Origin of the sequence: Rhizobium sp. BK376, assembly GCF_004341625.1 — a bacterium.
In the GTDB taxonomy this organism is placed as follows: domain Bacteria; phylum Pseudomonadota; class Alphaproteobacteria; order Rhizobiales; family Rhizobiaceae; genus Rhizobium.
In genome coordinates this window covers 1-105,443 of record NZ_SLZG01000019.1, presented here as the reverse complement: position 1 = coordinate 105,443, position 105,443 = coordinate 1, and the positions used below count along the sequence as shown (strand labels likewise).

The window sequence follows — 105,443 nt, the reverse complement described above, 5'->3', positions numbered from 1 at the left end:
CAAAGCCGATCACCCGCTACAGCGCAACGAGAAGCGCGCGGGCACTCGGCTTTGCTATCTCCCGCCAGTTACACCATCTCCTGGGGCACGATCGTATAGTTCACGGACCCGCTCGCGCCATCTGGCGGTGAGTTCCTGCATAGCTTGGTGTCGCTGCCGATCGCCGATAATGGAAATCACCTTGGGAGTCCCGGCCTGAGCAGCGCCGAGCACCGGAATGTGTGTCAGATCAACTGAAAACCATCCGGCTGTCTGACCTACCCATATTCCGGCGTAGCAGGCCAGGGCCGCAGCCGAAAGAGCGCCTCCTATCGTCTTGTTGGCCAACCCGATCAGAAATGCCACGACCAGCGCGGCAATGACAGTCCTGTAAAGCTGATGACTATACCGGGGATTTGCCGTGCGCACGGTCGATGCATTGGGCATGTCGACCAGTTCGTACGGGACGGTGAACGTTCGTTCCTGAGAGATCTTTGACTCTGCAGGTCAGTCGATCAACCGAAAAGCGAAACTCGCGATAGAAGCCCAGCTTCTTCTGTTTGATCTCGATCTCGGACGTCATCGATACCCCTCAACCTTAATCGCGAGCAAGCGCGCTTATTCGACTTGCCGAAGGTAGCCGATGCTGGCTAAGTTGAAGTCAACAAGATAGATAAAAACTTATGCGTGAAGCCCTGTCCCAATTGTCCCAAACGGCACAGGGGGCTGAATCGGGTTACAATTGCATAGATTTCCTGCAACCAAGATGAAACATGACGCTACGAAAGTTTTTTCTATTCCACGCGCCACTCAGGGGCTCCAATCACGGCCTTGACGTGGTCAACTTCCGCAATCTGCTTCCGCCTGGGCAATTGATGATAATCAGAGCGGATGGTCGTCTGCCGACATTTCCCGAAACGCCAATTCTTGCGCCGAAAAAGGGTCAGCGCTTCAAGCCACCGAAGGACTTGGCATGGTGCATGGGCGTAATGTTCGCGAGCCAAAGGCTCAAAGATGTAATCGAGAGAGTCGATCCCGAAGCGGCCGAGTTTTCACCAATCGAAGTCCATTATCCAAAAGGGCAAATGTCACCATCGCCTCACTACTTCTTCGCGGTGCGCAGAGAGATCGACGCTCTCGATCTCGAAAAGTCCACCCTGGCGGTCGAGGACGATCGAGGAAATCAGATTTACAGTATTGTCGGTGACCATGACCTTCACTTTGATCAAGAACGCGCGGGACCTGCACACTTGTTCAAGCAGAAGCACCTGCCCGGGCTGGTGGCGGACAGCGTGCTCAAAGAGGCGTGCGTGGCGGCGGGAGTCACGGACTACGAACTGTTCGGGAAGTTGACGAATATGCGCCCGAAGGAACCCAGGACTGGAGTTGTCTACCGAAAAAGCTGGATATCACCCTAACCTTGGAAGGGTTCAATTTCTGTTATGCTTAGGCGCGAGATGGCCGTAGTGCCAAGCACGGCAGGCCACCTTTCTAATGCCGCTCACGAGTCCAACATTGATACCTAACCATTCCATCCGCTTGTTGACCGAACGCCTCGTGCTACGTCCGACGGTGCCGCGCGACGTCGAACGCGCCATTGAGATCAGGTCCAATCACGAGGTCGCCCGCAATCTCGCGTCGGCGACAATTCCGCCTGACATTGAGAAAATGACCAACTGGTTCTTCGGTCATGCCGAGGAGTGGCGCACGGGTTCCGCCTATCGGCTGGCGATCACCCTTGATGGCCGTTTGATCGGAATTTGCGACGTCTTCGACATTGCCGAGGGACAGGGCGAAATAGGCTACTGGCTCGACCAGGCAGCATGGGGGCGGGGGTTCGGCCTTGAAGCCGCAAAACGGCTAGTTCGGTTCGCTGTGGAGGACGTCGGCCTGACCTCTTTGCGGGCTGGGTGTGCGGACGACAATGTCGCTTCTGCTGCGATCCTTGTGCGCCTGGGTTTCACCCGGCAGGAGGACGTCCGGATCTATTCGAGATCCAGGAACGAAGAAATTGTCCAGCGTCGATTCCGGCTGACTATCCCATTTGCTGCTTCCTAAACAGAACGCTGTGTCGGCGTTCGCTTTTGTTGCGAAGTCGCGGTGGTCGATCCGACGTCGCTCAGGGCATCAATAGGAAGTGCGTGCTACGCTATGGTGCGAGTGTCGGTTCGGAACCTGCTCGATGTCGGTGTCGGCCCTTAAGCCGAAGGACCGTAGATTCCGATCCCTCTCCGTTGTAATCTCGGGGAAGGTTTGTGACTGTCTTTCCGAAGGAGCGGGTGCCGCCGTGGACCGAAAGCTCGCAGTCATTCTGTCCACCGATGTCGTTGGATACAGCCGACTAGCCGCACTCGATGAAGAGCGCACCCTTCATGCTCTTCATGCTTGTCATAGGCTGGTCGAAGAACTGGTCCGCCAAAATTCCGGACGAATATTCGGCAGCGCTGGAGACGGCCTTATTGCCGAATTTCCGAGTACCGTCCAAGCTGTCAGGTGTTCAGTCGAAGTACAGCGCCGCTTGCACCTTTATTTCACCAATCCGTCGCACGAGCCCATTCTTGAATTCAGGATTGGCATCAATCTTGGCGACGTCGCCGTGTCCGGGGCGGATCTCCTGGGGGACGGCGTAAACATTGCTGCGCGGTTGCAGGAAATCTCGCCGCCATCAGGCATATGCATTTCTGGATCAGTGAGAGAACACCTCGACGGGAAGGTGCCATTCACGCTGACCAGTGTTGGAGAGCGGATGCTGAAAAATATTCCTAGGCCCGTGCAAGTGTACTCAGTCGAGTGGTCACAGGAACCCTTCGGCGATGATGAGACCGCGCCCAGGGTCCCGCCACAGATCCGACAAGGAAAGGATCAGCCGTCGATCGTGGTGATGCCTTTCGATAATCTCAGTGGTTCCGACGACGAATATTTCGTGGACGGGGTGGTTGAGGAGATTACGTCGGCTCTCTCCCGTGTACGCGACTTCTTCGTGATCGCGCGTCAGTCTGCTTTCACCTATAAGGGCCAGTTCGTGGATGTTCGCGATGTCGGCAGGCGGCTGGGGGTTGCGTACGTGGTCGAGGGCACCGTCCGCCGCGGGGGCGACAGGCTGCGAATATCCGTCCAGCTGGTTGACGCTGAGATGCGGACGCAATTGTGGTCAGAGCGGTACGAAGGAGCAACCAGCGAGATCTTCGAATTCCAGGACAGGATCGCCGCCCAGGTTGCCGGAGCGGTCCATCCAGCTATAAGAAGGGCGGAGATCGAGCTCTCTACCCGCAAGCCACCGAGCAGCTTACGCGCCTACGACTTCCTGATGCGGGCTTATCCATATCTCTGGGGACACAACGAAGAATCCGTCACGCGAGCGATTCCCTTGTTGGAAAAGGCGGTCGCGGTTGATCCCGGATACGGACGAGCCCATGCGTTTCTAGCTTGGTGTCACGGTCAAAACCTCGGCTATATCTGGAGCAAGAACCCAGAGTGGGAATTGAAAATCACGCTGGCTGCGATTGAAGCGGCGTCCCGCTCTATCGACGATGACCCGAGCGGGCTGACAGCGGTAGGCGGAGCCATGAGCCATTGCGGTGATCAGGCTCGCGCCACAGTTTACCTGGAGCGTGCGCTGACGCTCGATCCCAACAACGCCTGGGCGTGGGCGAGATTTGGCTGGGTGGCGAGCTACAGAGGTGAGCCTGATCGAGCCAAGGAGCGGTTTGAGAAGGCGATGACGTTGAGTCCGGCGGATCCGCTCGCCTTCAATATGCGAATGGGATTTGCACTTGCGGTGGCGCAGGCAGGGTCTCCCGCCGAGGCCGTCTTGATTGCTAGGGAAGTTGTCGATCGGCATCCGGAAGTAACTTGGCCATATCGGATGATGGCTGCCTGGGCGTCAATTGCAGGGGACGAATCGACAGCGCGGTGGGCAGCGCACCAACTACTGACGGCAGAGCCCGATTTCACTATACGACGATATCTCACTCGACCCGTATTCCGGGCGATGCCGGGATGGGCGGAGCAGATGTCCGAAGGTATGCGCAAGGCGGGCTTGCCTGACTAGGGATCATTGCCTGAGTTGGATCACTCTGGATCAGGAAGGGTTCGAGACGGAGCATGATTTCGGAATCCTCCAACTGCTGGCGGAAGGCGCGCCGACGAGAGAAATCGCTGATCGTTTAAACTTGTCATCTCGGACGATCGAACATCGGATCGAGTCATTGAAGTCGGCTGTGTTTCGGCGTGGAATATTGACCCCTCTGGCGGGGTGACCGGCGTCCAATTTTGGGTCTGACGATTGGCCAGAGACCGCTCGTCAGCTCGCACAGAACACGTCGACATTCATTCCCGGAAACCGTGTCGAAAGCCTCAAGGGCAGGAGCGATATACCCGTCTTCTCGTTGAACAGTCAGCATACGCGATGGGGCGTGGTCGTCCATCCACTGTGGAACCAGCGACGCCTGTTCCATGACCATGGCTTGGACGAATCGTTCGTCGCCATTGATAGCTTTGAACTGTTGAGGCGGCCTCTTCACGTGCTTGAGCGCGCGCGAAGGCGTGACTGACCATCTCGGAGCACTTCAGTCGCCGAAACGATCTTTTCCACGATGGTTTCGGCGGACTCATGTTCCCAGAACCTGAGTGCCGTCCAACCGAGTTCAGCGAGGTGCGTCGTCGCACGCGCATCCCTTGCCCGGTTACGCTCGATCTTCGAGAGCCAAAAGTCTCTGTTTTTCTTCACCGACGGCGGATGCGTCCCGCATCCGTGCCAGAAGCATCCATCCAGGAACACCGCGATCTTCAGCCCCGGAAAGGCGAAATCGCATGTAGTCCGCTTCATGCCGGGGATCAGATAGTGGATCCGATAGCGAAGCCCGCGGGCATGAAGCTGCGAGCGGATGGTACGCTCGAAGGGGTTGTCTTTGGTGCGCTGCATCCGGCGGCGAACGGCTTCGGTGGCTTGCAAGTCTAGGGACATGTCGGAAGGCCTACTCCGATCATGAGGCTACAGCATGGCATTAGCCACTGAAGTCTTCTTGAGACGAACTAAAACGGTCTTCAGGTTTTCCGGCGAACGCTCGGGTTTTGCTGGCGGAGGGGAAACCTCCCGTCAGCTCTTTCGGCCCATCCTGCCTGGGCGCGAAACCACCACGGCAGCTTCCACTCCCTTGATCTTTTCGAGGCCGGACTGGAGTTCGTGGTGCTGTTCCGAGTGGGCGGAATCGTCCCACACGAACGCGACGATCTTGTCGAACGCCGTCGTGGTGCTGAGATAGAGAGAGGCGTCGGCGGCAACTTCATCGATGACTTTCGCGAAATCGGACTGCGCACCTCCGCGCATGTATTTCACTTCGATCAGGGTCCTGATCGAAGGAACCGCTAGATCCACTCTGGGCCGCTTATGCCCAATCGAAGGGAGGTTCTCCTCGTCTTCGAGATCCGGGAAGATCGGTGCCAGGATCGTCCAGAGAAGCGCCTGCACATGGTACTCGTTCTCGACGTGCCAGACCGCGATCTCGGATCTCGGTGTCCGCGGCTTCGTTTCGAAGGCCCAGTGTTTCATTGCCCGTGGAACACCCCGAAGTGCCAGTAGCAGATCATCGAACCCGGGCGTGGCGATCCGCACATGCAAGCTTCTTGCGACAACGCCGTCAAACGCAGAGAGACGAACCGAAAGTGTGTCGAGGCCGAGATTAGGACCTGATGGCAGCTGGGAAGCGATCGGCCAAGCACTCGTCGCCAGACCATCGTCCGCGTTCCCTATACCACGAATGGCCAGTGCGAATGCCAGATCTGCGGGATCCTGTATCGCGGGTCCGGCTCCAATCAGATGCCTTGCCGCGGAGACGAGTCCAAGTGTCCAGGCGTTGTCGCCAACCTCCTTCGCCGAGCGGAACAGCAGGTCGTTAAGCCAGGTCGGGTTGGGAAACTCCCTGACCACGAGCGCAATACCCAGCAAAGCGATCCCATCGATTTCGACACGCAGCGGCCTGCCCAGGCTGAAGAACTTCCGCCCGGAGAAGTGGTCGATCTCGTTGAGAAGGAGGGTGTTCTGGGCATCGGTAAGGAGACCGCAAGCCTTGCCGTAGCCGAGAGCGGCCACTTGCTCGGGAAGCATATTATTATCGGAGGCAGCCGCTGCGCGCTGAACCTCGTGTGACAGGCCTTCAGTGTCGCCGAGGACCCACGCACTGAATGCCCGCACGTGCACCGCCGCGTCGGTGGTGGCGATGGCGCGGACAAGTTCCAGACGGATCGTGCTCAGATCGATCATGTCAGAGGAACCACGGCTTGTGACCGATCGCTCCGAAGGTCACGGCATCCGGATCCCAGCCTCTCACCGAGGCCAGACCTGCGAGCCGCTCGGCGATGAGATCGGAATAGCGGATGGTTATGGGGAACGGCTCGGGCGAGAGCATTCGCCAGGAATGTGCGGAGAAGGAAAACGCCTGGCGAGAGAGGTAGGTCATGTCCTTAAACGTGGAGTTCGGATGAAGCCTGATAAGGGCAGGCCGTGGCATGCCGTCGGTCACCTGCTTGAGTTCGGAGGCTCCCGCGAAAACTACCAGGGACTCGAAGTCGCTGAGACGGATATGGAGCTGCCGCGCAGGGCCGAGGACACCCTTCTTGCCGCCTCTTGCCGCGATACCCTTTTGAGCATGATCGAACAAAAGAAAAGGATGGTCTGGGGCGATGTGCAGGTACGCCGCCTTGACATCGCCCAGCCCCAGTTCGCCCGTCAGAGCGTCGATCGCCTCCACCTCCGAGTCCTTGAAGGGTTTGAACGAGTGAAAAACGAGCCTGACCTTGTCAGTGCTCCGCCAGTTGTCCTCGGTCCGGACGGCTTCGATCGTCCGCTTCAAGGTCTTACGCAGTTCCTCGGGATAGCGATCATAGGGAACCGCGGCAGTCCGGTCGCTGAGCAGATAGCTGCCATCGCTGGAAAACACCGTGGTTATGCCGACATGCCTCATCTGGGGGCCAAGCCTGCTTTCAGAACTGGTGCTCGACCCCAAGCCGATGACAAGCTCGTGGGCGACCGTTTGACTGGAAGCAAGCAGCCATGGCGTGCCCCCGAGCTTTGCGTATGTCGCCAGGCTCAGATGGTTCATCGGAAACACGAGCTCATTGTCCGGGAACGACATCGTCTCCAGACGAACGCTCTGAACGGGCACGTCACGCCTGAGGAAGATGGATTTGGTGGTGTAGTAGGGGTTCGAACCGTCGGCGAGCGACTTGAATTCCTCTTCGATCTGGACGATCGCAAGATCCCACTCGAAGCCTCCGTCGCGGGCCTTGTCCAGCGCTTCGCGACTGGCGACGGCGTAGGCCTCGTCCGACGTGCCGTCGGCGAGGAAATAGTGCACGGTGGGCTTGTTCAGCCGGAAGCGCTTGATGAAGCCGTCTCCAAAGCGCGCGAAGTTCTTTCCCTGCTGAAGAATCTTCGGCATTCCATGCAGGAATTTCGCCACGAACTCGTCAACGCGCCCTTCGAGGCGCGCCTGACACACGACCGCGATATTCAGACCCTTCGGACTGAAGACCTGCTCGTCGTACGGGCCATGATCCTTCAACCCCCGTTCAGCCCAGTCGTCCTTCCGGCTGCCGCTCGGATCGAACAGCAGGAAGGGCTTCTCGATGATTTCCCCGGACGGGAACAGGCGTCCCTTGGTATTCAGTGGACCATCGATGGCAAAATTGGCCCCGGGAACTGCGGCGGGCTTCTTGTCCCTCAGGTACTTCACGATGCTGTCGATGTGCTCCAGCTTGCCCGGGCCGGACGCGAGGTGCTGCGAGGCCCGCTGGGATTGCTCAAGCACGCGCTCGGCATCGCGCCCGAGAACTTTGCGCACACATTCCTCGAAGTTTTCCTTACGCGGTTCCAGGAAGGCCAGTTTCGCAGCGACTTTCTCGTAACCCGGCTCGCAATCCTCCAGAAGGAGCTCTTCGCCGTCGACACTGCGGACCCGGCCAACAAGCTTCCGCTTGGGCATGATCCGGTCATCGATCGGAGGCAGCTCAACCTGGACGTATCGGCCGACGATGTGCACCCCGGCATCGATGAGCACGTCGCAAGTCGCGGAGATGAAGGACTTTGCTCGGACATCGCATACGATGCCATGGATCCTCCTGCGGTCGACGGTGATATGCCGGGTATGGATCTCGGTGACCGACAGCCGCTGGAGCCAGTCCGGCAGATTGGCATGCTCGATCAGCGGAACGCGCGCACCGAGGAACTTCAAGGGATTGTTCGACAGGATGGGCCGCTTGCCCAGAAGCTGGATGAGCGATTCCTGCAAGAGCATCGGCCAGAAGATCTGGTGCTGTCTCAGATCAATCGTTTCCTGGACATGTCCAAGCGGGACTGCGCCCGGCATGATCGGAATGTCGACAATGCTTTCAGCTCCGTCGCGCCGGAAGACATGAGTATCCCTGAAGTCGGCGCGCAGCTCAGCAAGGCGTTCCTTGTCGTAGTTCTGACGCCCGACAAGAACGCTGCAATTACCTTCCAAGGAGATCGGTGCAAAATTAATCGTCAAGTCCATTGAAGTCGCCAACAGAATCAGATTCGTTTTTCGGAGTCTATAGCGGTGGGAAGTCTCCGCAATCGGAAGTACTGGATTTTTAAAGTAAATCGGCGAGCGAGGAGCCTCCATGCACAGCTATTCCGCAGCGATCGATGACATCGTCAGAATTCAGATAGGTCTAAGCAAATTCTGGAAGAACGCTCATGGCTGGGCTCCCGACGGAGCCGCGGCGATGCTGGCATCGGCGCGGCTCGAACTCATGCCCTCGCTTGCAGCGGCGCTGTACAAGTGGACGCCAGAAACCACGATGACGGACGGCGAACTGATCCTTGCTTGGGCGAATCTCGGCAGCCTCATGGAGAGTTCCCTTCGGCTCTTCCTGGCAGTCTATCTCGAAGATTTTCTTGCCGACCACGAGACTGTCAAGAGCCTGGATGCCATGCACAAGAAGGGCGAGAAGACGGGGACGATCCACGATCCTACCGAGATCTCGCTCGAGAAGATGAGGCAGTACTTCACCAAGAAGGATCTCCTGTCGCCAAAGGACCTGGCAGCGGTCGCCTTCATTCAAGGCCAGCGGAACGCCATTCACTCCTTCAGCAAGAAGGACATTGGAAGCGCCGAGATATTCTCCCACCATATCTTTCAGTTTCGGCGTCTGATCGCTGTCATAGGTCTGCGACTGCCGTATCCGGACGGCTTCGAATTTGAAGGTCACGTGCTCGCCAGGAAAATCCTGGCTGAGCCCGTGACCTAGCGCGCCGCATTCAGTGACCGACGCCCACACCCTGAGGCGCTCTCCGGAGCATCAGCGTTGCCACAAGCGCTAACGGCAAGGCGGTCCCGAGCAGGAAGAAGGCATCGCCAAATGCACATTTTGAAGATTGCGATCATGAACGCCTTTGGCCTCTACCGAGGCTCAAGGACCCGCGCTTCCGGAGTTCGCCCGGAAACCTGATCGGTGTTGGCATTGCGACGCCAGAACTGGAACAAGTCGATGTCCTCACCGAGCATTTGGGTGTGCATCAGCTGATCCGTTGTCTCCTCGTCGTACGGCGCCGCCAACCCGGGCAGTGTGCTGGTGTCGCCAAGCGCGACATGATCGAAGGACTTCAACGAGGCACTGTCGCATCCGACCGCGTCCTTCCCCAGCGGTAGTGTGGCGCCAGGTTTCACGCCAACACGATAGATTTCAGGTGATACAATCTCATACCAGGCTGCCTCTATCATGATCGAATGATGGAAATGGAGGTGAGGCGCGGCCAGCATGTCGACGGGGATATATCGGGCCAAGGTGCTCGTGCGGCCTTTTGTGCTCCCGCGGTACACGTCGAGCGTCAGAGTTGCCTCGGTCTCCCGGAAAGAAGTCGTCTGAAATCTGATCTGCCCATTCGAGGCCATTGCGATCCTGTGGAGGTCGGCCTCGCTGCCGATCTTGTCGAGGCTCGTGAAATAGGTATAGGCGACGTTCTCCAGTCGACGCGTGCCCCGCAGGTTCCAGGCCGACGACCAGAGTTCGCCGGAGCGTAGTATCAAGCCGAGGTTGGTGGGCGTCGTGTGGTGATATAAGAGGATCTCGAAATCATCAGCTGCCGTCCTGCGAGCGCGGCCCGAGGCCATGTGTGCGATATGGCGTGGTCCGGAAAGCTCGCACTTGTAGAGCTGCGAGCCATCCCCGTAGCACTTGACTCGTTGATCCGAACGGATCCGAAGGATCGCGCGGCCCGGCTTGCGGGATCTGGGCTTCCCCAGGTCGACCGATAACGTGGCAATATCGACGCCTGGCTCGAAGTCCCACCCAAGCTGACATGGGCCGAAGAATGACGGTTGGAAGAACCGCCACGGCCCGAACCGCCCGAAAACAAGCTCCGGAACGATGACACTGCCACGCGTTGAGTGCCCAAGGCGGAGTTTGACGAACGCGTCATAGGCTTGCGCATCAAGTCCCAGAGCTGCGGGTGAAAACCGGGAGGGCGGTCCTGCAAGCATGTTTCTCGTCTTCCTTTGGACAAAGCTGACCACACTTATGAGCGCCGGGCGACCGCCATAGAGAGGCTTTCCCCCTATATGCGTTCGCGTGTAACGGGGAAAGCGAATTGCGATGTCACAGCAAGCGGCCGACTTACAGGCAGGAAAACTATCGGGACCAGGTGGTCACACTGCAAAGGTGCGGGAGGCAATCCTCGCCGCTGTCGAGGATCTCACACGCGAGGACGGCCAGGAATTCAGCGTGCGGAATTGAAAGATCGTATAGACCTGCCTCTGGGGTGTCGGCTCACTTTGACTGAGCACTCAGCATGTCGATTTGCCGCGCAGTATCGATGCTCATTACCTGGAAGGTAAGGGTATCGGCTATGCCTTGCACTGTGTAGTCGAATTTTTACCTCACACCGCTAGACACGTCCTGACAGGGGACGACCTCGGCCAATCAAGATAGCAAGAGCATCGCATGGACAGATCAGAACTCGAGGCATACTTCCTTCGAAAGCGCCGTCGGAAAAATGCCTCCAAAGGTAAAAGCTTCAAATTCACCATACAGAGGCAGGAGCAAACCAACTGGTGCTGGGCGGCAGTAAGCGCCACCGTTGTGCAGTACTTCCAAAATGAAACGTACTGGAAGCAGTGTGACATCGTGACAGAGGCATTGAAGGAGGAAGCATGCACTGGCGATGCGTCAGCGCCTCATATCAATAAGCAGTGGGAACTGGATAAAGCTCTAAGCATTGTCGGTTGCTTGAAGATGATGACAGATAAGAAGGTGCCCGAGGAGGTTGTCTTTCATGAGATAGCCAAAAGACGTCCACTGGGCGCCAGGATCCATTGGAAGGGCGGTGGCGGCCATTTCGTGGTCATCAGAGGGTGGTTCATTGGAGAGGACGATGCTTTGTGGTACGTAATTGAGGACCCTCTCAAGAAAGGTGGAGGCACAAGGACGATGCCCGCCGCCAAGTTTGAGAAGGCATTCGGGCGCCTGGGACACGGTAGATGGTCACATTCGTACTTCGTCCGGGATCCGGCAGCGGTTGGAGCATAGAATGTCGATCTTGAAATTCTCGGGTCCCGAAGGGTGCCTTTCGATCTTTGCCGAGGGGCTGGCAAACGTTCGCATTCTGCCAAGTGATAAGGTCACCTTTCCAACCCTGGTGGCCGATGATCCTTTACCAGTCCATGTTTTCGGCGCGGACCAAGCTGCGATGGGGGATCTCGAAGATCCTCCGGGACTGTATCGATTCTTCTTCCGCGTGGCAGGAAAGGCGATGCTGGCGGATCTGGATCTGGAACCGGACGGGAAGCTGTCTTTCAACTCCTTTCTGGAAGGCGAGGGTGCGGAACTGTTTGAGCCGGTTTTCAAGGCCGTGGCCGAATTTGCAATAACCGCTGATGACGACTTTTCTATCAGCATCATTGAGGTTCCTGCGCTCTACGAGATTGCACTGCGGCTTCGTGGAAAGAAGGCCGATTTTGCATTCGAGGTGCTCCGGCGTGGGGAGACTGGCGAGGGCAAGGCTGTTCCTTACATTCAGTACGTGGCCGAGCTTTCCGACGATGCGTCCCGGAGCTACATCTTCGCCGACGACGCCCAAGGTCCGGCGGTTCCCAAGAATGATGGTCCGGGCAGGTAGCCGATCGCATCCCGGGCGCCGCCGACATCAGCGCAGGTCCAAAGAAGTGGAAGCGCCAAGAGTATCCTAGGAGGTCAGGCTCACTTCTACCGCGGAGAAACTGCAAGACCTGAGCTCTCAGCCGCAAACCTAGGCGGTCTTAATACTACTAATGATCCCACCGCGTTGAAATGCGTCTAATCTCTAAAATAACTCAACGTAATCAATAACTTAATTTTGGCATGCGTCTAAAATGATCCTAGGATCGCGATATCGACGCGTCTGAGATCGCCACAGCTATGCGTCCAGGAGACACAAAAAAAGCCCGCTAGAAGCGGGCTGATTGTCGTAGTGATCGTTTTTCTAGCGAACTCGAAGACTGAACATATTGAGGGGTTCGAGCTCGGATCGCTGATAGAATCTAGCTACCCTGCCTTCCTGTTCGTAGATTGGCTTGATCCCGTTCTTCGACAGCATTTTTTCGATGATGACAGGGTGCGTCTCCAGCTGGGCTGCGAGGTCCGCAATCGAGATATGGTTCTCGGCGAACCTCTCGACGGACTCAACGCTGATATACGCCTGCTTGCGCTTAGTCTTGATGTTCCGGTCGGCAGTGGTCGAAACGTACCCATTGTCGATGAGATACCGGATGGTCGGAGGCGCTACGCGGAGTAGGCGAGCCGCCTGCCTATTGTTTAACAGATAGCTCGGCACCCCGTGTGCGATGTCGTTCTTCCAGATCGTGCTGTGGACGTCCATCTGGGCACCCGCTACCTCATTCCCCGCGGCCTTTGCCGCTAGTCTCTTCTCTACGAAAATCTCCATGACCTCCGTCCAGTCGACAAGCAGATCGCTGAGACGGAACGCGTGATTAGGCAGTGCGCCGACATGCCGAAGGGAGCCATCGCGAACAAGGGCAATCAGTTCATCGGAGGTGCAAAAGCACCTCCTCGATGCGTCGGCGATAGTGGTGTATGAGCCACCATCGTCGAGGCTCAGCATGCCGACTTTGCTGAATAGTTTGGTTTGGAATTTGATGAGGTCCTCGTTGCGGATGCGTGCGAACTTTCTGCCATCGTTTTTCTGCTCTACCAGATCAATCATGCCTGCCTTCAGGATGCGCGACATGACAACTTCAGTAACACCGAGCCTCTCCCGCGCCTGCTTGCTCGTCAGGGTCGCCGTAGCGGCCTTGAGTACGGCGTTAAGCTTGTCGGCGTCGATGAGAACCTTGTTGAGGCGCGGCAGCGGATGCGCGACGAGACCGGCGGTTTCCGCGAGCTGCAGCACGCGCTCATCACTCATGCCGAATTCCGTGGATGCCGATAGTAACGTATGCAGATACCGACGGCGGGTGCGGAACACGCTGAGCTCGCCCGGGCCCAACGGAAGGTTTCGCTCGGAGATATTCTGAAACAGCTCGACGAACGCAGCACAGTCGGAGTTGTCACGGTTCCTGCGGAGCCAAAGGGCCAGCGGCCCGAACGGCATCTTCCGCGCCCCAGTGAGCCAGGACGAGCGCAACACGATGCTCATCAGGTGACGGATGGCGGTCTCGCCTTGAATGGCGAAGAAGAAGCCAACCTCAGCGTCGCCGAGATTCCAGGGCGCCTCGGAAAATTCGCCGAGGGCGGACCGGTATTTTTTGACGAACTGGCCAAGGTAAACACAGAGGTTGACGACAACATAAGCCTCGAACTGATCAAGATAGGGCTGTCGTGCGATGCCGAAGATCCGGTCATTCAGGTACACGTCGAGGTTGGACGGAGTTGAGGTCGTGGTCGCGCAATTTGCGTGGCCGCAGATCTCGGTCGCGTTCTCGGAGACATACCGGCTAAAGTCTCGACCGAACGTCTTTGAGTATGGTGCTTCTACGATCGGCTCGCTGTGAATAACGCACGTGCGGATAGAACGGGTCATCCAGGCAGCGCGCGTATAGGTGAGTGCCCCAGGGCGTCCGACACCAGTTTCAATGTCATGCGCCACGCAAGATGGGCAATAGCGATATCGATGGCCGACGCGAGACTCCTTGTCGAACATCGCCTCGCCAAGCTTCCAACGCAACGAACGTCCAAGCGTCCTCTGGGCGAATTTCGAAAGGCGCTCGGGTTCGACTCCTGACCATTTTGCCAGGCGTTCGATCGCGATTTCTTCACCTGCGGCAAGGTCCGTCGTCCTGATGCCGGCTGCCTCGACAAACCGCCGAACTGACGAATAGCCATTAGCATGTGCCAGCCTAGAAGGAAGGTCCAATGCGACTTCGTCATCATGAAAGGGTACGACAACTGGTAGGGTCATGTTCGTGCCTTCGTATTATTTGTGGTTGTCGTAGGTGGACGTGATTTCGCGCCAGTCGGGGCTCCTGAAAATGTTCAGGTCTGGATTGGAGCTGTTGGATTCATATTCGTTGGCGAAGTGGCGCGACGCGAGCTCAGAACGGCCCGCCCGAATTGCCCGGAAGCAGGCCTCCTGGGTCATCTCCACCATGATTCCAAAGCCTCCTTTGGAAGCGTGGCAGAGCCGCTCGTAGAACTGGTCCTCGCCCGAAGTGATGTCGTTGGCCAATAAAGCTTCGGCAGCGAGATACGAGATCACCGAGCAGTCGTTTCGAATTCCTGGGGAGGGCGTCGTAACGATCTTGAACCTTGATCCCAACATGGTCGGGTAGGACTTGGGCTGACCTTCGGAATCAGCGCTGGAAAGTCTGGGCGTATGCCAGCCATCCCCGGCGTCGGAGAGCCTTGTCGACTGCTTCGACGACTGCAGGTCGATCGGTCTTGAAGAGGGAGGTGTTCCCGGCGAAGCCGTCATAGCCAAATCGATCTGCTGCGCCGACCGACAGTAGGCGGCACCATTCGCGAATAGAGGCGATGCGGGCCAGCAACGCTTCTCGGTCCAGGCTTTGACCCGTTTGCTGACCATGAAGGATCTTCTGTCTGTTCCGGTAGCAGACACCAATTTCCTTTTTGAGAGGTCGATAGCGTTCACCGACTAGATCGCTGACCGGAATCCCGCTGAGGTGATTTATCGCCCCCATGAAGCTGTTGTAGTCGAGACTTCCATGTCCGTAGAGAGCCTCGCGAAGCTTTCCTGCGTCACGCGCGGTAAGAGTCGATGCCTGGTAGATCAGATTGGCAGTGATTTTTCGCAACTGCCGCTCCAGCTTGATCCAAGCGAGGCAGAAACCATCGACAGCCCGGCTTTCGCACTCGGATCCGAGTAGCAGATCAACCGTAGCAAACTCACTCTCGAAACCTCGGTTCACTGCATCCTCCGCTCTGACGGTTGTTTCCAGGAAGGAACTATCCCTTCATCCAACTATCGCGTGGCAAATGTCGCAGCAACCGTGAAAGATCCATGGAACCACATGCCAAAGGGCCGGCCCCCAGAATGCCGTTAATAGCCACCACCGTATGATGGGATTTTCCATCATACGAGAAGTCCAACCCATCTCGGTACTCCTATGACACTTTCCGCCGAACGCGCTCGGCGTCGACTTCTCAATGGCCTTGCCCGCTCCCTTGATGAAGCCAATGCCGTAGCCGATCAGGACAACGATGGCCAAGCCTGCAAGGGTGTGATCGGCGGTGAAATGGCACGGATTCCGGTTTTCGCCTTGAATTCGAGATGCGGGCTCGATATGCGGGTCATCATGAAATCACGATCACCGGGTCGGCACGCGCCGGACGGCCGTGAGAGCGCTCAGGCCCCTGGGACAGCGGTGAAAGATCCGTCCTCCCAGGGGTTCGTTTAACTATCGTCAGGCGACTCTCGTATTGATCTTCTTCGGATACTGAAACGCCGGAAGACCGGAAATATCGTCAGTGATGGACGAGGCCCATCGTCACGGTCGGCCGCGGTCCCGTTTTCCGTTACGGTGCCGATAGCGAGCATCTTTGTCGTTGGGATCGGGACTTCCTCGAGGTTCTTGAACTCACCGACAGGCGGAGGGTTTTCTCTGCTGTAGAAAGCCATCGGTCAATTCTCCGGATTGGTCATGATCATCCGGATCGGGCTGATGGGGCCGAGCGGAATCATCTCGAACTTCATCACGCCAGCGACGCCCATAGGGAGTTTGTCCAGCAATGCGTGGGCTTCGTCGGCCGTCTTCACGTTCATCACGAAGACGACACCGGTCTTGTCCTGCTTGACGTACCATTGGTCGATCTTGCCGTCGAAATAGAGGTCGGCGGTTTTCTTTGCCTCGCGGGGCACCATAGGAAGCCATACCTTGGGCGACGTAGTCGGAGTGAAGGAGCCGATGGCCAGCACCTTGGTGGTCGGGACGTCGAGCAGTTTAGGGTCCGGTACCGACTGCGCGTTGGCTACACTGGAAGCCAGAAACGCTGTTACTGCCAGGATTGAAATTCCGTTGCGATGGAAGGTTCGCTGCATGGCCGTCTCCTCTGTTTGCCGTGTGCGAATCTTCTGCGATGTAGGTCGATTTGATACCTATACGAATGTATGGCTGGGCGAGGCGGCGCCCGGCGGCCGACGGAGCCAAGCTGCTGAAATCTCGATCCCGCCGCCTCATTTGGCGGCGGTACCTTATTTCATGGGCATTCGCGTCGAGAAGGGCCCCGATCTGCGAGAGGTGCTGACGACCGCCTTCGCATACGATGGTCCCGTGCTGGTGGATGTCGTGACCAATCACGACGAGCTAGTGATGCCGCCCAAGATCAATCTCGAGCAGGTGACCGGGTTCAGTCTCTGGATGGCGAAGGTCGTGCTCAGCGGGCGCGGAACCGAAGTCATCGATCTCGCGAAATCGAACCTTCTCCGCTGACGTTCACTTCCCGAAGGCTTTCATGCCACGCTCGAAAGACGGCCTGGACATCACGAGCTGCAGCCACTGTTCCAGCCTGGGCGCCGCTGCCCAGTCGATGTGGCGGTGGTAAGCCTGGATGTAGACGGCCGCGGCAATTTCTGCGGCGGAGAATTCGTCACCGCCCATATATTTCGAGTTCTCGACAAACCGATGGGCGTCGGCCCATGCACTGAGGGACGATTCCAGCAGGGAGTTGCGAGCTTCATCACTGCCGCGTACGCGGAACGCCGCCATCCCCGGACCTATGACATCCGTGACGAAGTAAAAGAAGCGCTCGAGGGCGATCGCCCGCATCATGGTGTTCTCGGGGAAGAGGACACCGGGCCTCTTCTGATCGATGTACATCATGATTGCATTGGATTGCGAGAGAACGAACGGCGGATCGTCAGCATGGTCAACGATGACCGGAACCTTTCCGCTAGGATTGAGCGCAAGATGTGCGGCGCTGTGATGCTCGCCTAAGGTCAGGTTGACCTGACGCACAGTGTAGGGAAGGCCTGCTTCCTCCAATGCGACGGAGACTCTGAGACAGTTTCCGGTCCGGTATCCGTGGAGATCGATCGTCATTTCACCCTCGATTAATGGCGGTGCGGCAGGCGAAAGCAACGGCCGCGGCGGCGCCCAGCGGGTTTCGGTGGTTCTGAGTGGTTGCGAAACCCATACATCCGTATGGGTGGACACAGGTGAGGCGGACGCCCGGCAGGCTCGTCAAGCGCCAGGCTCTGATTATGGGCTTCAGCGACATATTCGCGGTGATCGGTGTCGTGCTGGCCATCGCCGCAGTCGCCTTGCTGCTGACGCCTCCGGAGGCGGAGCGGGAGCGCATTGACAGCAGCCCCGCGGTGGTGGGTGTCGCGGCCCGCCACCATCCATCCGTATAGTTTACTCCAACCACAATCGGATCAACATCGCGCGTGAACGCTCCCGAGAGCGGTGCGGTTCTGCGCTTTAGTCGACGTGACACATCATCCGACATCCACGCGGGCAGAAGGCTCGCTTGAAAGGACACCAAAATGAGCGAACCATTTCCAAGCTACGGAGACAACGCTAGATCATTTCAGGAGCACCGTATCGAGCACGGGCAGGGAAAGCTATACGTGCGGGACTATCCTGGTGCCGGACCTGCTTTCGTGATGATGCATGGGTTTCCGGATAATCTTGGCATCTACGACTTCCTGGTGCCGCACCTCGTCGACGCTGGTCGGCGGGTGGTGACATTCGATTTCCTCGGCTTTGGCGCTTCTGACAAGCCGGAAGGCGCCAAGTACTCGTTTGCCCAGCAGCAGGGCGATCTCAAGCGCGTCGTGGAGGCGCTTAAGCTCGGGAAGATCGTACCTGTAGTCCATGACTCCGGTGGTTTCCCCGGTTTGAACTTCGCGATCGACCAGCCGGACGACGTTGCCGAACTGGTCATCCTGAACTGCGTTTACCACGCGGTGCCCGACGACAGGCTGCCGGAACTGATCGAGGTATTCGCAACAGTCAACCTAAGGGAAGTGGCGATGATGATCGCCCAGAACCCCGAGTTCATGGGGTCGCTACTCAACCTCCAGCGGTCTCTCTTTCAGGCGGCGTTGCCCGAGAGGCACGTGAAGACGTATGTCGATTTCCTCGGGCCTCTTATCGATGCCAATTTCGGGCTGCCTCCAAGCAGTGGTCCGGCATTCGTGCAAATGACCGCAGGTTTCTACGACGTGCTGGCCGAAAACACCAAGCGGCTTCCTCTTCTGAACAAGCTGGAAGTTCCGACGAAGGTGATCTGGGGCGAGCGCGATCCATATCTCACGACCGCCACCGCCAAGGACTTCCACGGCAACCTGCAAAACTCGACCCTGCACCTGATCGATGCTGGCCACTGGGTTCAGATCGACGAAGGGAAGAAGGTCGCCGAGATCATGCTGTCATAGGCAGGTCTCGGCACGCCGCGATCCAAGGGGCCGCACCTGAGACAGAGTCAACAAAACGAAGCTCTCTCACAACGGAAGTGCTGCGGCATAGCTGCGCACTCCCGACTTCCATCCTTAGAGGAACACTCAAATGAAAGCCCTGCAGTCGATCTCTTCCTACGTAGCTCGTAGCGCGCCGGAGGTGCTCGGAAGCGCTGCGGCCGCTGTAGCGCCTGAGATAAGCCACCTTCAGGTTACCTGTGGGATAAGCCTGCGCCGCCTTGTCGCGAGGAGCGCGGCACCGAAGGGCACCATTCTTCTGTTGCAAGGCTTCCCCGAAACCGTGGCGGTCTGGAAGGACGTAATAGCCGACCTCGTCAGTGACTACGACGTCCACTCGTTCGATTGGCCGGGATATGGTCTCTCATCGAGGCCCGCGCCGGAGGAGTTCTCCTACTCGCCAACGGACTTCAGTACGATCTTGAAAGCCTATGTCTTGGCCTCGGGTATCGACTGCTCAAGACTTACGATTTACGGGACAGATATCGGATCACTCCCAGTCCTGCTGGCGGCGCTGGAAGAGCCGGACATCGCGAAGAACATCATCGTAGGCGACTTCGCTCCATTCAACAGGCCTCAGTTCATGAGCGAGAACTTGCAAAACCTCAAGAGCGAGCCGACGGCGTCCAAAGCCCGAGCATATTTCAACAATGCCGGGACGCAAATTCCAGCCAACGCGCACCGCATTGGGTCGCCACCGGAAGCGGCGATGAATATTCATCCCGACGTCGTGAAGGACATGACGGAAGGATGGACTGACGGCAAATTCAGCTCAGGTGATGCCTTCTATCACTACTATTCCCACTTCACTCGGGACGAGGACTACTTCGAGGCCAACCTCGGAAAGCTTGCGACCCCTGTCAAAGTGATCTGGGGCGAACTCGACCACTACATCAACAAGGGAATGGGCGAGGAGCTTTCCCAGAAGCTCGGCGTTCCACTCAAGGTCCTTCCGGGAATTGGGCACTACCCGCACGCTCAGGCACCGGAACTCGTTGCTGCAGAGATCCGCGCATCCATCTAGGACGCCTTTCACGCTATCAGTTCGATTGTGGGCTGTAAGCTTCCGCTGCTGTAGGCGGTGTGCTGGCAGCCCACGTGGTTATTCCAGGGAAGAGGCGTGAAGGCCATCTTCACGTGTTTTCACAACTTTCAAGGAGAGAGAACCGGGCATTGTACGCGGACCAGATCCGGCTTGTGTTCGATTCCATCGTAGGTGCGGCTGTTCTCGCACGGGCTTTCGACGATCCGGCGCCAGTCACCGCAAGAAGCGTCGCTCTGTCCGCCCTCCGGGTCCAGCGCGACCATACACATGTATAGGTGGACGGCCCGATGCCGCTCGCGACTATGCCTTTTGCAAAACGGAAAAGGCGTCAAAGGCCGCACAGAAGGACTATTCATGAAAGCGAGCGATTTCAGCACATTGCCGAGGCTGTTGAGATGAGCCCGGCAGAGACGATGGCAACGATCGTAGCCCTGCGCCAGCAAGGCAAAATGGACGAGGCGGCGGCCTACTTCGAGGAGGACGGCGTTCTCGTCATCCAGCCGGACTCACATGCGGTGGGACGAGCAGCGATCAAGGAAGGTCTTGTCGCGCTGTCCAAGGTCTTTCCGGTGTTCCATATTTCGGAACGCACGGTCGTTCAGGCCGGAAGCATCGCGCTGCATCATTCGCGCTGGAGCGCGCAGTCGGTCGGTGAAAAGGGAGAACCTGTCGAAGTAGGCGGCCTTACCTCGGACGTTCTCAGGCAGCAGCCAGATGGCAGCTGGAAGGTCGCCGTGGACAATCCCTGGGGCGGCTCAATTCTGGATTAGACGAAGAGGAACCGATGAAAGCTGCGGTCTACTACGAGAATGGCTCGCGGCGATCTGGAGGTGCTGATCGACAGGGAATATCCGCTTTCGGAGGCTGCGGATGCGCATCGGCGAGTTCTGTCGAGGGAGGCGCTCGGCCGGGTGTTACTGCGGCCTTGAATCCCTCAGATTCGAGGCGTCGCGCATGAGGAACTCAGGCGCTATCATGCGAGGAACGTCCGACGGCGTGAGACTGTCGGGCCTTGGGGCGTCGCTGGGAGAGAGTATCGTGGATCTACTTGGTTTGCGCACGGAGGCAATTCTGACGCCTGGCTGGTATCCGGGGCGAACGGCGAACGCATTGTCGTCGCTGACGCTGATTTGCCTCGTCTTCTACCTCGACACGTTCACTAATGCAGGGAGCGCCATTGCCGTGCTCTACGGGCTGGCACTGTTGCTTGCCTCAGAGGTGCTTGCAGGGTTCGGAATTCTATTGGCTTCCGCACTCTGCGTCATGCTGACCGTCGTATCCTTCGCTTTCAGTGGCGACGCGTTGCTCCCTCCAGGAAACCTTCGAGCGGTCGTCTCAATCGCGGCAATTGCGACAACGGCGGCGGTCCTGATCAGAAACCGCGCCGCAACGGAACGTTTGAAACGGACCAACGACGCTCTCCAACGCAGCGAAGCCCGCTTTCGTGCGATTTTCGAGCAGAGCCGGGTGGCGCTCTGGGAACAGGATTTCAGCAAGCTCAAGGCTAGGCTGGTCGAACTTCGGGACGGCGGCGTGAGCAACCTGAAACGTCACTCGGCCTCGTCGCCCATGTTCCTCCAGGAATGCGCGGACCTTATCGAGAGCGTCTCCGTAAACGACGCAACCTTGGAACTGCTGGGCCGCTCGTCGGAGGAGGTGTCCGGCTCCATCAGGAAGTTCATCCCCCGCGACGAAGAGTGTCTGTTGGGCATCGTCGAATGCCTGTTCAGCGGCCGGACCCGTTTCGAAGGAAAGGGGAAGATCGTACGGCCTGATGGCACGACTCTGTCCGTGCTCCTTGTTCTGAGCTTTCCCGAAGACGGCATCGGGCTGGACCGCGTGGTCGTCGGAATGTTCGACGTTACGGAGCGCGACCGCTCCCAGCAGGCGCTTCTGGCCGCGCAGGCGGAAATGGCAAAGGTGTCCAGGGTGGCCATGGTCGGGGCCTTGTCTGCCTCGCTCGCCCACGAGCTGAACCAGCCTGTTGGAGCCGTTGTCCTGAATGCCCAGTCATGCCTTCGCTGGCTGCGGCGGGAGTCTCCGGATATTCCATCGGCCTCGGATGCCGCCGAGCGTATCGTCCGAGATGCACACCGGGTAGCGGGCATTCTGAAGAGCACCCGGCAGATGATCATGCGGAATCCGGCTCGAGCGGAAGTCACCGACGTCGCCAAGATGATCGGGGAAACCTGCCTTCTCCTTGAACACGAGTTGACCAGCGGCTCGATCGTGCTGCAGACGAGAATTCCCTCGCACATGCCGAAGGTGAAGCTGGCGAAGGCCGAAATCCAGCAGGTGCTGGTCAATCTGCTCAACAACGGCATCCAGTCGATCAACTCTGGCGGGGGATCGGAGAAGAAGGTTTCCATCGAATGCTCGATGAATGGTGACGACGCCGTCGTCATCAGCGTCCGAGATCATGGCAGAGGCATCGAAGACAACGCGCTGCAGAAGCTCTTCGACCCGTTCTTCACCACGAAGGAATCCGGCATGGGTATCGGGCTGTCGATATGCCGGGCGATGGTGGAGGCGCAGGGAGGAAGGCTAAGCGGCCGGAATCATGAAGGGGGAGGCGCCGTTTTCCAGGTTAGCCTACCCGTGGAGGCAAGCCATGACTGATCCATCTTCAGTGGACGTATTCATCATCGATGACGACGAGGATATGCGGCTTGCGATCGCAGACGTCCTTCGTTCGATCGACGTGCGATCCGCTTCCTTCGACAGCGCGCTTCCCTTCCTTGACAGCGTTCCGCCGGACAGCCCCGGCTGCATAATCCTCGATGTCCGAATGCCAGGGACTGACGGTCTCGAACTTCAGCATCAACTGGCCTCGCTCGGGTATAGGATGCCGATCATCTTCATCACGGGGTTCGGCGACATTCCGATGACCGTCCAGGCGATGAAGGCGGGCGCACTGGACTTTCTGACGAAGCCGTTCAACGACGAGGACCTGTTCAATGCTGTCAGGGCAGCCCTTGCGCGGGATAGGGAACGCCGGGAACGGGAAGCTGAGCAAGACGCCATCATCGCCCTTTCGAAGGCGCTCACCAAGCGGGAACGGGAGTGCATGGGGCACGTCGTCAAGGGCCTGATGAACAAGCAGATCGCCTACGAGATGAGCCTCAGCGAGATCACCGTCAAACTTCACAAGGCAAGCCTCATGAAGAAGCTTAGGAGCCGCACGCTTCCCGATCTAGTCCGCAAAGCCGAGGTCATCTACGCCCACTGGAAGACACTACCACCTACCCAGCTGCCTAGCCTCGCAGAGCATGAAAACTGAAGGCAGGCGGCAGCGATGTCCAAAGTTCAATCGGTCGCGATCGTCGACGACGACATTGCCATCCGGGAGGCTCTCCAGGATCTGTTGAAATCCTGCGGATACCGGACGCAGACGTTCGCCTCGGCCGAGGAGTTTCTCGCCGGGTGTCACCTCGGAAGAATCGGGTGCATCATCCTTGACATAAAGATGGCAGGCCTGTCCGGCATCGAACTTCAGGCGGAACTCGTCTCCCGAGATTCGGCACCGCCTATCATATTCCTGACCTCGCAGTTCGATGCGAGCGTTCGAGCAGCGGCGCTGGCGGCCGGGGCTATCGCCTTCCTGGAAAAGCCTGTGGACGACGAGATTCTTCTCGAAAGTCTCAAGTCGGCTATGCCGGGCTAACGCCCTTGCCGCGCGTCGTGGCCGAAAACACGGTCAAATATGTCATATGCAAACGCAGAAATTTCGCTAACTTTCCCATTCTGTCACCAAGGTCAGACAGATAGCCGCTTCACTTGATTCATTTTCGATACCCCCAGTCGGAGGTCTGCCGATATGGTTACGTCGCAAGTTTCGTTCGCCGAAGCGCCGCCAAGCTCCTGCAGGCATGATGTCCCGCCAATGGGTGAGGCAACGCCAACGCGCACTCTGATCGACGACATCATGGATGCGCATGGCGGGCAGCACCTCTTCGCGATGTATCGGCGAGCCCAGGGAAGGTTCAGGATAGAGGGCGACCTCTGGTCGACGCGGGGCGGTCCTTCGGCATCGGTTGGCGGCCTGTTCGAGCTTGGCCTGCTGGATCAGACCGTGCGGCTCCACTGCACGGATCCCCGACCCATCGAAAGTAACTTCACTCCCAAGGTGCTGGCGATCGACAGTGCCGACGGCGGCTATGTGGAGACGCAGTACAATCCCCGTTCCTCCTTCGCCGAGATGAGCGTCGACAGGCCGTGGGACGACTTCCAGCTCGCGTACATATGCAGCTATTCCATCTGGAACGTCGTGACCCAGCCATTTCTCTTTGCATCAGCGGGGTTCGAAGTCGCGGAGCTGCAGCCGCACCAAGTCGGCGAGGAGACGATCCGCAGGGCACAGATTTCCTATCCGCCCCATATTCCCGGGCACGCTCCGAAGATAATGTGCCATGTCGGCATGGACGGCATGATGCGATGGCAGGAATTCCGGTTCGATCTCCTGAGTGCATCCGTCACCAGCGTTCTGAAGGACTTCGTCCAGATACAGGGCATCAGGTTCGCCTCGCGCAGGACGATGTACCGGACGACCGAGCTGGAAAAGCCTGATCCTTCGGTCTTTGCCGAGATCAGCATCGACAAGCTCGTCTTCTATTGAGCGGGTCTTCGCTCCTTCAGCAGCCGCACCATGGCGGACATGCCCGGTCGGAGCTGGTCTCTTTTCTGCTGACCGGGATCAACACCGATCCGGACCGGAACCCGCTGACGATCCTCGTGAAATTACCCGTCGCATTGTCAGGAGGCAGTAGCGCGAACTGGGCGCCGCTGGCGGGAGACAGGCTCTCGACGTGGCCCTTGAACGATGGGGCATCGATCCCGTCGAAATCGATTGAGACTTCCTGACCGATGGAGATCTCCGGAAGCTGCGTTTCCTTGAAATTTGCCACGACCCAGACGTCGTCGGAGACGAATGGGATAACGAGCCCCCCGGGCTTCACGTACTGTCCCAGCTGCGCCTGCTTCGCGCCGACCCATCCGTCCTCGGGCGAGCGGACGATCGTTCCGTCGAGATCGAACTGGGCGAGCTTCACGGCAGCCTCCGCCGAAGAAATCGCGGCCAGAAGCTGCGGTCGCTTGGTTTCGAAGACATGGACCTGACGTCTGGATGCCTCGACGTTGGCTTGTGCTGCGGCGACGGCCGCGTCCGCCCTTAGGCTGGCCGCCTGCGTCGTGTCGACATTGGCGCCGGAACCGGAACCGCTCTGAGACAGGTTCGTTGCACGGTCGAAGTCGCGCTTTGCCCGGTAGGCTTCGGCATCGGCGCCTTGCAGGGCCGCATTTGCCAGTCGCACCACGGCCTTCTGCAACTCGATTTCGCTGTCCAGGTTCTCGATTGCGGCATTGTCCGCCGCCAGCTGTGCCTCTGCCTGAAGCACCTTTGCCTTGAAGTCGGTGTCGTCTACTCGAAACAGGAGTCCCCGCGCTTGACCGCCTGATTGTCCTGCACCAGCACTTCCACGAGATAGCCGGAGATTTTTGGGCTGATGGGCGTAATCTCTCCCCGAACGTATGCATTGTCGGTGATGTCGGAGCGGAAGCTCGGTAGCCAGGTGCCCGGCATCAGAGCCGCGGATGCGACAAGGAAGGTGGAGGCGGCAATCAGGACGCCGCCAGTCAGGGCATAGCCAAATCTCATTTTCCATGATCTCCAATACTCGCGAGCGGCGGATGATGGCCGATGATCAGAACGCCGAGCGCGCTCACGATCAGCACCCCGGCCACCACCAGAAAGCCGTCGTTGAAGGCAAGCACCCACGCCTGCCGCCTGGCCGCGTTCGCAACGACAGAAACGGCCTGGACGTTAGCGGCGTGTTCGTCGGCGAGCTTGCTCGTCAGCCCGGCTGCCAGCGCACTGATCCTGGCGTCGTCCAGGTAATCGAAGAGCGATATCGTCTCGGTCAGAAGGCTCGAATGGAATTTCTCGCGTTCCGTCACGAGGTCGCTGACCAGCCCGACGCCGATCGTCGTTCCTCCGAGGGTTCCCATGTTGAAGCCGAAGGCGGCCGTAGCCGCGTCCGCGGGCTTGATCGCCATGGCGCCGATGATCACGTCGGAAGCGAGGAACAGGACCTGTCCGACGCCGAATGCCATGATGGGGATGCGGAACTGGTCGGCTGCCGAAAGCCCGGTGCTGTCGAGCAGGACGCCTGTCGCGACGCTGCAGAGCAACAGCCCGAGCGCCATCACCAACCGCGTCTCCAGGACCTGCAGCAGCACCCAGACGAGAGGCAGCACAAGGAGCTGTGCCATCACCCCCCACATCAGTAGATTGGCGATATCGAGCGGGCGGTATCCCTGGACGATCGCAAGGAATTGGGGAACGAGGTAGGTCGTTACTGCGAAGCCTGCGCGGAAGACGAGGTTGAGGGCTACAGGTGGGCCGAAATTGTGGTCGATGAAGAGTCTCGGCGATATGATCGGTTTCGGCGAGAACGCGCATAGGAAGGCGAACCCCGCGAAGGCGCCAATGCTTCCCGCCGTCGCCCAGCCGATCATATCGCTTTCATACCAGAAGCGGCGGGTGCCCTGATTGGCGACAAGAACCATCAGTGCCAGTCCCGAGGACAGCAGGAAGACCGCCAGCCAGTCGATCTTCAAGGATTCCCATTTGGGTGGCAGCCACTGGTACACAAACAGCGCGCCGATCGCTATCAGGCCGCCGATCGTTGCCTGAGCAACGAAAAGCGCCTTCCAGCCCACATACTCTTCGAGATATCCGGACGCGACAGGGCCAACTGTCGTCGGGAAGAGAAGAACGAAGGCCAGAAGGAAAAGCCCCGTCGGCAGCCGAGGCCCACCGAGAACGATGAAGACCGACATGAAGGCGATCGGACCAAAGCACCCGGCCGCCACACCCTGTATTGCGCGAAGCGCAATGAAGACGTCAAGTGGGGGCGCACCCGCGCATAGTATCGACACCACGCAGAGGATCACGGCATTGGCGAAGGCGTACGGCCCGATGCCAAATGTCCGCGAAAGCGGTGCGGCGCAGACGATCCCCGCGAAGTTGCCCATGGTGTAGACCGTGGAGAGCCACGAAGCTTCGTCGGGTGTGGCGCCGATAGCGCCCTGGAGGTCGGAGATGTTCGTGGTCACAAACTGCGCGGCGAGCGTGACGAAAAAGGATGAGGTGAGGGCGAGCGCAAGAAACAGGATCTTGTCGGTCGCGACTTTAGCTTCAGCCGAGGGAGCCGGGGCAATGCTCTCTACCGTCGTCATTGGCACACCATGCGCTATCGTCTGACCGCTCCTGTCTCGAAGCCGTAACTTACGATCACGCGGGCATTCTCGAACCTATACGGATGTATGGTTGGAGCCGAACTGCTTGTTGCTGTCGGCACTGCAGGGTTTCGGAAGCGCGCGGCCCGTCCGCGGTCGGCGAGAGGGGGGACGTCGCACCGGGACGGGCTCCGACACGTGGGAGGACCGAGTCGGTAGGAGGACCATGCGCCGAGTCACCGTCCACTGATAGCTATACAGGCGTATGGTCCACCTTCAGGATCGGGCCGCCTTCACCGCGCGCCGCATCGTCTGCGGAGGTTGACCGAAGAGGCTGATGAAGGCCTTACGCATCCGGTCCCTGTCGCTAAATCCGGTCGCCCTCGCGATATACTCGATGGGATGTCTGCCTTCCTCGAGCATCTGGCGTGCGGCCTCAGCACGCATGCGCTCGATAGCCTTGGCGGGCGACTGTCCCGTCTCGTCGCGAAAGGCTCGGCTGAACTGGCGGGAGCTGAGGTTCGCGACCCGGGCGAGATCCTCGACCGAAAGACCGCTTCCGAGGTTCGCCCGCGCATAGGCGACGGCGTTCTGGATCCTGTCCGACTTGGCGTCGAGTTCGAGAAGGGCGGAAAATTGGAGCTGTCCTCCGGAGCGACGGCTCTGCACCACCAGCATGCGAGCGACCTCCTTGGCCATGTCCGGCCCGAGATCCTCGTCGATCATTGCTATCGCCATGTCGGTTCCAGCCGACATACCCGCAGAAGTCCAGAAAGCGCCGTCGTTGATAAAGATCCGGTCCTCGTCGATACGCACGGCCGGGAAGCGCTCACGGAATTCGGTCGCATAGTACCAGTGGGTAGTGGCCCTGCGTCCATCGAGAAGCCCAGCTTCCGCCAGCGCAAAGGTGCCCGTGCAAATCGCTGCCGTTCGTGTTCGCGTCGACGCAGTCTCCCGCAGCGTCGTCAGAAGACCCTGATCGAAGGTCTGCAGCCTGTCGGCACCTGCGACGATCGCGGTGTCCAGCTCGGTATCGCCAAGTTTTGCGGTCGTGACATCGGCGCCCAGAGAGCTTCGAACTAGACCGCCATGTTGGGAGACCATTTCGATCTCGTAGACGGGGCGTCCGCGCCGCAGGTTCACCATCTCGAACGCGGTCATGGCGGCGAAGCTCATGGCAGCGAATTCGGGATAGATGACGAGACCGACCCTAGGCATTCAGTGGCTTCCAATTTCAAACGGTTCTGCGGGGCACCAAGGCACGCGGCTGGATCTCATTGCCGCACCAAACTCCTCAACTATACATCAGTATGGGTCGAGCAATCCCTCAAATTTGGGCACAAGTCTCAGCCCGTCAACGAGAGTACGCTTTGCATTCCCGTCAGTCCATTCGCGCCCGCATCGTCTCACGGCGCCCGTCCTCCGGAAGCGGGAGCCCAAACATTGGAGAAGCTCTTGTCCATTCAAATCACCGGCGATCCCATCATCGGGGGCGATGCCGCCTCATCATCCGAGAAGGAATTCCGCGCGACCAACCCTTCGACTGGTGAGCAGCTCTCCCCAGCCTTCGCGCTTGCGACCGCAGCCGATGTCGATCGTGCCTGTCGCCTCGCGGACGAAGCGTTCGATGTCTATCGCTCCGCCAGCCTCGATGCGAGGGCGGCTTTCCTTGAGCGGATCGCCGACAATGTCGAAGCGATCGGGCCGGAACTGCTCGACCGCGCTGTCGAGGAAACGGGCTTGCCGAGGTTCCGGCTTCAGGGAGAATTCACGAGAACGGTCAACCAGCTTCGATTGTTCGCTCGCGTCGTTCGCTCCGGCGAATGGCTCGATCTCCGCGTCGACGAGGCGATGCCAGACAGGCAGCCGCTTCCGCGCCCCGACATAAGGCTCCGCCAGATCGGGCTCGGCCCAGTCGCCGTATTCGGGTCGAGCAACTTTCCACTGGCGTTCTCGGTCGCAGGCGGAGATACGGCATCGGCACTTGCAGCGGGGTGCCCTGTCGTCGTCAAGGGACACCTGGCCCATCCGGGCACTGGCGAACTTGCCGGACGCGCGGTGCGCAAGGCGGTTATCGATTCTGGCCTTCCGGAAGGCGTATTCGCGCTTCTTCCGGGAGCCAACGAAACGGGCGCCGTACTTGTGGCTCACCCTGCGATCAAGGCGGTCGGCTTCACGGGATCGCGCGCGGGCGGGATCGCCCTCTGCGAGATCGCCGCCCGGCGCAGGGAGCCGATCCCCGTATACGCGGAGATGTCGAGCGTGAATCCTGTCTTCCTGTTCCCCGCAGCCCTGAAGAAGCGGACTGACGAGCTCGCCGCAGGATTCGTCGGCTCGCTGACGGTCGGAGCAGGGCAGCTCTGCACAAATCCAGGAATTCTCGTGGCGGTCGACGGGGAAGACCTCAACGCATTCGTCGAATCGAGCGCCCAGCTTGTGGCGAAAACCGAAGCGGGGCCAATGCTCACCCCCGGTATCCACGCGGCCTTCGATCGCGGCGTCCAGACCCTGTATGGGCACAGTGGTGTCAGGAGGGTCGCAGTCGGAAAGTCGTCGGGCGAAGTCAATCGCAGCCCGGCGACGTTCTTCGAGACGAGCGTGCCCGAATTCCTCTCGGATCCGCACCTTGCGGAGGAAGTCTTCGGTGCGAGCAGTCTTCTCATCCGTTGCGCGAATCTCGACGAATTCGTCGAACTGGCGGAAAGCTTGGAGGGCCAGCTGACGGCTACGCTCCATATCGATGAGCAAGACTATTCCGACGCTTCCCGGTTGCTACCGGTCCTTGAGCGAAAGGTAGGACGCATCCTCGCCAATGGTTGGCCGACCGGGGTCGAAGTGTCCGATGCCATGGTGCATGGCGGACCGTTCCCGGCTACTTCGGACAGCAGGACGACCTCGGTCGGCACAATGGCCATTCGGCGTTTCCTGAGGCCCGTCTCCTACCAGAACCTCCCCGGACAGCTTCTGCCCAGGGAGCTCGCGCCGGAAAGCGTCGAAAGCCTTCCGCGCATTGCCAGCGGCATCAGGGTCAGCCGCAGCGGCTGAGGCGTTGAAGCGTCCGGGAGACGTCACACCGCAGCGCTGGTGGAAGCGGCCTGCTCTCTCGTTTGCCCTTCGATCTGCTTCTTGATCTCGTCCTCAATCGCCTGCCGGACTTCCGGGGGCAGATGGGACACGTCTGCCTCGGACATACCGTGAGCTTCGAGATACTGGGCGCGGATCCGCTCGGCAGGCGTCATGTGCGCCCACTTGGCAAACTCGCCCAAGATCGACTGGCTGCTGTTCTTGTCCTTGGCACTCAGGCCGTTATCCTCCGGGTCGCTTTCACCGTCCTCGCCCCCGGTGATTCCTCCGGGAGTTCCGAGAGCGGTCGTGTCCATGAAGGAGGCGAATGAGACTTCGGCTTTCAGGGCTCCCTTCGAGTTCTTGAAGGGGTCTAGCACAGGCGTGCCATGTGCAATCTCGATCTTCATTGGAGTTTTCCCTTGCTTACTGTGGTAGTGGAATGTCGGGCTCAGTTCTAATCCTGGCCCGCCGCTACAAGCGTATCTGCAGATCCGAGGCCACAGGCACTCTGGGCCTTCTGAAGCTCTTCATCGTGTTTTCGCCGAATCTCTGCTTCCATCTGTCGGTCTATTTCGTCCTCGATCTCCTGCTCAATTTGGGCACGCTGGTCTGGTGGCAACTTCGAGACCTCATCCTCCGCGAGATGATGCGCCTCCAGATACTTGGCCCGGATCAACTCTTCGGGTTTCATCGTAGAGATCCGCGAAAACGTATCCAGAACCGCCTCATGCGCTTTCTTCTCTTTCTCGGTTATCGAGGCGTTCGGATCGGGTTCACCCTCGTCCTTGATGGATGGGGACTCGACTTTCAGCAGGCCTTCCAGCGAGGCGCTAAAGGATGGTGGATCATTGTGATCCGGACTTTTCCCACTCTTCGTGGAAGTGTTCCACGCGACCGCTCCATAGGCTTGCTCGGTCTTCATCCCAACCCTCCGTTGATGAAGCGATTCCCCATCGCCGAATACATCCATAGGATGCCGATCCGGGAGCCAGCAATGTCACAGAAGAGGGTGATTTCGGACATAACCGAAGGGCTAGAAAGGACCGAAAAGTGACATCGCGGAGTGTCGATTTTCGATCAGCTGATCCCGAAGCATGCAGCTGTGCGCTCCGGGATCGACCGTGACCGCTCGTCAGGCCGCCGGCGGCGCAAAGGCCTTGGCGTGCTTCTCGATGAACTCCTTCACGCTCATCGGCTTCTTCCCAGTGACCCTCTCGACGTCGTCACTGTATCGGTCGTAGCGGTTGGCCTTGTGAAGTTCGGCCATCGTCGCCACGTGCGCTACGGTGTGCTGGGGAAGACCGAAGCTGGAGAACTTCTCTTTCCAGATGGCGACAGGAACATCGGTGTAGGTGATCTCGCGTCCAAGCGCCTCCGAGAACTCCCTGGCAACGGCCTCCATGTCCTGGGACACGGGACCGGTCAGGTGGTAGATTTCACCGACGTGCTTGCCGGGATCGCTAAGGACTTCGGCAACGACCCGAGCAACATCGTAGGCAGCGATTGCTGAGTTCTTGCCCGCACCGAAGGGAGCCAGGATCTTGCCCGTGGCGCCGACTGTCCCCGCGTTCTGGAGATAGAGAGCCTCGAGGAACGCGGTCGGCCGGATGGTGACGACGGGAAGCCCAGACCACTCAAGGATCTGCTCCGCGAGCCAGTGGTGCTTCTGCTGCGGGCTGGTTGTCGTGTTGAAGATGTCCATCTCCTTCACGGTCATCTGCGACATGTTCACGAAGGCCTTTACGCCATGGTGCTTGGCGACGGCCGCGACGTTCGCGGTCGCTTCCAGATAGCTTGGCGATAGCGACATGCTGAAGTACATGTGCTCGCAGCCTTCGACGGCCCTGTGGACCGCGTCGAGATCGAGCAGGTCGCCCACGACGACTTCAGCGCCGAGGTCGCGAAGCTTTGCAGCGCGAGCGTCTTCAGTCCGGACGTGGGCACGGACTTTGAAGCCACGGGCCAGAAGCAGTTCCGCAGCGGTTCTGCCGACGGAGCCGATGGAGCCAGCGGCTCCGGTGATTAGAATTGGGAGGTCGTAATCGGTCATTTCCTTGCGTCCTGTGCGATTAACGGGGAGTTATCATCAGCTTCAGACCTGAGACCACAGTGAGGTACCGAGAGCGCCCTCATGTCGCAATGTCGTAGAAGACGGCGATTTCGGACATGCGGGCTGACGCCTAGGCGACGCTCGATGACGCCCTTTCGAAATCTTCCACGAGGTCGTGTCCTCGATACCCGCGGAGAATCTCAGGATGCCTTCCGTGATCCCGAGTTCAGCCCGCGCGCCTTCCGACATGCTCCGGTGGGTGGTCGTCGCCAGATGCGTGATCAGGCTCCGGGGGTCGCCGAGGTTGTTCGAGATCTTCGTGACCTTGAGAGCGTCCTGAAGACGGGAGACTTGTCCTTCATCTCGATGCAGACGATCGACGGTCTACCGGTCATCTGCTCGGCCATGATCTCGGCCTGAGGATGGTCCGGCCGCCCTGGATAGATGACCGATCTGCGTCTCGAATATTTCACGCTTGACAATACGTTGATATCATCCTATTTTTGAAGAATGACACAGGAACTGGACTTTCAAGCAAGATTGTTGGTCGACCGGAGCTGCTTCGGTCTGAACATCCACAGAGCGGGCAGGGCGGTCGCAAAGAAATTCGACGACGCCTTCCGAAACGCTGGGGTGAACCATTGGCAGTTCGCGCTGCTGATGACGGTCAACGTTCCGGGCGGCATGAGCGTGAGCGAACTGGCCCGATCGCTGGTTGTCGACAGGACGACGATCACGGCGAACGTCAAGCCGCTGGAAAGAATGGGACTGATCTCGGTCAAGGTGGACGAGGACGATGCGCGTGCCCGCCGTATCGAAATCACCGAGAGCGGGATTGCCGTACTCGAGGAAACTTATCCGCTCTGGCAGGCCGTCAATGCGGAGATTAGCTCCGCAGTGGCTTCCGACAAGGATGGCGTCCTTAATGCTTTGGCCATCATCACAGCAAGAAACGCGTGATTTTGCCGGACAATATACGTTGATATCAACTCATATGGAGACGGGTCGATGGCCCTCAAGAGGATCTACACATTCGATGAGGCGAAGGGGCTCAGCCTTCAGCGCGTGACGCCAACCGAAGTCATCCCTCACGACGAGGCATTGGCCACGGTCGGACTCACGAACTGGCAGCTAGCGACCCTCTACGTCATCGAGCTCGAAGAGAGCGCGACCGACTCCGAGATCGGCTTCGCGCTCGTTATGGACCGTACTACGGTCGCCGCGACACTCCGTCCGCTCGAGCAGCGGAAGGCAATAAGAAAGCTTCCGTCCCGAGGCGGACGCAGAGGCGCCGTCGCCCTCACTGAAGACGGGCGGGAACTCCTAGGGCAGGGACTGAAGATCTGGCGAACCATGCATTCGCGCAAGGTATCCAGAGGCGTCGAAGCGGGTGCCGCAACGCCGCAAACATCGGACAACATATCAGAAAACATTGTCAAGATAGGTTGATATCAACCGAAATAGGAGAGACTTAAATGAAGAATGTGAAGCAGATCGGGGGAGGCGGCGTCTTGTCCTTCCTCAAGAAAGCGACCCTCGCATCGACGATCATGATGGCACTTCCTGCTTTCGCCGACGATGCGGGTGATCCGCGTCTGAAGGCGCCTGTGGTCAGGACAGCGCTTGCAAAGGAAATCATCGCCGGGAAGCGCTCCTTCACCGGGATCGTAATGGCTCGCGTGGAGAGCAACCTCGGATTCCGGGTGAACGGCAAGATCGTCGAGCGCCTGGTCGACGTGGGCGAGACCGTCCGGAAGGGCCAGCCTCTGATGCGTCTTGACGACGTCGACCTCGGTCTCGCCTTGCGCGCAAAGGAAAACGCCGTCACCTCCGCCAAGGCAGCGCTTGCCCGCAGCGAAGCGGACGAAAAGCGCTTTGCCAGACTGCTGGCAGTCGGGGCCGCATCCAAGCAGCTCTATGATCAGGCCAAGCAAGCGTATGACACGGACGTGGCGCAGCTCGACGCCGCGGCAGCGGATGCAGACTTCGCCAAGAACGAGTCCTCGTATGCGGTCCTCGTCGCGGACTCCGATGGCGTCATCACCGAGACGCTCGCAGAACCGGGTCAGGTAGTTGCCGCGGGGCAGCCCGTGGTCAAGCTTGCCCATGGCGGCGAGCGCGAAGCCAGCGTCAACCTTCCCGAAACAGTGCGCCCGGCGATTGGGTCAGCCGGAACCGCGACAATGTATGGCGAGGACGAGAATCCTATCGAAGTCCGCCTCCGCCAGCTCTCCAGCGCAGCCGATCCGGCCACGAGAACCTTCGAAGCCCGGTACGTGCTGCAGAATGCTGCCGACGTTCCATTGGGGTCGACCATCAAGGTCTCGATCGACCTCCAGACGAATGCTTCGGCCGAACCCGCGGTTGACGTGCCGATCGGATCCGTCTTCGACCGCGGTTCCGGCACTGGCGTGTGGGTCGTGAAGACCGACAAAGTCGCCTTCGAACCTGTCAAGGTTCTGAAAATCGGCGAAGAGAACGCAGTAGTCACGGGTCTCGAGCGCGGTACCGTCGTGGTGGCCGTAGGTGTCAATCTTCTCAACGAAGGCATGTCGGTCCGCGTTGGCGACGAAAGGATTGCTTCGAAATGAGCGGCTTTAATCTCTCGGCTTTTGCCGTCAAGGAACGTGCCATCACGCTCTTCCTCATCATCGCCATCGCGATAGCAGGCGGTTTCGCCTTCCTGAAACTTGGTAGAGCGGAAGATCCGCTCTTCACCATCAAGCAGTTCACGGTCACCGCCGTATGGCCGGGCGCGACCGCAAAGGAAATGCAGCAGCTCGTCGCCGAACCTCTCGAAAAGCGGCTTCAGGAACTGCGCTACTACGACCGCGTCGAGACGAACGCTCGGCCGGGCGTCATCTACATGACCGTTAGCCTTCTCGACAGCATGCCGCCCTCAAGCGTGCCGGAAGAATTCTACCAGGCCCGCAAGAAGGTCGGCGACGAGTCCCTCAAGCTGCCAAGCGGCGTGATTGGACCCTATATTAATGACGAGTATTCGGACGTGAGCTTTGCCCTCTATGCTCTCAAGGCACAGGGAATGCCTGCCCGCGAGCTGGTCCGCCAGGCGGAAGATCTCCGTCAGGAGTTCCTCCACGTGCCGGGCGTCAAGAAGGTCAACATCCTCGGAGAGCAGGCCGAGAAGATCTTCGTCGAATTCTCCTACGCCCGCCTTGCTGGCCTCGGCATCAGCCCCCAAGCCGTTTTCCAGAGCCTCCAGCTTCAGAACAACGTCGCCCCGGCGGGTTCGATCGACACCAACGGCCCGCAGGTCTATCTCCGTGTCGATGGTGGCTACGACGATGTCCAGAAAATCAAGGACACTCCGATCGTCGTCGGCACCCGCAACATGAAGCTTTCCGACCTGGCCGTCGTTCGCCGCGGCTACGAGGATCCAGCAACGTACCGCATCCGTCATCAGGGCGAAGATGCCCTGATGCTCAGCGTCGTCATGCAGGACGGCTGGAACGGTCTCAACCTCGGTGCCGCCCTCGAGCAGAAGGCTTCGGAACTGACCTCGTCGCTGCCCCTCGGTGTCAGCCTGCAGAAGGTCACCGACCAGGCCGTGAACATCTCCGAAGCCGTCGACGAGTTCATGCTGAAGTTCTTCGTCGCCCTCGGCGTGGTTCTTCTCGTGAGCCTGCTCAGCCTCGGCTGGAGAAGCGGCATCATCGTCGCCGCTGCGATCCCGCTCACGCTCGCCATCGTATTCCTCATCATGATGGGTACCGAGCGTGCATTCGACCGCATCACTCTAGGCGCGCTGATCTTGTCTCTCGGACTGCTTGTCGATGACGCCATCATCGCGATCGAAATCATGGTCGTGAAGATGGAGGAAGGCATGGATCGCATTCATGCTGCCGCCTATGCGTGGAGCCATACGGCTGCCCCGATGCTGTCGGGAACGCTTGTCACGATCATCGGCCTGATGCCTGTTGGCTTCGCGAAGTCCAGCTCGGGCGAATACGCCGGGAACATCTTCTGGATCGTCGGTTTCGCGCTGATGGCTTCGTGGTTCGTCGCCGTCGCATTCACTCCCTACCTGGGCGTCAAGCTTCTGCCGACCATCAAGCCAGTCGAAGGTGGTCATGAAGCGATCTACAATACCCCGAACTACCGTCGGCTGCGGGCCATTGTAAAGTGGGCCGTCCGTCGCAAGTTTCTGGTCGCATCCGTCGTCTTCGTCATGTTCGTCGCCGCCGGCGCTGGCATGACCGTCGTAAAGAAGCAGTTCTTCCCGGCATCCGACCGTCCCGAGTTGCTTCTCGAAGTGCAGATGCCTGAAGGCACCAGCATCGAGGCGACGGAACGCGCCGTGAAGAAGGTCGAGGACTATGTTCGCATGCAACCCGAAGCCAAGATCGTCACGTCGTATGTTGGGCAGGGCGCTCCACGCTTCTTCTTCTCCTACGCGCCTGAACTTCCCGATCCGTCCTTCGCAAAGATTGTCGTCTTGACGCCTGACGCGAAGGCTCGCGAAGCTCTGAAGATCCGCCTCCGCGAAAAGGTGGCCGACGGTCTCGCTCCGGAAGGTCGTGTCCGCGTCACCCAGCTCGTATTCGGCCCGTACTCGCAATTCCCCGTGGCATACCGCGTCATGGGTCCCGACGAAGCCAAGGTCCGCGACATTGCTGACCAGGTTCTCGAAGTCATGCGCGCCAACCCGCATACCCGCACCGTCAACCGTGACTGGGGCGAACGCGTCGCTTCCGTGAAGTTCGTGTTCGACCAGGAACGCCTCAAGCTCATCGGTCTCTCTCCGGTGCAGGCCGCCCAGCAGTTGCAGTTCCTCCTGACTGGTGTGAACGTCACCTCGGTCCGCGAAGACATCCGCAACGTGGCCGTGGTCGCTCGCAGCGATGGCGAGGAACGCCTCGATCCCGCCCGTCTCGGCGACTTTACTCTGGTCGCGCCTGATGGGAAAACCATCCCGCTCGATCAGATCGGCAAGATGGAAGTGACGACGGAGGACCCGATCCTGAAGCGTCGCGACCGCACTCCGACCATCACTGTCCGAAGCGATGTGCAGGAAGGTGTCCAGCCTCCGGACGTGGCGGCCGAGATTACGAAGTCGCTGCAGCCGCTGATACAGTCGCTTCCGGCTGGCTACAAGATCCAGGTCGGTGCGGACGTCGAGGAATCCCTGAAGGCCAACGTGGCGCTCGCCAAGGTCTTCCCGATCATGATCGTGCTGACGATGCTTGTCATCATGCTCCAGGTCCGGTCGTTCTCGGCAATGTTCATGGTGCTGCTGACGGCTCCCCTGGGTCTGCTCGGCGCCGTTCCGACCCTGATCGTCTTCCATCAGCCCTTCGGCTTCACGGCAATCCTTGCCCTGATCGGCCTCTCGGGGATCCTGATGCGCAACACGCTCATCCTGATGGAACAGATCAAGACGAACATGCATGAAGGCCTTGACACCTACCACGCCGTCGTCGAAGCCACCGTCCAGCGTGCCCGCCCGGTCATCCTGACCGCGCTGGCTGCAGTCCTGGCGTTCATTCCGCTGACCTTCTCGGTCTTCTGGGGTGCCCTGGCCTACACGCTGATCGGCGGCACCGCGGTCGGCACGGTCATCATCCTGCTATTCCTTCCGGCACTCTATGCCATCTGGTACCGGGTCCGTACCCCCAGTACGGAACCGGAGGTGAACCAGAACGTCGAAGTCGAGAATCGGAAGGAAGTGGTGGTTCAGGACGCTGCCTGAACCTGCCCCGGCGGTGCGGATCCTCGCTTTCTCTCTCCTTGGCGAGGTCCGCGCCGCCGAAAATCCATCCATTCGTATAGCTGGCAATTCGCCACAGCGAGCACACACTGCGGTGCTCAAAACGGAGACTGAAAAAATGGACCTGCTGCTCGCCTATACAATTTTCCACGTCCTCGTCAGCTTGGTAGAGATCGTCGCAGGGATCGCGATGGTCGCGGCATTTATCAACCGCCGCCCGGCCGATGGATGGACGAAGCTCTTCCTCGCAACTGCCGCCATCACGCTATTCGGAGGATTTCTCTTCCCGTTCCATGGCGTGACCCCGGCTATCGTCATCGGCATCCTGAACGTCGTCATTCTTCTCGTGACCGTGTTCGCCTGGCAGAGAGCATCGACGGCTCGCCTCTGGAACGCCACCTTCGTCATCGGCGCGCTGGCTCTGCTGTACTTCAACTGTCTCGTGCTGATCGTCCAGTCGTTTCAGAAGGTGCCCGGTCTTCACGATCTTGCTCCCGTTGGTAACGAGCCCGCCGTTCTTGTGTCCCAGACTGTGCTGTTCATCGCCGCGCTCGTCGTTGGGTATCTGAGCTTCAAGGGTACGCGCCGGATTGCATGAAACGTGGCTCCTCTCGGAGACATCCAATGACCTCAGTACGAACACAATGGAGGGCGGTCGATCTTGGACCGCCCTGTCGCTGTCCGATCGCTGCGGAGCTGGGTCTCGAAAGCTTCGAGGACGTGAAGAGGTTCGGCCGACAGGCTTTGACGACTCACAATTCGAGTTCCAACAATACGCCACGTGCCCGCGTTACCAAGAATCGTCTGAAAGCTCCGACAACGTTCACCCGGCTGGCAAGGAAAATCGCTCGCATCCTCGCGGGTTCGTGAGATGGATTTCGGAATTCCAATCAATATGGTAACGCGAATACCTCGTAAAGAGCGTGAAGCCAGTGAGGCTCAACGTCTCAGACTTGGGCTCCTCAGCGACCCGCTCGGGGAATGAGCGAAGAAGTTCTCTGAAATCCTCGCGCTCGACAGTCTCGGTTCGCAAAACCTGCCCGAATTCCTAGCAGCGGGGCTCGCTCCTCGTCCGACGAAAGGACTGTTCAGCGAGGCACTTTTGCAGCGACTTGCAGCAGAGGACGAGCGGCTCAGCAATCTGCTGGATGGTGGTTGGCGGTAATACTTCGAGAAGCGCGTGGACGATGCAACCAAATCGCATTGGTCAAACTACATCGTGCCTACCGCAAGCAGGTCTCGAGGCGATTGCAGCGGCACACCTCGAAGCTCTCGACAATGCACTGGCGAAATTGAGAATTTGAGGCTACTAGGTAACGTCCGGATAAGCTGACGCCAGGCAGACCTGCTCCGCCTATTGCGCCAAAAGCAGTCATCGGGCGCCTACCCAGTCACTTTGCGCTTAACAGCGACGGCCTCTATCAAAACGGCTCGTCCTTCATCAAGATTGCGAGCGAGGTTTGCTGTCGCGATCTTGAACTCCGGCCCCATGGCAAGATCGAGCCCGACAGGCAGGGCAGGTTGAGCGGCCTGTTGCTTGTGCAAGGCCTGAAACCAGGCGAGGGCGGCATCCGTTCGATCTTTCCAAGAGATTATCTCAAGCCCCGCGTTTGCCAGATGGGACTTCATCGCGTCCTGTGTGAGCAGACAGCTTCCCTCCGAGGTCTTGGACCACGGAACCGGATAGACGAGGGGGCCTCCGCCTCCTGCAAGAACATCGTACACGGCGAGGCGACCGCTAGGTCGCAGGATGCGGCTCGCCTCCGAATAGAACTCGGCCCGATCGGCGATGTTCATGGCAACGTGCTGGGTCCAAGCAATGTCGAACTCTTCGTCATCGAAGGGAAGGGCGAGGGCGTCACCCTTCTGGTACGCGACCATTTCGTCGAGGCCCGCGCGTCCGGCCAGATATGTCGCTGCGGAGACGAAGCTCTCACTCAAGTCGATCCCAGCGACGACGCATCCGTACGTTGCCGCCAGATACCTCGACGGGCCGCCCAGACCGGACCCGATATCAAGCACGCGTTCGTTGGCGCGAGGGGAAAGAGCCTTCGCGAGCTCGGCCGTCGCCAGCAGCCCCCGCGAATGAAACTGATCCAGCGGAGCCAATTGCTCGATCGTCAAATTCCCGTCGCCCAGACCCGCGTCCGAAAGCGCCGCCTGGAGGCGGTCCATCAGAGCGTCGCTCCTGTAGTGTTCTTCAACCTTTTGCTTCTCGACCATCTGCATCCCTCCCTGGACAACCATCAAGCCGTGCCGACCCTTCTGGATCTTGTGGCATCAGATTTAAAGGGAAAGCCTCCGGCGACGAACTATCCGCATGTATAGGTTACAGACCTCGCGGGAATTGGTCTCAAATTCAACTCCCGCGAATAGGAACGGACCGATGATGAGCCACGAAGTCGAGCGCTTTAAAATTCTTATATTCGGCCGCGGCAAAACCGGAAAAGAGATTGGCGATGGAGCAGGCGCGAGCAGGCAAGTCAATCGCTGTCGTCGAGGCTGGAATGATCGGCGGCTCGTGCATTGAACATGATGTTTGCAGGTGTGACGTAAGCGTCGCGACAGCTCATTGCTTCACGTCGCCGTAATTCCCCACGGTCGCATCGTCCTTCGAAAGGAAGTGCATGATATCGGTACCGCTCGCGTCGAAGCCGATGTTCCAATTTCCGCACGTCGCCATACGGTCGATGCCTTTGATCTTGCTCGCCGCAGTGTCGTCGTAAGTGGCATAGACTTGGACGTCAGTCGTGCTCCGCATCTCGAAGATCGTCCCTAAAGCACTTGTCGGCCCTTCCTTGGCGATTGCGGCTTTGACTTGCGAGGGTACTTCGACACCTCCGCCGCAGCCGACGCTGAATGGATTGCCATCGGTAGGCGGCTCATCCGCGCAAGTCGACTTCGTCCGCTTTAGTCTATTGTCGTCCACATCGATCATCGGCCCTGTGCAAGGCCGAAACGTAGCCTTGCCGCCGGACCGCGCCACGACGAACCCGTAAATTCCAGTCGATCCCTGCAGTTCGTACGGTCCATCGACGATCATGAGCTTCCGGATGTCGATCTTCGCTTCGACGGGTTGCTTTTCCTGCGCGCGGGCGGGACCGATGCAGCTCAGGAGCAGCAGCGCGGCCGCACCGAGTTCAAGTCTTGCAGCTTGCCATGCTTCCATCGTTATTTCTCCTTCTCTCGGCCGAATAGGCGATCGTCCCGTCATTCCGCACGGCAAACAGCACAGCATGCCAGCAAGGCAGGACATCGTTTCGGCACAGCAGGTACATTGTCGAGGTCGTGCCGAGGATCTGGCGCAAGCGGCGAGTATCCCTGCACCGCGCGTATTCCTCATAACTTGGATCAGTCTTTTCTGGGGGCTTTACAACGGCATTGGTGATCGACTTCTGCCCGAGCCACACCAAACTGGCCATCTCGCTGGCAGCCGCATCCGCTGAATACCTGACGACAAAAAGCAACCCGACCAGAGCCGCAAGCATCAGAACGAGCCCCGCTCGCCTGGCGGGTTTCGCAAATGGCCGAACAAACACCGACAAAAGGTACAAGACCGCGAGAATAGCAATCGTGAGGAGGACGGGCCAGGAATTGAGTGGAACGAAGGCGTAGACCAAGACGGTCGCTAACGAAACGTCGACCTGCGTCGCGTCGATGTCGAATTTACCGAGATACGCGGAAAGGTACGCCCAGCCGCTGAAGTAAACGAAGGCCAGCGGGGTGGCGGCCGCAGCAGCCTCAACGATCGCCGTCCTTGTCCCCGTCAAATTCGCCCCCAAAGCGTGTATTCGATGGGAGCCGAGAATGCCTCAAACTTGGGAATTTTCAAGCGATGGGAGAATGATCCCCGGTTGTGACGCTGCTTTAGTTGGCAGCCTTCTTCAGCGCCTTCTCGATCTCTTCATCCAGTATCTTACCGACCTCAAGAACATCGGCGTTGTCGAACTGACCGAACTGGGCGGAGGGCAGATCGTATTCGAACGTCGATCCCCCGTCCTCGTTCTCGTAGAGCACGATGCGCAATGGCGCATAAAGCCCGGTCGCCAGAACATTGCTAGTCATTTTGGAAGCCGTGAGCGGATTGCCGATTTCGTACTGAAAGCAGTTCCGACGGTAGTCGATCATCTGGTCGGTGCTTCCGTGATCGCGCTTCACGAAAATCAACAGTGGCGCGCCTGCTTCCAGCTCCTTCCTCACGTTCGCTGCATCGCCGTTCTCGAGGCGCTTCCATATGCCATCATCGACCTGTGGCACTGAAGCCTCTAGCGCGGTGGCCGTCTCTGCGAACGGTTTAGAGGTGGTGATCGTGACGTGTTCGATCTCCACGACGACCCGAGTCAAATTCACGTTGCTCACATTGCCCTCCCTTCTCTTCCATCAAGTCTCCAACGATGCGGCAACAATGCCGAAGTCTGCACCCATACATCCGTATAGGTCGCTAGCGTGGTCCTCAGGCCGTACTCAATTGGCATCGGCGGGAAAACTCTGGAGCCTACGATGGACCACGACAATGGCAGGATGCCTCATGACACTACATCAAGTGGGACCTTGGCTTCGTTCGAAGCCCTCGTGTTACGGAAGCCTGGCGACGCCATAGAGTCACGGGTCGAAACCTTGTCCGAAGTAGACCTTCCGGAAGGCGACGTCTTGGTGAAGGTCGCGTTTTCGGACCTCGGTTACAAGGATGGGCTCGCTATCACGGGATCTGGTCACCGCCAGCTCGTGAGTACGTTTCCTTTCGTTCCGGGCGTTGACCTTGCGGGTACTGTTGAGAAATCTTCTGCTCCGGCTTTTCAGCCTGGCGACCAGGTCATCCTCACTGGGTGGGGCGTCGGTGAGCGTCATTGGGGCGGCTATGCCCAGAAGGCAAGGGTCCGCTCCGAGTGGCTCGTCCGGCTCCCGGGCGGTATGAGCCTTCGGCAGTCGATGATCTATGGCAGCGCTGGCTTGTCCGCGATGCTGTGCGTCAACGCTTTAGAGCGCTACGGTATCTCAAAGGAAAGGTCGGTACTGGTCACCGGCGCGAGCGGGGGCGTCGGAAGCATTGCCGTCGCACTCCTTCACCGACTTGGGTACCGGGTGACGGCGTCGACATCCCGCCCCAACGATGCCGAATACCTGGTCGGTCTGGGAGCCGACGAAATCGTCGACGCAAACCATTTCAAGACAGCGCCGGATAAACCCTTGCTGCCCGAACGCTGGGCGGGCGCCATCGATAACGTAGGTGGCACCACGCTGGCCCACGTCCTCGCGTCCGTAAGCTATGGCGGCGCCATCGCATCTCTGGGCCTGGTGGGAGGCAGCACTCTCGAAACCACCGTGCTGCCGTTCATCAAGCGCGGCGTAGCCGTCCTCGGCGTCGATTCCGAAATCTGCCCGACCGAACTTCGGAGCGCTGCGTGGAGCAGATTGGTCGAGGTCCTTCCCGATGGGGTTCCGGAAGTGGCCGTCCATGAGGTCGGCTTGCAGGACCTTTCCGACCGGGCGCGCGCGATACTGAGGGGCGAGACCAAAGGCAGGACGATCGTCGTCCTCTGGCGATAATCCTTAACGTCAATCCAACATGGAGGGCTCAACATGGCTCGAATACTGGCAGGCAAGGCGGCGCTCGTCACCGGAGGCTCCCGAGGTATCGGTGCGGCATCCGCGCTAGCGCTGGCTGAACTCGGAGCAGACCTCGTCATAACATACGCGGGGAACAAAGACGCAGCCGAGCGAACAGTTGCCGCGCTCGTCGAAAAGGGTGTCCGCGCGTATGCAGTCAAGGCTGACCAAAGCGATACCGATGAGATCACGAATGCTGTCGGACAGGCTCACGAAAAGCTGGGAGCGCTGGACATCCTAGTAGCGAATGCGGGCGTCTTCGCATCGGCGACAGTCGATGCAGAAGATGTCGCGGCACTTGACCGGATGCGCGTCGTCAATGTGGAAGGCGTGATCGCCACTATACGCACCGCATCCAAGTTAATGCGCGACGACGGCCGCATCATCGCGATGTCATCCTCAGCAGCCACGCGGGTAGGCGGTTCCGGCGTCGCTGACTACGCCTCAAGCAAGGCTGCAGTTGAGGGGTACATCAAAGGTGTAGCGCGAGATCTTGCGGCTCGACGGATCACGGTCAACGCATTGGGCATCGGTCCAGTAGAGACCGACATTAACCCTAATTCCGGCCCGGCTGCGGAACGACGGGCGTCCGGTACCGCTCTTGGGCGCTATGCGCAACCTCAGGAGATCGCTGCCGTTGTCGCATTCGTCGCATCGCCCCAGGCAAGCTACATCACTGGCGCAGTGATCCCCGTGGATGGCGGGGCAGGAGCGTAGGTGAAGAAGCAGGCTGGCGGCGACGATGCCGCCAACCGCGATTGATCAGTTGACCAATACGGCATCCATGGTGATGTTCGCATTTAGCAGCTTGGAGACCGGGCAATTTTCCTTGGCTGCGGTCGCGAGCTTCTGGAAGAGCTTGTCGGTCGCTCCGGGTATCTTTGCCTCCACCGTCAGATGAGCCGACGTGATCGCAAATCCGTCGCCGACGCTTTCGATGGCCACCGCGGAGTTGGTCTTGATGCTGGTGGCTATGAGCTCCGCTTGGCCGAGCACCATCGAGAACGCCATCGAGAAGCAGCTCGCATGCGCGGCGCCGACCAGTTCCTCGGGATTGCTGCCCTTGAGGTCGCCAAAACGAGATGCAAAGCCATACGGATAGGCACTCAGTGCACCGCTCTCTGTGGAAATGGCTCCCTTGCCGTCCTTCATGCCGCCAGCCCATTCGGCGGAGCCCTTGCGAACAATTTTCATCTGATTTCCTTTCCGTTGATGAGCCGTGGTCGGCCGTAATCGATGTAGGGCTGTTAGTGGCAGGGAAAGCCGAGCAGGTGGCGTCCGTCGTGAACGAATTCATGCACGTACGTGCTGTCGAAGACGGCGGTGGCGCCTTCCTCGGTGCCGACGAAGTAGATGGCGAGCATGAAGAGCAGGCCGCCGAAGATGGCCCAAGGGATCAGCTCGCGGATCGGTACAGGGGCGGGCAGGGTGCCTGCGACTGGTATGGCGATAGCTTCCGTCATGATGTCGTCTCCTATGCCGTACTGGTTTCGGGGGCTTGAACGCTAGCCGTGCTGACTGCGATCGGGCCGCGTACTCGCGAATGATGGTGGGTGTGCCGGGGAGCGCAGGTGGCGTTCGCCAAAGCGACAGGTTCACCATGTGGCGTGTTCAGATATGCTTGGCGCCAAACGGCCGCGCGCTCCGTCATATCGCCCTCAGTCAGGACGCCCAGCGAGATCAGAAGGCGGTCGATCGCTGATACCCACTGTCTGTAGTAGGCCTGATCGGCAGTCTCGTCGGGTGTCACAGGGGAGCGCGCGATCTCATCGCTCAAAACCTCGACCCATTCGTCCCAGGCAAAGAGCCCGGTTTCATTCAGACGCACCACCATGGCAAACGCCTGGGCGTGCGAGGGGTGCTCGAACGGCTTGCCACCGTTTGGAGTCGGGAGCCGTTTGGAGTCGGTCATCATCAGGCGGCTCCTTCGATCGGTTCGAGGTATTCTTCCCAAAGTCCGAGCCGGAGCGTGTTCAGAGGATCCGCGTTCGGTCCCCAGAGCTCCTGGGCGGTAAAGCTGACGCTGTAGACGTGCTGCGGAGACTGAATGTCGCCGTGGGCCATCGTGTCCGGAAGGGTGAAGACACCGAGATCTGCCGCGATCACACCTTCGCGGCCACGGGCATAGCGAACCAGTCTCGTGTGGCCGAGCGGCTGGATCGTCTTCGTCCGGATACGTTGACCGACCACGAACGCTGGTTCGATTGGCAGATCGACCTTGGTGGGTGTGCCGCGGCTGAGTGCGAACGGCACGATGTCGGCTGTGAGAACGGGCAGGGTCATGCGTGCGCTTCCTTCACCTTGGCCAGTGCTGCTTTCAGCTCTTCGGCCGTAATCGTTCCCTTCTCCTGGAGCAGCGTCTCGGTGGCATGCAGCCAGTGTTCGTAGTAGCTCACGGTCATGTATTCGACTGGATGCATGCGCTCCATCGCGTGCCGGAATTCGTCAGTGTTGAAATGGCCGACGCCGTTCACGGAAACGAGCATCGCGAACACGCGACCCTCCCACTCGTTGAAGAACACGGGCTCTTCGGGAGTGTGAACGATTGGGCCAAGGCCGTGCATGCCGCCCATGTCATGGACACCGTTCATCGTTGCCTCCTAGCAATGGTTCCATTCGGCATCTTTGGGAAAGCCCACGCCGATCATCGAATCCCTAGTGACGAGCTCGGCGAGATGGTTTTCGCCCCAGCCGTCAGTGCCTCCAGGACGTTCGGGAAGCACGAGATAGCGCGTCTCGGCTGTGCTGTCCCAGACCCGGATTTCCTTGTGCGCCGGGATTTCGACACCCATTTCTTTGAGGACGCCGCGCGGATCGATGACAGCTCGGGAGCGATACGGGGCGGATTTGTACCAGGACGGCGGGAGACCGAGCAGCGGCCACGGATAGCAGGAGCACAGCGTGCAGACGATCAGGTTATGGACAGTCGGCGTATTTTCCACCACCGCCATGTCCTCGCCCTGAAGTCCGGAGAAGCCGAGTTCGGCGATTGCCGCCGTGCTCTCGCTGGACAGAAGGCGCTTCTTGAACTCCGGATCTTCCCACGCCCTGGCGACGACCGCGGCGCCGTTACGGGGACCGATCCTGTTTTCATACGCGTCGACGATGGCATCGAGACCTGCAGGATCGACCAGCTTCTTTTCGACGAGTAGGGATTCGAGCGCCTTTACCCGAAGCTCAAGCTCGGACGGGGGTTCCGTGTGCTCGTGGTCGTGGTGATGGTCTGACATTTCGCCCTCCAATACTGCCGGACGCGAATTTGGCCCGCCGTATCCGCGTTCGTTCCCGGGTATTCGTTTCGCGGGATTGTCTGCGTGGTTCAGCGGATCTGCCACCTATACAAATGTATGGTCACAGCGAGAGATAGCTGCCGTTTTGCGCTCAACCGATCAGTCCGGACCGAAGCGCTTATGTGACCAAGCCGAGCGCTAGATATCCGGCGTCCAGCCATCTTCATGGATAGGTAGCGTCTTCGCATGCAGCGGCGTCCTAATGCGCCCATTGCATGCAGGGAGGTCAGACAGGATGCGTTGCCAGCTCCTCGACCAGGAAGTCCACGAAGGATCTAGCAGACAGGCGCGTCGCCCGTCCGGCCGGGAAATATGCGTGGACCGGCATGCTGGCCGTCTTCCAGTCCGGAAGCAACCTGACAAGACGTCCGCGGTCGATCTCCTCACGGCATGCCCAGGAGGTCGTGGACGTTATGCCAAGACCATTGACCGCCGCCGTGAGAGCGCCTTCGGTGTCGTTGACGGAAAGATAGGGGTCGAGTTCGACCGGGACGATCACTCCGTCACGCTCGAACTTCCACGACGAAGCCTGCGTGGCGGCAGGACCCGCAAGGATTCGATGCACGGTAAGATCGTTCGGATGCTCAGGGCTTCCATTGCGAGAAAGATAGGACGGGGCCGCCACTACGACCCTCTGCATGGTGCCCACGACACGAGCCGTGCCCGTCGCGTCCGGCAACTCACCGACGCGGATCCCCACATCAACGGCCTCGCGGACCATGTCCTGCCAGGTATCGTCCAGAAGCAGCTCGATGTGCAGCTTGGGATGACGCTCCGCGAACGTGGAGAGACGAGGGATAACGACCCTGTTGCCCATCGTGGAAGGCATACCCACCCGCAGCCGACCTCGCAGTTCGCCCGTTTCGCGGACGCTGTTCTCTGCGTCGTCAAGCGCCGCAAGGATTGGTTCCATGCGCGCGAGGAACTCGATCCCGGCTTCCGTGGGCGCGACCGCTCTGGTGGTTCGCGCAAGCAGCCTGACGCCCAGAGAAGCCTCGAGATCGGCAACCATGCGCGAGACCTGGGACTGCACCATTCCACTTTCCCGCGCTGCTGCCGAGAAACTGCCAAGCCGCGCCACGCGAGTGTAGAGACGCAGGGTCTGTATGTCCTTCAATGCGATTTCCTTGCTTCGCCCGGAAGCGGCGCTTTCATGCGCCATCGACATAAGAGCGATCAAAACAAGCCCACGAATCCCGCAGACGATGTCGTTCTGGCGTCATTAATGCTGGATCGAGATAGATGTTAGCACAAATGGACGACTACCGCATAGGCGGGGACGCGAGCATCTTTACTCCATCGGATCCTGAAGCGCCTCAGGAGGTAACAGGATTCGGAACAACATCAGCACCGAGCAACCGAACCCTCGATTCCGAAGGATCTCCAACCATGTCCAAGAAAGTACTCATCACAGGCGCCGCAGGCGATACCGGTCGCGCGGCTGTAAAGGAATCTCTCGCAGTGGGCCTCGACGTCCGCGCGATGGTCCGCAAGATCGACGAGCGGTCCGACGCTCTCGCCAAACAGGGTGCCGAAGTCGTCGTTGGCGACCTGAACGACATCAACACGCTGGTTTCCGCTCTCGAAGGCGCCGAGGCGGCATATTTCGTCTGGCCCGTCGCGCCGGGACTGATCAACGCGACCGTCAATTTCGCCCTGGCGGCAAAGGAAGCAGGGATGAAGGCCGTCCTCAATCTCTCGCAGCGCTCCGCCGACCGCAACTCGACGAGCGACTCCTGCAGGGACACTTACATTTCCGAGCAGGTCTTCAACTGGTCGGGTATTCCGGTCATTCATTTGCGTCCGACTTACTTCCTCGAATGGCTCCTCTATCCGTGGCAGCTGCCGTTCGTCCAGCAGGGCGTCCTGAGGATGCCAGTCGGAAAGGGGCGCCATTCGCCGATCGCAGCGGCTGACCAGGCTCGCGCCATTGCAGCCCTGCTAAAGAATCCGGAAGGTCACATCGGCAAGACAATCCCGCTGTCAGGTCCCGTCGAAATGGATCACGAGCAGATGGCCGCTGAACTTTCCGAAGCTCTTGGTCGGAAGATCGTCTTCCAGGATCTGCCGATCGAGGAATACATCGCCTCGCTCAAGCAGATGGGCGTCCCACAATACGTCCTGCAGCACTTCAGCGGCGCGATGCTCGACTACCAGCACGGTCATATGTCCGGTGCCGACAACAACATCGAGCTCATTACGGGCAAGCGCCCGATGACGGTCGGCGAATACGCAAAGCTCCACGCCGACGTCCTGAACGCGAAGCAATAGCCGATATCACGCGGGCGGCGTACGCCGTTCCTTAGAAACCCGTACATCCAGAACCGCATCTTGGCAGCCGGACTGCGCGCCAATCCAATCCCGAGGAGGGAAAAATGACCTATTTTGAATCGCTGGCGACACGTAATGCCGAGTTCGCAGCCGAGAAATTCCAACCCGAACTTAAGATGCTTCCACACAAGCGAGCCGTCATCATCGGCTGTGTTGACCCCCGCGTCGATCCGGTCGAGATCTTCAAGCTCGAACAGGGCGAGGCAGCGGTCATCCGCAACGTCGGCGGCCGCGTCAACGAGGAGATCGTCGAAACCATCGATATCCTGGGAACGGTGGCGAAGGTCGCCGGAAAGGAAGTCGGCGAAGGCTGGAACCTTGTCGTCCTCCATCACACCGATTGCGGCATCCGGGGATGCTACAAGCACGCTCCCGACTTGCTCGCCAAGTACATGCAGGTTCCAACGGAAACGCTCGAAGATCTCGCGGTCATGGACCCGTATAAGGCGGTAGAGATCGACGTGAAGGCACTGAAGGGCGCATCGGCCGTGCCGTCAGGCTTCACCGTTGCAGGTCTTGTGTACGACGTCGCCACTGGAAAGACCGAGACCGTTGTGCCGCCATCTAGGCTGCGTGACTGAAGACCGAAATTTGAAGGGAGTTTGAGATGAGCACCGCCACTGCACTTGTGATCGTGCTATGCGCCTTCGCCTCCACCCTCTTCCTGTTCGACCTGAGCGTGGCAGCGGCCGAAGCCCGCTGCCATACACGATCGGAGATCGGAGCGATCGTCGGACCGGCTGGAGAGCATCTGGCGATAATAGCTGATAGGAAGTCGGCATCGGGGAAAATGGGCGGCGCGCTCGTCTACTTCAATGCACAAACCGGCACGGCTCATGTGATCCACACAGATGCTCCGATCACCGGGGAGGAGGCCGTGAAGTGCGCCCAGGTCGAATTCGAGGTCACCGGGTCAGCCCTCGTTGATCCGGTGACTCAGCAGAGGGTTCGCTCCGACGGCACGTTGTCGAGTGGGTCGTCGGGCGCCGACGACTGCAAATCGGAACTGCTATTCGAATGTGTCGTGGACCAGTCGTTCGCAGCAAAGTACCGCGCGCTTGGAAAGACGGTCCTCTTTACAGGTACAGTCGATCCGGCCGGTGGCAAACGGACCCAGTTCGCTATCGTCGCCGATGGCCTGGGATCGAACAGGTTAGGCGCCGAACTCTTCCTTTCGAGTCAGCCGGGCGAATCTGTCGAGATAGCGCCGCTCTTGGGTGTGAAGACCTATGCGGAATTAACGGGAAGATCCTGTGAGGACTGTTGATGTTGAGGAAGGCATCGTTCGGGCAGGTTACGCCGGCTGATAGAAGGATCTTGAACTACGCGTTCGCGAGATCGACGCGTAATCTGACCGCGTTCGGTCTCATGCTGGCCAGATCGAAGATTTCATCCGACGATCTGGCATTCCGGCGTATTGTCTGAGGCGTTGTCCCGTAGATCTTGAGGAACGAACGCCGCATTCTCTCGGCGTCTCCAAGTCCCGTCTGCTCCGCAATTTGCTCCATCTGCAACCTGCCGCCTTCCAAGAGAAGGCGCGCGGCCTCGACACGCAGAGCTTCGACGGCGCGCGCAGGGGTCTGACCGATTTCCGCTTGGAACGCGCGATTGAACTGCCGGACACTCAGGCTAGCGGCTTCGGCAAGGCGCTCGACAGAGAGATCCCCTGTCAGGTTCGACCTTGCGAAGACGAGGGCGCGCTGGATGCGATCAGTTTTCGGCTCCATATCGAGCATGGCCGAGAACTGCAGTTGTCCTCCGAGGCGGCGATGGTAGACGACCAGTAGCTTGGCGATCATCTTCGTCGCCTCGGCACCGATATCGCTTTCCACGAGGGCAAGAGCGAGATCGATGCCGGAACTCATGCCAGCGGAACTCCAGATCGGGCCGTCGACGACGAAGATCTTGTCGCCTTCCATGCGGACGCCCGGATAGCGCTTCTCGAACTCCGGCACGTTGTACCAGTGAGTGGTCGCGCTGCGGCCGTCGAGCAGGCCCGCATCAGCCAGAACGAACGCGCCTGCGCAAATCGATGCGATCCTTCTCGAGGAAGCGCGTGCTTTGCCCAGAAAGGAAAGGAGTTTCGGGCTGGTTGGCTCGATCTCGGTGCCGCCCCCGACAAGCAGGGTGTCGAACTCGGGATCGTCGAACGGCTTTGTATCGATTGCCACTCCGAACGACGACTTGACGAGCCCACCGGACTCCGACAGCACCTCGAGTTCATAGAACGGCCGCTCCATGACGCGGTTGGCGAACTCGAAGACCGGGAGGGCGGCGAGGCTCATCATCTGGAAGTTCGGACTGACAATGAAGCCAACTCGTTTCATGAGCGATCTCTGGGCTTTCGAAAGCTGATCTCGGAACATAGCGCGGTTCGGAAGGAAAGGGAGCCCATACGTCCGTATGGTTTCCGGCGCAGAGCGAAAGATATCGCGATTTGACGTAAGTCGCGCCGACAGCGATCCTCATTGTACGAAATGGAGATTGACTGCAATGCCGATCGACACCAGGATTTGAGCCCAATTGTAGGCTCTGGGCGCACCCAGAATGTCGGCCACGATTGGCCAAAGCGTCACTCGACGTCGCGAGGTGATCGTCGGTAATCGCCGATCGGGTTCCAGACTAGCGCTATGAGGCACGACATCAGAAACACAGGGAGCACGGGCACCAAGCTGAGAACAAACCGGAGGCCCAAGAGTGCTGATCGGGCACCCGCTACCTCTCCGTCCTCAGTCAGAAGATCAATGAACGCCATGAGTGACATGCTCGTCCACGTTCCCGTTTCGATGAAGTCCAAGATTTCAGACAGAAACACCCCGGCCGACAGAAGCAGAAAGGTTCCGAGGATAAGCTGCGAGAGGTCGCGACCCGCATTCTCGTTATTCGTTGCCATTGCCATCAACGCAGTTGACCGTGATCGGACAAACCTAGGCGAGATTTGCTCGAAAGCACACTATCCGGGCGTATAGTGGACAAGGGTGTTTCGTAAAAAGCAGAAGGGGATCAGGCTAATTTGCCCGGCGATTTAGGCACTGGCGGCGAGTAACCACTGCGCCATTAGAACGTTTACTTACCTTCCGGTTCAAGTTCCGCGGGAGCTGGAAAAAACTGCGGCAAGTCGTGCCTGAGTTTGTGGGTTAGCTCGTGATCTGGGAATCGGTCGATGGCACGTTCCCATATTTCTATGGCGGCGCCCACGTCCCGACGATTCCAGTAGACGCCGCCGAGGTTGAACATTGCGTGATCGTAATCGGGGTCCAGGGCCAGTGCCTTTTCGTAGGCTTCGATCGCGGTGGCTGAGTGACCGAGTTCGGCATTCGAAACGCCGTACTGAAACCAACTCATCGCGTCGCCCTGGATATGTTCGGCTTGCTCTCGCATGATTGGAAGGCTCTCCTCGTGGCGTCCGAGCGCGATCAAGGCAGTCCCGAGACAATAACCGTAATGCGCGCCGGCAAGGTCATACGCCTTCCGGAAGCAACGCTCGGCCTCAACCCAGTCCGATTGGTCCTGCGCCCAATGCCCCAGTCGATCCCATAAGAAAGCGACTTCATCGGGCTCTGCTACCTGGTTGATGCGTCTATTGAACTCTTCTTGAAAATCGGCATAGGTCCGGCCGATATCGATGCCCTCTGATTGCAAGAATAGGGTAGCCAGCAGAAGCTCGCGGGTGCCGTGCGGGTTATCCGGGAAGGCTGCCAGATAGCGGCGCCAGAAAGACTGTGCCTGGCGTGCATGTTCCGGTGACGAACGACCAAAGGCTGCCACCAGCCTCGCGGAGAATGGCCAAATCCATGCCTCATCACTAGCTTGGGGGAGGAGGCTGTTGATCTGACGAAACGCGGCTGCACCTTCTCCATTATTGAATAGGACATTCGCCTTCCAGCCTTCGACAGCTGCGGCCTTCGAGAGGTGGGCGTCGGTGAAGACGGCCTCGTCGAAATGGTCGAGGGCGTCCACCCATTCGCCGCGCCGCAGGTGGTAATGTGCAAGCGCATTATGCGCCTCGGGGAGATTTGAGTTCAGGCGGAGGGCCTCGCGATAGTGCTCAACCGCCAGATCCTCGCTCCCGAGCCGCTCGAAACTCGAACCTAGGTTCTTGTGAACCTGCGATGCGAGGGCCGGATCTTGTGCCACAGCAGGATCAGCAAGGGCCGCCTCGTAATGTTCTTTGGCTTCCGCCTCCTGACCCAAGGCCGAAAAGCCGTTGCCGATCGTGTACCGAAGAGTGCCATCGATGTAGCGGCCCTGATCAACCCGCTCACTGAAATAGCGTATGGCTTCGTGTATTCGGTCCGGCGATGCATCGGATCCAGTCATTCCGAGATTGACTTCAGCCATAAAAGCCCAACCGAGCGCGTCGCTATCCGCGCCGAGAACCGCGGCGAATTGATCAAACGCCGCGCTGATGATTTCATCTGCGTTGCTCTCGTAGAGGTTCGCGAGAAGACGGCCTGCCTCGATCTCGTCGGCGGGCACATGGACGTTAGCGACACTTCGTCGAAGCTGGCTCGCCACTTCTTCAGGAAGCGTGCGGATCTGCTTTAGGCGATGATTGCGCCCAGTCCGCGCAGCTGAGGCCGCCAGATCAGCCAGCCTGCACAGTCGCTCGTGAGTTAGTTCGTCGGTGAAGGTGACGGTCAGTGACCGCTGTTGGGACCAGTGCTTTCCAGCGTGTTCGTATTGTTGAGCAACGTGCTCGGCATGGCAGATCCGAAGTGACCCAGTCGGCACGTGGTACGCTGCGTAGAAACTATGCGGCTGCATCAGCAGGTAGTTGAAGTTCGAGCGCGAAACCTCAATGCTCAGTGAGCCATCCGCATTCAAGGCACGCTCGGTCCCCTTCAGTTGGACATGAACTCTGACGTTGGACGCCTGATCCTGATTGACGATCTCAATCTGGCAATCCGTGCCATAGTCCTTGCGATCCGAACGCTGCAGCACGAAGCGTCCGCTCTCGGTCACCCGGCTCTGGAATGCAGCCTCGGCCTTTTCCTCGATTTCATGGTTGTCCCCGCGTTTCGGGAGCTCGTCGAAGTCTTTGAAATCGTCAGCCATCCCATCTCCCTCCGAGCATCGCTCTGCTTGCAGTTCAGACCAATCGACCTATTTCGCGAAGCTCGGTGTTGGAGTCTCGTCGCCACCTGTCGCGCCCGGCTATCCATCATGCCGAGACAGACGACGGTGGCCTCCAGAAATCCGTACTGTAATTGTTAAGGTAGCCCCGAGGATCCGGAACGCATTGAAACTCTTCCGGTATATCGCTTCCCCGGCCGCCGTCACGGAAGAAGTCTCGAACGCTGCAAAGAGCCTGTGTTTTCAGGTGCTCCCATGTCGAGTGGAGTTCCTCCTGTAGCTGAGCGGCTTGCTTGGCGGCACTCGGCTTTCGTTTCGGAGGCGAGGGGTCGTAGACGTAGCGGGGCTTCACTTCATGAAGGAAGACGATGCCGCCGGAATGCCAGTCGGTTTCGCCGGCGTCTCGCCAGCGATAGGAGACCTGGACGCTTAGCTTCCTGCTGAACGTCCATGGTGGCAGGATATTATCGTCGATACGAAACGTCTCGCGATCCCTGTCTTCGGTTTCCACCCGTCGCTTCATCTGCGTGACGGCAAATGAAAGGTCTCGGCCAGTGCGAAGGGCGCTGTAGTGCTTGCTTTCTCGGTTCTTCGCCGATTTCGCTTCACGATATGCCTTGAGCGCCTGTTCGAAACTGTAGAGCTTCGATCCCACATATGGGCCACAGCTCGACAGCGGAAGATGATACAGATCACCTAGCCGCGTGTCGTCACATGCCCGGTCGATCAGGCTGTCCAGTACCCGCTCGTCGATCGCATCGAGCGCCTTATGTTCTTCTTGAGACAGGTTGATCACGCCCACTGCGAGAGCCTCCGCGTTTTGAGTGTCGTCATATCACCGGACTAGTAGGCCAGGACTGTAGTCGCGGTCGCGCAGGCCCTCGAAGTCCCACTCGTAAACGGTCGCCGCACCGACAGTCCGGTGATGCCTTCCCAGGAAAAACGTCAGTCCATTCGGTGCGGCGATAAAGAGATGCACCATAGGCGCACGTCCTGCACCGCGGATCCGGGTCGCGATGCTCTCTGCAATCGCAGCCGCATGCGCTCCCGACCGCACCGCTCTCTGGGACGCCGAAGCAGGGAACCTCGCCACGATGAGCTTCCCGATCTCCGGCATCTTGGCTAGGTGCTCGACGACGTTGGCTTGTACATCATGGGTGACGGATACCGCCACCGCGATGTCGCTGCCTTCTCCGATGGCGATCTCCGAAAATTCGAGGACAGGCCATTCCGGATCAATCTTGGTATCCGTTTCAGACCAGAAACGGCGCTCCGGCGAGCGCTGCTCGATCTCGATATCCTTGCCCGACTTCACGTCCAGGATTGCACCAACGGCGTATGCCAGCGACATGTGGGCGTCGAGGATGAGCCTTAGACTATCGGTCGAAACCGCTTCTTCGAGAATGAACTTCCGGAGCTCCGGATAAACGGTCCCGTGCCAGTCGTGGCCTTCCCGGAGGTAACGGCCGTCGAACTGGGGAACGAGATCGAGGGTGCGCGTGGCACGCGCCTCGATCGGATTGATGGCGTGCACGAAGGAACATACGCCGATCGTCGTCCTGGCGGGAGGTTCGTCGCTCGCGAGCAGTTTCTCGTCTGCAACCATGTCCCTAAATGACTTGCGGTCAAAGGTCTTCCGTCCTTGCGCGTGAAGTTTCTTGATCAAGTCATCATAGACGAAGCCCGACTCCGAGGGTGGGATCCGCCGCATTCCGACAGATTCGAACAGATCGTTGAGATGCGTGCGAATGTCCTCGGCAGAGCGAACTCTTGTGTTCAGGACAAGCGTGCCCACCGCAAGCCTCAGCTCTTCCTCGGTGATGCCCAGGTGGTTGGCCCAGTGCGCTCTGATCTTACCGTTGGCGCTGGTCGGACCGCCTTCGTAGAACTTGGTCAGGTTGAGTGAGTTAGTCTGGTTCACAATCAGGCGGCGGAGCGGATCTCTGGCATCCCAATTCGTCACCAGTTGAAATCGCGCTCCGTCCCCAGCGGGCGCGTGCTGACGCTGGGCATCCAGGGCACGATTGAGAAAGGAGAGAGACGTGGCATTCGAGAATGCAGGGTCAGCAAGGTCTTCAAAGCCGAACTCTCCCGCTCGGACGTGCCACTTGCACTGCATGTGGTCTCTCAGAATGTTGCGTCCGAATTCATCCTTGGGCGCAAGTGCCGAAGAGTACTCCACCACGACGTCGTCGAATGCCTTCGGTCCGGTCTCGAAGCTTACTCTTTCTATATGTCCGTGCGGACGCAGGAGATTCGCGGCCTGCAGCCAGAACCATCGTGCCTGGAAATCATCACCCTGCTGCCGCGCTACGACTGCATCCGCCATCTGAGTACCTCAACTTGCCGGAAAGTACTTGCCCATGATCTCGCGCCACGCGGTCATCGCCTGGCCCTGCCGACCCTGCTGTTCATGGCGGATTGCCACCGTCGCCTTCATCTCGGCCTGCCGGAGCTTCTCCTTGGCTGCTGCAATCAGGGCAGGGGTCATTTGGTCGGAGACCGGGGGGCCGTATCCCGCCGGGTCAGGCCACGACTGCTCGATGCCGCTGAGCGCCGCCGCAAAAAAGCGCCGGACCTCCTGCGGGTACGTCGTGAAGGGCGGGTCTACCAGTTCCTGCATCATGACCTCGATGAGGAAAGACGGCTTGATTGGCTTTCCGGCCGAACGGTTCCACCGCTTGATCATCTTCACGAGCGGTACCCACTTGCCGCCAAGCTCGTTGTTCTTGGCGGTGGCTTCCTCCGCATGGATTTCGGGATCCGTTTTGATCCAGGAGCCAAGCACGCGATCCGGGATTTCGTAGCAGTCGCCTATGTCGAACGCCGGAACGGCGTCGATGGAAAGGACCTTGCCTTCTTCGTCAGACGTGTTCCGCTCGAAATAGACGGTCGCGCAACGCCGACCCGGCTCAACCGAATCCTTGCCATGGGAGTCGCTCAAGGTCTTCGCGAATGCGTCGAGCAAGACAGACGGAGCCTTGTTGCGGTAGTTGTCGCGCTCCTTTTGGTTCAGAATGAAGAACACGTCGACATCCTTCAGAGGCTTCGTTTTCGTGTGCCGACCATAAGATCCCGTGAGGATGTCGCGGTCCACGGCATAACTGCTGCGGATGACGCCACGGACTTCCTCGTGCCGCTTGATCGTGTTCTTGCGCTCGGTCTCGCTGAGTTCAAGACGCTTCCGGTAAGTTTCGAATGCTTCTTCTGTCGTGCTCATTTGTAATAGGTCGCCGATGCCATGATGTCAGGAGTTGCGATGACCGTGCCCGCTTCGCGGGCGGCGAGAGAGCCGAGGCCCATGAGCTGCACGGTGGCGAGACCTACCGAAGGGGCTCCTGGCGCATGCTGCAGAAGAACGCGGTAGGAGCATCCTGCTGGCGGCCGCGGAGCCTTGGCGAAGGACTGGCGAAAGTAGTCCACGTCGACCCACATGTCATCGATGTCGGCTCCATCGTACCGGATTGGAAAATCCCAGCGGCCACATGCCTCGGCTGATCCCGGCTGGTAGAACTCGATGATCAAGTTTGTCAGATGCCCGGTTTCCATGAGCTTGCGCGCAGCATCGTAAAGCCACTTGCTCCAAGCATCCATGAGCGCGGTAGGGTTTAACCCGGCATCGAGTACGAGCGTCTTCATCAGATTGCGCATCTTGTCGGCGACGAAGATGGCGGTCTGTGTCCGGGCATACGATTGTGCGTAGGTGTTGGCGACGCTCATTCTATTTCAGCGCTCCCCAGTTGAAGGTAAGATCGGCCGACTTCGTCGCGGCAGTCCCATCGTCCTCGTCCAGTGGCGTAGCAACGTCATGGACGCGGATGCGTGGCGCGCGTGTTTTCAATGTGCCGTTCATCCATTCGACATCGGTCGCATCCGACGGTGCCGTCATCGACCAATCTCCCGCGGTCGGGTTCCAGGTCAGAGGATCGACGCTGAGGTCGGCATCCATCGCGTCTTCCCCATAGCTCAGGTAGATCACGAGGCGGTTTCCCGATCCCTTAACGACGATCGGCACCTTCGCCGGATGTTCGTCCGTGATCAGCGACTGCATGACGCTCGCAGCATCCTGAAGGGTCGTGGCGTCGGCAGAGCCCGCCTCAGTGACAAGATTCACGATCGCATCCCAGGTCTCCTTGGCCGAACGGCGGGGAATGGAAGCAATGTCGCGCCTTACCTTCATGCCTTATCCTCCATGTCGGCCTGCTTCGCGGCCCGCTTCAGGGTTTCGACTACATCCTGGTGCGAAAGCTTGTTGAGGTCCTGCGCAACCGCGGTGGAGATCGCTCCGGATGAAATCATCGCCTTCCGAAGGCGGCGGCCGTCCATGCCGTCCGATGCTGCAACGAATGCCTTGGTATGGGTCTTCAACGCATCGACCTTGGGCCACTTCTGGCTGAGCAGGGAAAGCACATCGAGAATGATCTCTTCGCGCGCTGCTGCGTTGGGTGGGCCGATGTCTTCGATCCAGTCGGCGCGAGAAAGTAGAGCCCTGTCGACGGCTTTCGGAAAGTTGGTCGTGGCGATGAGAAGGGTGTTCCGGTGCGTACGGCACATCAGGTCGAGACCCGCAAGTGCGGCATCGGTGGCGCGGTGCGCATCGATTGGATTTGCTTCCAGGCTCATCCGCTGACGGTCGGCAGCAAGCGTTTCAACCTCATCAAGCAGTACGATGGCAGCGCGTTTCGACATTGCCAGCTCTGGGATCGTCTGCTGGAAGATCTTCGAAACTTCCTTCTGGCTCTTGCCAAGGGACGAGCTGCCTAGAGCGTGCGGATCGAGCTGGACGTATGCGGCCTCGCCGACGACGTTGGCGACCCGATTGGCCAATCCGCGCGCGAGGGTGGTCTTGCCAGTACCCGGAGATCCCGAAAGCACGATCAGCCCATGGATCGGCATCAACTCGAAAGGAAAGCTCTGGCGCAACTGAAGTGAAAGCACCGATTGAGCAACCAAGCGGTCTTTCACGGCGCGGTCGATTTTTATCGAATCCCAAGATGCTTGAAAGCTCTTATTCGGAAGTACCGCCTGCTCTACAACCGGATCCATACATCACTTCTCTGTTGATCGCACTAATCGTGAGAATATCTATATATGGTGCTTGTTTATTGCGCAATCACCACATGTTGCTATCGTTAGTTCGGCGTTTATTAAAATTTTCTTAATGTTGGGGATTGCCGATCAAGCTTTCAATGGATGAACATGTAGAGAACAGCGGAAAAGTGGTTGTAGGCGAATATTTTTCCCTGTGATGAGATGCAGGTTGGCATTGCGGCGCATATGCGGACCATCCCGCGCACTATCGGTATCGCCCCTGCACTGGTTCTGCGCGAGCTCAACGCGCCCTCGAAAAATGATGTTGGTGTCCGGATCACGAAACGCGATGTGCGAACGGTGCGGACGTTCTACGAATTAACGCGACCGCCTGGGGAGGCGGAACTTGCTGCCGGATTTGAGGGCCGAGATGGGCAGAGCGTGTCACCTTGAATCCTAGGGTTGCTGCGACTCGCTTCGGTCGCTACCGTCGTTCAAGTCCAACGGCTTCGGCCGCGACGGGACAATGAAGTCTCGCAGTGTTGGGCATGCTCGTCAAAACCGCACATTGTAGTGCCCTCACTGGGATCGAGAACCCATGCTTGCAGAAAAGACGACAACAATTGACTCCACTGATCCTGTCGATGCCGCACTCGCCTGGCACGACGGCGACGCCCGCGCGACCATCGACACCCTCCTTCAGGACTGAGGGCACCTGCGCGAACAGCTGGAGATCGCGCGCTCCTTTTTGAGCAAGGGCATCACCAGGGGTTGGAGGCCGACCGCGGACAGAGATGTGCCTGCCGCCTAGGCTGTCGAAAACCAAAATGACCGTGCAACGGGGACGCCGCGGTGTTTGCGAGACGGACGAGAATGGACTGAACGTAATCTCGTTCGAACTCACGGTCGGTTCCAACGTGGAGCGCGCAGACCGGTGTCACCTCTATCTCTGTGATTGAGACCGTTGGCGCGTCAGGGATTTCACAGCGCGTAGCCGTGCGTGAAACAATTGTGTGCCGCCGGCGACCGAAGGTGGCTTGTGCGGGATAGGCGTCAGTCTTCAATGCGGATTAGGCTTGCAACTTCGTCGAACAGATCATCTCGACGAACCATCTTACTCGCCAACAGGGCGATCATGTACATTGTGTTCGTTAGGAGATCGGCGACTTTCCCTGCTCCATTCTCCTCGGAAAAGCCGCCGGCGTGGCGGCGGCCGTCAACGCCGTACGCATTTGGCGCGGTGCCTCCATGGACGTGCGTGCTCAGTTCGCACAGCTCCGCGTAGGTAGTTTTATCCATGGGTGGCTCAAATTCCGAGGATTTCTCGATCGCTGTTCTGATCGCGGATGGCGAATACTTGCTCAGTCTAGTTTTCTTGTCGGCTAGAACCCAGTTCGGATAGTCGTCAGGGTGGAGAGAAAGATATGCAAGAACGTTGGCTAGCTCTCCAAGACTTCGGACCGAGTTTAGTGACTCGTCATAAAGTCCGACGGCTGACAACAAGGTGGCGCTCAGAGCAAGATTGTAGGCACGTGCCGCTAGGGACTCGATTATATGGTCGCCTTTCCTGCACGTTTTTCCATCGTCGCAAGTGGCAATCCTGTACGTTGTCCGCATTGACAGCCCGAGTTCGTCGTTGTTCTCGAAAGCAGGTGGCAACGACAACTTCGAAACATGGTAGTCGAGGGTAGACTTCACGTAGTTCGACATTTTTGGCCCTAGGTTTTGATTGCTGGATAATCGGCGGTTCATCTACTCGAGTTTCTCCACGTAGGCGCGCATGTCGATCATCGGGACGGTAGCGACGGCCTGGAGCCTTGAGATCAGTTCGAGTAGGAATCGTGTGACGGGCTTCGTCTGCTCGGCAAGTGTGTAGCTTCCATCCTCGTTAAGCCAGAGATTACCGCTATCGGCGACGCACCCGGCGTCGATGCGCTCCAGGCCCGCCTGGAGATAGCCGAGCATAGCGTCTCCAAAGACCGGACGCCACTTGCTACTCAGAGTCAGGATCCCACCCAGTACAGGCACCAGCACCTTCGCCATTTTGGTGCCGTCAATCGTTGGAACGGGAAGAGAAGTGCGATGCAGCTTCCTGACGGACGCGATTTTTTTCTGAGCGTACCCGATGTGGGTGGCGTTCATCTCCTGCTTGGATTCGAACACCGCATACACGCTCTCGGCGGGCACGACGTGCTTGTTCTTGAATGTGAAGACCAGCGGCGTGTACTGCCGATCGCGGATGACAACGTCGATCTGCTCGCTGAATTCGCCATTGCTGTCTACGACCGTGGCCTTGAGAGCGTGGTATCGGTGTGGCAGATATTTGTTGAAGAGCTCGATCCATATCTCCTCGGTCGCGTCTCCGAGATCTGTCGGGTGTCCGAGCGTTTTCCGCGCGCGCTGAAGGTCGGCGGTCACTGAAGCATTCAGTTCGTCGAGAAGTATGGGAAGTGACCAGTTCATACGACGATCTGCCCCCAGTTGGTGGCCTGCCGCGCCACCGAAGCAGCAGTGGCGAGTGCCTGCTTTTCGGCCGCTGTCAGGTCGTCTGAGATCCTGTTGTTCGTGTTTGCGGGATCAATGAACACCGCGCGCGTGATGTTGTCGCGAATATATGCGAGCGTTGCCCAGACATTCTCTGCCAAGTCTCCGACCTTCCGGCCCCTGCAGGCTTCGATCGTGACCATTTCCAGATAGAATGAAGGGAAGGTCAGACTTTTGTGTTCGCGCCAGGCCTTTATGACCATGACTTCCTCCGTGCGGCCCGAGTTTCGGACCTCATTGATGTGGGTGACGACGTTGGTCTGCGTCCACGTTTCCGCTTTGCGGCGAAAGAGGCTATGGAACTCACCCGTCGGGCCGTGCCGTCGTGCTGGCACGACATCGACCGAATAGGCGCCGACCTTGATGCCGATCGAGACGTTTTGCGGCCGTGGAGTGAATCCTTCGTCTCGAAGCCGATTGAAGAGTGTGTTGTAGATCACCGCGAGGCTTTCCGTCACTTCGCTGGATAACGAGGCGAAGATGTCGATGTCCGTGCGTCCATGGATCGCGGTGCCTTTTGCGAAGGAGCCGCTAGGTTCCATAGAAACGAGATACTGTCCTCCCCATCTGAGAAGCGGCGGGCGCAGGATTGCTTGGACGCCACGAGCTGGCGAACTTGGCCCCGTGTCCACTCGAAGTCTTGCGAGGATTTGTCGAAGATATGCGTCGGACACTGCTGCTCGCCCCCCCCAAAGCTCGCGTCTAAAGCGAATTTTTATCGGACATTTCAACGTCCGGCAACGCCTCTGCCGTTCCAGAGGGGGGCCGCCGGTGTTGGTTCGTGGCTATGGCGGGCGTTGGCAAAGGGCAGCTCCCCGTTGTCAATGACTGTGAATCTCAGTTCCGACCGAGAGCTGCAACCCAGGAAGCCGTAGATGCTGCCTTGAGATGCGAGTATTAGAGCGGCTTCGAAATGCGTTCGACGATTGGCCTTACCCGCGAGAGCGTTCACGTTGGAACGCGCTGAAAGCAGCTACCACGACGTAGTGCCACGTCTGACCGGTCCTCAGATGTTGGTCAGAAGATATCTGCGTCGCAATCCGGGTGCATCTCCGGAGCAAGTGGCAGCAGGAATTGAAATGCCGTCGGCTACCGTCAACGAGGTCGTCAGCGAATTGCGCTTGGCCGGAATCCTGCAAGGAGGGAGGAGCGCTGACGGCTTATTTTTGACGGAGTCGGAGCTACGACGGTATGAGATGCTCGATTGACATCTTTGCGGCGTCAACCCGTTAGAGCCCCACTAGGGCACGTCAGCCGGATTTCGGTTTCGGTTGATACCTCCGGTGCTTTGCGCCCGGCCGCAACGAGTTCGATATGTCTCTGTTTATGACGGCCAAATCAAACCATTCCGGATCAAAATGCCCGCCGCACCACTGCATGGTTTCGTTGTGTTCTTCACGGGATTTGTCGCCGATGATCGCCAGAAACCGTTCGTAGCCCGAGCTTCCACCGACGTCCTCGGGCGGTCTCGCCCTCTGGCCCGCGACGCAGATCGCCTGCTTTCGCACCCCTGCTGAGGGGATGGCAGTCTCCATGGCGATAGAATGTCTCCAGTTGTCGCCGAAATCGTATATGTAGCGGAAGAACGCACCCGGCTCGAAATCGCGCAGGCGCACGCCGTCGGAATCGAATACCTGCGGTTCGTCCTCGAAGAGGCCCTCGGTTAGAAGCCCGACGTCGCCAAATCGCAAGCCGCCGATCTGGTATTCGTGGAGATGACTGTTCCACCAGCCGAAAGCTCCCTGAATGACAAGATGGAGTTGGGCGAGGGTCCAGTGAGCGGGGACGACAAGCCGTCGCCAGATCCGAGGCTTGATCTCGTCCAGCGTGACCCGGATCTGCGTTGCGTCTACTCCGTCAAACATCTCCCGTCTCTCCGCACAATCGTGGCCGCAGGGGCTCGAATAGTAAATTGAGACCCTGCTAAGGACGACTCTCCCACTAAGGAATCCCAGCTCGGCTGGTGTCACGGCGAGAGTAGCCGGTCTTCGCGAGTTTGTCCGGGCAGCAATGAGCGCGCTCCAGTGACGTTCGTCTGGAACGCATTGGGTCTAAGGTGGCCCGTGAACTCGTGCAAGGACGATATCCCGTAATTTACCCGTCCCATTGAGGCACTAGAACAAGACGGCGCTCACGCCAACGGCTTTCACCGCTGCCGACGGGATTCGGGACAGTCCTCGACAATCGGATGTCGGTGAGGCGACCGCGCTGCGGAAAGAACGAGACGCTCCGCTTCCTGCTTCTAAACTGACCATCTCCGGCGCTCCAGACGTTTTGGTACGTCTAGGCTAGGCTAGGCTAGTGCCTTGATTCATTTGGTCCGCAACTCTCAGTCTTTGATTAACCAGAGCCGTTGAATTTGCGGCCTGATGCGCTTTCCAACCAGCGGTTTAAAGGATTGCTTTACCTGCATCATTCAGACCGGTTGTGCTGATAATGGGGAAGTCAATGTTAGACGACGTGACGCTGGACAGTCTTATTGAACGAGAACTGTCACATCAGGAGACGAAAAACCTCAAAGTTCGTGAGGCGATCCATCCGCATTATTTGACAGAGGCGATCCAGGCGCACCGAGCTGGTCTGTCACGTTCCTGCATCATAATGACGGCAAACGCTGTCTTCGATGATCTCGACAGGAAATTGAGGCATCTCGTTTCAGTAAATGACAAGCGCCGTCCCCTTCTTCAAGACATTGACAATAGAGTCAGGGCCGGTGAACTCCGGGAGATGGTTCTGTCGACCGAGCTGCTATCCAACGATATAATCGAGCCCGAGCAGTCGGAGTACCTAAACAGACTCAGGGCGGCCAGGAACGATTCCGCCCACCCCTCTGGAACAGTCTTCACCCGGAGCGAGGCGGCCGCGCTTTTAAGCGATGGTATCGACCTTATCCTCGGCCAGGAAAGCTTGAGTCCTGCGGCTTTCGCGGAGATGCTAGCTCAACGTCTGCGCGCGCCTAACTTCTTTCCCGATGATGCCTTGGGGAAAATTGGCGTCGTCAAAGACGAGGTTTCTCGGGTGACCTCGCACGGGTACCATGTACTTGTAAGAAACGTGATGGACGTTGCTATGGAAAAGGATGATAACACCGCGTCGGAGAATGCTGGCACCTTCCTTGTAACATGCGCTGCAATCGACAACGACGACCTAACGAAGGTCATTTATCGTCATCTGTTCTTGCCCAATCTGGAGACCACTAAAGCGAAGGACGATCCGATCGCGCGATTAATCTTCAATTTCTCTATGGTCGCCCCGCATTCTCTGAAGAAGAACTTGAACGAACGCCAGAAGGAAAGACTAGACGCTAAGCTCGTCGCGCTGCTCAAGGTTGCGAGTCGCGGACCGTCGTTGGACAACCTGCGTATCCTGGAACTCGGTATTCGGCTCGACGAGGCGGCGCGTCGATCGAAAAGCGCCCTGCCAAACACCCTGAGCGTTGCCAGGAGTTCGCTGTCAATGTCCTTGAAACTCCTTGAGAACAGGAGCCTGAGTTCACTCGCACGACGGAAATTGCTGAGCAAATTCACATTGTTGGCCGCGAACCCACAGCACTTGGGGAGTGCGACATTCTTCTCGTTTATCGAAGAAAACGCTGCCGCACTTGCGGACTCGCTGACGGGTGGCGAGGCTCACCGGTTAATAACTTCGATACGTGGGGGTAGGGTAATGGCGCAGTGGGCCGATGACACAAAGCACCAGTACCATGACGTGCCAGTCCGGCGGCGTGATTGGTTGAAGGCTTTCTCGCGCGAGACAGCGATCCTGGAGGGACTGCTCATAGTGAAAGTAAAGGCTTGGTATGAAGCCGAACCGAGCGAGGCAGCGCGGAACGCCGAACGCGAACAACTAGCGGATCCAACGTGCTTGTGGGGTCCAATTGCAGACGGCATAAGGTTTGAATGCGTGGCGAGAATGAAGTCGCCGCCTAGCGAGGCTAGGGTTTTGTCGATGGCGTCGAGATAAGAAGAGCTTCGAGTTCCTCCTCGCTCTGGATGAGTTCGAAGTTGTTTCGCTCGTGTTCAATCATCGCCTTATACTCCAGTGCATTGAAACCGAGCGTAACGGCATCGCGCAACGTCGTTCCCGACATTCCGGACGACGCAATTCCCTCCTCGATGAATTGGACCGTTCCTTTCCTCTCATCGACCCAGGTAAAGCGAGAATGGAAGCGGTCCCCAGTCCGTCTGACGGGGTTTCCATCGTCATCCACCCACGACACCACGTAAATCGTGTTCGCGAATTCGTCACGGTTTTGTCTCGTGGTGGGATCCGTTTCACGATCGGACCAGAAAAGTGCATTCAACTCGGCCTCGCTACTGATCGATCGCCCTGTTTTCTCTTCGTACCTCCACATTGCGAGATACTCCGCCGTCGAAAAGCCGAGCGCAACGACACGATAGAGATCCATGTTCGCGATGCCCTCGTCTCCAACGGTCAATTCGCTCAGCCGACGCTCACCTGTTTCTTCGTCGAGATATGAATAATGCGACGTGAATCGGTCTTCCACATCGGCCAATGGGCAACCGTCAGCCCCGATCCAGACAACCATTTCGATCACGACTTTTCCATATTCTGACATTCGACATCTCCTCGTTCCTGAAGATTGTCGGCGCCGGCGGCGCTAACTGAAAGAGGCTGTCGATTGGCATAAGCAAGTATGCAGCTCCGTAGCCGGTAGCGTGGTGAATGTCCGGGAGAATTTCACTCGAACAAAAGGGAACTGGTTGTGCCATGGAACGCCGGTCCTTTCTCTTAAGGATCGAGGCGCCACGTGAGCGTCGGAATTGCTCGCAACAGTGGCGCGCGACCACTCTCAGAGAGAACCCCCGTGTCAGAGCGCGTTGGCGTGCGAAGGAGGAGCGGGAGCCTGTCACTTGGTCGAGCCGGTAGGGGCCGAAAGTGTCATGTTTCGTGACGTGGTGTCATGTCTCGTGACGCATGTCACAAGTCTGCGAATCCGTGGACGCTGACTTATCCAGCGCCTCCTCCGGGATATCGTCGAACGAGGCGTAGTTGAGATTATAGAGCTTCGAATAGAGCTTGCCGTTGGCCATAAGTTCCGCGTGGTTGCCCATTTCGATCACCTGGCCGTTTTGCAGGACGATGATCCGGTCCGCCTCGCGGATCGTTGCCAGCCGGTGGGCAATGACGAGGCCGGTGCGGTTCTCCAGCAGCTTCACCAGCGCCTTCTGGATCAGCATCTCCGTGTAGCTGTCGATATTGGCCGTGGCCTCGTCGAGCACCAGGATCTTGGCATCGGCCACCAGCGCTCGGGCGAAGCTCACAAGCTGCCGCTGACCGAGCGACAGGCCGCCGCCGCGCTCGCCGAGCATGGTATCGTAGCCCTCGGCAAGCCGCATGATGAATTCATGGGCGCCGACGGTCTTTGCCGCCTCGATGACCTCTTCGCGGGTGGCCTCGGTCTTGTGGTAGCGGATGTTCTCGAAGACGGTTCCGGTAAACAGGAAGGGTTCCTGCAGCACCATCGCGATCTGCCGCCCGAGCGAATCCTGGGTGAGGGCGCGCACGTCATAGCCGCCGACCAGCACCTGTCCCTGCTGGACGTCGTAGAAGCGATGGATCAGCGCCATGGAGCTGGACTTGCCCGAGCCCGTCGGCCCGACGAGCGCGACCGTTTCGCCCGGATTGACCCTGAAGCTGACATTCTTCAGCACCGGATGATCCGGATTGTAGCCGAAAACCACGTCACGGAATTCGACTGAGCCGTCCATATCAGGCGGCAAGACCGTGGCATCGGGCGCGTCCTCAATATCGACGGGCACATCGAGAACCTCGGTTAGGCGCTGACCCGAGGCCATGGCGCGCTGCATGACGGAATACTGCATGGTGAGCGAGCGGATTGGATCGAAGAAGCGCTGGATATAGAACAGAAAGGCGACCATGACGCCGACATCCAGCCTGTTGCTCAGCACCATCGAACCGCCAACGACGATGACGAAGGCCATGGCCATGCCCGTCAGCGTATCGACGATCGGCACCATTACCTGTGCATATTTCGCCGCCGTCAGATGCGCCCTGAGATTTGTATGCGCCTTGTCATCGAAGAGATTGAAGTTGACGCGTTGGCGATCCATGCCCTGGACGGCACGCACACCATGAATGGCCTCGGCCAGCGCCCCGTTGGTGACGGAATTGGTTTCGTGCGCGTCCATGAAGGCAACGCGCGCCCGCGGCAGCCAGAAAAGGCGAATGATAAAGAGGATGGGCATGACCGAGAGCGTCAGCAGCCCGAGACGAACGTCCAGCCACAACATGACGACGATGATGCCGAAGAGCAGGGCGATATCGCCGACCGAGAGCACCGAAGTCTCCAGGAACTCCTGCATCGAGTTGACGTCGCCCTGCAGGCGCGACATCAGTCGGCCCACTTCGGTCTTGTCCATGAAGGACAGGGAAACGCGTTGCAGATGCACGAACATCGCCTTGCGAATATCGAACAGCACTTCTTCCGCAACCCCGCCGACCACAGTCTCCTGGACATAGCTGGCGGCGTAGTTGACCAGGATAGCGATGAGGAAGCCGATGATAGCGAGCCTGAGGGCCGAATGATCGGAAGCGGCCCCCGGCGCCATTCCGTGGTCAATAGCGTAGCGGATAAGCAGCGGAATGACGATCTGCGATGCGGTGAACATCAGCACCGCGAAAACGGCGAGATACATCTGCCTGCGATAGGGTTTCACGAAGGCCCAGATCCGCCGGATGATCTTGCCGTCGAAGACCTTGCCGAAGATCTCCTCCTCGACGCGATGCGATCCGACAACGGCACGGGGAGGGCGGCGCCCGTCTTCGCGAACGTCGTTGCGCTCCGTTTCAGCCACTTCGGCCATGTCTATGCCCCCTTCTTGAGGACGGGAAGTTCGTCCTCCGGCCGGACCTGCAGGTCGTACAGCGCCCGGTAGCGGCCGCCGGCGGCAAGCAACGACTGGTGCGTGCCGCGCTCGACGATCTGGCCGTTCTCGACGAAAAGTATCTGGTCGGCATGCATCAGCGAACTCAGCCGGTGGGCGACGATGATCGTCACCCGGTCCCGAGCAAAACGCTTCATCGCGCTGCGGATGCGCTGCTCGGTCGCGGCATCGATTGCCGCGGTGGAATCGTCGAACACCATGACCGCCGGCTTCAGCATCAGCGTCCGCGCGATCGAGAGGCGCTGTCGCTGTCCGCCGGACAGCGACACGCCGCGCTCGCCGACAACCGTTTCGTATCCGGTCGGCAGGCCGAGAATATAATTGTGAAGCTGTGCGGACTCGGCCGCGCGCTCGATCCGCTGTTCCTTCGCCCACGGATCGCCATAGGCAATATTGTTCTCGATGCTGGTGGTGAACAGGAATGAATCCTGCTGCACGACAGCAACGGCATGGCGCAACGATTGCAGCGTCGCCTTGCGGATATCCTGCCCGTCGATCGTGATCCGGCCTGACGTAGTGTCGTAGAAGCGCGGGATCAGATGCGCGATGGTGGACTTGCCGCTGCCGGGCGGTCCGACGAAGGCGATCGTTTCGCCACGCCTTGCCTCGAAGCTGATGTGCTTTAGCACCGGGCGATCCTCGGCCGCCGGATAGGCGAAACCGACATCCTCAAAGCGCAGCGTGCCTGCCGTAACCTCAAGCGGCTTGGCATCCGGGGCATCCTTGATGGCAATGTCGAGATCCAGCAGGCCAAAGACGCGCGAGCCGCAGGTAGAAGCGCGTGCAAAGGCGTTGACCATCAGGCCGAGCTGACGCACCGGCATCTGCAGAATGGTCATGAAGGTCAGGAACGAAGCGAGGGTACCGACGGTGATCTCGCCCGCTATGACCTTGTTGCCGCCGATCCAGAGAACGAGGCCCATGGCGGCGAAGAAGGAGAAGTTCATGGCGCTGGTATTCACTACGCGGATGCCGACACGCTTGTGTGCAAGGCTCAAGGCATGGTGCGACGCCTTTTCGAATTTCAGCACCTCATAGGCCTGGGCGGCAAAGGCGCGGACCACGCGGATGCCGCCGAGATTCTCTTCCATGATGCGGGTGAGAACCGACAGGCGCTCCTGCAGGTCGAGCCAGGTGGCACGCAGCCGCAGCTGTGTGACGGATGATCGCCAGGCGACGAAAGGCACGAAGCTCAGTGCCAGCAGCCCGAGCACGATATCGGTCGACAAAAGCATGTAGGCGCCGATGCCGATCAGCATGGTAAGCAGCACCATGCGCACCAGCGCAGTCGAAAAATACATGCGCACGCCTTCCAGATCGAGCAGGCCGACCGTGATCAGATCTCCGGAATGGACGCTGTCGTGGAAGCTGAAGCTCAGTTGCTGGATCTTCTCATAGCAAGCGAGGCGAAGCTCGTAGCCCATGTGGTGGCCGACCGCTTCGCTGAAGTAGTTCTGCACCATGGTGAAGAGACCGCGGAATATGCTGACGAAGAGCAGCAGCAGCGCCGTGGTCCAGAGTGCTGCCTCGGCCGCCTGTCCGGCTGCGCCTCCTGCGAAGGCCGTTTGCGTCTGGTCGACAGCGTGGCCCAACAGGCGAGGGATCATCAACTGCAACGTTGCAGCTACAAGAGTTGATCCGATCGCAAAACTGGTCTGCCAGGGGTGTCGCAGTGTCATATGCGTTATGCGCACAATGGTCGAAAGGCCACGTCCCCAACCGGCTGCTTTGACATGCGCCAACGATGCCAAAGGCTTCGCCGCGCTTCTTGATGAATCGCTGCTCACGCTAATTTCCAAGCATATTATGAACGAGGCGGGCCCGAGCGTCGGGTTCGGATCGCTAAAATGATTGATATGATGAATTTTGCCGATTCCGCCCGGTCATTCAAGGGGCGATGTGGTCACAACTACCACCCTAACGTTAGAAACCGTGTTGAAGCCAAACCGTCGGCAAGCAGGCAAGGCCAGTCTGAGGCATCCGGTCGCAGGTGGATTGTGGGGGCCGGTATTCGCACGAAATGCCGGGTCGCGGGCAGGAGTCATTCAAATGCCACATAGTTGGGGAGGCTTAGCAAGGTACAGACGGATCAAGCAGGATCCGCAACACCCGTCGATCCGCGCCTCTGCGGCCGACGTTCTCGCCTCAAACGGTGGGTTTGCCGGGAACGGGTTTATTCACAGGGCCTGAATGAGAAGGCTCACCGCGACCAGAGCAGATTTGCGAGGTTCAATGTGAGGTATTCCACCCAAGACCGTGTTCCGGTTTCCGTCGTGATCGCCAATTACAACTATGCTCGGTTTCTGAGGCGCAGCATCGATAGCGCTCTGGAGCAGGATTACGACAATGCGGAAGTCATTGTCGTTGACGATGCCTCGACGGACGAAACGGCGAGTGTCGTTGCTTCCTATGGGCCGCGTATCAAGGCCTGCCTGCGGGAAGAGAATGGCGGCCATGCCGCTGCATTCAACACCGGCTTTGCCTCCAGCAAGGGCGAGATCGTGCTGTTCCTCGACGCCGACGATTATCTCTATCCCCATGCGGTGACCGAGATCGTCGATGCCTGGGAGGACAGGACCGCCCAGATGCAGTTCAGACTGCATATCGTCGACGAGGAGATGCGCGTGAAGGATGTCTTCCCGCCGCCCGAACTGGCCTTCGATTCCGGCGATGTCACCCCGAAACTGCTGCAGAAGGGACGCTATCAGACCACGGTCACCAGCGGCCTGGCGTTCGACCGCTCGGCGCTGGAGGCGATCATGCCGGTTCCGGAAAAGGATTTCCGCCAGGGAGCCGATGGTTATCTCGCGACCGTCGCGCCTCTCCACGGAGATGTGACGTCGATCGACGATTGTCTTGGTGCCTATCGCATGCACGGCGCCAACCACTCCGTGTTTGCCGAAAAGCTCGGCCAGCGGGCGCGCTGGCGCATCGAGCATGATTTCCATCGGCTGGAGGCGCTGTCGGATCAGGCAACGGAGATCGGCCTGGACCTGCCGCCGGATGTCGGTCTGCGCGATCCCGTTCATCTGGAAGAGCGCTTGGCATCGCTTTGCATGGACAAGGATCTGCATCCCGTAGCCAACGACTCCAGGCTTGGCCTGGCGACCGCCGGCGCCGTCGCGAGCCTGGATATGAACGCATCGCGAAGACGCCGTGCGCTGCTCGCAGCCTGGTTTCTGTCCGTCGGCGTCCTGCCAGCTCGCATGGCGCGAGCCGTCCTGTCGTGGAAGCTCGTGGCCTCGTCGAGACCCGACGTTCTGCTGCGGCTTTCGAAAGCCATCCGGCATGCCATGGGATAGATCGTGTGAAGCACTCCTACGGGGTGTCATAGAGCGGCCTTGCGACGTATGATCGAGACCGCCGCCAACCCATCAAGTAGATAGCGGCGGCTTCAGATCAACATTATATCAGCAAGTACAATCGCTTAGTGACAAGCATGTCCGCATGCAGAGGAGTGCTATTTCTCCAGCGCTCGTGTACGGAATGCCTCGGCATAGCCTGGATCGAGGTGTCCGACGTTCACGTTGAGGATATTCTTGAGGCCGCCAAGAATATCGTCTTCGCTGGCCGATCCCTTGCCGGTCGTGTCCAGCTTCGACCAGTAGTTCTCGGCAGATTTCTGGTCGAACGGCTTATGGTTCGCTTCTGCGAGGCGCTTTTCGGCAGCCATATATTCGTCTTTCGTGACCTCTCCATCGCCGTTGACGTCAGCCGCGTCGACGAGTTGGTCAGCCATCCGCGAGTAGAAATCGCCGACGAGCTCTTCATCCGATTTGACCTGAGGTGCCTTTGGCGGCTCCACATGCACATCGAACTTTTCATCCGCAACGGACGGGCTCTTTTTGGCTTTGGGCACGAAGAGGCTGTAGATTGAGTTGTCGGAGTCTACTTTCATGGTGTTCCATCCCTTGTTGGATATGCGGGGCGCAACACAACCTGTGGGGCGAAACTTGCTTCAATCTTGCCGAAAACGTGTACTAATGGTTTCTATTATAACGGCAATGGCCTCCCTCCGGGATCGGGTGGGGTTCGCTACTCGATAAATTAGCGCAATCAGATAGCAATCGCCGTCAGGGATACTATTTCCTTACCTCGGTGCTCTATGAACGTGAGTTGCATTCATATTTTATGCAAACATGCGCTGAGGGTTTATGAGATACGCGATCGACGTTGTGCAAGCGGACGGCTCCTGCCGTACGCTCATTGTGGAAGTTATTGGGGGAAGCAAGGGCTCGTTGACGGTAATCCTCGACGGCAAAAGTCAGCAGATAGACTGGAAGGTGATCGCCGGATGGGCTGCCATCGACGAAGAGGGAACGACACCGATCATCTTGAATTGGCTTCCGCAGGGTATGGCGTTCCCGGTATGCATCTGATGATTAAATTGAACCGAGTATTGCTCTGAAATGTAGGCGGTGGGCGAGATCTGATCTTTGCTCACTGATCCGATCATGTAGCCTCAGTCCACCGGCGCACCGGCGGCTAACCGCTTGGCCGACGACAAGCTTAGCTACTTCCACATCGGTGAAAGCAATCGGGGCTACCTCGGCGATTGCATGTTCAACTTCGACCTGATTTTCGATGCGCTGCTTGACATCGACTACAAGCGTGAGGTCGTGTTCGAAAGCCAGGACAGCTGGCTGCCGCAAGTAGCGACGACCTGAAGAACCACATATCGAAAGCAGGATTGCATGACTTCAACACTTGCTCCGGACCAGCTAGGTCCTACTGTCTGTGTCGGCGAGATTCTGGTCGAGATCGTCGCAACGACCGTGGGCGATGGGTTTACCGAAGCGCAGTCCCTCGTCGGACCATATCCGAGCGGCGCACCGGCAATCTTCATTTCTCAGTGTGGACGCCTCGGTGGCTCGTCGGCGATGGTCGGCGCAGTCGGCGATGACGACTTCGGCCGCGTCAATACGGACAGGCTGAAGCGTGACGGCGTCGATATCTCGACAATCTCGATCGATGCCGACTATCCGACGGGCAGCGCGTTTGTCCGCTACCGCAAAGACGGCTCCAGAGACTTCGTCTACAACATTGCGAAGTCCGCGGCCGCGCGCTTCGGATGGTCCGACGACGTCCGCCGGCTCATCGAGCGCACAGGGCATCTGCACGTCATGGGATCGGCGCTGTCGGTGCCGAGCGCGCGCGAAGTCATTGATAGGGCGGTGGATATCGTCAAGGCGAAAGGCGGAACGCTTTCTGTCGATCCCAACATCCGCAAGGAGCTCAAACTGGACGAGGCGACGGAGCAGCGGTTCGCAGAGCTTGTAGCTGCCGCCGACCTGCTTCTTCCATCGGGAGAGGAGCTCGAAAGAGCAGCTGGCGTGGACGGCGAGGCGAATGCGATCAGCCGCCTGCTTGAAATCGGCGTGAAGGAGATCGTCCTGAAGCGCGGTGCTGCGGGTGCGACCTATTTCAGCAGTGATGGTGAGCGCATAGACGCTCCCGCTTTCATCGTCGAGGAGGTCGATCCGACCGGCGCCGGCGACTGCTTCGGCGGCGCTTACCTAACATGCCGGCGTCTCGGCATGGCGCCGAATGAGGCGCTCACCTACGCGTCTGCCGCCGGCGCTCGCAATGTCACGGTCCGTGGGCCGATGGAGGGAGCTGGTACGCTGCAGGAACTTGACGCGTTCATCTCTTCGACGAAAAGGTGCGTATGATGCCCGTCGATCGCAGGTAACTTGGGGGATCCCGCTGAACACCGATTAGTGACATGCGTGGTCGAATAAACTCGAATAAGGTGCATTACGATTTTTGCTCGGGGGAGAAGTGAGATGCTTGATTTCAAGACTTCAGCGAAGCTGCTGGCAGCGACCGCTCTGATGGTGGGGTATCAGGGATTTGCTTTCGCGCAGATGCCGCAGCAACAGCCGGACGCGAAGGCCTTCAAATTGGGGAAACTCGACATTGTCGCCCTTCATGACGCGCAGTTTGTCCAACCCAACGATGGCAAGATTTTTGGCCTCGATCACAACCCTTCCGAAGTCGCGGATTTGCTCAAGGCCGCGGGCGCACCGACCGATACTGTCACACTCAGCGTCGATGCGCTGCTGATCAAGTCCGACCGGCACCTCATCCTGATCGACACCGGTGTCGGCGGCGCGCTTCAGGGCAGTCTGGCGAAGGCTGGTTACAAGCCTGATGCAGTGGACGAAATCCTGATCACCCATTCTCATCCTGACCACGTCGGTGGGCTGGTTTTGAACGGAAAGCTCGCTTTTCCAAATGCCACGATCCGCATGTCGGAAGCGGAGTGGTCCTATGCCAAGGCAAACGAAAAGCTGGCTGACATCGTCAAGGTCATCGCGAACCGTGTAAAGACGTTCAAACCCGGTGGCGAGGTTGCCCCTGGCATCACATCTGTGGCCCTGAGCGGCCATACGCCGGGCCATGTCGGCTACCAGATAAGATCAGGAAAGGAGAGGCTATTCGATATTGGCGATACCGCTCACAGTTCCATCATCTCGCTTGCCAAGCCAGACTGGGCGATATCGTTCGACGGCGATAAGCCGAAAGGCGAACAGAACCGCGTCAAAACGCTGGGCTCGGTCGCGAAGAGCCACGAGAGGATTTTCGCGCCGCATTTTCCCTTCCCTGGTGTGGGATATATCGAGGCCGAAGGCGATCACTTCAAATGGGCTCCGGATGACAAATCCGAATAGCGGGGAGACGTCGTTCTAGAGCTGCGAGACACAGGTCTAGCTAGGTTTGGATGCCTTCCATCTGCGGCGGGCTATTCAAATTTGCCCGAAGCGGCAGGATCGCTCGCTGGAAAAGTCTCACGAAGCGCTTCATCGAGTTCCTGATCCGAGGCCCGAACTCTGGGTGCCGCGAAAAGTTCGCTCATGATGTCGACGCGCTCGGGTAACATATCTGTCCCGTCTCGCAATTCGCCATGGACGTTGGGAACCAATGTCGTCTGCTTCGCCATTGCTGCCTCCCTGCAAACCTGTTGGTGCGGCGTCGTGAAATCGATCTCATCCAGTGGTCAAGCCTGAAGCAAGAATACCATATGCCTCTCCGGCAGGGAATCCGATTATGGCATTTTGGTGCGGTAGCGGACGTTGCGCGCTCACGGGTCCCTGGTCATTTCGACCATCGTCGGCCGGAACCCTAGCGATGCGAACAGTCTCTGCGCCACCTCGTTGCGGGCCGCCGTGGACAGAACGACTCGCGGCGCCCCGCGCTCTTCAAAATTGCTGATCGCCGCCTGCAACAGCCTGCTGCCTACTCCGCTACGCCGGTGATGCGGATCGACGAAGAGGTCGTGAATGACCCCGGCCGGTCCCCTCAACGCCATATAGTCCGGCCCCTCCAGCACGCCGTAGACATAGCCGATGACGGAAAGGTCGACTTCCGCGACGAGGAGGACGACATCCTCGCGCTCAAGCTGCCGTCCCAGCCATGAGGCATAGGACACTTCCGTTCTGTCCGTCGTCGGGAAAAAGCGCTGTGGGTCCAGGGTGTTGTGAAGAGCGACCAGAGCCGCACCGTATTTGCCGAGAACGGCTGTATCCGATGATCTGGCAACCCGGATCAGGGCTTGGGGTTCTGCAAGGTCGCCCGAAGCACTATCTTTTCGAGGCATCTGCGGCTCCGGCAAGTCGTAGCCCTTGGGGCCGTTCGGTCTTCTTCTCCCGATGCCTGCGCTCCTCTTCCGCTGCTTCCATTGTTATCCCGCTCATGTCTTCGAATGCGGCCGCGCGTTCCTGCACGGTCAGTGCACGTCTGATCTTGCTTACCATGATAACCGCCTGTGTGTGAGTGTTTCCCCGGCATGGTACAGAGCCAGCCGACATTCGGTACCTGAGAATTTCGAGCCATGCGATCTATGCATGGCTGAGGGGTAAGCTTCACGCTACTCTGGTACAGGGTTCAATATTATATATTCCTCATCAAAGCGAACGGAGCGCCTCGAACGGCAGCCATCGCAGGAACCCAAGGAAAGGGGATTGAAATGAGCCTCGCACGTAGCATCAACAACTGGCGTAAATACCGCAAAACCGTTGAAGAGCTTGGACGTATGTCTAACCGCAGCCTTCACGACCTCGGCATTAACCGGGATGAAATCCGCGACGTAGCGCGGTCTGCAGTGACCCGCTAACCTATAGTATCATCGATATAAAAACGCGTCCGTATTGGTTCAATACGGGCGCGTTTTTGTTTTGATGCCACAAGTCCGGAATGATGCTTGGCGCATAGCGAGCATCCGGACCGCAAGTCGCTGCCTATTTTTACGCCAAGGTATCCATAGTCTGAGCTTATTGTCGCGCCCAGGCGTTCTCGCTACGGGTTAGGCCACATGCTGGCCCGCTTGCTTGCGAGCCTCATAAAAGCGCATGAACTCCTCGGAAGACATGGGCCGAGCGAAGGCATAGCCCTGCAGGACGTGACACCCGAGATCGCGAAGGATGCTGGCGTGCTCCATCGTTTCCACGCCTTCGGCGACGATCTCGATGTTTTGGGATCGGCCGATTTCGACGATCGAAGATACCAATCGCCGTTGGGAGGTGGACTGCGTGATGGGCATCACGATCTGTCGGTCGATCTTCAGCCTCCGCGGCCGGAGCTCGAGAAGGCTCAATATCGATGCATGGCCGGTACCGAAATCATCGATCTCGATGTCGATGCCAAGCTCCTTGACATTCTGGATCGACGCCTGGAACGCAGCGCTTTGACCTTCGAAAGAGATGCTCTCGAGGAGCTCGAAGCAAAGCCTGCCTCGTTGGAACACAAGGGAGGAAAGCTCCCATCGATTCGCCAGTTCGACCAACCTCTGCGCGGAAACGTTGACGGAAATCCTTGGCACGTACATGCCGGCGGCATCCCAGCGCGTCAGTTCGAACAGCGATCGCTGCAGGACCAGCCTGTCAATGGCGCTAGACCAACCGCGCTCCTCGGCAACGGAAAGAAATTGCGCCGGTGCGAGAATGCCACGTTCCGGATGATCCCATCGCACCAGAGCCTCGACGCCGACGATCGAATGGGTGTTGACGTCGAACTGCGGTTGGAAGTAGGGCACCAGTTCGTTGCGTTCGATGGCGGCCTCGATCTCGTCACCGAGCTTTTTGGTGGCGCGCGCAGCATCACCGAGCTTGCTGGTGAAAACCTCCGCCTGGCCTCGTCCCTGTCTCTTTGCCTCGTAGAGCGCAAGGTCGGCATTTCCAAGCAGATGAGCGACGTCCCCGTTTTCCCGCTGCCAGGCGACACCGGCGCTCGCGCCGACCTTACATTCCACTCCGTCAACCAGGATCGGCGTCGACAGTTCGCGCACGATCGAATGGGCAAGGGATACGAATGCTTTCGGATTATCGCCCCTGGTGGCGATGACGAATTCATCTCCACCAATACGCATGGCAACGTCGTCCGGGCCGATGACATCTCGCAGGCGTGATGCGGTTACGCGCAATACCGTGTCCCCGCCGGCATGGCCTTTGCTGTCGTTGACTTCCTTGAAGGCATCGAGGTCAACATGGATCAGCGAAAGCAGGGTCCGTTCGGGACGTAGATACTCCGAAGCAAGCAGTCGATCCAGGTATCGGCGGTTAGGCAACTCGGTCAGCGGGTCATGGAGCGATTGATATTCCATGTCCTGCCGGGCCAACATGAGATCGCTTTCCCGTTCGCGCAATTTCACAATCGTTTTCTGGCGCGAGCGGGCGAGGGATCCAGCCCAAAGCATCGGGACGACCACCGCGAGGCAGACCGCACCGGCGGCTAGGCGGAAAACGGTCATGTTATTGTGGCTGCCCCATCCGGACTTTGGAGTTCCGGCAATTGTCCATCTTCCGTAACCCATGTCGAGCGAAGCGAACATGGGATCGCGATCTAATATTGACGCATCACCATAAAAGACATTTTTCGCGTTCGCAGATGCGGCCGGGGAACTGATCGCGATATCGAGATCGGTGGTGGTCAGCCCGCTGTCGGAATAGAGCTTCTCGACATCGATCACGCCGGACAGCAATCCCCAGAAGGTCTGGGCCCTGCCGTCGGTGATGTAGACCGGCGTGCGCGCAATGAACCCTTCACCGCCCTGGACAAGATGGATTGGGCCAACCAGAACGATGTTATGACTGTTGCGGGCCGCCATTGCTCCGTCATGCTGCTGCTTGTCGGTTCGGTAGTCGAGGCCGATCACCTTTTCGTTGCCGTGTGTAGGGTAAACCCATCTGACGACAAGGTTCGGTGCTGCGGTAATGATCTTCAGCTGCGAAGGGGTCTGCAGGACCTGGGCGCTCAACCTGGCATATTCGGCTTCATCCATCGTCGGATTGACCGCGATTCCGGCAACGATACCTTGCAGCAGCATAATGTCGCCGATGAGGTTCGTTTGAAGACGGGCCGCGAGCGAGGTAATCTTCTCCGCTACCTCTGCCCGTTCGTCGGCATTTAGCCGGGCCTGTCGCTGATGGTCCGCAAGGACAAACACGATGAGCGCAACGACAGCTGCCAATATTGCAGGCGCAAAGGTTGCTCGGCGACCAAGGTAGGCGCCTGCTTCATGGAGAAGTTTTTCCAAGGATGTGGGCATTCCGGCTGCGATCTGAGGATGAAGAAAACATCATCGCGCGATTGCCTTAAGGGAAGTCTAATTGAGAAGGCTCAAGTGTGAAGAACTGTCATATTTCGCTGCACGCGGCTCACGCTGATCGATCCAGCATCTGCCGAAGCATTGCCACAAGCCCGTCGGTATCGTCATTTGCGGCAACCGAGAGCAGGCGGCCTTCTGCGAGCGAGATGATTGCTTCGACGCTTTCCTTCTCCGACCAGCCCGCATCCATGGCCCGGGCAAGAAGTTCGCAGAACGCGGAATCAAGCGCATCCTGGCATCTGATATCCCGATCGGGATCGTCTCTGGTGACAAAGGGACGTGAGATGCTGTTCATCTTATCGTCCCCGATTGGCCAGCTACCGTCGGAGGCATCACTTCAGCGAGGAATTCAAACTCATCCAGCATGTGATGAACGTCTGAGCCGGCTCTCGTGACTGTCCAATAGTCGGGGTCCTCGCCGAAGACGGCCGAAACCCGGGCCACTTCAAGGTCCGAAGACGGCTCTCGGCGCCGAACCCAATAATAAATGTCCGGACGCAATTCCAAAGAGACTGGCTTACGCATGTGGGTACCTCGAACATAGCCCGGCGAAGAGCATGCTGCGTATTCGTTCTCAATTTATTAAACATCTCCTAAAATACGTGTCCTTATCAAGGCGATTTGCCGGGATTCCGGTAGGCGGCGCCAAATTCGTTTGAAGCAATACCTATGTGCAAATGCGCCACAGGCGGATCGCTGCAATAATCCGCCCGTGCAGCAGTCCGCTGCGTGAACGATTAGGAAGGAACCGACAGATGAAGATCCTGATGGTGTTCACCTCGCATGACATACTTGGCAGTACAGGGCGCAAGACGGGTTTTTGGCTCGAGGAAGGCGCTGCACCCTATTACGTCTTCCGCGACGCCGGCATCGAACTGACGCTCGCCTCGCCAAAGGGCGGGCAGCCGCCGGTCGATCCGAAGAGCGACTTGCCTGAAAACCAGACGCCGGCGATGGCGCGTTTCAAGAAGGATCCGGATGCGCAGAAGGTCTTCGCCGCGACCAAGAAGCTCAGCGACGTGAGTTCGGAAGGCTTCGATACGGTCTTCTACCCTGGCGGCCACGGGCCGATGTGGGATCTGGCTGAAGATCCGATCTCAATCTCGCTCATCGAGTCCTTCTACAATTCCGGAAGGCCGGTCGCGGCCGTCTGTCACGCGCCGGGCGTGTTGCGTCATGTGACCTACAAGGGCGCTCCGATCGTAAAGGGCAAGCGCGTTACGGGGTTCACGAACACCGAAGAGGAAGAAGTTCAGCTGACGAAGGTGGTGCCATTCCTGGTCGAGGACGAACTGAAACGCCTTGGTGGCCTGTTCGAAAAGAAACCGAACTGGCAAAGCTTCGCAATCACCGACGGCCGATTGATCACCGGCCAGAATCCGGCGTCCTCGACAGCAGGCGCCCAGGCTCTGGTAAAGTTGCTGAGTGAGTTGAGGTCCAAGCCCAGCGCCGCTTAAGTCGCAATCGTCGCCTAGCTCAGGTCGAGGTCGCAAGCTGAGGGAGTCTGCGACCGTGATCGCTGTTGGGAATCACGAAACCTTCGTCCGCGATAGTCGCGTTGATGGACATTATCCTCCGTCGTGGAAAGGCCGTCTCCGGGCGGGCGGAGACGGCCTTGGCGGATCAGGGAAACGATCCGCAAGCTCCAGTGGAGGGGAGGGGCACCGGAGCAAGGCTGTGGTTGCAGCTACCGCTTATCGAGGAGGGCAGCCACTGCAAGGACTCTATGCCGCGGCGGCGCCTTGCGTAAGTGAACTTAGGTATCGGCCGCCTATACAAGTGGGCAGTGGAGCAGGGGGACGTCCATCGCCGCCGCCACTGGCGCTCAGTCGAACGCGCATCATCGCAAGCCGGTTTTTTTCTGGACACGTGCGTTGGTCAACATATTTGAGAGTGGCGATTGCTGCAGATGATCCACTTGGTAGCCGCATCGATCGAGCCGAAGGGCAAACCGTCGCGATATCAGAGTCGCGTGTCCGGCGAGACAGACTTCAGCTTTTGTTCCCCGGCGACGCGGCTTTCTTCGTGCTGTCTTTCGGTGCGGAGCGCCCCTTGTCCAGAAGACGCGAAAACACGTTCTGTTTCTTCTTTTTCGGAACGAGATCGACATCACTCACGAGCTTTGCGCCGCCTTCGCGCCGTTCCAAGGTGATCTTTCGGCTATGGAAAGCTTCAAGTTCTGCGCGATGGGCGACGCTGATGATGGTGATATCAGGCAATTCGCGGATCACCATCTCCATCATCCTGTCCTGGCTCTTCTCGTCGAGCGCCGAGGTTGCTTCATCAAGCACGATGATGTCGGGATTGTGCAGGAGGAGACGTGCAAAGGCGAGCCGCTGCTTTTCGCCGCCCGACAAGGTCTGGTCCCATGGCGCCTCTTCCTCGATCCTGTCGTTCAGATAATCGAGGCCGACTTTCTCGACGGCCGCGTTGATCTCGTCGAGCGGCCAGCCATCGGCTGCACGGGGGTAGGCGACGGCGCGGCGAAGCGTGCCCGAGGGTATGTAGGGCCGCTGCGGCAACATGAACAATCGGCTGTCGGGATGGAAGTCGACGCTGCCATGGCCCCAGGGCCAGAGACCGGAAATTGCCCGCACGAGCGTGCTCTTGCCCGTCCCGGATTCCCCGGCCACGAGCACGCGTTCGCCTCGTTCGATCTTGACCTCTGTCTCCTTGACCACGGACGTGCCGTCATCGAGCGTCACGGAGAGATCGTTGAGGCACAGCATTGCCTCGCCCTCGGTCTCGCCATGCCTGATGCGCACGACGGAGTCGCTCTTTTCGGCACGCTCCAGCCCATCGAGCGACATCATCAGCGAGGCGACGCGGTGGGCAGAGGCGTTCCAATCAGCAAGGCGCGGGTAGTTGTCCACCAGCCATCCGAACGCACTTTGAACGATGGCAAAGGCAGAGGCGGCCTGCATGACCTCACCCAGCGTCATGCTGCCTTCGAGAAATTTCGGCGCGCAAAGCAGGACCGGCACGACAGGTGCAATCAGCATGGACCCCTGCGACACGAGCGTCGTGCGCATATATTGATGCGCAAGCAGCGCCCATTGCTTCAGCACATTGCCAAAAGTCCTGTCGAGGTCGTTGCGCTCCTCCTCTTCGCCGCCAAGCAAGGCAATGCTTTCGCCGTTTTCGCGCACATGCGTCAGCGTATAGCGAAATTCAGCTTCAACCTGGTTCTTGACCTCGGACACCGCAACGAAATGACGGCCGATGACCGCCATCGAAGTTGAGGTGATCACGGCGTAGAGGACAGCCGTCACAACGAGAAAGCCTGGAATTGTGATGATCGAGCCCGTGATCGAAACCGTGAGGGCTCCGCCGATCGTCCATAGCACGACGATGAAGGTCGAGGCCGATACGAAGGCGGAAATGACGCCGGCGAGGAAATCGACAGGGGATTCCGTCGCGATCCGCATATCTTCCGAGAGACGCGCTTCCGGGTTCTTGTGAGCATCGCCGCCGATGAGGTTGAGCTGATAGTAACGGCCATTTGCGAGCCAGCGGGCAATGAGACCGGTCGTCAGCCAGGAACGCCATCGCCGCTGGATCATCATGCGGACGTAGACTTGTACGGTGACCAGAGCGACACTACCGAGCACCAGCGGCAGGAACACCACACTGAGAACATAGACGGTATGCGCATCGTGCTGCTCAATGGCGTCAAAAATCCAGCGGTTCCAGAGATTGATGCCATACTGGAAGCAGACATTGGCGCCGATCAGGGCAAGTAGCCCGATCGTGCATGGCCAAGCGAAGCCGTCGCCGCGGCGGCTCCAGTAACCGCGTGCGCTAATCCAGAAACGCTTGAGCAAATATTTCTTTCGAGCCTGCTCGGCCTCTTCGGGCGGCAGGGTTCGATCCGGTTCGATAACCTCGGGCGGCGGAACATCCTCGGGAGTGGAGACCTTCGCTTGGCGCGTCTCCTCGGCACCCCGCGGCCTGGTGCCGTCGACCGATTTCGGTTTGAGCTTGGCGTCGGTCATATGTGTCACAACGGCTAAATAGCCCAAAGGTTTCACCGGACTGATGTCGAACCTCGCATCGCTTGCTGCACGTGGACCGCTGCAACGTCAGACGCGTTCCCGTTCGACACGGGTCGAAAGCGAGGGCAAGCTTCGTTGTCAGGCCGCGCCGTCCGCGGGCTGCCTGTGGCGATCCCGCTCTCGCTTGGTGCTTTCGGCAGCGCCGTGGTCGCCGAGAAGCTTTTCCCGAGCTTGCGCGATTTCATTGGCGGAGACGACCGTTGGCTGCTTGTCGTCGGGAATACCGGGACCCGTCTTGGCGGCCCTGGTGCTCCTTGGTCGGCGGTTGAGAGCGTTCGTGCTTTTGGACATGGAAGTTTCCTTTCTGGAAAGAAAACGAGCGCGACGGCCATTTGTGCCCTGAGTCGCCCAAAAAGATGATCCGGGGAACTTGCGAGCGGGCGAGGGCGGTAAGCTGTCTGCAAGGCGGACCCAATTCCCGCAGGTAATTTCAAACCCTGAAGGTCGAGTTCATCGCCATTTGCATAGGTGCATTGCACAGCGCTTTTCAGGACAAAAAAGCCTGGGAAACGCGGTGATTTTCATGCTCGCGGCTAACTGCGCGAAAGCACGGTGATTTCAGTTCAGAAGATTGCCGTGTTCTTTCAGACTCACCCGATCTCATGGGATTTTCCTGCTTGTCGTCTGTCGCGTAACACACGGAAAAGTATACACAAAAAAACGACAGGTTCTGCGGAATGGAGCCGGAATGCCGCTGCGCTTGGGGACCCGCAATTTGCGTCACTACGCGGATGTACTGGCCGGGAGTCGGAGTATCCCATGTTGTCGAAGTCGCTTATTTTCAAGAGTTCGTTTGTTCGCAATATCTGAAAAGTGCGTCCAAGTCCGTGTCAAGGATTTGTCATAAATGCTGCGACGCGAGAGGAGTAATGGGCGTGCCGCTGACGGAAATGTCAGCGTCAACAAAAGGAAGCCCCCAAAATGAAAAGACTCCTCTTTATCGCCGCTGTCGGCCTGCTTGCTACGAACGCGATGGCTATGTCCAGCTACGACGCCAAGTCCGTGAGCTGCGGAACCGTTCACCAGAAGATCGCCCAGGAAGGCGCCGTTGTTCTCCGCTATCCGTCCCATCACCCGGGAATGATGATGTATAACCGCTATGTCACGAACTCGACGATGTGCGTCGGCCAGGGCGGCTCGTCACGCACCACCATCGCCGTGAGCGACGATCTGAAATGCCCGGTTATGACCTGCAATACCACGACAGGAAAAGGTCCGAACAAGAACCAACGCTGATAGGCGATATGTCTCTTAGGGTAGGGGCGCTCGCCCCTGCTCTCCGAGGCACGGTCCTCAAGGTGAATGGCTGTCGTTTTTGCCGTGACGATGCATCTGCCCGTCGCGATTTCAGTTTTGATCTAGGGTCTTTGGAATCCCGGTAGCTCTGAGGGACGCAGTTTGTGGTCCAACGATCGCCGCGGCTAGAAGATGTTACGGCCCCCAGGCATATGCTCGCGCATGAACCTCTGATGTGGCCAGAAGGCCTTCAGTTTCTAACCACCCGTGCGGCGCAAGATGCAGACGGCGTCGAAGCTTTCTCAAGTGCCGTTGTCACTTCGCGGCGACACTATCGCCAAGCGTCGAGAAATAGCCGCCGTATCCCAAAAGCTCGGCGATCACGAAGCGCATTGTGCCTGATCGCCCGACAGATCGCAGAGCGCTGACGCCCGATCTCGGTGATCGGAAGCTTTCCGCTCGACCAGGCGATGAAGACGACGCCGATCGGCGAGGGTCAGTTGCCGATAGCATGAAGCCATTGAAATCACTTGGAAGCAGATGGTATCAGCGTCCATCCGCAAGTCGCATAAGATAGATTATGGAACGACCGAGCTATTCCGGTTTTGTTGCGTTTGAGCGAAATGGCCCGTCATCTGGCGCGCAAAAGGCCGTTTGGCCGTTGCGCTAGCATGACTTCTGCGTCCGACCAGTTACATTCATGGCATATCCAGCGAATTGACCGGAACCGCTTTGCCACCGGCGGGTTCAATATCGTGGCTCCAAAGCGCGCGCTCCTGGGCAGCCGTGAACCACCGCCGTACCGGATATTTTCATGGTCGCAGCACTGGCATAGCCGGATAGAGCAATCGTCGAACGGCGATCGTCGCCCCAGCGAACCATTCTCCACTTCTTCAGCTGTGATGTTGGCGACAGCGCGATCAAGCATCGATCGCGCTGCTCCATATCCCTTCAATCCCGGAATTCCCGTTGAATCTGCAAGCTGGCGAGCCCAACGGCGAACTACGCTGACGATGTCGCCGAACGACCGCAAAACCAGCAAAGACAGATTGTTCAAAAAACTCTCAAGGCGAATGGCCGCGGCATAAGGCGTGCGCGCCTTCCAAACGTCGTGATAGTTGCGTCGGGCTTCCATTGCGGATCTCATCAGCGGATTGAGATCGAGCAACGTCTGCATCTGGAATTTTCGACCGCTCGCGCAAAGGGCGCGGTGAGCAGCAAAGTAAGGATCGGTGGCCTTGAACCTGGTCAGCGTGCTGTTCTTCAGAACTTTGTCCGCAGCATCCTTAAATCGCTTGCGAAGTCCCGACGGATGAACCGCTATTCTCGCTTCCGGGAGCGCCTCCTGGACTGCGCGATGGTACGCTTCGACCATGTCGATTGCCACCACTGAAACAAGCTCTCTCTCCGGGAAGGCATCAAGCCATCGCCGTACATCCGACGCACGATCCGAGAAAACAATGTCCACCAAATTCCGCCGGCCGACGTCCCAGAACACAGTAGTCACCCTGCCCTTGATGTGGCATCGCGCGACGCCCAGAATCTGGGGAACCGAACAGATACGGTTGTCCAGTTCAGACACCCGCTTCGAGGCCAGCGCATTCCTCACAGTCTTCTCGTCGAGCCCGATCGAATGTGCGATATCGGCGATCGGCCGGGACCGAGCTTCCTCCCACAGATGAACTAAAAGTCGGCGGGACATTCGGTGTCGGTGGTCAATATCTCCAATGGCCGGACGCCGACTTGTCAGACAAACGCCGCACCGCAAGCGCGGATAGACAAGGATTATCCTGACGGGAATTCCTCTGTAGGGTACGTCGGCTATGACCAATTGGCGTCTTCCATGTCGGCGAAGACGGCCCCCACAGCCGCAGACGGCGTCGAGCACTCGAACAGAGGCTTCGATATTCAAACGTCTCGCGCTCTCGTCGAATGAAAAGCGCCCAGTCGCTTCCATTCCAGCCGGAAGGTGTCGACTTGCTTCAGGAATCTCTGGTTCTCGAAACAACATCCGTCGGAAGCCTCGATTGTATGCAATCTGCAACCAAAAAATCCGCCACGCGTTGTAGCAAACCTAGATTTTGAAGGGAAATATGTCAATTATGATAAATACTTAACCGACGTTTTTGTTGTTGCGTTTTCTGGCGCTCGCCTCGATTCTCCCATGTCATGAGGAGGTGCGGCGATGTCAGTCCATGTTCTTCAAGCGGGTCCGGCGTGCCTTGACGCCGACGGCGTTCCACGACTTTGGGCGACCCTTTGGGCAACGCTCTGGCCGCTGACTATTAGCAACGATACCGCGAAGCGACGTCTTCGGGCTGCAGACCTCCTCTATACGATTAGCGACGAACTCTTCGGCTACCGATCACTGGACGAAGTCCTGACCGCCGGCGACCTTGCCAAGATTCACAGCCTCTTGGATGCGGCGCATCACCGACTGCGAAACAGAGCGAGAAGCGAACACTCCAACCTAGGCAAGACGTTCGACCACGCTAAAGCATTCATATTCGATGCTATGGCGCGGTGGCACGGCGCTGGTTCACTGTCACCGATCCGACGTGCGCTCGACGAGCTTGAGACCCACTATCGAGAAGCTGACGTCGACGCTGTTGAAAAGGACATGAAAATCCGCGCTCTTCCGGAGATCGTTGTTCGCGAGCTCGGGGAGATCTTCAACCCGCTCTCACCGCGCAATCCGTTCAGGACAGCGTCGCTTCGCTGGCGAAACTTTCTTTTGTTCCTCTTGTTACTGACCCTGGGAATTCGCAGAGGCGAGTCAGCGTTAATGACAACGGCGTCAGTATATTCCGAATTCGACATCCGCCTGGGCCGCATGGTCTATTTCGCGAACATCATGGAGACACATGAAGCGGATCAAAGGTCCGAGGCCCCTTCCCTGAAGACCGAGGCGTCACTCCGGCAAATTCCTATTGCGAAAAGCCTCGTCCGCATTCTCAGCGTCTACGAGGTAGAGCATCGCCCGGTTTCGCACACACCCTTCCTCCTGCTCTCGCAGAAGAAGAAGCCCCTTTCCGTCCGACAGATCAACAGTGTCTTCGAATCTGCGACGGCGGGTTTCTCCGATGAGGCGATCGCCGCGCTCGCCCGGCAGCGCCGCGAGGCCGTGACGCCTCATGATCTGCGGCACACATGCGCGGTAATGCGATTGAAGCGTCATGTCGACGGCCAGGGACTCAGCCTGGCCCTCGCGCATCAAAGGCTCCGCGAGTTCTTCGGCTGGGATCCCGACTCAGAAATGCCGGCACATTATTCCCGAGCCTACAGCCAGCCAAAGGCGGCGGAGGCATGGGATTTCGCACTCGACGCGACATTGGATGTCTTACGCCACCTCGGCATTGACCCTGAGGAACTGTGACAATGGAGACGGGGTGCCCGGAGGGCGAAGCGGTGGCATCCCGACTCTGTCAGCAGATGGAGATAGCCCTCGCAGAGCTCGATCTTCCTGCCACTCCCTCCATGGCGCGGTACTGGGACGATTTCGCGGATCGCAATCAGACCATCGAGGCGCTCCGGTCTGCGAAATGCGTCACGCTCCTCATCGGTGGTGAGACCCGGAGGTGCGACTTTTCAATTTTTGGTCCTGTCGCCGATGTTATGAAATGCGTTTTCCTGCGCTGGTTGAGGCATATGAAAGCGACGACGGTGGTAGGTTATTTCTATGGCGTCCGGGCGATGAAGGAGCAACTGGGCTGCCACAGTCTGGCGGAGCTTGTCCTGCTCGCACCGATTGAACTGGAGTGGTATTGGGCACGCAAGATCAAGCCGTTTGTTTCATACGAGACAGCGTCTTCGCTTCGGGCGATGTTGCATGCGCTCGCGGCGCTGGAGATCGCCGAATGGAGGCCACATGATGCGGTCCGGATCCGCTATTCGATAAGAAGTCCGCTCAGGGACAGATTTCGAAAGATCAGGCTTGGCGATAGCTACCTGCGCGCATACGAACAGGCGCGTGTGGTCGACAGGCTCGACCATTTCAGCTCGACCGTCACGCACGCGACGCCCGATGTTCTGATATTCGAAGCCGCTGTTCTCGTGCTCGGCTTTCAGCACGCGCTGAGGCCAGGCCAGTCCGCAAGGCTTAGGCGCTCGGAGACCGAGGTGTATGATGACGGGTCGATACAGCTCGCGGTGCCCTATCTCAAGCAGCCGAAGGGTACGCCACGGCGCGTCAGCCTGCGGTCGATCAGGATTGAATGGGTTCCCATCTTCCGGGAACTGATCGCACGTTCGGCGAAGAACGCCGAGGACCGTCTCCTCCCGCTGACTCCTCACGAGGTTTCCCGCGTCACCAAAAGCGCCCTCAGCGGAATAGGGCTGGACAGGACCGCCACCGACCTCAGACATACCGGCGCCCAACGACTGGCGGACCGGGGCGGCTCGCTTCATGACATCATGGAACTGCTGACGCACGAGTCGTCGAAGATAGCACAGGTGTATGTGGACAGCTCGCCGTCCCAGGCGAGGATCATCAACGACGCTCTGGGCCTTTCACCCTTCTATCGCGACATACCGGCAAAACACGCCAGGCGTTTCGTCAATCGGGCTGCGTTGGAAGAAATGAGCCCCGACAGACGCGTCAGCGGTGTGCCCCACGGGTTTCCAACAGGGACGATCGGAGGCTGCACGTCCGGACAGAGCATGTGCGCGAGAACTCCTGTTCTCGCCTGCTACACCTGTCACAAATTCATGCCGTCAGCCGACCGGGAAGTTCATCGCGGCGTCGAGACGGGACTGCGGAGTGTAGTCCAGAGATTCAGAGATGCAGGAAGCTGGCAGGAAGGCTCGCCTGTCTTCTATCAACTCGGTGTCACGATCGGGGCCGTGGGTGACGTTATTCGAACGTTGGAATCTCGCCAGGACGAGGATCGCGATGAAAAACTTTGATGCGTTCATCTCGGGGACCAAGGAACTCGCGCGTCAGAAGCAGGTCGTCTGGAGCACTCCCACCGACGCTTCGGGCGACATCGCGCTGGCGTACAGGTGGGCGATGGGCGCGATGGCCGGCGCGCGCCGCCAGGAGCCTTACTTCTCCAGTTCATCGCCAGACGAATCTGCCTTGCACCACCTGAATTCGGTCAGAGCGGCCCGGGGACTTCCGGCGGTCCAGCGGAAAGCGGCCGGTAGCGACTGGTGCGATCTCATGAAAGCGGTAATCATCGAACAAATCTACATCAGAACAAACGGACCCGGCCAGGCACACCGCCACGTCCTCATGCTTCGACTGCTTGCCGCGGATGCGGAGGACACGCCTCCCTGGGATCTCGATCCGGGCACCGTCCGGCGCTCATACAATGCGGCATTGACCAAGGGCCTATCGGGCAAGGACGCGCTGGATTTCAAGACGACGATCAGACTGTACTTCGATCGGCGCGATCTGGCGGATCTGCCGGCCTTGGAAAGGCATTGCGTCGCATTCGCGGGAATAGGTTCTGAGGTCATGGAACTGCGACGCCTTTCGCAGAACAATCATCACTCTCGGCTCGCAATTCTATCCCGGCTGGGCGATCGCAGGTCGGCAGAAAAGCTTCCGGATCGGGATTCGTATGCGCGGATTGTGGACATCGTCTTCATGATGCAGCCGCAAAACTTTTCCGACCGGATCCGGTTCTGCGCGATCAAGAAGATGATTATTCTGGGCCTTAGATCGGAGGAAGTTCTGGGCGCGCCTGCCGACTGTCTCGCCTGGCGCGACTATTTCGATGCCGACGGTACGGCGGCCGGCACCAAGGGCGGGGTCTCGCGGGAACACGCATTCCGCTTCTTCGCTGCCAAGCAACCCACTCAGGAGGAAAGCACCGATGGCAAGGTGCTTTTCGAGACAAGCCAGTCGGTGCCGCAGCGGTTCCAAGGGGGTTGTCGAGGATACGGTGGCGGAAATGCTCGCGCTGACGGCTCCGGCCCGCAAACGCATCCGGCTCCAATCTCACACGGGACGGCTGCTTCCGGAGTATTGCGAAACTGATCTTGTGGCCGCGTGCGAGATCTATGTGCGGATCACGGGAAATGCACAGTTTTCGAACCGCGAGATTCCGAGTGAGACCCTCGCCGCCTATAGAGCCGACGGAAAATTTGAGCACCTTAGAACGATCCGCGAGATGCAGGCGGTCTGCGAGCGCCCCAACCATTCGATGGTATCCTTCTTCTCAAAACTGCCGCTCACCGCACGCGACAAGTGCGGGACGCCGATCCGGGGTCCGAAGGATTGGATGACGTGCTACCTGCTCGTCGGCGAGGTGGAGGAATGGCTCCGGACCATGACTTCGAAGGGGCCGGAGCTGTCTCGCCTCAAAATGAGTGGAAATCGCGTCTACCAGACGCACGACATGCTCTTCCTGGCCCCAGTACGGAACCTGATCGAGGGCCGCAACGGCGGCCTGCTCGACGCCGAACTGTATTATGCCTACGGGCGCCTTGAGCGAGCGGACATCGACAACGCACTGGACGGTCGCCGTGAGAATTCGATCTTCCAGCGCTATCTAGGAGACGAGGGACGACATCTCTGTGTCGATACTCACGAGTTCAGGCACCTCTTGTCGAACGAGCTGTTCCGCAATCACGTCTCCGACGTCGTCAACGCAAAACACTTCGGGCGTCACACTCTCAGCGAGACGGCAAAATATGACCATCGATCGCTTTCCGAAGTGGTCGAGTCACTTGAAATCGGACCGGCCGAGCACGAGCTTCTTGGCGAGAGCCACCGGAAGATCATAGCCGAAATCATGGCGGGCAGGATTGGCGGCACGAAGGTCGACACCTTCAATCGTCTGCGCGATTCCAAGGGCGACAAGGCTGCCATCCGATATCTGGCCGGTGCCGTTTCCGGCTTCGCAGCGACGCCGATGGGTGTCTGCACCAGCAACTTCCTGACGGACCCCTGCCCGCGGCACCTCGAATGCTTTCGGGGGTGCAGCCATCTTGCAAGGACCGACGACCCTCGGGAGGCACGGGTGCTTGCAGATCTGCTGGAAAGCTTCACGGTGCAGGAGGCGGCGATCCTCGCCGTGCCGGAGGCGCGACGCAACCTCGGTTGGGAAAACCAGCTTTCCCACGTTCGATCGCAAATCGCCGCGACCCGTGCCGCGATAGCAGCGGCGCCCGGCGCGCGGGTCTTCGCTGGCGGACGCGACCTCTTCCGTTCGATCGACGAGCAGGCGGACGTGCTCCCACGAAGGGAGCGCGATGGCTGACAAGGATCTAGTGCTGATGGAAATTCTGGAACGAATGATTGCCGACAACATCGACGTGGGGTTCCAGTCGGCCGTCCGGCATTCGAACGGAGCCTTCCGCCATGCATCCGATCTGACGCGGATTGCATCCCGAAAGCATCTCGTGGATCAGGCAATCGTTCGCCAACACCAGATCCGAATGCATCTGCTGGGCCATTGCAGCGCATCGATCGAGGAGCTTTCCGTCGAGCTCGCCACAAAGAGGGTCGAAGCGGAAAATCTGCGAAAGCAGGTCGACTTTCTGTCGTCCGTCCTCCTGAGAATGATTGAGACCATGGCGGAGAACGGCCGCGAGAAGATGCGGCAATACATGCGGGATTACGTCGAGATCCTTGCCGATCTGGAGCAGATCAGATCGTTTGCGGCGAAGGAGAAGCCCTGATGGCGAGAGGCACGGGTAAAAGCGGAGCTGCCGTTGCTGCCGAACACGTCGACGCGCTTTTGGAATATCTGGAAACGCACGGCGGGCGGCCCCTTCCCCGACGGGGCGTGGATCTCAACAAGACCCAGATCGCGACCGAGTGCGGGTTCGACAGGCAGGTGTTCCGCACCAACCCCCGCTGTGCCGAACTCCTTCGCGAAGCGGACGAGCAGGATCGCATCGCCTACCTGGACAGACTAGCACAAGCGGAAATGTCCAGGGAGCACAAGGCTGCCGGCGATGCGAAGGTTCATGCCCTGGAGGAGAAGCTGCTCCGCTGCTCCGCTGAAAACCAAGCTTTGAAACGGCGATTGGCGCAACTCGCCCGCGTCGAGGCTCTTCTGGCAGAGACGGGACGCCTTCCATGAACACGGCGGCTCCCCCCTCCGCAGAACGCACGCTCGAAATGACCGTCACGTCGGTCCATCCCTCGCTTTCCGCCGACTATGTGCTGATAGGCAGAGACCAGGCCGACCGTCTGGTCCGCGCGCTTGTCCCCGGACGGATCGTGCCCAAGGTCCCTGTGGTTGGAGAAGTCTGGCGGCTGAGCGGCGCGCAGGTCGTGCATCCATTGTACGGAGAACAGACTGACGCGGTCGTGGCTCTTCCCCTCCTTCCTACCGGCAGGGCGATCGTTCGCTATCTTGCCGTCGACAGCCGCTTCCCGGGTGTGGGGTGGGCGACCGCGGAACTTCTCTGGTCGACCTTCGGGACGGGTTTGTACGGCATCCTCGAACGTGAGGATTCCGCCGCTCTCGCGGCGGTCTGCGGCCCGGAACTGGCTTCGCTGATTGTCTCCGAGTTCGGTGCGTTCTCGAACGACGTTTACGTTTTTCGCGAGTTGGACCGATATGGAGTAAGCGCAAGAACGGCGGGAGCCGCCGCCCGTCTGTGGGGCCGGGGCGCAGTCTCGCGGATCAGGGCGAACCCCTACACGATAGCTCTCCTTGAATCCTGGAAAAGCGTTGATGGCCGCGCATTGAGGATGGGAGTTCTTCCTGGCGACGCCCGGCGACTGGTTGCAGCCGTAGAGGAGGCTCTGTCACGAGCACTGAGGTTTGGGCACATGCTGGCGCCATCGCGGGAGATCGCTCGGGCTACGAGGGCGCTTCTCGGTAGTGGTGCGGCGGATGCACGCCGCGCGGTCGCTGTTTCGATCGGGAAGGGATCGGTGGTCGGTAACGAGGACGGCATGATCCAGCTGCGGGGATGCGAGTTCATGGAGCGGGAGATCGAAGGAAATGTCAGGGAGCGCATAGACAAGCCTGTCGACGTAAGTGGCGCAAAGGTCGGCGTGGCGATCTCCAATCTTGAGGCGGAGGTCGGCTTCGCGCTCACCGGAAAGCAGCGCGAAGCTGTCTTCATGGCATGCGGGGCCGGCATCGCGGCCATCTCCGGTGCGGCGGGTACTGGCAAGACTGCGGTTCTACGAGCGATAATCGAAGCCGTCGAGCAAATGAACGAAGGAAGCAGCACGCCTGGAATACGTCTTGTGGCACTCGCTGGCCGTGCCGCACGACGAATGTCTCTGTCAACCAATCGGGAAGCCTGGACACTTTCCCGCCTGCTGACGGCGTTCGACATGGGCCTGCTGATGGAAGAAGGACTCGTTGTTTTCGACGAGGCCTCCATGCTTGACAGTCCGAGCATCTATCGCGTCATGTCGAGGATCGGTACGAACGTAAGGGTGCTGTTCGTCGGCGATCCCGGGCAGCTTCCGCCAATCGGGCCGGGAATGCCATTTCACAAGATGGTCGGTTCGTCGTTCATTCCGCATGTCAAACTCGACGTCATCCATCGGCACGCTGAGTCGACCGGGATCCCCCGGGTAGCCTCGCGCATAAGGCTTGGAACGTACCCCGACTTCGGCGCCTTTGATTTCAATCTTTCCAGCCGGCCAGGCGTATTCTTCATTCCGTGCCCAAACGCCGAGGTGCCGGAAATGGCTTTGAAGGTCCTGCGATCTATGGTCGGGCCGCCTCCCCGGGCGGGACAGATCGGGCCGTTGCATTCCCGTGACGTTCAGATCCTGACGCAGACCAACCATGGCGCCGCAGGCGCGCGCGATCTTTCCCGAGCGATCGAGTGGGAATACATGAAGAATCAGGAGCCGATCGAGGATTTCGGATTCCATGCAGGGTCCAGGTTGCTCTGGGTGAGGAACGACTATCGCAAGGCTCCCCTGACAGAGCACGGCAAGCACGTAATCGATCCGCGGACGGGTCAGCCGCAGTGCGCCGGTTTCTTCAACGGAAGCCTCGGCGTCCCCAAGATCGTGGATGGCAGGTGTCTCCTGACGATGGACGACGGAAGCGCCGACTTTATTGGCCGCGGCGATCTCGAAAAACTCACGTTCGGTTGGGCGATCACCGTCCACAAGGCACAGGGGTCGTCGTTCAACAGCGTGATAATACCGATCGTGCCCTCGCCCCTGCTCGACAGGACGATGATCTACACGGCTGTGACACGGGCGGAACACTCGGCCGTGCTTGTCGGCGATCCTGATGCCCTGCGACAGGCGATCGAGGCAGCGCCGCGCGCCGCCAGCCGCGGATGCGGCCTCGACTTCGGAGGCAACTTTTAGCGACCGACTGCTAGTGCTCCAATTGGGCGCATTCCACCAGAGTCCTGGTCATTGGCTAACGAAATTGCGGCTGCCGTCTTGACCGGACAGCTTGTGCGCTCGATGCTGCGCGGCATGCCGTTTGGGGGAGCGCATGCTGACAATCAACAGTCTTGAGCAACTGGAGGCGTACGAACGTCATCGCGTCCTGGTCGGATTATTTCTCGACAACGGCTACAGCGACCATGTCATCGCGACGGTGATGAGTGCGAAGCACGGTTTCGATGCCAACGTGAGGAGCGCCTGGCATCTTCTGGTTCCCTATCGGACAGGATTCGCGGTCGACAGCAAGCTCTCCACGAACGCCTATGACATCGAACTCGCCAGGACGATCATCAACGACCATGGAATTCCGAATGCGCGCCTGCCCGTGCTCCTGTTCGAAAACTACGACGGGGACGGCGACGCCTATCTCGTTTCACTGGCTGGGCAATCGGACGCCCAGATCATCCGGACAATCGGAGATATCGCCGACATTGCCACCCGCGAGTACGCGAATGGTAGAAAGGATCCGGCCGAATTCCGGAGTGATGTCACTCGTGCCATCAAGGCGCAGCAGCGCCTTAGAGCCGCGATCTCGTTTGCGAGACGCGGAACGTCCAGCGCGATCGGCCTCCTGGGCATTGGCGCCGCGCTCGGAGGAGGAAGCTGAGGCTCTTGGCCAGTAAGGCCTATCCAAATAAAGTCAAAGAGATATCCAGATTTCCTCGCGATTCGAATTCACCATGTCCATTACAGCGGTTTTCATCGACACTAATTGGTTTCTCCAACTGAGAGATCTGAAAGACCTCCGATGGACTGAACTTTTTCCTGAGGCCAAGCACATTGAAGTCATGGTGGCGCCCGTCGTCATATCGGAGCTGGACAAGCACAAAGTTGGGTCCAGCGACAGACGCAGAAACCGGGCTCGTGCGGCCCTCAAGACAATCGACGAGGCGTCGATGTTGGAGGACGAAACCCTCGTCCTTCGAGAACGAGGGCCGAAAGTCACGCTATCCGTCGCGCCGACGGCAAAGACGGTGCGCGACCATGGCCTCAACCCCGACTCTGCCGACGACAATCTCGTTGCTGCCATGATGGAATTTGGATCCGACGCTGTACTGCTCTCACATGACACCGGCCCGCGAATATCCGCCCGACGCGCGAAGAGGACAGCATTTGCACCGCCTGACGGCTGGCTCCTTCCCGATGAATCGTCAGACGACAGGAAGAAGATCGCCCGCCTCGAAGCGGAGTTGAAATTACTGCGAAACAAATCGCCGGAATTGAAGGTTGAATTTGCCAACGCAGAGCGAGGTCGTATCGGACTTTTGAGCTACCGTATGCCAAAGCTTTCCGAAAAGCGCATCGAACGACTTTCGAATGCCTACCTCTCGGGCAACGCCCGGCAGACCCTGACCATGGGGGTGTCCACATACCGACAGGCGGTGCCGAACATTTATACGCAGGCCGAAGTGGACGAATACAATCGGCAATACGACAAGTTCGCCGACGACGTCCGTAGGTACTTTGACAATCTCCACTCGCGCATCGAAAGAATATCGCGCGCCCCCAGATTGGATTTTGCGATCGTGAACCTGGGCGGCGTCTCGGCGAAAGACTTGGTGGTGGAGCTTCAAGCCGAAGGTGACCTTCAGATGCTTGCCGACGCCGGAGAGCGCAGCAGAACCTTGGGATCTTTTGAGCTGCCGACGGCGCCGAAGCCGGTCAACGTACATATGAGAATGGTGGGGCTTGCGTCGAATTCTATTCAGACCAGCCTAAGGTCTATCGAACGGCACGCCACCCGCGATCCCACATCCGTCCTTTGGATCGATCGCCCAGGTTTGGGCGGCCGCGCGGGCAGGTACGGATGCGAGGATTTCCGACCGGGACGAGTCTTCGTTGATACGGTATTCTTGCTCAGCCCTTCCCTTCCCTGCACTGGAACGTTCAAAATCGTAGCAAGCGCGAGCGACTCGCCGAGCGTCGAGAACGCGATCGACGTGACGATCGGGAAGTCGGAGATCGGGTGGGACGACCCCGTCCTTCAGGACATACTTCCGGAGGTAGTAGTCGAACTTCTGGTGCGCGAGAATACGGACTAGCGCACCATAAAGGCGGCCCATCGCGACTGGCCAGCTAGCACTATGTCACGCCCAGAATCGCCGTCGCAGTTTGGGGACGCCTGGCTCTGCCCAACCTGCGAACTATCTTGAAGCGCGAGCCGCAGGCGAACACTTCGAGCACAGCTCCTTGTTCAGTTGAGGCCGCGCAGAAACGCCGGGTTCACCGCATAGGTGGCGTTTTCCTTGTCGCGACCCCTGTCAGCCTCCAGCCGTCTTATGTCATACGCGCGATCATAGATGAACACAGGCCCGGACGCGCTCTCGACGCCCAGGAAACCGTACCAGAGCAGAAGGTCGAGCGTCTCCTCGAACCCCAGTCCCAAATAGTCGTCCGATAGTATGGAACGGACCTGGGCCGCCGACAGACGGCTTCCGTGACCGATGAAATGATAGAAGATGTCCTCTGGGGTTCCGGCTATGTCACGAAGTTCGTAGCCGAAGTCCGAGACCAGATAGAGCGACATCTGCCGCAGTCCCTCTTCGACATCTTCCTGCGTTACGATCAGGTGACCCCGATTTATCGCGAAGGATAGAATCCGCTCGCAGAGGTCGATAAGGAATCTGGGGCGCCGCAGCGACGTGTCGATCATCCAGTCGAGCGCGTTGCGTCCGTCGTCCAGAACAGGATTGAATGCCTCCCAGACCGCGGTTCCCTGGTGGCTTTCGGCGCTGCTTACAACGCGCTGCTTCAATAGATGGTGTAGCTGGGCGGGATCGGACCAGTCCACTTTGATGGGGTTGTACTTTCCTCGGTCCGAAGTCTGCTGGACCAGGCGCTCGTAAACGTCGCTCCGGAGAAATACGAGATGCTTGAATTCCATCCGCCGCTTTGTCAGGTCGCGCTGTATCCGGCCGAGGGCTTCGATGAGATGTTTGACTGTCAGAACGTCGTGTTCTTCGACTTGTCGGGGTGGCCAGCCCTTGTCAAGATCGTCCACAAGTACGTGAACGGTGGAAAAGAAGTCGGAGAACGAAAGAACTGCTTCGCGAAGCTTCGGAATTAGAGTCTCATACATCGCATTCGTCAGCTGACTGCGCAAATCTGCCTCTGAGCCGACTTTCTGTATTGTGCGGATTACCTCCCTAACCGCGGTCTCAAGTCTCGAAGTGAAGTCCCCGGAGACGACCGCCTCGTCGAAACGGAATTCGTCCTCGATATTTCTGATCCGCTCCTGAAGGGAAAAATCATTTCGAGACTTGGGCAGCACGATCTCCCGCATCTTTAGAACGATTTCCGCATATAGGATATACTGCCAGAATGCCGCGATGGTGTGATCGTAAATTCCGGCATTGACCACTGTAAGCAGTTTCTCCCGCATTTCGCTCAGGTTATGAGTGGCTGGTCTAAGATCCACCACGCACGTCTCTCGGTCTTGCTGGGCGGCTGCGGCAATTTGCAGATAGACCGCGGTCTTGCCGGATCCTTTCCTTCCCGTGACAACGCCCCCTTCTGCGCGAAGAGCGCGCGAGTATTCGGCCGTCTTGATAAAGTAGTAGTTCAGCTGCTGAGTCTCGTTTTCTGCGGCGGACGAGCCAAGGTCGATCTGACCGAGCAGACCGGGTCCGCCGTGGGCGTCGCGTGAAGTCGCCTTCTGGTTCCAGATCAGCGTCTGTTCGCAATACCGGCTTATGTGATCCTCGGTTTCGCGACGAAACGTCGAGTTCGTTATGAAGTCCCGGTAGTCGAGCGCTGCCGGACCATTTTCGTACTGTATCGCCATGGCTTCAATGCCGTATCCGTGGCTGAGGCCGAGCATGAATGCCGCTCTCAGATTGTGGCGCCCGGAATCGACGAGCTCGGCATCGATAATCGGAAGAATCACGCCCGCCGAAGCCGATATGTCGGAAATAGCCTGCGCGGCAGTGAGCCTCGGGATCTCCTGCGGATCGAAGGCTCTGTAGTTTACGTTCGAGTTTTCGACCGCATGGAAGATATGGTTCCGGAAGTCGGTCTTCGCGAGCATGTCGAGAATGAACAGCGGCTGCGAGTGATCCCGCTTACGCACATAGCGATTGATCCAGCTTGCGTCCTGCCACGATGCCAGTTTTTCATGAAGTTCGTTGGCGTTATGATAAGTTGTCCAACCGAGAGTGTCGAAGAGTCCGACCTGTCGCACTCTCTCCACTGCCTTCTCGATGGCGAGGTTGAGGGTCGGGATGACCGGCTTTTCCAGGGCGATGGCATACCCGATTTCATAGAGCACATTGTGGTTCGGATAGGTGATGTCGGCTACAAGGACGTCAGCCTCCTTGATCTCATCCCGGACCAGGTCGTCGAGCTTGAAGCCAGCGATAGTCATGTTTTCCCAAGGCTTTATTGCGAGATTTCCTCGCACGCTTCTTTCCACTGCGCCTCTTATGGCGTCTGATACCAGTGACGATCCCTGGGGATATGCGAAGAAACCTGAATACCGCGGCATAACTTTTCCTGTAAAGTAGAGAGCCAGCCTACACCGTCCCGTGTTCTGAGCACTATCTTTTTACACGCCCAGCGAGTTTTCCACTGCTCGTAGAGCGAATGGCGGGTGCGGGCGATAACCTCCAGAAAGCTGTTCCCGGTTCGATCCCCCGGGAGGATCGGACCCGCGCACAGCGCGGCATTTAATGTTCCCCGTCCCGATGGCTTCCGGAAGACATGAGAGGGGATGGCCGTCACCCGAAGGGCCGCAGCGGAGCGGAGGACGGCTTCGCCGTTGACGGCCATCGCCGTCATGTCATCCTGCGCTCCAGGGTCGACGCGATCTCCAATATCGCCGCTATTCACGACAGCAGACTCGCGCGGTCGGATAGCTCTTCTGCATGTTTCACGCGTCTTTCAGCAGAGTGGAGCACGGTGTCGGGAGCCCGATTACTTGCGTTAATCGTGTGGGAGATAACAAGATAACTCTTGTATTGGTTGCATCTATAAGGCAATTTTCCATTTTGATGGAGGACGGGCGCGTGGGGTACGAAATCGATTTTCTCTCGGTGGGCGACAGCAATGGCGACGCGATTTGCGTCCGCTACGGAACGCCGGAGCTTGGATATGCCGTTCACATAACCGATGGAGGATTCGTCGATACCGGGCAGCGCATAATCGACCATGTGAACAAATACTATGGACATGGTTCGCGGATCGAAAACGTCGTGCTGTCTCATCAAGATAGCGACCACATCGCCGGGCTGATCCCAGTAGTTCGTCATTTTGACGTAGGCGCTCTCTGGATGAACAGGCCATGGTTATATGCAGGCGAACTCCTCCAGGCCTTTCATGGAAATTACACCGTTGAAGGACTTCGGAAGGCGATCCGGGATGCCTATCCCCTCCTAGCCGAGCTGGAGGAGGTTGCCTCCAGTAAGGGGATACCAATCTACGAAACCTTCGCCGGCGCGTGGATCGGAAGTTTTCTTGTCCTGGCGCCGAGCCGCGCCCGATATCTAGCTCTCATTCCGGAATTCGACCGAACGCCTGAAAGCTACACGAAGCCCGTAAAAGGCATTCTCGGCAAGATGTTCGAAGCGGCAAAGAAAGTAGTAAGCTTCTTTGAAACGTGGGGAAGCGAGGCTCTCCAAGAGAATCCCGCACCCACCTCCGCATCGAACGAATCCTGTGTGGTCCAGCTTGGATTGTTCAATGGAAAGACCGTGCTGCTCACGGCCGACGCAGGCCCCACTACACTCTCGGAAGCTGCCGATACCGCAGCGGCAATTGGGCTGCTCTTTCCGCCATCGGTGGTTCAGGTCCCACATCACGGCAGTCGCCGGAACGTCACCCCTGCCGTTCTCAATCGATGGCTAGGCAATCCGTTGCCGGAGGGATCGGCAATTCGAGGCTTCGCATTTTGCTCTGTTGGCGACAATAAGCCGGAATATCCGCGACGTCGTGTTTCAAACGCATTTCTTCGACGCGGGTACCCGGTCTACAAGACCGGCAACGGAGGCGAGTGGCTTCACCATCACGATGATATGCCTGCGCGCGTGGGTTTTCCGATCGCGCCGGTTCCGTTCACGAACTCCTACGAGGAATAGATGGATTTCCTGGACGGCTACGTGGTTCGAGCTCGTCTTTTTCCGGCGATGCTGGCAATGGCGCCCGCGCTTGTATTTCTGTTGGTGGCCGTGGGCTCGTCCTATCGGGATCTTGGCCTGCCCGAAGTTATAATGACCGTTACGGTCGGCGTGCTCTTCTTTGCGTTCGCCGATGTCGCTCGAAGATTCGGACGTCGCGCGGAACGAAAGATCTTTGCCTCCACCGGTGGACGACCGTTCCCCACTGTTCTTCGTTATCGGGACAGGACCCTGAACCCGAAATCAAAGGCAAGGTATCACGCCTACCTCTCCCACAGCCTTTCGGAAGCGGCACCATCACCGGAGCAGGAGGAAGCTGATCCACAAGGGGCCGACGACTTCTACGTCTCCTGTGGGGACTATCTTCGCGAACGTACCCGTGACCAGACGCGATTTCATCTGCTGTTCTCAGAAAATATATCATACGGATTCCGAAGGAATCTCTATGGACTCAAATACGCGGGTCTCGTGCTGAACGCGTTTGTTGTGTCGGGCGTCCTGTGGCTCATATATCGGGCGGAAGGAGAAAATCTGCCGCAATACGGTACCGTTCTCGTAGTGGCGCTTGTGCATGCCATTTACTTTTTGGCAGGAGTGACCCGCAAATCTGTAATTGATGCCGGAGAAACCTATGGTCGCCAGCTCGTCCTCTCTTGTGACGAGCTCATGCGTGGATCTGACTGAGCACACTGCAGAAATTTTATCTGTGCGCTCGGCGAATTCGGCTTGTGGGGCGGTCTGGACTGCTCGGATCAGGCGGATAGAGTGACGTGGGGATCCTCCGGAGATTTTGGGCTGTCGACGAGCGTGTGGAATACGATAGGAAAGATTCTCTATGCGATCCTCCTGGTGGGATTCGCCGGCTTGCTGATCACCAGCGCATACATGAGCCACCGCGACAAGGTCGACACCGACCGGGAGGTTGCCGCTGCATTGGCGCAGTTGGGTTCAATTCAGAAGTCTGACAGCACCCCTCAGGTGAAAGCCAGAAAGTCCATCGAACTCTACTTGCATTCCCGAGACGCCATCGACGCGGGCATGGATGCAGCAAATCCGGGAAATACGCTTCGTGACCGCGTGCTCGCATATACGAAGCTTGGCTACCAGGGAGTGGATCCGCTGCCGCAAGGCGTTTTCGTCTATATGTCCGACATCGATTGCACGAGGCGTCTCAACCCAGTCCGGAACGGGACGCGGGAGCAGTTGTTTTGGGCGTGGGACCAGTTCATGAGCGACCTCGACAATTGGAATCCTTTCGTCACCAGTCCTGGCGCCATGATGGAGGCGTGTCATCAGAAGTATGATGCACTCGTCGCCACGGCAGACAAGCGGGCCGAGGAGGAATCGCATTCCGCGGCAGAGCGGCTCGGAAAGGTCGCGGGCGAGATCAGCAACGCATTCGATGACGCCACGAAACCGCTTCGCGACTTCTGCAATCAATTCAAGGCTGGATTCAAGTCCGCAAAGTCACAATAGAGCGTTGTGGGGCTCGCACTACCGGTGCCTGGCGACAATTCAGACGGCAGCCGCACCGTCCGGATACCTCGTGTCCGCCTCAAAAGCGAGCGGTGTTTTCCTCGCACATTGCCCTAGCGCGGTAGGCCGTTCTGAACGCCACCGCTGCGACATCGATGGCAAGAAGGCACGAGATTACACCAGACGTATCAATGATTGGGTCGGGCGGTGAACACATATCTCGCATGATGCGTCATTTGAATCTGAGGTGTGTTGCCGTGCTTCTTCGGGAGTGCTGAATGGGTTCCTGATTGACACTGGTTGACGATTGGCCCAATGTTGACACTGCCAAATCGCATTCTTTCTCGTTAAAGTTTTCTTTTAGCTGCGGAGATGTAGATTAGCATGAAGATCAACCTTCTCTTGAACCGCTTGTCGTTTGAAAAGGCGTCAGCTTCTGGTGACATTGCTTTCAATGGCTGGCTGCACGGTCCGGCTTCGGGCGACCCCGACATCGACAGTACGCTACCCGTCATGAGTCTGCGGCGCGAGACATGGGGCGGCGTGCTTGTGTACGGCCCAACTGGACAAGTTTATGCTGTCGATAAAGCGGCATACCAACTCCTGGATCGTATCATGTCCGGTGAAACTTTGGATGACGTCAGCCGCGACTCCACTCAAGATATCGAGTCTTTTCGCAAGCAGTTAGATGCACATAGCCTGAAGTTGTAGGTCTCACAGTGATAGATTCCAGTCTGTCCCTATCAGCGCCTCTACACGTCGAGATTGCTGTGACATCGGCATGCCAGTTGCGTTGCGACTATTGTTCGGCGGTTCCCTTTAGTGGGCGGCACTTGCCGTTAACGCGGACGTTGGAATTGATCGCCGAGTTGGGCCAACTGGGGGTATTTTCATTGTTGCTCTCTGGGGGGGAGCCTACAATTCACCGCGGCTTTATTGAGCTCGCCAAAATGGCCGCCGCTTCGGTGCCAGAGGTAATGATCAACTCCAATGGAATCAGACTAGCGCGGCTCGACTATGCGAAGCGGCTCCATGAAGTCGCGCCCGCGTCGCTGGTCGCGATAAGTCTGGATTCTGCTGACACCAAAACGAATGATCAGCACCGAGGGGCGGGCGGTATTAGCGCCGTAAATGCTATAGAGAACCTTGTAAGTCTCGGCCACGCGGTCTGTATATCGACTGTGATGACCGGGGATAACTTTAAGTCTGCGGAATCCTTAATCGACCGCTTCTTCCCCGACGTTCGTGTCTTTCGTTTCTTCCCACGTATCCCACGTTCGGTGGCCGAGGCGAACGACGATGAATATTGGACCGAACTCAGCATCTTCTTCGAGCGGGTTCAGCAGCGCGCCGGCACCCAGCCATGGTTGAAGCCGATCCTGCCTTATAAGAGCGTCCAACGATCTGAGCAGGGATTAATGTTTGATACCCTTGAGCATTGCTGCTGTGCCTTCTCGAAGGCCTTCATCGACAGTTCGCTGCAAGTCTATCCTTGTTACTATTCAGCGAATACGGACACCCGCTATGGAGATCTGCTCCAAGACTCTTTTAAGGCGATTTGGAGTGGGGAGCGCGCACGAGAGACGCGCGAGGCATCGAGGCTTCGCTCGCTCTGCAGCGTCTCATTGCTTCGTCCCCACGTGCCGCACAAATTTCATAGCCAAGACTGGGCGCATGGTTTGACCTAGCTCCAATTTTACAATCGTCGTTAAAAGGGCATTCAATTGGACTCCACTGACCAAATAACTCGTTGGCTAGACGTTCTCCGAATTTCGGCTACCCAATCCTGCGAGCGCTTGGTGCCGAGCGAGATAGATTTCTATCGCGCCAGGTTTGAGGAGGTTGGTTTTGTTCAAGTGCCCGATTTTGTCGAATTTGAAGCTTTGCGGAGTCTCTACGTCGACCTGCTTGCGAGTTCGCGGTCGAAGTTCCGTATCTTTTGGCAGCCGGAGCGTCCTGATCTAAACCGCCAAAAGACTGGCAACAGTATCAAGCGGGTCTATCTTGTGCCTGAGAGTGATGGTGGAGGGATACGTGACGACGAATGGTGTCATCGCCAAGAGCTGCTGAATCTGGGGTTCGGTCGTATCGCGCAAGAAATTCAACCGTTTGTCAACGCAATCGCGGGATCGTGCTCTTATTCGCGCTCTAGTTTTTTTCTCTTTGAAGAGCACGACTACCTGGGATTGCATAATGATGCCAAAGCGGGTGATCGGGTAAACGCCCTCCTTCCAATGTCTATCAACACCGTGGGTGGCATTCGGATTCTGATAAACGAACGTTTAAAGATGTTCTATGACCTCCCTGGTGGCTTGAATATCCTTGGCCCCCGAGTTTGGCACGACGTGCCGCCAATCCACAGATTCCCAGCCCAAGCGGACCCGGTCCGTTTGAATCTCCTAATGAGATATCTTTAACGAGCTGGTCTTTGTCCCAACAATAATCTTGGCTGCGGTACCGCGCGGGTCAATCGAAGAGATGATCCGATTCGAGTTTGGCGGCGGGTTTAGCCCCTATTCGTTAATTTCGGTCCCATCGCGTTCGTAGTCACCACCTCGGTCCGTATCCCCGCTGTCCTTGTGAACCAGAAAAAAGCCTTCCTGCCATCAGGTTTGGTCAGCAAATTAGGATGTAAAGGGAAAACACTGATGTCATACTGGCTCCGCTTAGCCGAATGGACGTTCCTTGATGCCCCTTCCAAAGATAGGCTGTACCCATCCGAGGTGGCTTCCGATTACCCACATCTACTGCAGACGAGGTTGCATCCGATGAATCGTCTGTGATTCTGTCTGTGACGCCGAATCACGGAGGCGTCGCAGA

102 protein-coding genes and 3 pseudogenes are annotated in these 105,443 nt (G+C 58.5%); 52 read left to right on the top strand and 53 right to left on the bottom strand.

What is annotated here, in order from left to right; translation table 11 throughout:
• The first annotated feature begins 752 nt into the window (after window positions 1-752).
• The 4 genes from EV561_RS28905 (at window position 753) to EV561_RS38580 (ending at window position 4,238) form a co-directional block, all read left to right on the top strand.
• The gene (locus EV561_RS28905) at window positions 753-1,397 is read left to right on the top strand and encodes a DUF1629 domain-containing protein (RefSeq protein ID WP_132526979.1); all 645 of its coding nucleotides are present in this window, start codon (window positions 753-755) and stop codon (window positions 1,395-1,397) included.
• Window positions 1,398-1,494: 97 nt separating this feature from the next.
• The gene (locus tag EV561_RS28900) at window positions 1,495-2,037 is read left to right on the top strand and encodes a GNAT family N-acetyltransferase (protein WP_165927946.1); all 543 of its coding nucleotides are present in this window, start codon (window positions 1,495-1,497) and stop codon (window positions 2,035-2,037) included.
• Between the two features lie 229 nt (window positions 2,038-2,266).
• Window positions 2,267-4,030, top strand: a complete 1,764-nt coding sequence (locus tag EV561_RS28895; protein ID WP_245513014.1) for an adenylate/guanylate cyclase domain-containing protein — start codon at window positions 2,267-2,269, stop codon at window positions 4,028-4,030.
• Window positions 3,927-4,238: a LuxR C-terminal-related transcriptional regulator gene (locus EV561_RS38580; protein ID WP_132526989.1), complete on the top strand. Its 312-nt coding sequence runs from the start codon at window positions 3,927-3,929 to the stop codon at window positions 4,236-4,238. The genes EV561_RS28895 and EV561_RS38580 overlap by 104 nt, the downstream gene beginning before the upstream one ends.
• A 260-nt stretch (window positions 4,239-4,498) precedes the next feature.
• Here the strand turns inward: EV561_RS38580 and EV561_RS28885 are convergent, their stop codons facing one another.
• From EV561_RS28885 to EV561_RS28875, 3 genes are all read right to left on the bottom strand, one after another.
• On the bottom strand, window positions 4,499-4,945 hold the full coding sequence (locus EV561_RS28885; protein ID WP_132526973.1) for a very short patch repair endonuclease: 447 nt from the start codon (window positions 4,943-4,945) through the stop codon (window positions 4,499-4,501).
• A 132-nt stretch (window positions 4,946-5,077) separates the two neighbouring features.
• A complete protein-coding gene (locus EV561_RS28880; protein WP_132526971.1) occupies window positions 5,078-6,241 on the bottom strand; it encodes a hypothetical protein in 1,164 nt (387 codons plus the stop codon).
• 1 nt (window position 6,242) lies between these two features.
• On the bottom strand, window positions 6,243-8,513 hold the full coding sequence (locus EV561_RS28875; protein ID WP_132526969.1) for a hypothetical protein: 2,271 nt from the start codon (window positions 8,511-8,513) through the stop codon (window positions 6,243-6,245).
• Between the two features lie 109 nt (window positions 8,514-8,622).
• Here EV561_RS28875 and EV561_RS28870 point away from each other — a divergent pair, with 109 nt between their 5' ends.
• Window positions 8,623-9,252 carry a hypothetical protein gene (locus EV561_RS28870; RefSeq protein ID WP_132526967.1) on the top strand — a complete coding sequence of 210 codons (630 nt, stop codon included), beginning with the start codon at window positions 8,623-8,625 and terminating at the stop codon, window positions 9,250-9,252.
• Between the two features lie 152 nt (window positions 9,253-9,404).
• On the opposite strand, the gene EV561_RS28865 is transcribed toward EV561_RS28870, so the two are convergent.
• Window positions 9,405-10,484, bottom strand: coding sequence for a hypothetical protein (locus EV561_RS28865; RefSeq protein ID WP_132526965.1), 1,080 nt, complete (start codon window positions 10,482-10,484; stop codon window positions 9,405-9,407).
• Between the two features lie 460 nt (window positions 10,485-10,944).
• Here EV561_RS28865 and EV561_RS28860 point away from each other — a divergent pair, with 460 nt between their 5' ends.
• Window positions 10,945-11,529: a papain-like cysteine protease family protein gene (locus tag EV561_RS28860; RefSeq protein WP_132526963.1), complete on the top strand. Its 585-nt coding sequence runs from the start codon at window positions 10,945-10,947 to the stop codon at window positions 11,527-11,529.
• A 1-nt stretch (window position 11,530) separates the two neighbouring features.
• A complete protein-coding gene (locus EV561_RS28855) occupies window positions 11,531-12,118 on the top strand; it encodes a hypothetical protein (protein WP_132526961.1) in 588 nt (195 codons plus the stop codon).
• 342 nt (window positions 12,119-12,460) lie between these two features.
• On the opposite strand, the gene EV561_RS28850 is transcribed toward EV561_RS28855, so the two are convergent.
• From EV561_RS28850 to EV561_RS28835, 4 genes are all read right to left on the bottom strand, one after another.
• A complete protein-coding gene (locus EV561_RS28850) occupies window positions 12,461-14,395 on the bottom strand; it encodes a TniQ family protein (protein ID WP_132526959.1) in 1,935 nt (644 codons plus the stop codon).
• A 15-nt stretch (window positions 14,396-14,410) separates the two neighbouring features.
• Entirely contained in the window at window positions 14,411-14,692 is a 282-nt protein-coding gene (locus EV561_RS28845; RefSeq protein ID WP_165927945.1) for a hypothetical protein, read from the bottom strand.
• A 94-nt stretch (window positions 14,693-14,786) separates the two neighbouring features.
• On the bottom strand, window positions 14,787-15,362 hold the full coding sequence (locus tag EV561_RS28840; protein WP_132526955.1) for a hypothetical protein: 576 nt from the start codon (window positions 15,360-15,362) through the stop codon (window positions 14,787-14,789).
• A gap of 713 nt (window positions 15,363-16,075) precedes the next feature.
• Complete coding sequence (locus tag EV561_RS28835) at window positions 16,076-16,492, bottom strand: hypothetical protein (RefSeq protein WP_132526953.1); 417 nt, start codon at window positions 16,490-16,492, stop codon at window positions 16,076-16,078.
• On the opposite strand from EV561_RS28835, the gene EV561_RS28830 reads away from it, so the two are divergent.
• On the top strand, window positions 16,491-16,883 hold the full coding sequence (locus tag EV561_RS28830) for a hypothetical protein (protein ID WP_132526951.1): 393 nt from the start codon (window positions 16,491-16,493) through the stop codon (window positions 16,881-16,883). The genes EV561_RS28835 and EV561_RS28830 overlap by 2 nt on opposite strands.
• Before the next feature lie 3 nt (window positions 16,884-16,886).
• Here EV561_RS28830 and EV561_RS28825 read toward each other — a convergent pair whose 3' ends face one another.
• Window positions 16,887-17,492, bottom strand: coding sequence for a glutathione S-transferase family protein (locus tag EV561_RS28825; RefSeq protein WP_132526949.1), 606 nt, complete (start codon window positions 17,490-17,492; stop codon window positions 16,887-16,889).
• A gap of 116 nt (window positions 17,493-17,608) precedes the next feature.
• On the opposite strand from EV561_RS28825, the gene EV561_RS37340 reads away from it, so the two are divergent.
• From EV561_RS37340 to EV561_RS28785, 8 genes are all read left to right on the top strand, one after another.
• On the top strand, window positions 17,609-17,806 hold the full coding sequence (locus tag EV561_RS37340) for a hypothetical protein (RefSeq protein WP_165927935.1): 198 nt from the start codon (window positions 17,609-17,611) through the stop codon (window positions 17,804-17,806).
• A gap of 132 nt (window positions 17,807-17,938) precedes the next feature.
• Entirely contained in the window at window positions 17,939-18,832 is an 894-nt protein-coding gene (locus EV561_RS28820) for an alpha/beta hydrolase (protein WP_132526947.1), read from the top strand.
• Window positions 18,833-18,962: 130 nt separating this feature from the next.
• A complete protein-coding gene (locus tag EV561_RS28815) occupies window positions 18,963-19,895 on the top strand; it encodes an alpha/beta hydrolase (protein ID WP_132526945.1) in 933 nt (310 codons plus the stop codon).
• Window positions 19,896-20,311: 416 nt separating this feature from the next.
• The gene (locus tag EV561_RS28810; protein ID WP_165927944.1) at window positions 20,312-20,686 is read left to right on the top strand and encodes a nuclear transport factor 2 family protein; all 375 of its coding nucleotides are present in this window, start codon (window positions 20,312-20,314) and stop codon (window positions 20,684-20,686) included.
• Window positions 20,687-20,954: 268 nt separating this feature from the next.
• The gene (locus tag EV561_RS28800) at window positions 20,955-22,535 is read left to right on the top strand and encodes an ATP-binding protein (RefSeq protein WP_165927943.1); all 1,581 of its coding nucleotides are present in this window, start codon (window positions 20,955-20,957) and stop codon (window positions 22,533-22,535) included.
• The gene (locus tag EV561_RS28795) at window positions 22,528-23,196 is read left to right on the top strand and encodes a response regulator (RefSeq protein WP_132526937.1); all 669 of its coding nucleotides are present in this window, start codon (window positions 22,528-22,530) and stop codon (window positions 23,194-23,196) included. The genes EV561_RS28800 and EV561_RS28795 overlap by 8 nt, the downstream gene beginning before the upstream one ends.
• A 15-nt stretch (window positions 23,197-23,211) precedes the next feature.
• On the top strand, window positions 23,212-23,580 hold the full coding sequence (locus EV561_RS28790) for a response regulator (RefSeq protein ID WP_132526935.1): 369 nt from the start codon (window positions 23,212-23,214) through the stop codon (window positions 23,578-23,580).
• Window positions 23,581-23,733: 153 nt separating this feature from the next.
• Window positions 23,734-24,531 (top strand): hypothetical protein, encoded by a 798-nt coding sequence (locus tag EV561_RS28785; protein ID WP_132526933.1) that lies wholly within the window; start codon window positions 23,734-23,736, stop codon window positions 24,529-24,531.
• Window positions 24,532-24,547: 16 nt separating this feature from the next.
• Here EV561_RS28785 and EV561_RS28780 read toward each other — a convergent pair whose 3' ends face one another.
• The 4 genes from EV561_RS28780 to EV561_RS28770 all read right to left on the bottom strand — a co-directional run bounded on the left by EV561_RS28780 (window position 24,548) and on the right by EV561_RS28770 (window position 28,370).
• Entirely contained in the window at window positions 24,548-25,309 is a 762-nt protein-coding gene (locus EV561_RS28780) for an HlyD family secretion protein (RefSeq protein ID WP_165927942.1), read from the bottom strand.
• 23 nt (window positions 25,310-25,332) lie between these two features.
• Window positions 25,333-25,569 (bottom strand): biotin/lipoyl-binding protein, encoded by a 237-nt coding sequence (locus tag EV561_RS37335; RefSeq protein WP_165927941.1) that lies wholly within the window; start codon window positions 25,567-25,569, stop codon window positions 25,333-25,335.
• Entirely contained in the window at window positions 25,566-27,152 is a 1,587-nt protein-coding gene (locus EV561_RS28775; RefSeq protein WP_132526929.1) for an MFS transporter, read from the bottom strand. Before EV561_RS28775 ends, EV561_RS37335 begins: the two co-directional genes overlap by 4 nt.
• A 276-nt stretch (window positions 27,153-27,428) precedes the next feature.
• The gene (locus EV561_RS28770) at window positions 27,429-28,370 is read right to left on the bottom strand and encodes a GlxA family transcriptional regulator (RefSeq protein WP_132526927.1); all 942 of its coding nucleotides are present in this window, start codon (window positions 28,368-28,370) and stop codon (window positions 27,429-27,431) included.
• A 243-nt stretch (window positions 28,371-28,613) separates the two neighbouring features.
• Between EV561_RS28770 and EV561_RS28765 the strand changes: the two genes are divergently transcribed.
• On the top strand, window positions 28,614-30,197 hold the full coding sequence (locus EV561_RS28765; protein WP_132526987.1) for an aldehyde dehydrogenase (NADP(+)): 1,584 nt from the start codon (window positions 28,614-28,616) through the stop codon (window positions 30,195-30,197).
• 23 nt (window positions 30,198-30,220) lie between these two features.
• On the opposite strand, the gene EV561_RS28760 is transcribed toward EV561_RS28765, so the two are convergent.
• The 4 genes and pseudogenes from EV561_RS28760 to EV561_RS28745 all read right to left on the bottom strand — a co-directional run.
• The gene (locus tag EV561_RS28760) at window positions 30,221-30,625 is read right to left on the bottom strand and encodes a hypothetical protein (RefSeq protein ID WP_132526925.1); all 405 of its coding nucleotides are present in this window, start codon (window positions 30,623-30,625) and stop codon (window positions 30,221-30,223) included.
• A gap of 47 nt (window positions 30,626-30,672) precedes the next feature.
• Window positions 30,673-31,140 (bottom strand): hypothetical protein, encoded by a 468-nt coding sequence (locus EV561_RS28755; RefSeq protein WP_132526923.1) that lies wholly within the window; start codon window positions 31,138-31,140, stop codon window positions 30,673-30,675.
• Between the two features lie 210 nt (window positions 31,141-31,350).
• Window positions 31,351-32,268: an NAD(P)H-binding protein gene (locus EV561_RS28750; RefSeq protein ID WP_132526921.1), complete on the bottom strand. Its 918-nt coding sequence runs from the start codon at window positions 32,266-32,268 to the stop codon at window positions 31,351-31,353.
• Window positions 32,269-32,398: 130 nt separating this feature from the next.
• A pseudogene (locus tag EV561_RS28745) lies at window positions 32,399-32,717 on the bottom strand (PLP-dependent transferase); the annotation flags it as partial.
• 61 nt (window positions 32,718-32,778) lie between these two features.
• Between EV561_RS28745 and EV561_RS28740 the strand changes: the two are divergent.
• From EV561_RS28740 to EV561_RS28720, 5 genes are all read left to right on the top strand, one after another.
• The gene (locus EV561_RS28740; protein WP_132526919.1) at window positions 32,779-33,228 is read left to right on the top strand and encodes a MarR family transcriptional regulator; all 450 of its coding nucleotides are present in this window, start codon (window positions 32,779-32,781) and stop codon (window positions 33,226-33,228) included.
• 48 nt (window positions 33,229-33,276) lie between these two features.
• Entirely contained in the window at window positions 33,277-33,717 is a 441-nt protein-coding gene (locus EV561_RS28735) for a winged helix DNA-binding protein (RefSeq protein WP_132526917.1), read from the top strand.
• 26 nt (window positions 33,718-33,743) lie between these two features.
• Entirely contained in the window at window positions 33,744-34,859 is a 1,116-nt protein-coding gene (locus EV561_RS28730; protein WP_132526915.1) for an efflux RND transporter periplasmic adaptor subunit, read from the top strand.
• Window positions 34,856-37,978, top strand: coding sequence for an efflux RND transporter permease subunit (locus tag EV561_RS28725; protein WP_132526913.1), 3,123 nt, complete (start codon window positions 34,856-34,858; stop codon window positions 37,976-37,978). Before EV561_RS28730 ends, EV561_RS28725 begins: the two co-directional genes overlap by 4 nt.
• A gap of 136 nt (window positions 37,979-38,114) precedes the next feature.
• Window positions 38,115-38,594: a hypothetical protein gene (locus EV561_RS28720; RefSeq protein WP_132526911.1), complete on the top strand. Its 480-nt coding sequence runs from the start codon at window positions 38,115-38,117 to the stop codon at window positions 38,592-38,594.
• Between the two features lie 785 nt (window positions 38,595-39,379).
• Here the strand turns inward: EV561_RS28720 and EV561_RS28715 are convergent.
• The 4 genes from EV561_RS28715 to EV561_RS28700 form a co-directional block, all read right to left on the bottom strand.
• Window positions 39,380-40,219: a methyltransferase domain-containing protein gene (locus EV561_RS28715; protein ID WP_132526909.1), complete on the bottom strand. Its 840-nt coding sequence runs from the start codon at window positions 40,217-40,219 to the stop codon at window positions 39,380-39,382.
• A 346-nt stretch (window positions 40,220-40,565) separates the two neighbouring features.
• Window positions 40,566-41,165 carry a hypothetical protein gene (locus EV561_RS28710; protein WP_132526907.1) on the bottom strand — a complete coding sequence of 200 codons (600 nt, stop codon included), beginning with the start codon at window positions 41,163-41,165 and terminating at the stop codon, window positions 40,566-40,568.
• Window positions 41,137-41,766: a hypothetical protein gene (locus tag EV561_RS28705; RefSeq protein ID WP_132526905.1), complete on the bottom strand. Its 630-nt coding sequence runs from the start codon at window positions 41,764-41,766 to the stop codon at window positions 41,137-41,139. Before EV561_RS28705 ends, EV561_RS28710 begins: the two co-directional genes overlap by 29 nt.
• A gap of 97 nt (window positions 41,767-41,863) precedes the next feature.
• On the bottom strand, window positions 41,864-42,355 hold the full coding sequence (locus EV561_RS28700; protein WP_132526903.1) for a DUF302 domain-containing protein: 492 nt from the start codon (window positions 42,353-42,355) through the stop codon (window positions 41,864-41,866).
• A 141-nt stretch (window positions 42,356-42,496) separates the two neighbouring features.
• Here EV561_RS28700 and EV561_RS28695 point away from each other — a divergent pair, with 141 nt between their 5' ends.
• Both EV561_RS28695 and EV561_RS28690 read left to right on the top strand, forming a co-directional pair.
• Window positions 42,497-43,543: an acryloyl-CoA reductase gene (locus EV561_RS28695; RefSeq protein WP_348633762.1), complete on the top strand. Its 1,047-nt coding sequence runs from the start codon at window positions 42,497-42,499 to the stop codon at window positions 43,541-43,543.
• Window positions 43,544-43,576: 33 nt separating this feature from the next.
• Entirely contained in the window at window positions 43,577-44,320 is a 744-nt protein-coding gene (locus EV561_RS28690; RefSeq protein WP_132526901.1) for an SDR family oxidoreductase, read from the top strand.
• Window positions 44,321-44,365: 45 nt separating this feature from the next.
• On the opposite strand, the gene EV561_RS28685 is transcribed toward EV561_RS28690, so the two are convergent.
• From EV561_RS28685 to EV561_RS28660, 7 genes are all read right to left on the bottom strand, one after another.
• Entirely contained in the window at window positions 44,366-44,797 is a 432-nt protein-coding gene (locus EV561_RS28685) for an OsmC family protein (RefSeq protein ID WP_132526899.1), read from the bottom strand.
• Window positions 44,798-44,850: 53 nt separating this feature from the next.
• Window positions 44,851-45,066, bottom strand: a complete 216-nt coding sequence (locus EV561_RS28680) for a CbtB-domain containing protein (RefSeq protein ID WP_132526897.1) — start codon at window positions 45,064-45,066, stop codon at window positions 44,851-44,853.
• 11 nt (window positions 45,067-45,077) lie between these two features.
• The gene (locus EV561_RS28675) at window positions 45,078-45,518 is read right to left on the bottom strand and encodes a nitrile hydratase accessory protein (RefSeq protein ID WP_132526895.1); all 441 of its coding nucleotides are present in this window, start codon (window positions 45,516-45,518) and stop codon (window positions 45,078-45,080) included.
• Window positions 45,518-45,886: an SH3-like domain-containing protein gene (locus EV561_RS38470; RefSeq protein ID WP_207910607.1), complete on the bottom strand. Its 369-nt coding sequence runs from the start codon at window positions 45,884-45,886 to the stop codon at window positions 45,518-45,520. The genes EV561_RS28675 and EV561_RS38470 overlap by 1 nt, the downstream gene beginning before the upstream one ends.
• Window positions 45,883-46,194, bottom strand: a complete 312-nt coding sequence (locus EV561_RS38465; RefSeq protein ID WP_207910606.1) for an SH3-like domain-containing protein — start codon at window positions 46,192-46,194, stop codon at window positions 45,883-45,885. The genes EV561_RS38470 and EV561_RS38465 overlap by 4 nt, the downstream gene beginning before the upstream one ends.
• A gap of 9 nt (window positions 46,195-46,203) precedes the next feature.
• Window positions 46,204-46,833, bottom strand: a complete 630-nt coding sequence (gene nthA / locus EV561_RS28665; RefSeq protein ID WP_132526893.1) for a nitrile hydratase subunit alpha — start codon at window positions 46,831-46,833, stop codon at window positions 46,204-46,206.
• Between the two features lie 286 nt (window positions 46,834-47,119).
• Window positions 47,120-48,010: a LysR family transcriptional regulator gene (locus tag EV561_RS28660; RefSeq protein ID WP_132526891.1), complete on the bottom strand. Its 891-nt coding sequence runs from the start codon at window positions 48,008-48,010 to the stop codon at window positions 47,120-47,122.
• A gap of 272 nt (window positions 48,011-48,282) precedes the next feature.
• Between EV561_RS28660 and EV561_RS28655 the strand changes: the two genes are divergently transcribed.
• The 3 genes from EV561_RS28655 (at window position 48,283) to EV561_RS28645 (ending at window position 50,491) form a co-directional block, all read left to right on the top strand.
• Window positions 48,283-49,164 carry an NmrA family NAD(P)-binding protein gene (locus EV561_RS28655; protein WP_132526889.1) on the top strand — a complete coding sequence of 294 codons (882 nt, stop codon included), beginning with the start codon at window positions 48,283-48,285 and terminating at the stop codon, window positions 49,162-49,164.
• Window positions 49,165-49,268: 104 nt separating this feature from the next.
• Complete coding sequence (locus EV561_RS28650; protein WP_132526887.1) at window positions 49,269-49,805, top strand: carbonic anhydrase; 537 nt, start codon at window positions 49,269-49,271, stop codon at window positions 49,803-49,805.
• A gap of 26 nt (window positions 49,806-49,831) precedes the next feature.
• Entirely contained in the window at window positions 49,832-50,491 is a 660-nt protein-coding gene (locus EV561_RS28645; protein WP_132526885.1) for a hypothetical protein, read from the top strand.
• Between the two features lie 55 nt (window positions 50,492-50,546).
• Here the strand turns inward: EV561_RS28645 and EV561_RS28640 are convergent, their stop codons facing one another.
• The 8 genes from EV561_RS28640 to EV561_RS28605 all read right to left on the bottom strand — a co-directional run bounded on the left by EV561_RS28640 (window position 50,547) and on the right by EV561_RS28605 (window position 59,265).
• Entirely contained in the window at window positions 50,547-51,551 is a 1,005-nt protein-coding gene (locus EV561_RS28640; protein WP_132526883.1) for a GlxA family transcriptional regulator, read from the bottom strand.
• 739 nt (window positions 51,552-52,290) lie between these two features.
• A complete protein-coding gene (locus EV561_RS28635; RefSeq protein ID WP_132526881.1) occupies window positions 52,291-54,282 on the bottom strand; it encodes a tetratricopeptide repeat protein in 1,992 nt (663 codons plus the stop codon).
• A gap of 106 nt (window positions 54,283-54,388) precedes the next feature.
• Window positions 54,389-55,102 (bottom strand): hypothetical protein, encoded by a 714-nt coding sequence (locus tag EV561_RS28630; RefSeq protein ID WP_132526879.1) that lies wholly within the window; start codon window positions 55,100-55,102, stop codon window positions 54,389-54,391.
• A 33-nt stretch (window positions 55,103-55,135) separates the two neighbouring features.
• Window positions 55,136-56,629 (bottom strand): SAVED domain-containing protein, encoded by a 1,494-nt coding sequence (locus tag EV561_RS28625; RefSeq protein WP_132526877.1) that lies wholly within the window; start codon window positions 56,627-56,629, stop codon window positions 55,136-55,138.
• 9 nt (window positions 56,630-56,638) lie between these two features.
• Complete coding sequence (locus tag EV561_RS28620; protein WP_132526875.1) at window positions 56,639-57,520, bottom strand: CBASS oligonucleotide cyclase; 882 nt, start codon at window positions 57,518-57,520, stop codon at window positions 56,639-56,641.
• Window positions 57,517-58,020 carry a hypothetical protein gene (locus EV561_RS28615; protein ID WP_132526873.1) on the bottom strand — a complete coding sequence of 168 codons (504 nt, stop codon included), beginning with the start codon at window positions 58,018-58,020 and terminating at the stop codon, window positions 57,517-57,519. Before EV561_RS28615 ends, EV561_RS28620 begins: the two co-directional genes overlap by 4 nt.
• A 1-nt stretch (window position 58,021) precedes the next feature.
• Window positions 58,022-58,480, bottom strand: coding sequence for a hypothetical protein (locus tag EV561_RS28610; RefSeq protein WP_132526871.1), 459 nt, complete (start codon window positions 58,478-58,480; stop codon window positions 58,022-58,024).
• Window positions 58,477-59,265 carry an AAA family ATPase gene (locus tag EV561_RS28605; protein ID WP_245513010.1) on the bottom strand — a complete coding sequence of 263 codons (789 nt, stop codon included), beginning with the start codon at window positions 59,263-59,265 and terminating at the stop codon, window positions 58,477-58,479. Before EV561_RS28605 ends, EV561_RS28610 begins: the two co-directional genes overlap by 4 nt.
• Window positions 59,266-59,929: 664 nt before the next feature.
• Here EV561_RS28605 and EV561_RS28600 point away from each other — a divergent pair.
• Window positions 59,930-60,142 (top strand): annotated as a pseudogene (locus tag EV561_RS28600) (dehydrogenase).
• 242 nt (window positions 60,143-60,384) lie between these two features.
• On the opposite strand, the gene EV561_RS28595 reads toward EV561_RS28600, so the two are convergent.
• The 4 genes from EV561_RS28595 to EV561_RS28580 all read right to left on the bottom strand — a co-directional run bounded on the left by EV561_RS28595 (window position 60,385) and on the right by EV561_RS28580 (window position 63,740).
• Window positions 60,385-61,041 carry a hypothetical protein gene (locus EV561_RS28595; RefSeq protein WP_132526867.1) on the bottom strand — a complete coding sequence of 219 codons (657 nt, stop codon included), beginning with the start codon at window positions 61,039-61,041 and terminating at the stop codon, window positions 60,385-60,387.
• A gap of 42 nt (window positions 61,042-61,083) precedes the next feature.
• On the bottom strand, window positions 61,084-61,794 hold the full coding sequence (locus EV561_RS28590) for a DUF6602 domain-containing protein (RefSeq protein ID WP_132526865.1): 711 nt from the start codon (window positions 61,792-61,794) through the stop codon (window positions 61,084-61,086).
• A complete protein-coding gene (locus tag EV561_RS28585) occupies window positions 61,791-62,417 on the bottom strand; it encodes a nucleotidyltransferase (RefSeq protein ID WP_245513008.1) in 627 nt (208 codons plus the stop codon). Before EV561_RS28585 ends, EV561_RS28590 begins: the two co-directional genes overlap by 4 nt.
• Window positions 62,418-63,125: 708 nt before the next feature.
• On the bottom strand, window positions 63,126-63,740 hold the full coding sequence (locus tag EV561_RS28580) for a plasmid pRiA4b ORF-3 family protein (protein WP_132526861.1): 615 nt from the start codon (window positions 63,738-63,740) through the stop codon (window positions 63,126-63,128).
• A gap of 583 nt (window positions 63,741-64,323) precedes the next feature.
• Here EV561_RS28580 and EV561_RS28575 point away from each other — a divergent pair.
• A complete protein-coding gene (locus tag EV561_RS28575) occupies window positions 64,324-65,838 on the top strand; it encodes a hypothetical protein (RefSeq protein WP_132526859.1) in 1,515 nt (504 codons plus the stop codon).
• On the opposite strand, the gene EV561_RS28570 is transcribed toward EV561_RS28575, so the two are convergent.
• From EV561_RS28570 to EV561_RS28560, 3 genes are all read right to left on the bottom strand, one after another.
• Window positions 65,810-66,454, bottom strand: coding sequence for a hypothetical protein (locus EV561_RS28570; protein WP_132526857.1), 645 nt, complete (start codon window positions 66,452-66,454; stop codon window positions 65,810-65,812). The two genes, EV561_RS28575 and EV561_RS28570, sit on opposite strands and share 29 nt — an antisense overlap.
• Window positions 66,455-66,797: 343 nt before the next feature.
• Window positions 66,798-68,723 (bottom strand): ABC transporter ATP-binding protein, encoded by a 1,926-nt coding sequence (locus EV561_RS28565; RefSeq protein ID WP_132526855.1) that lies wholly within the window; start codon window positions 68,721-68,723, stop codon window positions 66,798-66,800.
• 2 nt (window positions 68,724-68,725) lie between these two features.
• The gene (locus EV561_RS28560; protein ID WP_132526853.1) at window positions 68,726-70,591 is read right to left on the bottom strand and encodes an ABC transporter ATP-binding protein; all 1,866 of its coding nucleotides are present in this window, start codon (window positions 70,589-70,591) and stop codon (window positions 68,726-68,728) included.
• A 447-nt stretch (window positions 70,592-71,038) separates the two neighbouring features.
• Here EV561_RS28560 and EV561_RS28555 point away from each other — a divergent pair, with 447 nt between their 5' ends.
• Window positions 71,039-72,106 carry a glycosyltransferase gene (locus EV561_RS28555; RefSeq protein ID WP_132526851.1) on the top strand — a complete coding sequence of 356 codons (1,068 nt, stop codon included), beginning with the start codon at window positions 71,039-71,041 and terminating at the stop codon, window positions 72,104-72,106.
• A 158-nt stretch (window positions 72,107-72,264) separates the two neighbouring features.
• On the opposite strand, the gene EV561_RS28550 is transcribed toward EV561_RS28555, so the two are convergent.
• Entirely contained in the window at window positions 72,265-72,702 is a 438-nt protein-coding gene (locus tag EV561_RS28550; RefSeq protein WP_132526849.1) for an EF-hand domain-containing protein, read from the bottom strand.
• A 256-nt stretch (window positions 72,703-72,958) separates the two neighbouring features.
• Here EV561_RS28550 and EV561_RS28545 point away from each other — a divergent pair, with 256 nt between their 5' ends.
• The 4 genes and pseudogenes from EV561_RS28545 to EV561_RS28530 all read left to right on the top strand — a co-directional run bounded on the left by EV561_RS28545 (window position 72,959) and on the right by EV561_RS28530 (window position 75,478).
• Complete coding sequence (locus EV561_RS28545; RefSeq protein WP_132526847.1) at window positions 72,959-73,183, top strand: hypothetical protein; 225 nt, start codon at window positions 72,959-72,961, stop codon at window positions 73,181-73,183.
• 102 nt (window positions 73,184-73,285) lie between these two features.
• Window positions 73,286-73,435: pseudogene (locus tag EV561_RS28540) on the top strand (sugar phosphate isomerase/epimerase); the annotation flags it as partial.
• A 63-nt stretch (window positions 73,436-73,498) separates the two neighbouring features.
• Window positions 73,499-74,476: a sugar kinase gene (locus EV561_RS28535; protein WP_132526845.1), complete on the top strand. Its 978-nt coding sequence runs from the start codon at window positions 73,499-73,501 to the stop codon at window positions 74,474-74,476.
• Between the two features lie 114 nt (window positions 74,477-74,590).
• On the top strand, window positions 74,591-75,478 hold the full coding sequence (locus tag EV561_RS28530) for an MBL fold metallo-hydrolase (RefSeq protein ID WP_132526843.1): 888 nt from the start codon (window positions 74,591-74,593) through the stop codon (window positions 75,476-75,478).
• Between the two features lie 71 nt (window positions 75,479-75,549).
• On the opposite strand, the gene EV561_RS28525 is transcribed toward EV561_RS28530, so the two are convergent.
• The 3 genes from EV561_RS28525 to EV561_RS37330 form a co-directional block, all read right to left on the bottom strand.
• Window positions 75,550-75,747, bottom strand: coding sequence for a hypothetical protein (locus tag EV561_RS28525; protein ID WP_132526841.1), 198 nt, complete (start codon window positions 75,745-75,747; stop codon window positions 75,550-75,552).
• A gap of 141 nt (window positions 75,748-75,888) precedes the next feature.
• A complete protein-coding gene (locus EV561_RS28520) occupies window positions 75,889-76,404 on the bottom strand; it encodes a GNAT family N-acetyltransferase (protein ID WP_132526839.1) in 516 nt (171 codons plus the stop codon).
• Window positions 76,388-76,561: a hypothetical protein gene (locus tag EV561_RS37330; protein ID WP_165927940.1), complete on the bottom strand. Its 174-nt coding sequence runs from the start codon at window positions 76,559-76,561 to the stop codon at window positions 76,388-76,390. The genes EV561_RS28520 and EV561_RS37330 overlap by 17 nt, the downstream gene beginning before the upstream one ends.
• 212 nt (window positions 76,562-76,773) lie before the next feature.
• On the opposite strand from EV561_RS37330, the gene EV561_RS28515 reads away from it, so the two are divergent.
• Window positions 76,774-76,920 carry a DUF1127 domain-containing protein gene (locus tag EV561_RS28515; RefSeq protein ID WP_132526837.1) on the top strand — a complete coding sequence of 49 codons (147 nt, stop codon included), beginning with the start codon at window positions 76,774-76,776 and terminating at the stop codon, window positions 76,918-76,920.
• 189 nt (window positions 76,921-77,109) lie between these two features.
• On the opposite strand, the gene EV561_RS28510 is transcribed toward EV561_RS28515, so the two are convergent.
• Window positions 77,110-79,350, bottom strand: coding sequence for an EAL domain-containing protein (locus EV561_RS28510; protein ID WP_132526835.1), 2,241 nt, complete (start codon window positions 79,348-79,350; stop codon window positions 77,110-77,112).
• Between the two features lie 109 nt (window positions 79,351-79,459).
• Entirely contained in the window at window positions 79,460-79,705 is a 246-nt protein-coding gene (locus EV561_RS28505) for a hypothetical protein (protein ID WP_132526833.1), read from the bottom strand.
• A gap of 460 nt (window positions 79,706-80,165) precedes the next feature.
• On the opposite strand from EV561_RS28505, the gene EV561_RS28495 reads away from it, so the two are divergent.
• On the top strand, window positions 80,166-80,867 hold the full coding sequence (locus EV561_RS28495) for a type 1 glutamine amidotransferase domain-containing protein (RefSeq protein WP_132526830.1): 702 nt from the start codon (window positions 80,166-80,168) through the stop codon (window positions 80,865-80,867).
• 534 nt (window positions 80,868-81,401) lie between these two features.
• Here the strand turns inward: EV561_RS28495 and EV561_RS28490 are convergent.
• Window positions 81,402-83,405 (bottom strand): ABC transporter ATP-binding protein/permease, encoded by a 2,004-nt coding sequence (locus EV561_RS28490; protein ID WP_132526828.1) that lies wholly within the window; start codon window positions 83,403-83,405, stop codon window positions 81,402-81,404.
• Between the two features lie 138 nt (window positions 83,406-83,543).
• Window positions 83,544-83,756 (bottom strand): hypothetical protein, encoded by a 213-nt coding sequence (locus EV561_RS28485; RefSeq protein ID WP_132526826.1) that lies wholly within the window; start codon window positions 83,754-83,756, stop codon window positions 83,544-83,546.
• A gap of 630 nt (window positions 83,757-84,386) precedes the next feature.
• Between EV561_RS28485 and EV561_RS28480 the strand changes: the two genes are divergently transcribed.
• A complete protein-coding gene (locus EV561_RS28480) occupies window positions 84,387-84,701 on the top strand; it encodes a hypothetical protein (protein WP_245513006.1) in 315 nt (104 codons plus the stop codon).
• Between the two features lie 631 nt (window positions 84,702-85,332).
• Here the strand turns inward: EV561_RS28480 and EV561_RS28475 are convergent.
• The gene (locus EV561_RS28475; protein ID WP_165927939.1) at window positions 85,333-86,403 is read right to left on the bottom strand and encodes a transposase; all 1,071 of its coding nucleotides are present in this window, start codon (window positions 86,401-86,403) and stop codon (window positions 85,333-85,335) included.
• Window positions 86,404-87,117: 714 nt separating this feature from the next.
• Between EV561_RS28475 and EV561_RS28470 the strand changes: the two genes are divergently transcribed.
• The 9 genes from EV561_RS28470 (at window position 87,118) to EV561_RS28430 (ending at window position 97,079) form a co-directional block, all read left to right on the top strand.
• Entirely contained in the window at window positions 87,118-88,077 is a 960-nt protein-coding gene (locus tag EV561_RS28470) for a tyrosine-type recombinase/integrase (protein WP_165927938.1), read from the top strand.
• Window positions 88,078-88,349: 272 nt separating this feature from the next.
• Window positions 88,350-89,606, top strand: a complete 1,257-nt coding sequence (locus EV561_RS28465) for a tyrosine-type recombinase/integrase (protein ID WP_165927937.1) — start codon at window positions 88,350-88,352, stop codon at window positions 89,604-89,606.
• Window positions 89,593-90,684, top strand: a complete 1,092-nt coding sequence (locus tag EV561_RS28460) for a hypothetical protein (protein WP_132526818.1) — start codon at window positions 89,593-89,595, stop codon at window positions 90,682-90,684. The genes EV561_RS28465 and EV561_RS28460 overlap by 14 nt, the downstream gene beginning before the upstream one ends.
• Window positions 90,685-90,709: 25 nt before the next feature.
• Entirely contained in the window at window positions 90,710-91,909 is a 1,200-nt protein-coding gene (locus EV561_RS28455) for a hypothetical protein (RefSeq protein ID WP_132526816.1), read from the top strand.
• Window positions 91,902-92,330, top strand: a complete 429-nt coding sequence (locus EV561_RS28450) for a hypothetical protein (protein ID WP_132526814.1) — start codon at window positions 91,902-91,904, stop codon at window positions 92,328-92,330. The genes EV561_RS28455 and EV561_RS28450 overlap by 8 nt, the downstream gene beginning before the upstream one ends.
• Complete coding sequence (locus EV561_RS28445; protein WP_132526812.1) at window positions 92,330-92,737, top strand: hypothetical protein; 408 nt, start codon at window positions 92,330-92,332, stop codon at window positions 92,735-92,737. The genes EV561_RS28450 and EV561_RS28445 overlap by 1 nt, the downstream gene beginning before the upstream one ends.
• On the top strand, window positions 92,734-94,953 hold the full coding sequence (locus EV561_RS28440) for an AAA family ATPase (RefSeq protein WP_245513004.1): 2,220 nt from the start codon (window positions 92,734-92,736) through the stop codon (window positions 94,951-94,953). Before EV561_RS28445 ends, EV561_RS28440 begins: the two co-directional genes overlap by 4 nt.
• A 133-nt stretch (window positions 94,954-95,086) precedes the next feature.
• Window positions 95,087-95,644 carry a hypothetical protein gene (locus EV561_RS28435; protein ID WP_132526810.1) on the top strand — a complete coding sequence of 186 codons (558 nt, stop codon included), beginning with the start codon at window positions 95,087-95,089 and terminating at the stop codon, window positions 95,642-95,644.
• Between the two features lie 73 nt (window positions 95,645-95,717).
• Window positions 95,718-97,079, top strand: coding sequence for a PIN domain-containing protein (locus tag EV561_RS28430; protein ID WP_132526808.1), 1,362 nt, complete (start codon window positions 95,718-95,720; stop codon window positions 97,077-97,079).
• Window positions 97,080-97,231: 152 nt separating this feature from the next.
• On the opposite strand, the gene EV561_RS28425 is transcribed toward EV561_RS28430, so the two are convergent.
• Complete coding sequence (locus EV561_RS28425) at window positions 97,232-99,400, bottom strand: hypothetical protein (RefSeq protein WP_132526806.1); 2,169 nt, start codon at window positions 99,398-99,400, stop codon at window positions 97,232-97,234.
• Window positions 99,401-100,025: 625 nt separating this feature from the next.
• Between EV561_RS28425 and EV561_RS28420 the strand changes: the two genes are divergently transcribed.
• From EV561_RS28420 to EV561_RS28395, 6 genes are all read left to right on the top strand, one after another.
• Window positions 100,026-101,108, top strand: a complete 1,083-nt coding sequence (locus EV561_RS28420; RefSeq protein ID WP_132526804.1) for an MBL fold metallo-hydrolase — start codon at window positions 100,026-100,028, stop codon at window positions 101,106-101,108.
• The gene (locus EV561_RS28415) at window positions 101,109-101,831 is read left to right on the top strand and encodes a hypothetical protein (RefSeq protein ID WP_132526802.1); all 723 of its coding nucleotides are present in this window, start codon (window positions 101,109-101,111) and stop codon (window positions 101,829-101,831) included.
• A gap of 42 nt (window positions 101,832-101,873) precedes the next feature.
• Window positions 101,874-102,623, top strand: coding sequence for a hypothetical protein (locus EV561_RS28410; RefSeq protein ID WP_132526800.1), 750 nt, complete (start codon window positions 101,874-101,876; stop codon window positions 102,621-102,623).
• Window positions 102,624-103,007: 384 nt separating this feature from the next.
• The gene (locus EV561_RS28405) at window positions 103,008-103,334 is read left to right on the top strand and encodes a hypothetical protein (protein WP_132526798.1); all 327 of its coding nucleotides are present in this window, start codon (window positions 103,008-103,010) and stop codon (window positions 103,332-103,334) included.
• 8 nt (window positions 103,335-103,342) lie between these two features.
• Window positions 103,343-104,311: a radical SAM protein gene (locus EV561_RS28400; protein WP_132526796.1), complete on the top strand. Its 969-nt coding sequence runs from the start codon at window positions 103,343-103,345 to the stop codon at window positions 104,309-104,311.
• Window positions 104,312-104,422: 111 nt separating this feature from the next.
• On the top strand, window positions 104,423-105,040 hold the full coding sequence (locus EV561_RS28395; protein ID WP_132526794.1) for a hypothetical protein: 618 nt from the start codon (window positions 104,423-104,425) through the stop codon (window positions 105,038-105,040).
• The last annotated feature ends 403 nt before the right edge of the window (window positions 105,041-105,443 follow it).

What these genes read in the sequence shown, in the direction of transcription:
- EV561_RS28905 (WP_132526979.1), top strand. Translation starts at nt 753, where the DNA reads ATGACGCTACGAAAGTTTTTTCTATTCCACGCGCCACTCAGGGGCTCC.
- EV561_RS28885 (WP_132526973.1), bottom strand. Translation starts at nt 4,945, where the DNA reads ATGTCCCTAGACTTGCAAGCCACCGAAGCCGTTCGCCGCCGGATGCAG.
- EV561_RS28880 (WP_132526971.1), bottom strand. Translation starts at nt 6,241, where the DNA reads ATGATCGATCTGAGCACGATCCGTCTGGAACTTGTCCGCGCCATCGCC.
- EV561_RS28875 (WP_132526969.1), bottom strand. Translation starts at nt 8,513, where the DNA reads ATGGACTTGACGATTAATTTTGCACCGATCTCCTTGGAAGGTAATTGC.
- EV561_RS28870 (WP_132526967.1), top strand. Translation starts at nt 8,623, where the DNA reads ATGCACAGCTATTCCGCAGCGATCGATGACATCGTCAGAATTCAGATA.
- EV561_RS28865 (WP_132526965.1), bottom strand. Translation starts at nt 10,484, where the DNA reads ATGCTTGCAGGACCGCCCTCCCGGTTTTCACCCGCAGCTCTGGGACTT.
- EV561_RS28860 (WP_132526963.1), top strand. Translation starts at nt 10,945, where the DNA reads ATGGACAGATCAGAACTCGAGGCATACTTCCTTCGAAAGCGCCGTCGG.
- EV561_RS28855 (WP_132526961.1), top strand. Translation starts at nt 11,531, where the DNA reads ATGTCGATCTTGAAATTCTCGGGTCCCGAAGGGTGCCTTTCGATCTTT.
- EV561_RS28850 (WP_132526959.1), bottom strand. Translation starts at nt 14,395, where the DNA reads ATGACCCTACCAGTTGTCGTACCCTTTCATGATGACGAAGTCGCATTG.
- EV561_RS28830 (WP_132526951.1), top strand. Translation starts at nt 16,491, where the DNA reads ATGGCCGTCTCCTCTGTTTGCCGTGTGCGAATCTTCTGCGATGTAGGT.
- EV561_RS28835 (WP_132526953.1), bottom strand. Translation starts at nt 16,492, where the DNA reads ATGCAGCGAACCTTCCATCGCAACGGAATTTCAATCCTGGCAGTAACA.
- EV561_RS28825 (WP_132526949.1), bottom strand. Translation starts at nt 17,492, where the DNA reads ATGACGATCGATCTCCACGGATACCGGACCGGAAACTGTCTCAGAGTC.
- EV561_RS28820 (WP_132526947.1), top strand. Translation starts at nt 17,939, where the DNA reads ATGAGCGAACCATTTCCAAGCTACGGAGACAACGCTAGATCATTTCAG.
- EV561_RS28815 (WP_132526945.1), top strand. Translation starts at nt 18,963, where the DNA reads ATGAAAGCCCTGCAGTCGATCTCTTCCTACGTAGCTCGTAGCGCGCCG.
- EV561_RS28810 (WP_165927944.1), top strand. Translation starts at nt 20,312, where the DNA reads ATGAGCCCGGCAGAGACGATGGCAACGATCGTAGCCCTGCGCCAGCAA.
- EV561_RS28795 (WP_132526937.1), top strand. Translation starts at nt 22,528, where the DNA reads ATGACTGATCCATCTTCAGTGGACGTATTCATCATCGATGACGACGAG.
- EV561_RS28790 (WP_132526935.1), top strand. Translation starts at nt 23,212, where the DNA reads ATGTCCAAAGTTCAATCGGTCGCGATCGTCGACGACGACATTGCCATC.
- EV561_RS28785 (WP_132526933.1), top strand. Translation starts at nt 23,734, where the DNA reads ATGGTTACGTCGCAAGTTTCGTTCGCCGAAGCGCCGCCAAGCTCCTGC.
- EV561_RS37335 (WP_165927941.1), bottom strand. Translation starts at nt 25,569, where the DNA reads ATGAGATTTGGCTATGCCCTGACTGGCGGCGTCCTGATTGCCGCCTCC.
- EV561_RS28775 (WP_132526929.1), bottom strand. Translation starts at nt 27,152, where the DNA reads ATGACGACGGTAGAGAGCATTGCCCCGGCTCCCTCGGCTGAAGCTAAA.
- EV561_RS28770 (WP_132526927.1), bottom strand. Translation starts at nt 28,370, where the DNA reads ATGCCTAGGGTCGGTCTCGTCATCTATCCCGAATTCGCTGCCATGAGC.
- EV561_RS28760 (WP_132526925.1), bottom strand. Translation starts at nt 30,625, where the DNA reads ATGAAGATCGAGATTGCACATGGCACGCCTGTGCTAGACCCCTTCAAG.
- EV561_RS28755 (WP_132526923.1), bottom strand. Translation starts at nt 31,140, where the DNA reads ATGAAGACCGAGCAAGCCTATGGAGCGGTCGCGTGGAACACTTCCACG.
- EV561_RS28750 (WP_132526921.1), bottom strand. Translation starts at nt 32,268, where the DNA reads ATGACCGATTACGACCTCCCAATTCTAATCACCGGAGCCGCTGGCTCC.
- EV561_RS28740 (WP_132526919.1), top strand. Translation starts at nt 32,779, where the DNA reads ATGACACAGGAACTGGACTTTCAAGCAAGATTGTTGGTCGACCGGAGC.
- EV561_RS28735 (WP_132526917.1), top strand. Translation starts at nt 33,277, where the DNA reads ATGGCCCTCAAGAGGATCTACACATTCGATGAGGCGAAGGGGCTCAGC.
- EV561_RS28730 (WP_132526915.1), top strand. Translation starts at nt 33,744, where the DNA reads ATGAAGAATGTGAAGCAGATCGGGGGAGGCGGCGTCTTGTCCTTCCTC.
- EV561_RS28725 (WP_132526913.1), top strand. Translation starts at nt 34,856, where the DNA reads ATGAGCGGCTTTAATCTCTCGGCTTTTGCCGTCAAGGAACGTGCCATC.
- EV561_RS28720 (WP_132526911.1), top strand. Translation starts at nt 38,115, where the DNA reads ATGGACCTGCTGCTCGCCTATACAATTTTCCACGTCCTCGTCAGCTTG.
- EV561_RS28715 (WP_132526909.1), bottom strand. Translation starts at nt 40,219, where the DNA reads ATGGTCGAGAAGCAAAAGGTTGAAGAACACTACAGGAGCGACGCTCTG.
- EV561_RS28710 (WP_132526907.1), bottom strand. Translation starts at nt 41,165, where the DNA reads ATGGAAGCATGGCAAGCTGCAAGACTTGAACTCGGTGCGGCCGCGCTG.
- EV561_RS28695 (WP_348633762.1), top strand. Translation starts at nt 42,497, where the DNA reads ATGGACCACGACAATGGCAGGATGCCTCATGACACTACATCAAGTGGG.
- EV561_RS28690 (WP_132526901.1), top strand. Translation starts at nt 43,577, where the DNA reads ATGGCTCGAATACTGGCAGGCAAGGCGGCGCTCGTCACCGGAGGCTCC.
- EV561_RS28685 (WP_132526899.1), bottom strand. Translation starts at nt 44,797, where the DNA reads ATGAAAATTGTTCGCAAGGGCTCCGCCGAATGGGCTGGCGGCATGAAG.
- EV561_RS28680 (WP_132526897.1), bottom strand. Translation starts at nt 45,066, where the DNA reads ATGACGGAAGCTATCGCCATACCAGTCGCAGGCACCCTGCCCGCCCCT.
- EV561_RS28675 (WP_132526895.1), bottom strand. Translation starts at nt 45,518, where the DNA reads ATGATGACCGACTCCAAACGGCTCCCGACTCCAAACGGTGGCAAGCCG.
- EV561_RS38470 (WP_207910607.1), bottom strand. Translation starts at nt 45,886, where the DNA reads ATGACCCTGCCCGTTCTCACAGCCGACATCGTGCCGTTCGCACTCAGC.
- EV561_RS38465 (WP_207910606.1), bottom strand. Translation starts at nt 46,194, where the DNA reads ATGAACGGTGTCCATGACATGGGCGGCATGCACGGCCTTGGCCCAATC.
- nthA (WP_132526893.1), bottom strand. Translation starts at nt 46,833, where the DNA reads ATGTCAGACCATCACCACGACCACGAGCACACGGAACCCCCGTCCGAG.
- EV561_RS28655 (WP_132526889.1), top strand. Translation starts at nt 48,283, where the DNA reads ATGTCCAAGAAAGTACTCATCACAGGCGCCGCAGGCGATACCGGTCGC.
- EV561_RS28650 (WP_132526887.1), top strand. Translation starts at nt 49,269, where the DNA reads ATGACCTATTTTGAATCGCTGGCGACACGTAATGCCGAGTTCGCAGCC.
- EV561_RS28645 (WP_132526885.1), top strand. Translation starts at nt 49,832, where the DNA reads ATGAGCACCGCCACTGCACTTGTGATCGTGCTATGCGCCTTCGCCTCC.
- EV561_RS28640 (WP_132526883.1), bottom strand. Translation starts at nt 51,551, where the DNA reads ATGAAACGAGTTGGCTTCATTGTCAGTCCGAACTTCCAGATGATGAGC.
- EV561_RS28635 (WP_132526881.1), bottom strand. Translation starts at nt 54,282, where the DNA reads ATGGCTGACGATTTCAAAGACTTCGACGAGCTCCCGAAACGCGGGGAC.
- EV561_RS28625 (WP_132526877.1), bottom strand. Translation starts at nt 56,629, where the DNA reads ATGGCGGATGCAGTCGTAGCGCGGCAGCAGGGTGATGATTTCCAGGCA.
- EV561_RS28620 (WP_132526875.1), bottom strand. Translation starts at nt 57,520, where the DNA reads ATGAGCACGACAGAAGAAGCATTCGAAACTTACCGGAAGCGTCTTGAA.
- EV561_RS28615 (WP_132526873.1), bottom strand. Translation starts at nt 58,020, where the DNA reads ATGAGCGTCGCCAACACCTACGCACAATCGTATGCCCGGACACAGACC.
- EV561_RS28610 (WP_132526871.1), bottom strand. Translation starts at nt 58,480, where the DNA reads ATGAAGGTAAGGCGCGACATTGCTTCCATTCCCCGCCGTTCGGCCAAG.
- EV561_RS28595 (WP_132526867.1), bottom strand. Translation starts at nt 61,041, where the DNA reads ATGTCGAACTACGTGAAGTCTACCCTCGACTACCATGTTTCGAAGTTG.
- EV561_RS28590 (WP_132526865.1), bottom strand. Translation starts at nt 61,794, where the DNA reads ATGAACTGGTCACTTCCCATACTTCTCGACGAACTGAATGCTTCAGTG.
- EV561_RS28585 (WP_245513008.1), bottom strand. Translation starts at nt 62,417, where the DNA reads ATGGAACCTAGCGGCTCCTTCGCAAAAGGCACCGCGATCCATGGACGC.
- EV561_RS28580 (WP_132526861.1), bottom strand. Translation starts at nt 63,740, where the DNA reads ATGTTTGACGGAGTAGACGCAACGCAGATCCGGGTCACGCTGGACGAG.
- EV561_RS28575 (WP_132526859.1), top strand. Translation starts at nt 64,324, where the DNA reads ATGTTAGACGACGTGACGCTGGACAGTCTTATTGAACGAGAACTGTCA.
- EV561_RS28570 (WP_132526857.1), bottom strand. Translation starts at nt 66,454, where the DNA reads ATGTCAGAATATGGAAAAGTCGTGATCGAAATGGTTGTCTGGATCGGG.
- EV561_RS28565 (WP_132526855.1), bottom strand. Translation starts at nt 68,723, where the DNA reads ATGGCCGAAGTGGCTGAAACGGAGCGCAACGACGTTCGCGAAGACGGG.
- EV561_RS28550 (WP_132526849.1), bottom strand. Translation starts at nt 72,702, where the DNA reads ATGAAAGTAGACTCCGACAACTCAATCTACAGCCTCTTCGTGCCCAAA.
- EV561_RS28545 (WP_132526847.1), top strand. Translation starts at nt 72,959, where the DNA reads ATGAGATACGCGATCGACGTTGTGCAAGCGGACGGCTCCTGCCGTACG.
- EV561_RS28535 (WP_132526845.1), top strand. Translation starts at nt 73,499, where the DNA reads ATGACTTCAACACTTGCTCCGGACCAGCTAGGTCCTACTGTCTGTGTC.
- EV561_RS28530 (WP_132526843.1), top strand. Translation starts at nt 74,591, where the DNA reads ATGCTTGATTTCAAGACTTCAGCGAAGCTGCTGGCAGCGACCGCTCTG.
- EV561_RS28525 (WP_132526841.1), bottom strand. Translation starts at nt 75,747, where the DNA reads ATGGCGAAGCAGACGACATTGGTTCCCAACGTCCATGGCGAATTGCGA.
- EV561_RS28520 (WP_132526839.1), bottom strand. Translation starts at nt 76,404, where the DNA reads ATGCCTCGAAAAGATAGTGCTTCGGGCGACCTTGCAGAACCCCAAGCC.
- EV561_RS37330 (WP_165927940.1), bottom strand. Translation starts at nt 76,561, where the DNA reads ATGGTAAGCAAGATCAGACGTGCACTGACCGTGCAGGAACGCGCGGCC.
- EV561_RS28515 (WP_132526837.1), top strand. Translation starts at nt 76,774, where the DNA reads ATGAGCCTCGCACGTAGCATCAACAACTGGCGTAAATACCGCAAAACC.
- EV561_RS28510 (WP_132526835.1), bottom strand. Translation starts at nt 79,350, where the DNA reads ATGCCCACATCCTTGGAAAAACTTCTCCATGAAGCAGGCGCCTACCTT.
- EV561_RS28505 (WP_132526833.1), bottom strand. Translation starts at nt 79,705, where the DNA reads ATGAACAGCATCTCACGTCCCTTTGTCACCAGAGACGATCCCGATCGG.
- EV561_RS28495 (WP_132526830.1), top strand. Translation starts at nt 80,166, where the DNA reads ATGAAGATCCTGATGGTGTTCACCTCGCATGACATACTTGGCAGTACA.
- EV561_RS28490 (WP_132526828.1), bottom strand. Translation starts at nt 83,405, where the DNA reads ATGACCGACGCCAAGCTCAAACCGAAATCGGTCGACGGCACCAGGCCG.
- EV561_RS28485 (WP_132526826.1), bottom strand. Translation starts at nt 83,756, where the DNA reads ATGTCCAAAAGCACGAACGCTCTCAACCGCCGACCAAGGAGCACCAGG.
- EV561_RS28480 (WP_245513006.1), top strand. Translation starts at nt 84,387, where the DNA reads ATGAAAAGACTCCTCTTTATCGCCGCTGTCGGCCTGCTTGCTACGAAC.
- EV561_RS28475 (WP_165927939.1), bottom strand. Translation starts at nt 86,403, where the DNA reads ATGTCCCGCCGACTTTTAGTTCATCTGTGGGAGGAAGCTCGGTCCCGG.
- EV561_RS28465 (WP_165927937.1), top strand. Translation starts at nt 88,350, where the DNA reads ATGAAAGCGACGACGGTGGTAGGTTATTTCTATGGCGTCCGGGCGATG.
- EV561_RS28460 (WP_132526818.1), top strand. Translation starts at nt 89,593, where the DNA reads ATGAAAAACTTTGATGCGTTCATCTCGGGGACCAAGGAACTCGCGCGT.
- EV561_RS28450 (WP_132526814.1), top strand. Translation starts at nt 91,902, where the DNA reads ATGGCTGACAAGGATCTAGTGCTGATGGAAATTCTGGAACGAATGATT.
- EV561_RS28445 (WP_132526812.1), top strand. Translation starts at nt 92,330, where the DNA reads ATGGCGAGAGGCACGGGTAAAAGCGGAGCTGCCGTTGCTGCCGAACAC.
- EV561_RS28440 (WP_245513004.1), top strand. Translation starts at nt 92,734, where the DNA reads ATGAACACGGCGGCTCCCCCCTCCGCAGAACGCACGCTCGAAATGACC.
- EV561_RS28435 (WP_132526810.1), top strand. Translation starts at nt 95,087, where the DNA reads ATGCTGACAATCAACAGTCTTGAGCAACTGGAGGCGTACGAACGTCAT.
- EV561_RS28430 (WP_132526808.1), top strand. Translation starts at nt 95,718, where the DNA reads ATGTCCATTACAGCGGTTTTCATCGACACTAATTGGTTTCTCCAACTG.
- EV561_RS28425 (WP_132526806.1), bottom strand. Translation starts at nt 99,400, where the DNA reads ATGACTATCGCTGGCTTCAAGCTCGACGACCTGGTCCGGGATGAGATC.
- EV561_RS28420 (WP_132526804.1), top strand. Translation starts at nt 100,026, where the DNA reads ATGGAGGACGGGCGCGTGGGGTACGAAATCGATTTTCTCTCGGTGGGC.
- EV561_RS28415 (WP_132526802.1), top strand. Translation starts at nt 101,109, where the DNA reads ATGGATTTCCTGGACGGCTACGTGGTTCGAGCTCGTCTTTTTCCGGCG.
- EV561_RS28405 (WP_132526798.1), top strand. Translation starts at nt 103,008, where the DNA reads ATGAAGATCAACCTTCTCTTGAACCGCTTGTCGTTTGAAAAGGCGTCA.